The sequence below is a fragment of the Stutzerimonas stutzeri genome (assembly GCF_019090095.1).
In the GTDB taxonomy this organism is placed as follows: Bacteria; Pseudomonadota; Gammaproteobacteria; order Pseudomonadales; family Pseudomonadaceae; genus Stutzerimonas; species Stutzerimonas stutzeri_AN.
The window spans coordinates 1-114,038 of sequence record NZ_JAGQFP010000003.1 but is presented as its reverse complement, the minus strand read 5'-3'; the positions used below and the strand labels follow the sequence as shown (position 1 = coordinate 114,038).

Sequence of the window (114,038 nt, the reverse complement as noted above, 5' to 3'; positions counted from 1 at the left end):
CCGCGGATTCTTCCTATCTCGCCGGCCCCGACGACATCTATGTCTCGCCGAGCCAGATTCGTCGCTTCAACCTGCGTACCGGTGACACCATCGTCGGCAAGATCCGTCCACCGAAGGAAGGCGAGCGCTATTTCGCCCTGCTCAAGGTCGACACGATCAATTTCGACCGTCCGGAAAACGCCAAGAGCAAGATCCTCTTTGAAAACCTGACGCCGCTGTTCCCCAATCAGCGTCTGACGATGGAAGCCGGCAACGGCTCCACCGAAGACCTGACCGGCCGGGTGATCGACCTCTGTGCCCCGATCGGCAAAGGCCAGCGCGGCCTGATCGTCGCACCGCCGAAAGCGGGCAAGACGATCATGCTGCAGAACATCGCCAGCAACATCACGCGTAACAATCCCGAGTGCCACCTGATCGTCCTCTTGATCGACGAGCGTCCGGAAGAAGTGACCGAAATGCAGCGCACCGTGCGCGGTGAAGTGGTTGCCTCCACCTTCGACGAGCCGCCGACCCGCCACGTGCAGGTTGCCGAAATGGTGATCGAGAAGGCCAAGCGCCTGGTCGAGCACAAGAAGGACGTGGTCATCCTGCTCGACTCCATCACTCGTCTGGCGCGCGCCTACAACACGGTGATCCCGAGCTCTGGCAAGGTGCTCACCGGTGGTGTCGACGCCCACGCCCTGGAAAAGCCCAAGCGCTTCTTCGGTGCGGCGCGCAACATCGAAGAGGGCGGCAGCCTGACCATCCTCGCCACCGCGCTGGTGGAAACCGGCTCGAAGATGGACGAGGTGATCTACGAAGAATTCAAGGGCACCGGCAACCTCGAGCTGCAACTCGATCGACGCATCGCCGAGAAGCGGGTCTTCCCGGCGATCAACATCAACCGTTCGGGTACTCGCCGCGAAGAGCTGCTGACCAGCGAGGAGGAGCTGCAGCGCATCTGGATCCTGCGCAAGCTGCTGCACCCGATGGATGAAACGGCGGCCATCGAGTTCCTGCTCGACAAGCTCAAGGACACCAAGACCAACGACGAATTCTTCATGTCGATGAAGCGCAAGTAAGCGTCTGGTTGTTATCGCCAAGGCCGGGGAAACCCGGCCTTTGTCTGTCTGCAGGTTTTGGATTCACCGATCTCGAGGCTACACTTTGCAGCCCCAACCTGCCGGCCCCTACGAGGCTCAAGCATGCAGTATCGCGATCTGCGCGACTTTATCAGCGGCCTGGAACAATGCGGTGAGCTCAAGCGCATCTCCACCGCCGTCTCTCCGGTTCTGGAAATGACCGAAATCTGCGACCGAACCCTGCGCAAGCAGGGGCCGGCGCTGCTGTTCGACAATCCGACCGGCTTCGACATGCCGGTGCTCGGCAACCTGTTTGGCACGCCCAAGCGGGTCGCCTTGGGTATGGGCGCCGAAGACGTTTCCGAGCTGCGCGAGATCGGCAAGCTGCTGGCGTTCCTCAAAGAGCCCGAGCCTCCGAAAGGGCTGAAGGACGCCTGGAGCAAGCTGCCGATCTACAAGAAGGTCATCAGCATGGCGCCGAAGGTACTCAAGGACGCGCCGTGCCAGGAAGTGATCCTCGAGGGCGACGATGTCGACCTGGCGAAGATTCCCGTGCAGCACTGCTGGCCGGGGGACGCCGCGCCGCTGATCACCTGGGGCCTGACCATCACCAAGGGGCCGAACAAGGAACGGCAGAACCTCGGCATCTACCGTCAGCAGGTGATCGGCCGTAACAAGGTCATCATGCGCTGGCTGAGCCACCGCGGCGGAGCGCTGGATTTCCGCGAGTGGTGCGAGAAGTACCCGGACCGGCCCTATCCGGTCGCCGTGGCGCTGGGTGCCGATCCGGCGACGATCCTCGGTGCGGTCACGCCGGTGCCCGATACGCTCTCCGAGTACGCCTTCGCCGGCCTGCTGCGCGGCTCGCGTACCGAGCTGGTCAAGGCCATCGGCTCCGAGCTGCAGGTGCCGGCCTATGCCGAGATCGTTCTCGAAGGGCACATCCATCCCGGCGAGATGGCTGACGAGGGCCCATACGGCGACCACACCGGCTACTACAACGAGGTGGACCGTTTCCCGGTGTTCACCGTCGAGCGAATCACCCACCGCAAGAGTCCGATCTACCACAGCACCTACACCGGGCGTCCGCCGGATGAGCCAGCGATCCTCGGTGTCGCGCTGAACGAAGTCTTCGTGCCGATCCTGCAGAAGCAGTTCCCCGAGATCACTGACTTCTACCTGCCACCGGAGGGCTGTTCCTACCGTATGGCGGTGGTCACCATGAAGAAGCAGTATCCCGGCCACGCCAAGCGGGTGATGCTGGGTGTCTGGAGCTTTTTGCGCCAGTTCATGTATACCAAGTTCGTGATCGTTACCGACGACGACATCAATGCACGTGACTGGAACGATGTGATCTGGGCGATCACCACGCGCATGGACCCCAAGCGCGATACGGTAATGATCGAGAACACGCCGATCGACTACCTGGATTTCGCTTCGCCGATTTCCGGTCTGGGTAGCAAGATGGGCCTCGACGCGACCCATAAGTGGCCGGGCGAGACCAGTCGCGAATGGGGCCGTGCCATTGTGCAGGATCCGGCCGTCAAGCAACGGGTCGACGAACTCTGGGCCGAGCTGGGTATCGACTGATGATCAAGGCGTTTTTTCAGGTTTTCGAATAGATGAAAGTGACCCTGCAACCCTCCGGTGCGGTGCTCGACGTCGAGCGCGGCGAATTGATCCTCGATGCGGCTCGCCGGCTGGGCTACGACTGTCCGCAGGCCTGTCGCAATGGCAACTGCCAGATCTGCGCCGCACTGTTGGTCAATGGTCGGGTGCGCCAGCGCGGTGAAAGTCATGATCACGGTGAGGTTTTCGCCTGTCTGGCCGAGCCCGAAGAGGATTGCGTCCTGCTCTGGGATGGTGTGCTTGCGCCCGGTGAGCTACCGGTGCGCACGCTCAGCTGCCAGTTGATCAGCTGCGAAGCGGTTGGCGGCGACGTGTTTCGGCTGCTGCTGCGCGCGCCTGCCGGCAAACCGCCGCGCTATCACGCCGGGCAATATTTGTTGTTGCAGCGGGAGGACGGCGAATACAGCGCGTTTTCGCTGGCCTCCGCGCCAGGGCGTGGTCGGGAGCTGGAGTTGCACGTGCTGGCGCGCGAGCCGTCGACGATTGGCTTGCTCGACTTCCTCCAGCGCCGCGGGATGGTCAACGTGCAGATGCCGTTCGGCGACACCCATCTCGCCGAGCTGCCGGATGGTCCGTTGGTGCTGATCGCCGCTGGAACCGGCATGGCGCAGATGCACAGTCTGATCGAGCATTGCCGTGCGCAGGGCTTCCCTCATCCGGTGCATCTGTATTGGGGCGTGCGTCGGCCGGAGGATTTTTACCAGCTGGCGCATTGGAAGGAATGGCAGCTGATGCCCAACCTCCAGCTCCATCAGGTTGTCAGTGATGTCTGCGGCTGGCCTGGGCGTTGCGGCATGTTGCATGAGGCTGTGTGCGAAGATTTCACTGATCTGAAGCCGATTCACGTGTACGCCAGCGGCTCGCCAGCGATGATTTACGGCACTCTGGATGCGCTCGTGGAAGCGGGTATGGATGCGACGCAGATGCGTGCGGATGTGTTCGCTTACGCGCCGAGGGCATAGCGACACCCTCAGCCCCTTTACGGTGCTGACGGATGCAAAAAAAAGGGAGGCCTCAGGCCTCCCTTTTTTCGTTCTCAAGTCAGCGTGACTGCCGTTGCTGTAGCAGCAGGTTGCTGTAACCGCTTGCTGCCAGCGTCTTCTGCGCCTTGCCCAGCTGGTCGCGATCGATATAAGGGCCGACCAGTACCCGATACCAGACTTCATCGCGGACGGTCACGTTCTCTACGCGAACATCCTGACCGAGCAGGATGATCTGTGCACGAACCTTTTCAGCCTCGCTCTTCTGTCGGAACGAACCGGCCTGCAGGAAGAACTGCGTCACCGGTGCCTTGGCCACCGTTGGAGGCGGTGGCGGCGGAACCTGGCCGTTCAAGGCCGCCTCGGCGCGTGCGGCGTCGATTTTTGCCGCTTCTTCCGGCGTGACGGGCGCTGGCGTCGGTGTTTCCGGCTTGGGCGGTTCGGGCGGCAGGATTACCTCGGATTCTGGCAACAAGGTGTAGAAGTCGTACTTCGGCTTGACCGCCTGGCCATTGCTCGCCGCAGGACGCTTGGGTTGCTCCTTCGGCTTGGCGGTTTCCTTGTCTCGCTTGATCTCCTTGCCGCCCGGCTCCAGGTTCATCAGGAACATGATGAAGCCGCCAATGACCAGTCCGCAGATCAGCCAAATCCAGCCGGGAACGGGCTTCTTGGCCGGTGCTTGGTAGCGACTCGCGCCGCGCTTCGGGGCGGGTTTTTTCCTGGCAGCCACTTACATCCGCTCCAGCGTTTCCAGGCCAAGCAGCTCCAGGCCTTGCTGGAGTGTCTTGCCGGTCAGGGCGGCGAGACGCAGGCGACTTTGTTTCACAGCGTCATTTTCCGCGGTAAGGATCGGGCAATGCTCGTAGAAGCTGGAGAACAGGCCGGCCAGGTCGTACAGGTAGCTGCACAGCAGGTGCGGGACGCCTTTGTCACCGACGCTATTCAGCACTTCGCCGAACTGTGCAAGCTTGGCGCCCAGCGCCTGTTCCTGCTCGGCATCGAGCCGGATTTCGCCGGTCAGCCCATCCATGCCGGTACCGAGCTTGCGAAACACGCTGGCCACCCGGGTATAGGCATAGAGCAGGTAGGGCGCCGTGTTGCCTTCGAAGCTGAGCATCTGCTCGAAGTTGAAGCTGTAGTCGCTGGTGCGGTGCTTGGACAGGTCGGCATATTTCACCGCGCCGATCCCCACTGCGCGGGCGATCTGCCGCAGTTCCGCTTCGTCCAGATCCGGATTCTTGCCTTTTACCAGGCTGTAGGCGCGCTGTTCGGCCTCATCGAGCAGGTCGACCAGTTTAACGGTGCCGCCATCGCGGGTCTTGAACGGACGGCCATCGGCGCCGTTCATGGTGCCGAATCCCATGTGCTCGAGCTGCATGGTCGGGTGGACGAAGCCGGCGCGACGAGCGACCTCGAAGGCCATCTGGAAATGCAGGGCCTGGCGCTGATCGACGAAATACAGGGCGCGGTCGGCCTTCAGTTGCTGACTGCGGTAGCGCATGGAAGCCAGGTCAGTGGTGGCGTAGAGGTAGCCGCCCCCGGCCTTCTGCACGATCACTGGAAGCGGATTGCCTTCGGCGTTCTTGAACTCCTCAAGGAAGACACACTGGGCGCCGTTGCTTTCGCTAAGCAGCCCCTTGGCCTTGAGCGATGCGACGATGTCGCCCAGCTCGGCGTTGTAGGCGCTTTCGCCCATTACATCGTCTGGCGACAGCTTGACGTTGAGGCGGTCGTAGACCTTTTGGCAGTGCGAGAGGGATATCTCGTTGAAGCGCGTCCAGAGCCTCAGGCAGTCGGCATCGCCCGCTTGCAGCTTCACCACCAGCTCGCGGGCGCGGTCGGCGAACGTTTGCGAGTCGTCAAAGCGTTTTTTCGCGGCGCGATAGAACTGCTCAAGGTCCGATAGCTCGCTTTCTGCAGCGGCGGGGTTTTCCTCGAGATAGGCCAGCAGCATGCCGAACTGCGTGCCCCAGTCGCCGACGTGGTTCTGCCGGATCACCTCGTCGCCGAGAAACTCCAGTACCCGCGCCACGGCGTCGCCGATGATGGTGGAGCGCAGGTGGCCGACGTGCATTTCCTTCGCCAGGTTCGGCGACGACAGATCGACCACGACGCGCTGTGACGGGCTCGCCTTGCTCACACCCAGGTGTGGGTCGGCGAGTGCTGCATCGAGGCGTCCAGCCAACGCGGCGCTGTTCTGGAAGAAGTTGAGAAAGCCCGGGCCGGCGATTTCCACCTTGCTGACGCTGGCATCGGTCGGCAATGCCTCGATGAGCTTCTGTGCCAAATCGCGTGGCTTCATCCCTGCGGGCTTGGCCAGCATCATGGCAATGTTGCTGGCGAAGTCGCCGTGGGTCTTGTCGCGTGTGTTCTCCACCTGAATGGTCGGACTCAATCCTTCGGGCAGCACGCCTTCAGCGGTGAGGCGGCTCAGGGCTTGCTGGATCAGATGGCGAATGCTGTCTTTCATCGTTTGCTCGGTCGGCCCGAAGGCTTTGGTCGAAAACTGGGCATTATCGGTGCCCGGAGGGCGAACCTTCAAGGCTTAAGGCGTCGAGTTGCAGGCTGGGCCGGATTTCGTGGGTCAGAACAGATCGATCGGATCGATATCCAGCGACCAGCGCACCGTACGGCTGCCGGGTAGCGCCTCTACGTGCGGCAGCCATAGGTTCATCAGCTTATGCAACGGCGCGCGTGCATTGGCCTGCAGCAGCAGTTGCGCCCGGAAGCGTCCGGCGCGGCGCTCCATCGGTGCGGGTACCGGGCCCAGCAGTTCGATGCCGTCAAGTCCGAGCTGGCTCATGAGCTGTTCGGCCTGACCGCAAGCCTGATCGAGGAAGTCTTCGGCCTGTCCGGGTTTCGTCGCTTCCGCACGCAGCAGCGCCAGATGGCTGAACGGCGGCAATCCGGCGGCTCGACGCTCGCTCAGTGCCTGTTCGGCAAAGGCGAAATAGCCTTGCTCGGTTAGCTGCACCAATAGCGGATGGTCGGCCAGATGGGTCTGGATGATCACCTTGCCCGATTCTCCGGCCCGCCCCGCGCGACCGGCCACTTGCACGATCAGCTGGGCCATCCGTTCACTGGCGCGAAAGTCCGCAGAGAACAGGCCGCCATCGGCGTCCAGGATGGCGACCAGGGTGACCCGTGGGAAGTGGTGGCCTTTGGCGAGCATTTGCGTGCCCACCAGCAGGCAGGGTTCGCCGCGGTTGATGGTGCCCAGCAACTGCTCCATCGAGCCCTTGCGTGACGTGCTGTCGCGATCGATGCGCAGCACCGGGTAGTCGGGGAAGAGTATGCCGAGGCGCTCTTCGGCACGCTCGGTGCCGGCGCCTACCGGGCGCAGGTCGAGCTTTTGGCATTCTGGGCAGCTGCGGGGCGGTCGCGCGACATGGCCGCAATGGTGGCAGCGCAACTCGTTGTGCCGCTGATGCAGCGTCATCCGGGCATCGCAGCGCGGGCACTGGCTGAGCCAGCCGCAGTCATGACAGAGCAGTGACGGGGCGAAACCGCGGCGATTCAGGAACACCAGCACCTGTTGTCCGGCGGCGAGCGTCTGCGCCATGGCCTGCTGCAACGGACCGGAGATCCCGGCGTCCAGCGGACGGCTTTTGACATCCAGGCGCAGAAAGCGTGGGGCTTGTGCGCCGCCGGCTCGCTGGGTCAGTTTCAGCAGCGCGTAGCGACCGCTGTGGGCATTGTGCAGGCTTTCCAGAGACGGCGTCGCTGACCCGAGCAGGATCGGCAGCTTCTCCTGCCGCGCCCGGACCACGGCCAAATCGCGGGCGTGATAGCGCAGGCCTTCCTGCTGTTTATAGGACGCGTCGTGCTCCTCATCGAGAATGATCAGCCCCGGATTCTTCATTGGGGTGAAGAGCGCCGAACGGGTGCCGATGATGATGTCCGCCTCGCCGTCTCGCGCGGCCAGCCAGGCGTCCAGCCGATCGCGATCGTTGACGTTGGAGTGCAGTAGGGCGATGCGGGCGTTGAAGCGCTGTTCGAAGCGCGCCAGCGTTTGCGGACCGAGATTGATCTCCGGAATCAGCACCAGCGCCTGCTTTCCGGCTTCGAGGACCTGATGGATGAGTTGCAGGTAGACCTCGGTCTTGCCGCTTCCGGTAACGCCGGCCAGTAGATAGGTCTGGTAGCCGCCCAGGCCTGCGCGTATGGCTTCGAAGGCCGCCCGCTGCTGTTGATTGAGCGGTAGCTCTGGTTGCAACAGCCAGCTGCCCTGATGGCGTCGAGCCTGGTGGCAGCGGTGGGTCTCGATGTATACCAGGCCCTTCTGCAGCAGCAGGTCGAGGCTGTCCTTGCTCAACTGCAACTGTGTGAGCAGTGAATGAGCGACGCCATGCGGATGTTGGGCGATGGTCTTCAACGCCTCGCGTTGGCGCGGCGCACGGCTGAGCCGCGGGTCTTCGGGGCGGGCATTCTTGGCGACATGCCAGAAGCGCTCCTGCCTCGCTTCGGCGGGTTCGCCCTGGCGCAACAGGACCGGTAGCGCCCAGCTGAGCGTGTCGCCGAGGCTGTGTTGATAATAGTTCGCGGTCCACAGGCACAGCTTGAACAACGCCGGCGGCAGCGGCGGGCGAGCGTCGAGCAAGGCCAAGGCGGGTTTGAGTTTTGCCTCCGGCACCTCGCTATGGCTGGTAACTTCGATCAGGATGCCGATAACGTCGCGACGGCCGAACGGCACCCGCAGGCGTATGCCTGGCTGCAGTGCAGCACTAGGAGCGCCGACGGGCGGCAAATAGTCGAAGAGCTTGCGCAAAGGCGAGGGCAGCGCAACGCGAAGTATGGGTTGGGGCACACGAGAGTCCTTGGCGAGGAGCGCTGATCTTAAACGATCCGACGCGCAGCAGGCTGGCCGTAGTGTGCAAGGCTCGGGCGTATGCAGACCGCGTCGCCCTGCCGGTGATCGGGCGCCCTTGCATCGCCGACCTGCTCTGGTATCATTCGCGCCCTTCCGTGCGGTACTCGACATAGGGTCGGGTGGCGGCACACGTCCTAGAGGATCGTTCCCATGAAAGCCGATATCCATCCTAACTACGTTGAAATCGAAGCCACGTGCAGCTGCGGCAACGTTATCAAGACGCGCTCCACGCTGGGCAAGAACCTGAGCATTGACGTTTGCTCTGAGTGCCACCCGTTCTATACCGGCAAGCAGAAGGTGCTGGATACCGGCGGTCGTATCGATCGCTTCAAGCAGCGCTTCGGTGTGTTTGGCGCCAAGTAAGCGGCTGTCCCGGCGGGAATCCGATGAGATTTTCCGTGCAGATGAAAAAGGCGTCCCTGGTGGGCGCCTTTTTCGTTTCTATATTCCTCACTTTTCAGGCTCAGGCGCTCTGTCCTGCCAGCGGGTCGCTTGCGAGGGCTCAGGTCGCCAGGGTGGTCGACGGCGATACGTTGCGTCTGGTCGATGGGCGGAGTGTCCGCCTGATCGGCCTGAATGCGCCGGAAATGGGGCGCAAGGGTATCGGCGCCGAGCCTTTCGCGGAAGCGGCCAAGCGCCGCTTGCAAGCGTTGGTGAGCGCCAACGGTGGGTACGTGAGGCTGCGCACCGGTCAGCAGGCGAAGGATCATTACGGACGGCTGCTGGCTCATGTGTATGACGAGCAGGGCGACAACTTCGAGGCGCGCCTGCTTGCAGAAGGGTTGGGTTTTTTCGTCGCCATCGCCCCCAATACCGATCTCGCCGATTGCCATTTCGCGGCGGAGCAGCAAGCGCGGGCGGCGAACCGGGCGCTGTGGCGCCGGTCGCCGGTCATCCCGGCTGGTGAGTTGCGCCACGGTGGCTTCGCCCTGATCCGCGGACAAGTCGAGCGGGTGCAGGTCAATCGTGGCGGTATCTGGCTGGAGTTGGCCGACTCGGTGGTGCTGCATATTCCCCATGCGTCCGCCAGCGCCTTCGCCAGCGCTTTGGACAACCTGCCGGGCAGGGCGGTCGAGGCCCGGGGGTGGGTGATCGACCGCAAGGGGCGGGCGGATTTGTCGCGGCAGGCGCGCTGGTTGCTGAAGTTGACCGCCCCGTCGATGCTGATCGTGCAGCCGTGATCGAAACCTTCGCGAAGGCCGTAGGCAAAAGGCCTGCGTGCCGCTACGTGCGATGAAAGTCGTAAAGACAGCACTTGACAGTCAGCTTTCCCGCTCGCTTGTGACGACGATTGGTCTTGGCGTATGCTCGACCCCCTGTCTGTCCCAGTAAAGTAAGCGGAATGCCCAATGACTGACCTGAAAACTGCCGCTCTCGACTACCATTCCCAGCCACGTCCGGGAAAGCTTAGTGTCGAGCTGACCAAGCCCACTTCTACCGCTCGCGATCTTTCACTGGCGTACAGCCCTGGCGTAGCGGAGCCGGTGCGAGAGATCGCCCGTGACCCGGAGCTGGCCTACCGATACACCGGTAAAGGCAATCTGGTCGCAGTGATCTCCGATGGCACAGCCATCCTGGGCCTGGGCGATCTGGGGCCGCTGGCATCCAAGCCGGTCATGGAAGGCAAGGGTGTGTTGTTCAAGCGCTTCGCCGGTGTAGACGTGTTCGACATCGAGGTCGATGCCGAGAGCCCTCAGGCGTTCATCGACACGGTCAAGCGGATCTCCATCACCTTCGGCGGCATCAATCTGGAAGACATCAAGGCGCCTGAGTGTTTCGACATCGAGCGGGCGTTGATCGAGCAGTGCGATATCCCGGTTTTTCACGATGACCAGCATGGCACTGCCATCGTCACCGCGGCCGGGATGCTCAATGCGCTGGAAATCGCCGGCAAGACGCTGGAGCAGGCAAAGATCGTCTGCCTGGGCGCCGGTGCTGCCGCGACCTCATGCATGAAGTTGTTGGTCAGCATGGGGGCGAAGATCGAGAATATCTTCATGATCGACCGCAAGGGCGTCATCCACGCCGGGCGTGACGATCTGAATCAATACAAGGCCGTGTTCGCGCACGAGACCGACCGTCGTACGCTGGATGATGCGCTCGACGGCGCTGATGTGTTTGTCGGACTGTCCGGTGCCAATCTGCTGAGTGCCGAAGGTCTCAAGCGTATGGCGGCAAACCCGGTGGTCTTCGCCTGCTCGAACCCTGATCCTGAAATCAGTCCGGAGCTTGCGCATGCGACCCGCTCCGACGTGATCATGGCGACCGGCCGTTCGGACTATCCGAATCAGGTCAACAACGTGCTGGGCTTCCCGTTCATTTTCCGTGGCGCGCTGGATGTGCGGGCCACGCGGATCAATGAGGAAATGAAAATCGCGGCTGCGCTGGCCCTGCGTGATCTGGCCAAGCTGCCGGTTCCGGCTGAGGTCGCTGCGGCCTATGGCATCGATCATCTGCAGTTCGGGCGTGAGTACATCATTCCGAAGCCGATGGATCCTCGTTTGATCACGCTGGTGTCCGACGCGGTCGCCAAGGCGGCGATCGAAAGCGGCGTGGCGACCCTGCCATACCCGTCGAACTACCCGCTCAAGTCGGTCAACGATGTGTTCGGTGGCTGATTGCTCGCTCGTGCCTGACTTGTAGTCGGCTTCACGACACCACGAAAAACCCCGGCCGATGCCGGGGTTTTTCGTTTGGCTTTCGATTTGGGGAGGCTGACGGCTGGCCAGCCGGCGCTCCGCGCGAGCGGCCTGCCTGACCAGCTAGAACAGGTCGATCGGGGCGGCCTCGGACGCCGGTAGCGGGGTGTCGGGAAGGGTCGAGCCAGGCAGCATGTCGTCGCCCATGTTGGGGGGCGAATCCTCGCTGCGAAAGACTTCGAAGTAGGCGTCCGGCGTGCCCGGTGCCGCCGCGCGACCACTCTTGGGATCAATACGCAGCGTCAGGATGCCGTCCGGTTCGGCGGGGGCATGCTCGGGCTTTCCGTCCAGGACCGCGCCCATGTATTTCATCCATATCGGCAATGCGACGGTTCCGCCGTATTCCCGGCGACCGAGGCTTTGCGGCTGATCGAAGCCGGTCCAGACGGTGGTCACGATATCGGCGTTGTAGCCGGAAAACCAGCTGTCCTTGGATTCGTTGGTCGTGCCGGTCTTCCCGGCAAGGTCGCCACGCCCCAGCGCCAGCGCCCGCCTCCCGGTACCGCGCTTGATGACGTCTTGCAACATGCTGGTCATGATGTAGGCGGTGCGCTCATCGATGATCTGCTCGGCATGGACGGGTGCTTGGCTGTCGGGCTCTGAGCCCGGCAGCAAGGTGTCGGCCTGAGCAAAGGTGGTTGTCCCGGTGTCGGTTTCGGCGAGATCCACGGTGTGGTTGTCCGGGACGCGCGCCGGATTGGCCTCGAATATGACTTTCTCGTCCCGGTCTTCGACCCGCGTAATCAGGTACGGCTCGATCTTGTAGCCGCCGTTGGCAAAGGCGGTCCAGCCGGTGGCGATTTCCATTGGCGTCAGGGTTGCCGTGCCGAGTGCCAGCGACAGATTCGCCGGAAGATCCTCGGGCTTGAAGCCGAAGCGCTTGATGTAATCGATCGTATAAGGGATGCCAAGCGTTCGCAGCAGGCGGATCGAGACCAGGTTGCGTGACTTGTACAGTGCCTCGCGCAGGCGGATGGGGCCCAGGAAGGTGTTGTTGTCGTTCTTCGGGCGCCATACCCGGTCCAGGCCTTCTTCGACGAAGACGATGGGCGAGTCGTTGACCAGCGTTGCCGGGGTGAATCCCGCATCCAGCGCGGCGCTATAAACGAAGGGCTTGAAGCTTGAACCAGGCTGGCGCTTGGCCTGGATGGCGCGGTTGTAATTGCTCTGGCCGAAGGAGAAACCGCCGGTCAGTGCTTCGATCGAGCCGTCCTGCGGGTCGAGAGACACCAGGGCGCCCTGCGCTGCGGGTACCTGGCTGAACACTGCCTGCTCTTCAACGAGCTGAACACGAATGACATCGCCGGGCTTGACCACCTCGGATGGCGATTTGGGCTGCGGGCCCAGGCTGTTGGTGTTGATGAACGGGCGGGCCCACTTCATGCTTTCCCAGCCGATGGCATGCTCACTGCCGTCACGCAACAGCACATTGATCGAATCCTTGGAGACGGAGCTGACGACGGCCGGCAGAAGACCGGATTGACTGCGATAGTTGCCAAGCGCCTTCACCCAGGCGGCAGGATCGGTGCCCGGCAGATGGGCCTCCGGGCCTCGGTAACCATGGCGCTGGTCGTACTCGATCAATCCGTCACGCAGTGCCTGGTTGGCGGCCATCTGGCGTTCGCTGCTGATGGTGGTGTAGACGCGGAACCCGTCTGTATACGCCGCGCTACCGAAGCGCCCGACCATCTCGGCCCGTGCCATCTCCGCGATATAGGGCGCGTCGAGCTCAGGAGAGGCGCCGTGATACGAAGCGTCGACTTCTTCGGCCAGTGCATTCTGGTACTGGGTCTCGTCGATTTTTCCGAGCCGATACATACGCCCCAGGATCCAGTTGCGGCGCTCCTTGGCGCGTACCGGATTCGCCAGTGGGTTGTACGCCGAGGGTGCCTTGGGCAGGCCCGCGATCATGGCCATCTGTGCCAGGCTCAGCTCTCCGATAGGCTTTCCGTAATAGACCTGCGCGGCCGCCTCGATGCCGTAGGCCCGGTTGCCTAGGTAGATCTTGTTCACGTACAGCTCGAGGATTTCGTCCTTGCTCAGTTCTCGTTCGATCTGAAGGGCTAGGAGAATCTCGTTGATCTTGCGAGAGAAGCTCCGTTCGCTGGTGAGGAAGTAGTTCTTCGCGACCTGCATGGTGATGGTGCTGCCGCCGGTCTGAATATGCCCGGTCTTCAATAATTGCGTGGCAGCGCGCATCAGGCTGGAAACATCGACGCCATAATGATTGGCGAAGTTATCGTCTTCGGCCGATAACAGGGCTGCGATGAAGTCGTTGGGTATTTGCTCGAAGCCGATCGGGGAGCGGCGCATCTCTCCATATTCGGCGATCAGCTTGTCGTCATCGCTATAGACACGCAGCGGAATCTGGAGCTGTATGCTGCGTAGCGAGTCGACCGACGGCAGGTTCGGGCTTAGATAGAGAAACGCGCCACTGAGACTGAGTAATAGTCCGCAGAAAATAGTCAGGCATGACCATAGAAAAAACTTCAGAAAACGCATCAGGGGTCGTTGAATCCAGGGTGAGGAATGAGGTGTAAGCCGCAAACGATGCTGAAAGGAAAAACCGTTCACATTATAAGCGGTTTTTTTACCAGGGAGCCATTTGCGCTTCTGTCAAGCCTGTTATCTAATGCGGACAAACATAATTAATCCGTAAGTAGCGGATAAAGAAGGAAATCGGCCGTGCTAGGGCTCTTCACTAAGAAAGCGAACACGCTGCTTGGGATCGACATCAGTTCGACCTCCGTCAAGCTACTCGAATTAAGTCGATCAGGCTCTCGATACCGGGTTGAGTCCTATGCCGTCGAGCCGTTGCCGGCGAACGCTGTGGTGGAAAAGAACATTGCCGAGCTGGAGGGCGTGGGGCAGGCGCTGTCCCGTCTGCTGGGGAAGGCGAAAACCAGCGTCAAATCCGCCGCGGTGGCGGTGTCCGGTTCTGCGGTCATCACCAAAAGCATCGAGATGGACGGTGGCTTGAGTGACGACGAGCTGGAAAACCAGCTGAAAATCGAGGCCGATCAATACATCCCGTACCCGCTCGAAGAGGTCGCCATCGATTTCGAGGTGCAGGGCCCCGCCGCGCGTGCTCCTGGACGCGTGGAGGTGCTGTTGGCCGCCTGCCGCAAAGAGAATGTCGAGATTCGCGAGGCGGCGCTTGCCTTGGCCGGGTTGACCGCCAAGATCGTCGACGTCGAAGCCTATGCGTTGGAGCGCTCATATGGCTTGTTGGCGCCTCAGTTGGGTGCCGGTCACGATGAGCTGACCGTTGCGCTCGTCGACATCGGCGCAACGATGACGACCCTGAGCGTGCTCCACAACGGCCGCACCATCTATACCCGTGAACAACTGTTCGGAGGGCGTCAGCTCACCGAGGAAATCCAGCGGCGCTACGGGCTGTCGATGGAGGAGGCTGGCCTGGCTAAAAAGCAGGGAGGGCTCCCGGATGACTACGACAGCGAAGTGTTGCAACCGTTCAAAGAGGCGGTGGTGCAGCAGGTGTCGCGCTCCTTACAGTTCTTCTTCGCGGCTGGCCAGTTCCACGACGTGGATTACATCCTGCTCGCCGGAGGGACCGCTTCGATTCCGGGGCTGGACCGTTTGATTCAGCAGAAAATCGGAACCCAGACTTTAGTTGCCAACCCGTTTGCCGATATGGCCTTGAGTAGCAAGGTCAACGCTGGCGCGCTCGCCAGCGACGCGCCGTCCCTGATGATCGCCTGCGGATTGGCCTTGAGGAGTTTCGACTGATGGCCCGGATCAACCTTTTACCTTGGCGCGAACAGCTCCGGGAGGAGCGTAAGCAGCGCTTTCTGGTCTCGCTCGCGGGCGTGGCCGTCGTCGCAGTGGGCCTGTTGTTTCTTGCCGACCAGTACTTCACCCGCGCCATCGAACAGCAGAACGCGCGGAACGAGTTCATCCGCAAAGAGATCGCGGTGCTGGATGCCCGCATCGTCGAGATCAAGGAGCTGCGCGAGCGCCGCCAGCAGTTGCTCGAGCGGATGAAGATCATCCAGGACCTGCAGGGTAACCGGCCGATCATCGCGAGGGTCTTCGATCAACTGGTTCGTACGCTGCCGGATGGCGTGTATTTCACCGGGCTGAAAATGACTGGCAAGAGCATCGCCATCGTGGGTGCAGCTGAATCCAACAACCGGGTCTCTAACCTGATGCGCAACTTGGATGGTTCTGAATGGCTGGAAGCGCCCAACCTGAACGAGGTGAAGGCTGTGACAGCGGGAGCGGTCGATCAGGAAAACGTGTTCCAGCTGACGGTGCAGCAAACGCAGCCGGGCAGCGTGACCGAAGGAGGTAAGCCATGAGTCTGGCGAACTCCCTGGAGAGTCTACGCAGTGTCGACCTGAGCGACCTGGACATGAACAACCTGGGCTCATGGCCGGTTGTCGTGAAAGTGATCGCTGCGCTGTTGCTGATGGTGCTTATGCTGGGAGGGGGTTACTACTTCTACCTCAGCGATTTGCAGGACAGCCTGGACCAGCAGAAGGCGCAGGAAGAAACCCTGAAGCAGCAGTTTTCCTCGAAGGCATTCCAGGCGGCCAATCTGGAGGCCTATAAGGAGCAGATGGTCGAAATGGAGGCCTCGTTCGGTGCGCTGCTGCGTCAGCTGCCCAGCGATACCGAGGTGCCCGGTTTGCTTGAAGACATCACCCGGACCGGTTTGGGAAGCGGGCTCGAGTTCGAAGAGATCAAGCTGCAGCCCGAAGTTACCCAGCAGTTCTATATCGAGTTGCCTATTCAGATCAAAGTAGTCGGTGGCTATCACGATCTGGCGACCTTCGTAAGCGGTGTATCAAGCCTGCCTCGAATCGTCACCTTGCATGATTTCGAAATAAAGCCGGAAAGCACCGGGTCGTCTTCCAAGCTGCGTATGAGCATTCTGGCCAAGACCTATCGCTATAACGACAAGGGGCTGCAGAAATGAATGGAGCCAAACTTGTTGCGCTAGGCCTTGGGTTCGCGCTGCTCGTCGGGTGTGATGGCGGTGGCGACTTCGACGATCTGCGGGCATATATGGCCGAGGTGCGGGCCAGGCCCAAGGGCTCGATCGAGCCACTGCCTTCGTTCTTGCCCTATGAGGCGTTCACTTACAGTGCTTCGTCGCTGCGCCATCCGTTCCAGCCGCCTGTCAAGCTCGACCTGGCCCAGCGGCAGAAGGGGTCGAAGGATGTCCGGCCTGACGAGACGCGCGTCAAGCAGTTCCTCGAGCAATTCAATATCGAAAACTTCGTCATGGTTGGCACGCTGACCAACGAGTCGGGCAAGTACGCTTTGATCAAAGGCGGCGACGGGGTTCACCGAGTCAAGATCGGTGACTATCTGGGGCGCAATCACGGTCGCATCGTTGACATCGGCGAGGCTGAGGTGGATGTGCTTGAAATCGTTCCGGACGGAGAGGGTGGGTGGCTTGAGCGCCCGCGCAGCCTGACCTTGAAAGAGCGGTCCTGAGTCATGGCAAAAATGGAAAACCTATACCGGTCTGCACAACGGAAGCCTTTTATGAATAGCACTCTCTCTCGTCTCGGCCTCTCCATGCTGGCGGCGTTCATTTCGCCCGCCCTGTTGGCGGCAAACCTGAATTCACTCGATGTCGCGTCGCTGCCCGGTGATCGAGTCGAGCTGAAACTGGCGTTCGACGAGCCGGTATCGGAGCCGCGCGGTTATACGCTCGATCAGCCGGCGCGCATCGCGCTCGACCTGCCCGGGGTGTCCAGCAAGCTGGCTTCGAAGAGCCGTGAGCTCGGTGTGGGTAATGCACGAAGCGTAACGGTGGTCGAGGCACAGGGGCGTACCCGGCTGATCGTGAATCTGACTTCTCTGGTGCCGTACTCCACGCGCGTCGATGGCAATAATCTGTTTGTCGTCCTTGGCGAAAGCAGCGGTGCCGCTCCTGTCGCCGCCGCTGCTGCGCCGTTGGTTCCCGTGCAGCGAGCCGCGCCGGTTGCCCCAGTAGCGGTGGGCAAGGCAATTACCAACGTCGATTTCCGGCGCGGCGAAGACGGTGCCGGCAATGTCGTGATTTCTCTCTCCGATGCTTCGATCAGCCCGAACATCGAAGAGCAAGGCGGAAAGATCCGCGTGACCTTCGCCAAGACCCAGCTGCCGGAGTCCCTGCGTGTTCGATTGGATGTCCAGGACTTCGCTACGCCGGTCAAGTTCGTCGACTCGAGCAGCAAGGCCGATGGTGCAAGCATCCTGATCGAGCCCACTGGACGCTACGACTACCTGGCGTACCAGACCGATGACAAGCTGACCATCAGCATCAAGCCGCTCAGCGAGGCGGATGCCGAGAAGCGTAAGGCCGAGCATTTCACCTATTCGGGGGAAAAGCTGTCGCTGAATTTCCAGGACATCGATGTCCGCTCCGTATTGCAGCTGATCGCTGACTTTACCGACCTCAACTTGGTTGCCAGTGATACCGTGCAGGGCAACATCACGCTGCGCCTGCAGAATGTACCCTGGGACCAGGCGCTGGAATTGGTGCTCAAAACCAAGGGTCTCGACAAGCGCCAGGTGGGCAACGTTCTGCTGGTCGCTCCGGCCGACGAAATCGCCGCGCGTGAGCGGCAGGAGCTCGAGTCACAGCGTCAGATTGCCGAGCTGGCACCCTTGCGCCGGGAAGTCGTGCAGGTCAACTACGCCAAGGCTGCCGATATTGCCCGGTTGTTCCAGTCGGTAACCGACAAGGGCGGCGAAAGCAACGATCGCGGCTCGATCGCGGTCGATGACCGTACCAACAACATCATTGCCTATCAGACCCAGGAGCGCCTCGACGAGCTCCGCCGGATCGTCGCGCAACTGGATATCCCGGTACGTCAGGTCATGATCGAGGCACGGATCGTCGAAGCGAACGTCGACTATGACAAGAGCCTGGGCGTTCGCTGGGGCGGCAATCTCTGGGCGGGGGACAAGTGGAACGCTTGGGGTAAGGACGGCAATCTGGGTGTAGAGGATGGCGACGAGGGGCAGGTCGGTCGTTTCCCCGGTACACGTGAAACGCCACTCAACTCGCCGTTCGTTGACTTGGGGGCGATCGGTGCGACCTCCGGCATTGGTGTTGGCTTTGTCACGAACAATGCCATTCTTGACTTGCAACTTTCGGCCATGGAAAAGACCGGTAATGGCGAGGTCGTTTCCCAGCCCAAGGTGGTTACCGCTGACAAGGAAACGGCGAAGATCCTCAAGGGCGCCGAGGTTCCGTATCAAGAGGCGAGCTCCAGCGGTGCAACCAGCACGTCATTCAAGGAAGCTGCACTATCCTTGGAGGTTACCCCGCAGATCACGCCGGATAACCGGATCATCATGGAGGTCAAGGTGACCAAGGACGAGCCGGACTTCTCTCAGGCAGCCAGTACCGGCGGCGTTCCATCGATTCGCAAGAACGAAGTTAACGCCAAGGTTCTGGTGACCGACGGTGAGACCATCGTCATCGGTGGGGTGTTCTCCAACACGCAGAGCAAGTCGGTCGACAAGGTTCCGTTCCTGGGCGATCTGCCGTTCGTGGGACGGGTGTTCCGTCGCGACCTGGTGCAAGACAGAAAGTCCGAACTGTTGGTATTCATCACTCCGCGGATCATGAATAATCAGGCGATCCAAGCCAGTCGTTAAGCCGTGATGCCCAATATCATTCTCGTGGGTCCGATGGGGGCCGGTAAGAGCACCATCGGACGCCTGCTCGCCAAGGAGCTTCGCCTGCCCTTTCGAGATTCCGACAGGGAAATCGAGCAGCGCACGGGGGCCAGCATCCCGCTGATTTTCGACGTCGAGGGAGAGCAGGGCTTTCGAGAGCGGGAGCATGTCGCCATCAAGGAGCTATGCCAGATGAGCGGTGTCGTTCTGGCGACCGGGGGTGGGGCCGTGTTGCGGCCGGAAAATCGGCAAATGCTGCGGGCAGGAGGCCGGGTCATCTATCTATGCACGTCGGTCGAGCAACAACTCGACCGAACCTCGCGGGACCGTAACCGCCCGCTGCTGCAGACCGCCAATCCTCGAGAAATCCTCACCGGGCTTATGGCTGTCAGGGATCCGTTATACCGGGAGGTTGCCGACCTGATCATTCAGACCGATGAGCGCCCACCGCGCCTGGTTGTTGCGCAGATTCTCGAACAGCTTCAGTCGCTCGCGCCTCGTGAAAGCCAGGGTCAATCTGCGTTATCCTAGGTCCCTTTTAACCGCGGGGCCTCTATGCAGACTCTACAAGTCGACCTCGGCGAGCGTAGCTACCCGATCTTCATTGGCGCGCAGCTCATCGATCAGGCCGAGCTGTTATCTCGCCACATCCGCGGCAAGCAAGTCGCGATCGTCACCAACGACACCGTTGCACCGCTTTACCTGGAACGCTTGACGCGGAGCCTGGCAGGCTACAGCGTCACGCCCGTCGTGCTACCCGACGGCGAGGCGCACAAGAACTGGGAAACCTTGCAGTCGATATTCGACGCATTGCTCACCGCTCGGCACGACCGCAATACGACGGTTATCGCCCTCGGCGGCGGTGTCATCGGTGACATGGCCGGTTTTGCCGCGGCGAGCTACCAGCGCGGGGTGAGTTTCATCCAGGTGCCGACGACCTTGCTGTCCCAGGTGGATTCGTCCGTTGGCGGAAAAACGGGCATCAACCACCCGCTGGGCAAGAATATGATCGGCGCGTTCTATCAGCCGCAGGCGGTATTGATCGATACGGCCACGCTGGCGACATTGCCTGCGCGTGAGCTGTCCGCCGGCCTGGCTGAAGTCATCAAGTACGGCCTGATCTGCGACGAACCGTTTCTCGGTTGGCTCGAAGACAATGTCGACAAGCTCCGAGCGCTGGACCCGCATGCATTGACCGAGGCCATTCGGCGCTCCTGCGCAGCCAAAGCGCGGGTAGTGGGTGCCGATGAGCGAGAGTCGGGCATTCGAGCCACGCTCAATCTCGGGCATACCTTTGGTCACGCCATTGAAACCCATCAAGGCTATGGCGTCTGGCTGCATGGCGAGGCGGTCTCGGCCGGCACGGTCATGGCGCTGGAAATGTCCCGGCAGCTAGGCTGGATTTCGACCGCTGAGCGAGACCGCTCGGTACGATTGTTGGCGCGAGCGGGTCTGCCAGTGGTGCCGCCGGCCAATATGCGTGCCGAGGACTTCCTCGAGCATATGGCTGTCGACAAGAAGGTTCTGGACGGGCGTTTACGGTTGGTGCTGCTCAAACACCTGGGTGAGGCTGTGGTCACCAGTGATTTCCCGCGTGAGGTTCTCGAATCCACGTTGAACGCCAATTACGACTCGCTTACGCAAGCGCCGAGGACTTAAGAGATTTCCATGACCAGTTTGTCCGCCGACGATTCGTACCTGAACCATTACGGGTTCAGTCATGATCCTTTTGCTGCCCGAGTGCCTGGCTTCAAGTTCTTCCCGGCTCAGCGCAAGCCTGTGTTGGGGCAGTTGCATCATCTGGCTCGCTACAGCCAGCTGCTGCTGGTGGTGACGGGACCTGAGGGCAGTGGCAAGACCCTCGTGCGCCAAGCGCTCGTCGCCAGCAGCAACAAGCAGGCCGTGCAGAGTGTGGTCATCTCGCCGCAGGACACCATCGATTCGAGCGCCGTGTTGCAGCAGATCGCGCAGGCGCTCGGCTGCCCGCGCGCCGATGTGGATTCGATCCTCGCACAGATCATCCAACTGGCCTTGACCGGACAGGAAGTCTATCTGCTGGTCGATGACGCTGAGCGTCTCACCGGCGCGGCGGTCGAGACCCTGTTGCGGCTGGCGCAAGGAAACCCGGAAGGGCGACCCCACGTGTTCCTGTTCGGTGAGCATGCATTGGTGGCTCGTCTGGAGGCGCTGGTCGAGGGCGAGGAGCGCTTTCATGTAATTGCGCTGCAGCCGTACGAAGAAGATGAGACCCGCGAATACCTGGCGTTGCGCCTCGAAGGAGCTGGTGGCGGACTGGATTGTTTCAGCGACGAGCAGGTCGCTCGGATTCATGCCGAGTCCGGCGGCTGGCCCGGTGCGATAAACCAGGTTGCCCGTGATGAGCTCCTCGCGGCCATGCAGCAGTCCAAAGGCCAGCGCAAGTCGGGCGGCTGGGCTTTTCCGCTGCCGATGAAACATCTGCTGGCGCTGGCCGCGGTCGTGTGCGTCGTGGTTATCGCGTTGCTTATGCGGGATTCGGATGAGCAGCCGGTCAGGGCGCCCGTCACCACGAGCCTGCCGCTCGATACAGCGGGCACGGCTGGTTCACAGGCAGCGCCGTCCGAGGCTGAAGTAGCTGGCGGCGATGCCGCGCCGCTCGAACAGCCGATCATTCGTGAGCCGCTCGCCGCTGCAGGGGGCGCTGAACCGGATGAGCCTTCGATGCTGGAGCCTGAGCGAGAGCCGGTCCTGGTCGAGCCCGCGAACGATAGCCCGCCGGTCGCTAGCGAGCCGGTTGCCCCGTCTCCTGCGCCCGCTCAAGCGCCGGCTGTTGCGCCAGCGCCCAAGGCAGCAGCGCCCCGTGAGCCGGTGAAAGAAGCGGTTGCCAAGCCTGAGGCCGCTACGCCGACGAATTGGTACGCTACGCAGCCGAAAAACCACTACCTGGTGCAGGTATTGGGTACCCGTACCCAGAGCAACGCCGAGGCGCTGATCAAGCAGCACGGCGAAGGCTTCCGGTATTTCGTCAAGCGTCACGAGGGCAAGCCGCTGTATGTCGTCACCTACGGCAGCTTCGCCAGTCGCGACGCTGCGCTGGATGCCATAAAGAAACTGCCTGCGGCGTTGAGGAGCGGTAAGCCTTGGCCGCGGAGCTTTGCCAGTGTTCAGCAAGAAATCGCGCAGGCTCGCTAAATTCGCCCCAAAATAGTGCGCATCGCACCATTTTGGGGCTTGCAAAAATTAAATTGTGTCGTTCTACCGGGCTTTGTAAACTGCTCCCCCTTTTGCCCACGCGTATGACGGGGCCTTTTTGTGCGCCGTCAATAAGGGGTTGATTTACAACGCATTTAGCTGGTGGAGTGCCTATGAGAGCAGGTCTGTTTCGTCCTGAAGAGTTCAAGGATAACTGCGGCTTCGGTCTGATCGCCCACATGCAGGGCGAGGCAAGCCATCACCTGCTTCAGACCGCGATTCAATCCCTCACCTGCATGACGCACCGCGGTGGCATCAACGCCGACGGCAAGACCGGCGATGGCTGTGGTCTGCTGATGCAGAAGCCCGATGCGTTCCTGCGCGCCATGGCCAGGCAGCATTTCGATGCCGACCTCCCTGCGCTATACGCGGTCGGCATGATCTTTCTCAGCCAGGACGCCACCAAGGCGGACGCGGCCCGGGCCCAGCTCAACGAACAGATCGCAGCCCAGGGACTGACGCTGGTCGGCTGGCGCGAGGTGCCGATCGACACCACCGTGCTGGGCCGCCTGGCCCTGGAGCGTCTGCCGCGGATCGAGCAGGTGTTCGTCTCGGCCGAAGGTCTGTCCGAACGTGACTTCGGCATCAAGCTGTTCTTTGCACGTCGCCGCGCCGAAGTTGCGCTGGCTGAAGACAAGGAATTCTACGTCTGCAGCTTTTCCGACAAGGACATCATCTACAAAGGCCTGATGATGCCCGCCGACCTGGCACAGTTCTACCCGGACCTCGGCGATGAGCGCCTGGCGACCGCAATCTGCGTATTTCACCAGCGCTTCTCCACCAACACCATGCCGCAATGGCCGTTGGCCCAGCCGTTCCGCTTCCTGGCACACAACGGCGAAATCAATACCATCACCGGTAACCGCAACTGGGCACAGGCGCGTCGGCTGAAGTTTGCCAATGAACTGCTGCCCGACCTGGAAAGCCTCGATCCGCTGGTCAACCGCACCGGCTCCGACTCCTCGAGCATGGATAACATGTTGGAGCTGTTGGTCACCGGCGGAATGGATTTGTTCCGCGGTCTGCGCATGATCATTCCGCCGGCCTGGCAGAACGTCGAGACGATGGATCCCGACCTTCGTGCGTTTTACGAATTCAACTCCATGCACATGGAACCCTGGGATGGCCCGGCCGGCGTGGTGCTGACCGATGGCCGCCACGCGATCTGCCTGCTCGATCGCAACGGGCTGCGTCCGGCACGCTGGGTGACCACCACCAACGGTTACATCACCCTGGCGTCCGAAGTCGGCGTATGGGACTACAAGCCTGAAGATGTCATTGCCAAGGGCCGGGTCGGGCCGGGTCAGATCCTGGCGGTCGATACCGAGACCGGGCAGGTTCTGCATACCGACGACATCGACAATCGCCTGAAGTCGCAGCACCCCTACAAGAAGTGGCTGCGTCAGAATGCCCTGCGCATCCAGTCGACCCTCGACGATAATGACCATGGCTCGGCGTTCTACGATCCGGAACAGCTCAAGCAATACATGAAGATGTTCCAGGTCACCTTCGAGGAGCGTGACCAGGTGCTGCGCCCGCTTGCCGAGCAGGGGCAGGAAGCAGTGGGTTCCATGGGCGACGACACGCCCATGGCCGTGCTGTCGCGTCGCGTGCGCTCGCCGTTCGATTATTTCCGCCAGCAATTCGCGCAGGTCACCAACCCGCCGATCGACCCGCTGCGCGAATCCATCGTCATGTCGCTGGAAACCTGCCTGGGTGCCGAGCGCAACGTCTTCGAGGAAACCGCCGATCACGCCAACCGCGCGATCCTCACGACGCCGGTCATTTCGCCGGCGAAGTGGCGGACCATCATGGAACTCGATCGCCCCGGTTTCGAACGCCAGCTGATCGATCTGAACTACGACGAATCCCTCGGCCTGGAGGCGGCGGTCCGCAACATCGCCGACCAGGCCGAAGAAGCCGTGCGCAGCGGCAAGGTCATGCTGATTCTCAGTGACCGTGCCATTCAGCCAGGCAAGCTGCCGGTGCATGCGTCGCTGGCCGTCGGTGCGGTGCATCACCGTCTGATCGAAACCGGCCTGCGCTGCGACTGCAACATCCTGGTGGAAACCGCCACGGCTCGCGACCCGCACCATTTCGCCGTGTTGATCGGCTTCGGCGCGACCGCGGTCTACCCGTTCCTGGCCTTCGAAGTACTCGGCGACCTGATTCGCACCGGCGAAGTGCTGGGCGACCTCTACGAGGTGTTCAAGCATTACCGCAAGGGCATCTCCAAGGGTCTGCTGAAAATCATCTCGAAGATGGGTATTTCCACCATCACCTCATATCGCGGTGCGCAGCTGTTCGAAGCCGTCGGCCTGTCCGATGAGGTCGTCGACGTCAGCTTCCGTGGCGTTGCCAGCCGGATCAAGGGTGCCCGCTTCGTCGACCTGGAAGCCGAGCAGAAGGCGCTCGCAGCCGAAGCCTGGAGCGCGCGCAAGCCGATCCAGCAGGGTGGGTTGCTGAAGTTCGTCTACGGTGGCGAGTACCACGCCTATAACCCGGACGTGGTCGCGGCGCTGCAGGTTGCGGTGCAGGAAGGCGACTACAACCGCTTCAAGGAGTACACCGCGCTGGTCGATCAGCGTCCGGCGGCGATGCTGCGCGATCTGCTCAAGCTCAAGGTTTCGGACCAGCCGCTGGCCCTCGAAGAGGTCGAGCCGCTGGAGCAGATTCTCAAGCGTTTCGACTCGGCGGGTATCTCGCTCGGCGCCTTGTCGCCCGAAGCGCACGAGGCTATCGCCGCCGCGATGAACCGTATCGGCGCGCGTTCCAACTCCGGCGAGGGCGGCGAAGATCCGTCGCGCTACCGGACCGAGCGCAGCTCGAAGATCAAACAGGTCGCCACCGGCCGTTTCGGCGTCACGCCTGAATATCTGGTCAACGCCGAGGTGCTGCAGATCAAGGTCGCGCAGGGCGCCAAGCCCGGCGAGGGCGGTCAGCTGCCCGGCGGCAAGGTCAACGGCCTGATCGCCAAGCTGCGTTATGCGGTACCGGGCGTGACGCTGATTTCGCCGCCGCCGCACCATGACATTTATTCGATCGAAGACCTGGCTCAGCTGATCTTCGACCTCAAGCAGGTCAACCCGAAAGCCCTGGTGTCGGTCAAGCTGGTCGCGGAGCCTGGTGTCGGGACCATCGCGGCAGGTGTCGCCAAGGCCTATGCCGACCTGATCACCATCTCCGGTTACGACGGCGGCACCGGCGCTTCGCCGCTGACCTCCATCCGTTATGCCGGCTCGCCCTGGGAGCTCGGCCTGGCCGAGACCCACCAGACCCTGCGTGGCAATGACCTGCGCGGCAAGGTACGGGTGCAGACCGACGGCGGCCTGAAGACCGGCCTCGATGTGGTCAAGGCGGCTATTCTCGGCGCCGAAAGTTTCGGCTTCGGTACGGCGCCGATGATCGCGCTGGGCTGTAAGTACCTGCGCATCTGTCACCTGAACAACTGCGCCACTGGCGTTGCGACGCAGAACGACCAACTGCGCAAGGACCACTTCATCGGTACCGTCGACATGGTGGTCAACTTCTTCACCTTCGTCGCTGAGGAAACCCGCGAGTGGCTGGCCCGCCTCGGCGTGCGCAGCTTGCAGGAGCTGATCGGACGCACCGACCTGCTCGAGCTGCTGCCGGGCGAAACCGCCAAGCAGAACCATCTCGACCTGACGCCGCTGCTGGGCAGCGATCACGTGCCGGCCGACAAGCCACAGTTCTGCGAAGTGGAGAAGAACCCACCGTTCGATCAGGGCTTGCTGGCCGAGGAAATGGTCAAGCTTGCACGCGCCGCTATCGATGCCAAGAGCGGTGGTGAGTTCGAGCTGGACATCTGCAACTGCGATCGCTCCATCGGTGCCCGCGTGTCTGGCGAAATTGCCCAGGTGCATGGCAACCAGGGCATGAAAGATGCGCCGATCACGTTCCGCTTCAAGGGGACGGCGGGTCAGAGCTTCGGTGTCTGGAACGCAGGTGGTCTGCATCTGTATCTGGAAGGCGATGCCAACGATTACGTCGGCAAGGGCATGACCGGCGGCAAGCTGGTGATCACCCAGCCGAAGAGCAGTGGGTTCGAGTCTCAGGACTCGGCGATCGTCGGCAACACCTGCCTGTATGGCGCCACCGGCGGCAAGCTGTTCGCCAGCGGAACCGCGGGTGAGCGCTTCGCGGTGCGTAACTCCGGCGCGCATGCGGTCGTGGAAGGCACCGGTGATCATTGCTGCGAATACATGACCGGCGGCTTCGTTTGCGTGCTCGGCAAGACTGGCTACAACTTCGGTTCGGGTATGACCGGCGGCTTCGCCTACGTGCTCGATATGGACAACAGCTTCGTCGATCGGGTGAACAACGAGCTGGTGAACCTGCAGCGCATCACGGGCGAGGCGATGGAAGCCCACCGTAGCCATCTGCAAGACGTGCTGCGCGAGTATGTCGCCGAAACCGGCAGCGCGTGGGGCGAGAAGCTTTTGGACAACCTCGACGATTACCTGCGCCGCTTCTGGCTGGTCAAGCCGAAGGCGGCCAACCTGGCAACGTTGCTGTCGACCACTCGGGCCAACCCCCAATAACAAGCAGATTCAGGCGGCAAGCCTCGGTCATCCAACCGAGGCCCGCCCCGCTCCGTGATTGTCACGCAGCCAGCAGCCCTGGGCTTGCAGCTGCCGTTAAGAGGTTTTGAAATGACTGAACGTCTGAATAACGACTTCCAGTTCATCGAGGTCGGGCGCAAGGATCCGAAGAAGAAGCTGCTGCGCCAGCGCAAGAAAGAGTTCGTCGAGATCTATGAACCCTTCAAGCCGCAGCAGGCCTGCGAGCAGGCCCACCGTTGCCTGGGCTGCGGCAACCCCTATTGCGAATGGAAGTGCCCGGTTCACAACTACATTCCCAACTGGCTCAAGCTGGTCTCCGAGGGCAACATCCTGGCGGCCGCCGAACTGGCGCACCAGACCAACACCCTGCCCGAAGTCTGCGGTCGGGTCTGCCCGCAGGATCGTTTGTGCGAGGGTGCCTGCACCCTGAACGATGGCTTCGGTGCTGTCACCATCGGCTCGGTGGAGAAGTACATTGCCGACACCGCCTTCGCCATGGGCTGGCGTCCGGACATGTCCAAGGTCAAGCCGACCGGCAAGAAGGTTGCGATCATCGGTGCCGGCCCTGCCGGTCTCGGTTGCGCCGACGTGCTGGTGCGCAGCGGGGTAACCCCGGTGGTCTTCGACAAGAATCCGGAAATCGGCGGCTTGCTGACCTTCGGTATTCCTGAATTCAAACTCGAGAAGAGCGTGCTCAGCCGTCGCCGTGAAATCTTCAGCGGGATGGGCATCGAGTTCCGCCTGAATACCGAAGTTGGCAAGGACGTGACCATCGACCAGTTGCTGGCCGACTACGACGCAGTGTTCATGGGCATGGGCACCTATACCTACATGAAGGGCGGCTTCCCGGGCGAGGACCTGCCGGGTGTGCACGACGCGCTGGATTTCCTCATCGCCAACGTCAACCGCAACCTTGGCTTCGAGAAGTCGCCGGAAGACTTCGTCGACATGAAGGGCAAGAAGGTCGTGGTCCTCGGCGGTGGCGACACCGCGATGGACTGTAACCGTACCTCGATCCGCCAGGGTGCCAAGAGCGTGACCTGTGCCTATCGGCGTGACGCGGCAAACATGCCGGGCTCGCGTCGTGAGGTGAAAAACGCCAAGGAAGAGGGCGTTAAGTTCCTCTTCAACCGTCAGCCCATTGCCATCGTTGGCGAAGGCAAGGTCGAAGGCGTCAAGGTCGTCGAGACCCGCCTCGGTGCGCCGGATGCCCGCGGTCGCCGCAGTCCCGAGCCTATTCCGGGCTCCGAGGAAGTGCTGCCGGCCGATGCCGTGGTTATCGCCTTTGGTTTCCGTCCGAGCCCGGCCGACTGGTTCGCGGCCCAGGACATCCAGACCGACAATCAGGGCCGTGTCGTGGCGCCGGAGCTGGGGCAGTTCAAGCACCAGACCAGCAACCCGAAGATCTTTGCCGGTGGCGACATGGTGCGCGGCTCCGATCTGGTGGTGACTGCGATCTTCGAAGGCCGCCAGGCGGCTGAAGGGATTCTGGACTATCTGGACGTTTGACTTCGCCGGGCGGATCGAGCCTCTGCCATCACCGAGCAGTCTGAAGGTGGATGGAGAATGCGTCATCCACCCTACGACTGGCTTGCCAGCCCGGACGCCCGTTAAAGCCTGATCAGAATCAAGCCCATGGATAAAAGGCACGGCGCTCGCCGTGCCTTTTGTTTTCCGCTTTGCGACAATGCCGCCACTCTTTTGCTGGAACCCAGACATGACTGCCTTGAAGAACGATCGCTTCCTTCGCGCCCTGCTCAAGCAACCTGTCGACGTCACCCCGGTGTGGATGATGCGTCAGGCCGGACGCTACCTGCCCGAGTACCGGGCCAGCCGTAGCAAAGCGGGAGACTTCATGAGCCTGTGCATGAACCCCGAACTGGCCTGCGAGGTCACGCTGCAGCCGCTGGAGCGTTATCCGCTGGATGCCGCGATTCTGTTCTCCGACATTCTTACCGTGCCGGATGCCATGGGCTTGGGCCTGTATTTCGAGACCGGCGAAGGGCCGCGCTTCAAGAAGGTTGTCAGCAGTATGGCTGACATCGAGGCACTGCCGATTCCGGATCCGGAGAAGGATCTGGGCTACGTGATGAGTGCGGTGCGCACCATCCGCCGTGAGCTGAACGGCCGCGTGCCGCTGATTGGCTTCTCCGGTAGCCCCTGGACGCTGGCGACCTATATGGTTGAAGGTGGGTCCTCGAAAGATTTCCGCAAATCCAAGGCGATGCTCTACGAGAACCCGCAGGCCATGCATGCGCTGCTCGACAAGCTGGCGCAGTCAGTGACCCGCTACCTCAACGGGCAGATCCTGGCAGGTGCCCAGGCGGTACAGATCTTTGATTCCTGGGGTGGCAGCCTGTCGGCAGCGGCTTATCAGGAATTTTCCCTGGCCTATATGCAGAAGATCGTCGATGGCCTGATCCGTGAGCATGACGGTCGCCGCGTGCCGGTGATCCTCTTCACCAAGGGTGGCGGGCTCTGGCTCGAATCGATGGCTGAGAGCGGTGCCGAGGCCCTGGGACTCGACTGGACCTGCGACATTGGCGCCGCGCGTGCCCGCGTCGGTGACAAGGTTGCGCTGCAGGGCAACATGGACCCCAGCGTACTGTTCGCCAAGCCCGAGGCGATCCGTGCCGAGGTCGGGCGCATCCTCGCAAGCTTCGGTTACGGCGAGGGCCACGTATTCAATCTGGGCCATGGCATCACCCCGGAAGTCGATCCGGCTCACGCTGGTGCCTTCATCGAATCGGTCCACGAGCTTTCGGCGCCGTATCACGGCTGATCTGTCGACCAAAAAAGGAGCCGCACTTGCGGCTCTTTTTGTTTAGGGCTGCTGATAGTGACCGGGCGTGGTACCGGGTTCGTGTTCATGAACCAGTTTGGTCACGCGAATATCGGTGATGCCGATCACCTCGGCCTGCTCCAGCACCTTGGCCTCATCGGCGCCCGCTTCGGGCATCACCAGGCTGTTCTCGGCATCGCCATTATGCAGCTCGATCAAGTGCCGGGCGGCGCTGCCCTGCGACATGCGCTCATCAGCCGATTCGATGATCTGCACGCGCGGATCGTTCTGAAAGATGTAGTTGATTTCGAACTTGTGCGATGACTTGTCGAACATGGGCAGCTCCTCTAAGGGTGGAAAAGGTCTGCTCTGTTGACTCGCGGGTCCAGTTATTCGTTCGGCAAAAGCGACGGAGGGGACCTCGGTGGGCGATTGGGGCGCCCGGCGTAACCGAGCGCCCCGGTGCGTTACTTGATCTTCGCCAGGTCGCCCTTGAGCGCGACGCCCGCCATGATCGCGCCGGCATGGCATTCGTAGTTCTGGCTGTCCTTGTACTCGACGTGCTTGTAGTTGCTGGCGACGTTCACCACCGCGTTGGCACCGGCCGCCTTGGCCGCCTGCTGCATGCCGATCAACGCCGATTGCAGCGCCCAGCTGCAGGCACCCTCGTCGGTTTTGTTGAAGGCGTTGGTCTTCTTGCTGGTGGTGACACCGCTGCGAATGATCTGCGCGCCCTTGGGCGTCTTGCCCGCGAGGTAGAACTTCACGCTACCGTCCAGCTTGCCGGAGGCGGTGGCTTCGGCCACCACCTGGTCGAATGGCAGGTGGTGGGTGGTGTCGCGGGCCTGACTGATGCCGGGCAGGGCGCAGAGCATCAGTGCAGCGCCGATCCATGTGTTCTTGTTCATTGCATTCTCCTTGCGGTGTTTTGGGGGGATTCAGGCCCAGCGGCGGAAAATCAGCGAGGTGTTGATGCCGCCGAAGGCGAAATTGTTGTTCATCACGAATTCATGCTGCATCGAACGTGGCGCACCGACGAGATAGTCCAGTTCGCCGCAACGGGGGTCGATGGCTTCGAGGTTCAAGGTGTGGATATAGCGGTCACGGTTCATCATCTCGATGCTGAACCAAGATTCCAGCGCGCCACAGGCGCCCAGCGTGTGTCCGAAAAAGCTCTTCTGCGAGCTGATTGGCATGCGTGAGCCGAACAGGGCCTGGGTCGCCAGGGTCTCGGCGATATCACCCTGCTCGGTGGCGGTGCCATGGCCGTTGACGTAGCCGATGGCGTCGGGCTGCAGGTTGGCATCATCCAGGGCCAGCTCCATGGCGCGGCGCATGGTCAGCTGTTCCGGTTTGGTGGCGTGCTGGCCGTCGGCGTTGCTGCCGAAGCCGACCAGCTCGGCGTGGATCGTGGCGCCACGGGCGAGCGCGTGTTCGAGCTCTTCGAGCACCAGCATGCCGGCGCCCTCACCGATTACCAGCCCGTCACGGCCCGCGTCATAGGGCCGTGGCGTGGTATGCGGGGCATCGTTCTTCAGGCTGGTGGCATAGAGCGCGTCGAACACCATGGCTTCGGTTGCACACAGCTCTTCGGCGCCGCCGGCAAGCATCATCGGCAGCCGCCCGAACTTGATCGCCTCGTAGGCGTAGCCGATGCCCTGGCTGCCACTGGTGCAGGCGCTGGAGGTAGGGATCACCCGGCCGGTAAGGCCGAAGAAGATGCTGATATTGGCCGCCGTGGTGTGCGGCATCATGCGGATATAGGAGTTGGCGTTCAGTCCGTCGGCCACGGAGTTCAGTAGCATATTGCCGAAGGCCTTGATCTCCTCGGTGCTGCCGGTGGATGAGCCGCAGGCGACACCCATGCGGCCGTCGCGAATCGAGGTGTCATCGAGCAGGCCCGCATGTGCAAGCGCCTGCTCGGCGGCCCTCACCGACAGCCGCGACACCCGGCCCATGCTGCGCAGTTGCTTGCGCGTCCAATGGCCGGGAACGGCGAAGTCATCCACTGGCCCGGCCAGGCGCGTGTTGAGCTCGGTGAAGCGGTCCCACTCGTGCATGTAGCGGATGCCGCTGCGGTTGCCGCTGAAGTTGGCTTCGATGGTAGTCCAGTCGCTGCCCAGCGAGGTGATGCCGGCCATGCCGGTGACGACGACGCGTTTCATCAGCACAACCCACCGTTGACCGCCAGGACCTGGCGGGTGATGTAGCTGGCCTCTTCCGACATGAGGAAATTGACCGCGCCGGCGACTTCTTCGGGTGTGCCCATGCGTTGAGCGGGAATCATCTTGAGCATGTCCTCGATGGGCAGATCGTCGTCGAGCATGTCGGTGTCGATCAGCCCGGGTGCGACGCAATTGACGGTGATACGCCGTTTGCCGAGTTCGACGGCCAGCGCCTTTGCCGCGCCGATCACGCCGGCCTTGGAGGCACTGTAGTTGACCTGGCCGCGGTTGCCGATCAGGCCCGATACCGAGGTGATACAGACGATCCGCCCCGGCTGGCGACGGCGAATCATCGGCATGGTCAGCGGCTGCAGCACATTGTAGAAGCCGTCCAGGTTGGTGCGCAGGACCTGATCCCAGTCCTCATCAGTCAACGCCGGAAAGGCGCCGTCGCGGGTAAGGCCGGCATTGCACACCACGCCGTAATAGGCTCCGTGCGCCTCGATATCGGCTTCCAGCTGAGCGCGGCATTGGGCGCGATCAGCAACGTCGAACTGCAGGATGCGCGCCTGGCGGCCCAAGTCCTGGATCTCTGCCTGGACGGCTTCTGCCTCGTCCCGCCGGGCTCGGCAGTGCAGGATGATGTCGTAGCCGCTGCGGGCCAGGCGCAAGGCGATGGCGCGGCCGATGCCACGGCTGGAGCCGGTGACGAGAATGCTGTTGCTCATGGGCTGGGCTCTTGTAGATAGCGCGCCACTTCAGGCGGGCGGAACACGTTGAGACGCGCCTCGGCATGGATGCCGAGCCCGTCGAGGTGGCATTCGAACACGCCCATGCCGTTGTCGTCCTGCAGCGAGCGCAGTGCGCGAATGCGTAGCGCGGTGCCGGCGGGGAACCGTTCGACATCGCATTGAAAATGACGGGTACCGAGCAGAAAGCCCAGCTCCACCGGCAGCCCGGCCTGGCGCGCCTGGCAGCCGGCGAAGGCGGCGACCGTCTGCGCCATGATCTCGACACCGACCCAGGCGGGCAGGCTGCCGTCGGGCAGGTTGAACAATCCACCGGCCTTGACCGTCAGGTGCGCATCGATGCTGTCCGCGTCGAAGGCCTCGACCGCATCGAGCAGGATCATGTCACCGGCATGGGGTACCAGTTCGGCTACTGGCCAATCGATCATGGCGCGTCTCCCAGGATCAAGCTGATGTTGTTGCCGCCGAAGGCGAAGGAGTTGCTCATCATGCGTCGTGGTCCGGCGGCGGTCATCGTCGTGTCGGCTGCGACCAGCGCCAGGTGCGGCAGGTCGGGGTCCTGCTGGCCGTCCCAGCGATGCGGTGGCAGTCGTTGGGCAGGGTTGTGCTCGGACAGCGCCAGCCAGCAGAACGCCGCTTCCAGTGCACCGGCGGCGCCCAAGGTATGCCCGGTCAGCGGCTTGCTCGACGAGCAGGCTACGCCGGCCGGGAACACCGCGGCGACCGCCAGGCTCTCCATGGCGTCGTTGTGCACGGTGGCGGTGCCATGAAGGTTCAGGTAGCTGATCTGCTGCGCCTGGATGGCCGCCCCGGCGAGCGCCTTGCGCATCGCCTCGATGGCGCCCAGGCCTTGAGGGTCGGGCGCGGAGATATGGTGCGCGTCGGAGCTGGCGCCACCGCCGAGCAGGGCGATCGGCGCTTCGTCGCGGGTCATCAGGAACAGCGCGGCGGCCTCGCCGATGTTGATGCCGTCGCGGTTGACCGAAAACGGATTGCAGATGCGCTCGCTGGTTGCCTCCAGGGCGCTGAAGCCCTGCAGGGTCAGATCGCAGAGGCTGTCCACGCCGCCGCAGATGACCGCATCACAGATGCCGGCGTCCAGTAGACGCTTGGCACTGAGCAGGGCGCGCGCGCTCGACGTGCAGGCGGTGGAAATCGAATAGCTTGGGCCGCTGAGCTGCAGCTGCTCGCTGAGAAAGCTGGCCGGTGCGCACAGCTCCTGATGACCGTAGTGATAGCTGGCCGGCAGCGTGCCCTGGCGCACCAGCTCGGTGATGCCCTGAGTGGCTTCCTGGATGCCGGTGGTGCTGGTGCCCATGACCACGCCGATACGGGATGGGCCAAAGCGGGCGATTGCCGCATGCAACTCGGCTTCGATTTGCTCGACCGCGGCGAGGAGCAGCTGGTTATTGCGTGTAGCATGCCGAAGGGGCGAGCCGCTAAGCGTGGGCAGCTCGCCGGTGACCGCGCCGACCGGCAGCCGACGTCCGGCGACTGCCTGCGCATAGGGCTGCATGCCCGAATCGTCGCCGTCCAGCAGGCGTCCGGCGACCTCCGCCTTGCTGCGGCCCAGCGCACAGATCAGCCCCAGGGCATTGAGGTAGGCGGTCATGGCAGGTGGGCTCCGGCTGGCGCGAGGGGGGCGACACCATAGGTCAGCGTCGGCCCGACGTCGAGTTCGAAACGACCATCGCCCTGATACCGCACGTGCCAGGCGTGCGCGCCGGCGATCAGCGAACGGCCGCCTGGCTGCTGGCTCCAGCGCGCATCGGCGTAGAGTTCGTCCAGCTGATCGGCAGCGCTCAGTGCGAACAGCAACGCGGCGAACAGCTCGCGCGCCTCGGGATTGGGCGGGAGCAGGCCATCGGCCTGCCAGTGGCCGTCGCGCAGCAGCTGACGCGCCAGCGGGACGCCCAACGGATCGAGCAGCGACCAGCGCAAGGCGGCGCCTTCCTGCTGGATGACCAGCAGCCAGTCGCGTACCTGCTCCGCAGCCCGGCGCTGGATATGCAACTGCATCGGCAGCGCCAGCCGTGGTGTCTGCGTCGGCAACGGCGGATGCTGGGCGCAGGCGCCCAGCATCAGCAGCAGCGCTAGCCAGACCAGGCGCGGGGCGTGACGGACGATCATGCCGGGCGACTCATGCCGGTACCGAGGGCGCGCACAGCTCGGCGAGTACCCGCAAGCGGCGTTTGGGTTCGGCGACATAGGGGTTCGCGGCGTCCCAGGCGTAGCCGGCGAGAATCGAACAGATCATTCGACGAATCTCCGGCTGCGCGTGCTCGTAATAGATCACGTTCTGGAAACTGCCGTCGTACCAGCCCTCGACGTAGGTTCGGAAGGTGTCCACGCCCCGCTTGAGTGGCGCGGCGAACTCGGTTTCCCAGTCAACCGTCTCGCCTTCCAGCTGGCGATGCAGCACGGCGGCCGCCATGCTCGCCGAGCGCATGGCAATGGTGACGCCGGAGGAGAACACCGGGTCGAGAAACTCCGCGGCGTTGCCCAGCAGGGCGAAGCCCGGGCCGTGTAGCGTCGTGACGTTCGCCGAATAGCCACCGATCAGCCGTGCCGGGGTATCCCACTCGGCGTGCTGGAGGATGCGCTTGAGGTTGGGCGCCTCCTGCACGAAGTCCTTGAGGCACGCGTCCAGATCCTCAGGACGCCCTTCGTAGCGTTCCGCGCTGGCGACCACGCCAAGTGAGCAGCGGCCATTGCTGAAGGGGATGGTCCAGTACCAGACGTCGCGCAGTTCGGGATGGGTGGTGATGAGGATTTTTTCGCGATCGAAGCGCGGATCGTCGATGTTGTCCTGGATGTGGGTGAACACGGCACGGCGCAGCGGAAAGTTCGACGGCGCCTCGAGCTCGAGCAGGCGCGGCAGTACGCGACCGTAGCCGCTGGCGTCGAGGACGAAATCCGCCTCGATGGCATACTCGCTGCCGTCTGGCCGGCGTACCTGCAGGCGCGGCCGAGGGCCATCGAAGTCCGCCGCGGTGATTTCCTCTTCGTAGCGGATCTCCACGCCCTGCGACGCGGCCTGGTCGGCCAGCAACTGGTCGAAGTCGGCGCGCTGGACCTGATAGGTGCTGCCGTGGCCTTCGGTGAATTTGTCGCGGAAGTCGAACTCGGTGTAGCGCTCACCCCAGCCGAACGCCGCGCCATGCTTGGTCTGGAAACCGGCGGCCTGCACCGCCTCGAGCATGCCGGCTTCTTCGATGAAATCCAGGCAATGCGACAGCAGGCTTTCGCCGATGGAGAAGCGCGGGAACCGCTGGCGCTCGATGACCAGGACGTCATGGCCCTGGCGTTTGAGCAGGGCGGCCGCGATGGCGCCGGAAGGCCCCGCGCCAATGATGACGACGCTACGGTGTTCTGAATTCACTGAAAACCTTCCTTGTTCGACTCGATGGGAATGAGGGATGCCAGGCGTGGCTGGCCCAGCCGGAAATCTATTACGACGTCGCAACGGCCGCCAGGGCGGCGGCGCACCTTCGCCGTCACACCTGCCAGCAGCCCCCGGGGCGGCCTTGGTTCGATCAGCATCTGGCCTCCGCCCCCGGCTCGGCCGCCCAGGGTGCCAGCGCGAAGGCGAATACCAGGCCGAGCCCCACTGCCAGACCGAAGTTGCTCACCGCTGGCGTGCTCGACAGTGCCAGCAGGCCGAACGACAACCAGGTGGTCACGGCCGCCAGCAGGGTGCCGACCAGGCTCACCGCGGCGCCGCCGATGCGCTCACGCATGAGGATGGCGTAATCGACGCCGATCGCGGTGACCAGCAACAGGCCGAACAGGCCGAACAGGGTCAGGGGTTGGCCCAGCCAGCCCAGGCAGGCCAGGCTGCCCAGCGCTGCCAGCAGGGGAACCGCCAGGCAGCGCATTGCGCCACGCCAGCCGAACGGCAGGCACAGCAAGGCGAAGATGAGCACGGCGGCGCCGAGCTTGAGCAGTGCGGCCTGGCGCTGGGTCTCGGCAAACAGGCGGTTCAACTCCGCCGGTCGGTCGATCAGGCGGACGTCGGCGATGCCCTCGGCCAGAGCATGCAGCGCCGAACTGTCGCGAAGCCCTTGCAGGCTGACCAGGCCGGCGACGGTTCCGTCGTGCTGAACACCCAGCCACAACGGCCGCCAGGCTTCGGCAACGGGACCGGCCAGCACGGCCTCGAGGCCGGTTACCGGTTGTGCCTGTAGCGCGGCGAGTTCCTGGTTCAGGCTGTCGGCGGCGACGCCGAGCTGCAGCAGGGGCTGGCTTGCTTCCAATAAACGCGGCAGGGCGAGATGCAGGTTCTGCTGGGCGGTCGTCGGGGCGACCAACTGGCTCAGCGCGAGATAGCCGTGCAGCTTCTGCTCCACCACCAGCTCATCGAGGCGCGCAGCCAGTTGGTCCTGGCGCTCGAGCAACTCATCGGGCGACGCTGCGCGAACCAGGAAATACTGGCTGGTCGGCTCGAACCCGGTGATCTCGCCGATGCGCTCGGCCTGCTGCTGCAGCGCCGGCGCGCGGCTGACCCACTGGCGCAGGTCATCCTTGAAGGACAGCTGGCTGATGCCGGCGATGCAGAACAACAGGAACCCGGCCAGCAACCCGAGCGATGGGACCCGGCGCAGCAAGGCGCTGCGCAAGCTCAACCCACGCTGCGCCCAGCCCAACGGGGCGGCCCAGGGTTGCAACGGTGCACTCAGCAGCGAGGGTAGCAGGCAGGTGGCGCAGGCGAAGGCACCGAGCAGGCCCGCCGCCGAAAACACCGCCACCTGGCTCAGCGCCGGAAACGGCGTGAACCCCATGGCCAAATAGCCGACGACATTGGTTGTCAACGCCAGCGCCAGGCCCGGCAGCGTCAAGCGCAGCGCCCGATGGGCGTGCCATGGCTGCAGCGTCCAGCTCTTGGACAGGTAGTGCAGCGGGAAATCGATACTGACCCCGACCAGGCTGGCGCCGAGTACCAGCGTCAGCACATGGATCTGACCGAACAAGGCGATACAGGCGGCCGCGCCGCTCAGGGCCCCGACCATCACCGGTAACGCCACCAGCAGGACGCGCGGCGTACGGAACAGCATATGCAGCAACGCCAGCGTGGCGACGAGCGATACGCTGCCGATCAGGCTGGCTTCCTCACGCGCCTGGCGCTGGCCGTAAGCGGCATGCAGCACGCCGCCCGCGGCGAGCAGTTCGCCCTGTTCCGCCTCGACCTGATGGCGCGCGGCGCGAATCAGGTCGTCGACCTGCAGAGGACTCTGATCATCGAAGGCATCGCCGTGGATCTGCGCGTGGATGACCGCCCAACGCTGGCCATCGTGTTCGGCCACCAGCAGGCCATCGAGGCGCGGATGGATATGGCCCGGTTGCGGCAGGTGGCGCTGCGCCAGATCGGCCAAACCGAACCAGTCCTGCTCGACCGGCACCAGGCTGGTGCTTTCGAACGGGCTGTAGAGCCGTTGCAGCCGCTGTCGAATGAAATCCTCGGGGGAGGCGATCAGGGCTTCTCGACTCGTCCGGTCGAGCAGTGCCAGGCGCTGGGCGAGCAACTGCTGGCGTACCGCGGGCAGGTCGGCTTGCACTGAGCGGCGAATCTGGGCGAACAGGCCGCTGCCGTGCAGGGTGGCAGCGACCTCCTCGGCCAGGGCAAAGGCCTTCGCTTCATCCTGGTGATGAATCAGCAGCATCAGGTCGCGGTTCAGCGGTTGCTGTACCCGTTGTTCGGCCAGTTGCTCCAGCTCGCCCGACGCGCCGTGGGGCAGCAACTTCAGCAGGTTGGCGCTGACCGGAGGGCCGTCACGCCATTGCCAGGCGGTCAGCGCGACCAGCCCGAGCAGGGCGATAAAGAACAGCCAGGAAAGCCAGGCCGGAAGCCGGAGCGCTTTGTCAGTCGGCGAAATCATGGCGTTCGGTAGGGCTCAATTCTTCGTCGATCTGGCTGTCGGTCAGCAACAGCAAGGTACTGTCGCCCTGGGTCTCGAGCAGTTCGATGCGCTCGGCGGTCAGGCCACCCTGGATGATGATGCGGGTGAATATCTGCCCGAGCAGCTTGGAGCGCGGCGTCAGCGTCAGCGTCCAGCGCTCTGCGGTCCCGCTGAGCGCCAGTTCGAAGTCGTGTTGCAGGGCCTCGGTGTCGCCGCGTAGTACGGCGAGGAACAGGGCATTCTGGCGAGCGGCGGCGCCCTGCTGTAGGGCCGGGTGCCAACCGCTGGCGTCGCGCCGGGCGACGCCCGACGGGCTGATGCGGTAGTCCTGCTGCAGCGGTTCGCGCAGCAACCAGAGAAGCCCCAGGTCGCGCGCCAGGACGAAGGTGCCGGTGCTGACGAGCGGTTGAGGCAATGCCCGCAGGTGTTTCTCCTGGGTGAAGTTGCCGCGGATGACCGCAGGCTCACGCAACTGCCGATCGAGTTGCGTCAGGTCGAAGGCGTTGGCGTACGTGGTTAGCGTCAGCAACAGACTCAACGCAAGCAGCGCCTGCGCCGCGAGGCGCTTGGACAGTCGGGTCACGATAGGGCTCGCTCCACGGCGTCGACGAAGACGGTGGGCGAGGCCAGCAGCATTTCGCGACTGGCGATCGCCACCGCCACCTGTACGCTGCTGCCGCGGGTCATGCGCTCGCCGGTCTCGGCATCGCTGATCAGGTAATGGATCTTCAGACGGTTTTCCCATTCCACCAGATCGGCACGCACGACGATGCGCTGGTTGAAGCGAGCGCCGCGTATGTAGCGAACCTGCACGTCGATGATCGGCCAGGCGTAACCGGCCTCGCGCATCTGCGTGTAGTTGTGTCCGATCTTGTCCAGCAGGGCGCAGCGCGCAACCTCGAAGTACTTGATGTAGTGGCCGTGCCAGACCACGTCCATGGAGTCGACGTCGAAGAAGGGCACCAGCACTTCGACCTCCACCTGCAGTACGCCGCCTTTACGCATAAAGCCCCCAGTGCTGCGCGCGGATGCGCTGCAGGCACAGGCGCAGCTCGGCTTCCAGCGCGCGGTCCTCGATCAGCGGTGGGAAATCCTCACCCAGCGCGACGTGCATGGCTTGCAACGGCGCGGGCAGGGAGCGTGCGGACTGGCTACGCTGGCGCAGCCAGACACCCTGGTTGGCGGCGATCAGCGTGGCGGCGGCGACCTGCTCGGTCAGTTCCAGGGTGCGCAGCGCATCGCGCGCGGCGATGGTGCCCATGCTCACCTTGTCCTGGTTGTGGCACTCGGTGGAGCGCGAGAAGACGCTGGCCGGCATGCTGTTCTTCAGCGCCTCGGCGGCCCAGGCGCTGGTGCCGATCTGCACCGCCTTGAAGCCATGATTGATCATCGCCGTGGCTTGCGGGGCGCCTGAGAGGTTGCTCGGCAAGCCGTGGTTGTAACGGCTGTCGACCAGCAGGGCGAGCTGGCGGTCAAGCAGGTCGGCTACGTTCGCCACCAGGTTCTTCAGGCTGTCCATGGCGAAGGCGATATGGCCGCCGTAGAAATGCCCGCCGTGCAGCACGCGCTCGTTGTCGGCGTCGATGATCGGGTTGTCGTTGGCGCTGTTCAGTTCGGTTTCGATGAACTGCCGCAGCAGGCCCAGGCTGTCGGCCAGCACGCCCAATACATGGGGGGCGCAGCGGATAGAATAGCGATCCTGCAGGCGATGCAGGCCAAGACCGCTGGAAGCTGCTGCGCTAGGCGCGGCTGCGTTGAGAGCCGGCTCGGCCTGCTCATTTACTGCTTGTAAACTCCGCGGCCTCGCCGTCTCTCGCCTTGCCGCGCCGTCGCTCGCGACGCTTCCAGCAGCCTTGGGTGCGGTCGGTGCCTCGATGGCCAGGTCCTGACGAATCCAGGCGGCCACCTGCGTCTGCCCCGGGTGCGGCTTGGCCGCGAACAGGCGTTCGTCGAAATGCTCGGGATTGCCCTCCAGCGCGATAACATTGAGCGCGGTGATGCGGGTGGCCAGTTTCAACAGATAGTCGGCGCGGGCATAGGCGAGGCAGGCCAGGCCGGTCATCACCGCCGTACCGTTCATCAGCGCGAGGGCTTCCTTGGGTCGCAGGGTCAGCGGCGTCCAGCCCAGTCGGCGATGCACCTCGGCGGCGCTGCGGCGTTCGCCGCCGAACAGCACCTCGCGCTCGCCGGCCAACGCCGCGGCGACGTACGACAGCGGCGTTAGATCACCGCTGGCGCCGACCGAGCCTTCTTCCGGAATCAGCGGCAGGACGTCGTGTTCGAGGAAGGCCTGCAGGCGATCGAGCAGCTCGATGCGCACCCCGGACATTCCGTGGGTCAGCGAACGCAGGCGCGCGGCCAGCACCGCGCGGGTGGCTTCGGCATCGAGCAGTTTGCCGAGGCCGCAGCCATGAAAGGTGAACAGGTGCTGCGGCAGCGCTTCGACCTGATGCAGCGGCACGGCGACGACGCAGGAGTCACCGTAGCCGGTGGTCACGCCGTAGATCACGCCTTCGCGATCGAGCAGGGTGTCGAGGAATTGCGCGCCGCGCGCGATGCGTTCACGGAAGGCCGCATCGGCCTGCAGCCGCGCCGGCGCACGGCGCTGGGCCACGGCGAGCAGGTCTTCGATGCGCAGGTGGTTTTCACCAAAGATCACGGGCTCAGCGTCGTTCATGGGTATTCCAGAAAGGGTAGAAATTGAACCATTGCAAGGGGGCCTCCAGGCAGCGTGCCGCCAGGCGATCGGCATAACGCTGCACCCACTGCTGCACCACCGCGTCACGCTCGCCGCGGCGCCAATGGATGCGCTCGGCGAAAGGCTCCAGATGGACATGGAATTGCTCGCCCTGCTTCAGGCAGAACAGCAGATTGGCCGGGCATTGCAGCAGCCCGGCCAGCAACCAGGGACCCTGCGGGAAATGAGCCGGTTGTCCCAGAAAATCGGCAGTCGCAATGCGCGCACCGTGCAGCGGCACGCGATCACCCGCGATCGCCAGCCATTCACCGGCATCCAGCCGCCGTGAAAGCTCCATCATGATCGCCGGGTCCAGCTCGCTGACCTGTATCAGCCGCAGGTGGCTGGCGCCGGACTGGTCGAGCAAGCGGTTGAAGCGTTCGGCATGGCGTGTATGCACCAGCACGTTCATCTTCACCTTGCGGCCCATTTCGGCCAGTGCCCGGCAGATCTCCAGATTGCCCAGATGCGAGCCGACCAACAGCTGGCCGCGCGGTGCGTCGAGTTCGGCATGCAGGTTCATCGGGTCGTGCAGCACCAGCCGGTCGAGACCGAGCCGGCCGCCCCAGACGTCGAGCTTGTCCAGCAAGGCGTCGGCGAACGTGACGAACTGGCCGAAGACGCTGCGCCAACTGGGTGTCAGATCGCGACGGCCGCTCCAGTCGGCGAGGTGGCGCTGATAGCCCCAGGCGCTCTGCCGCGCACTGCGGCTGAACAGGTAGAAATACAGCACGATCAGGTACAGCACCGGTGCCATGGCGCGCCGGCCCAGCAGTCGCACGGCCACGGCGGTGAGCTTCATCAAGGCGAAGCTGCCGCGTTCGCGATGCGCCGCCCAGTGCGAGCCGGGCGCGGCTCTGTCGTTCATCTGCGCCACCGTCGCCAGAGCAGGGCCGGCGCGCGCCGCAGCATGCCGCCGAACAGCCGGGCGTGCATCGATGAGATCAGCAGGTTGTCGCGCCACAGGCGGAAGTGCGACACGCCATCGGTCGGGTAGTGTACGCGTGTCGGTAGCCAGACCATGGGTTGCTCGCGCCAGTACAGGCGAACCAGGATCTCCGTGTCGAAATCCATGCGCTGGCCCAGCGTCGTCGAATCGAGCAGCGCCAGCGTCGGCTGCAGGGGATAGACGCGAAAGCCGCACATGGAGTCGCGAATCGACAGCGACAGGGTGTTGATCCAGACCCAGACATGGGTCAGGTAGCGGGCATAGAGACGGCCCTTGGGCACGCTGGCGTCATATTCGGGGTAACCGCAGATCAATGCATCCGGTGCCTGGCTGGCGCGGTCTAGAAACAGCGCCACGCGGTCGAGATCGTGCTGACCGTCGGCATCGACCTGCAGGGCATGGCTGAAGCCCAGGCGCCGCGCCTCGCGCAGGCCCGAGGCGACTGCCGCGCCCTTGCCCTGATTCTTCGCGTGCCGGAACAGACTCACCGAAGGGTGCCGGGCCAGCTCGTCGATGACGGCGGCCGCTGCGGCGGTGGACCCATCGTCGACCAACACGCAGTGCAGGTCATCGGCAAGCAGCGCGCTGACCACTGTCGGCAGGCTGCGCTCATGGTTGTAGACCGGGATGACCGCGCAGGGCTTGAACCAGTCGTCGTCGATGTCCAGCGACAACTGCCGATGGGCGTCTGTGGGCTCGGGCGAGGCATTGGCCGTCGGCGCGATTGGAGTGAGCAGGGTCACGAATGGTCTCCCAGCAGAATGCGGCCGGACGAGCAGGGCGCGTCGCCGTGGCGGTAGGCGAAGTGCAGCTTGCTGCGCTCGCGGTCGAAGCGCAGGGTCAGGTGCAGCTGATCCCCCGGGCGGGCAAGTTGTTGGAACTTGAGCACTTCCATGCCGCGAAAGCACGGCGGCAGATCGGTGAACAGCTCGCGGGCCAGGGCGATCGCCCAATCGATCTGCACGACCCCTGGCAGCACCGGGGTGTGCGGGAAATGACCGCTGAAATGCGCGAGGTCCAGCGGCACGCCCAGATCCAGTTGCCACTGCCCGTCCTGCTCGGCGGTGCGGATACGCTCGGGCTGGACGGGACGCGGCGCCTGCAACAGCTGCTCGAGGTCTGCCTGCGGCAGCTTGCCCTGGCTATTGTGCGGCAGCTGTCGCACCAGGCGCCAACGCCGCGGCAAGGCCAATGCCTCGCAGTGATTCGCCAAATGGTTACGCAGTGCTTCGGTCAAGGCTCGTCGGCCACCGTTGCGCAGGGCATGCAGCCCGGCGTCGTTGAGGGCGACCAGCGCCGCCAGGTAGGCGCGGTTGTCGACGATCACGCCGAGGCGTGCCTCGCTGACAAAAGGATGCGTGGCCAGGGCCGTCTCGAGCATCGGCAGGGAGATGCGCTTCTCTTCCAGCTTGACGATACGGTCCAGCCGACCGAGCAGCTCGAAGCGCCCATCGGCTTCGATGCGCGCCGCGTCGGCCGTCTGCTCGACATGTTCCGGCGGCAGGCAAGGTGAGGCGATGCGCAGCGCACCATGGTCGTCCTGGCTGACTTGCACATCGGGGAAGGGCTGCCACAGGCTGCCGCCCTGACGCCAGGCGATGCCGCCGGTTTCCGAGCTGCCGTAGATTTCCGTCGGTGCTTGCCCCAGGCGCTGCTGCAAGCGCTGCGCGGCCTGCGCATCGAGCGGTCCGCCGGATGAGAACACCCGGCGCACGCTGCGCAGGGCCGGCCAGTCGAGGTTGTCGCCCATCCGCTTGAGCAACGCCGGGCTGGCTACCCAACAAAAGCTCGGGTGCTCGCGGCTGGCCAGCTGAATATCCTCGGCAAACGGCTGCGCGCGCCGCAGAAACGGGCGGCCGGCGCACAGCGGCCAGAGCACCCGGAATAGCAATCCGTAGATGTGCTGCGCGGCGACGCTGGCGATCACGCAGGCATCGCCGAGCTCGGCGCCCCAGCAGGCCTCCAGCGTTTCCACCTCGTTGGCCAGCTGACGCAGGCGCTTGTCGATCAGTTTCGGTTCGCCGCTGGAGCCGGATGTGCAGAGCAGCAGCCGGCACTGATCGAGATCCAGCTTCGCCCCTTCGAGCGGCTCGGCCATGAGCTCGGCGATCCGTGCATCGCCGTCCTGATCCGTCAGCCAGAGATCGGCCTGATGGGCCAGCCGCGCGCGGTTCGCCGGCTGCAGATCGGCTGGCAGTAACACCGTCACGCCGGCTCGCCAGGCGCCGAGCAGGGCAATCGCCAGCTCGCCCGCATCGTCCAGGTGAATCGCCAGGCGGGCGACACCGCGATTGCGCAGCCCAGCCGCCAGGCGCAGCGCTTGCTGGCGCAGTGTGGCGTGATCCAGCTCGGGGTCCAGCGTGACCGGGCGCGACTTGGGCGTCTGCTCGAGCAGGTGTTCCAGGGAAATCCAGTTCATTTAGCCTTCCTGATGCGCTGGCGTACCAGCCACTCACCGGCGAACAGCAGACCCATCAGCAGATAGGCGATCAGGCCGGTGTACAGCGTCCACCAGCTGAGCGGCGCCCAGAGCGCGAGCGCGCTGGCGATGCTGGCGTTGACGACGAAATAGCCCACCCAGACCCAGGTCACCTGGCGGGTATAACGTACCGCTGCCGCTGGCAGCTCGGGTTCGCTGAGCCGTGCGAGGCGCTCGATGATCGGCATGCCGGTCCAGAGGCTGCCCGCGAACAGGCCAAGCAGGGCCAGGCTGATCAGCACCGGGTACCAGCGCAGCAGCGCAGGCTCGCCGGCAAACCCCAGTACCAGGCAGAACAGCAGGGCGACGGCCGACAGGGTCCGGCTGAGCGGGGTCTGCCGGCCACTGAGGCTGCGGGCCAGCCAGAGCCCGCCGAGGAGCAGGGCGAATAGCCGCGGAGACAGGTGCTCCAGGCCCAGGTACACGGCGAACGGGTAGGCGAGACCGGCCAGCAGCAGGCCGAGACCAATCAGCCGGCCGGCGTTCGCCTTGCCTGTACGTGCGGGTGCGTGCATCGCGTATGTCCGTTGCGCGTGGGGTCAGGAGCGCAGTCGCGCGCGGCCGTAGAAGCGCGCAGCCTGCTGTCCGTGACCGTGCGGTTCAAGCCGTCTCAGGGTTTACCAGGCGGTACACCGCCTCGACGACGTCGCCCACGGTGCGCACCGACTTGAACTCCTCGGCCGCGATCTTCTTGCCGGTCTGACGCTTGATATGGTCGATCAGGTCGACGGCATCGATGCTGTCGATTTCCAGGTCCTGATACAGGTTGGCCTCGAGGCTGATGCGCTCGGGGTCGAGTTCGAAGAGTTCGACCAGCGCATCGCGCAGGGTCTGGAAGATCTCGTTGCGACTGTTCACGTAGGCTCCTCCTCAGGCGATGGCGCGATTGGCGCTGATATAAGCCGCCAGGCTGTCGACGCTGGCGAAATGCTTGCGGGTGTCTTTGGCGTCGGCGTCGATCTTCAGACCGAAGCGCTTCTGGATCGCCAGGCCCAGCTCCAGTGCGTCGACCGAGTCTAGCCCGAGCCCTTCGCCGAACAGTGGCTGGTCGGCGGCGATGTCGTCCGGGCCGAGGTCTTCCAGACCCAGGGCGTCGATGATCAGTTGCTTGATTTCAAGCTGCAGTTGGCTCATCGAGTGCGAGCTCCTTTATGAAATGTCGGTGCAGATGGTCGTTGAGTCGCCGGGAGGCGATAGGCGCCGCGCCTGAGGCGGCGAATGCCTGCGGGTCGATGTCCTCACCGACGCGCAGGTGGAAATGAAAGCGTCTCGCCGGAATGCGGTACCAGGGCTCGGCCTTGGTCAGGGTGGTCGGTGTCACGGTGATCACCACGGGCGTCACCAGGCGTGCACCTCGCAGGGCGATGGAGGCCGCGCCGCGATGAAACTGCGGCGCCTGGCCGGGCGTGGTGCGCGTGCCTTCGGGGAAGATGATCAGTGTCTGGCCTTGCTGCAGGGCCTGCGCGGCTTCATCGAGCATCTCGGCGCTGCCGTTGTTGCTGATGTACTGCGAGGCGCGGATCGGCCCGCGGGTGAAGGGGTTGTCCCAGAGGCTCTGCTTGACCACGCAATTGGCATCGCGGATCAGTGCGATCAGCACCACCACATCGATCAACGAGGGGTGATTGGCGATGATCAGCTGTCCGGGCCGGCCCAGGCGCTGCGCGCCTTCCACTTCGTAGGTCAGCACACCGCTGCGGTACATGAACTGGACGAACAGCCAGAACAGCCGGCTCACGGTCTGGCGCGCCCGACGGCGGCGCGTGAGGGCATCTCCGGGCAGCAGCCCGAGCAGAGGGAAGACGATCAGCCGCAGGCAAAGCCCGCCGAGGCCGAACAGGGCGAACGACAACCCAGTGGCGATCAGACGCCACAGCCAGGGCGCGTTGGGACGGCTCAATGCGTCTGCTGCCAGTTCCATTGGCGCTCCTCCCATCGGTGTTGAAGACTGGACTGGCCATTGAGCAACGCGCCGATCAGTTCGATCGCGTGCGGTTGGCGGGCCTGCGGCAATCGCCCCGCTGCGGGTTCGAGGCTCAGTTGCCAGCGGCGGCCGGGCTTGAGCAGCAGTGCCACGGCATAGGGAAAGCTGACGTCGTCGATCCAGGGGGCATACAGGTCCGGCGTCTGGTCTTCGGCGACAACCACCAGGACCGCCGGTGCGCCCTCGCCGAGCAGCAGGGCGGCTTCCAGCACGGCATGCTCGAGACCGTCGCCCTGCGCGGCCAATGCCGTCATCTCGCTGGCATCCTGTTGCTGGATCGACCAGAGCCCGATGATTGCGTTGTGTACCGACAGGCTGAACTGCGTCGGGGACAGCGGTTCGCGGTTGGCCAGGTCGTTGAGGATCGCGAAGGTGCGCGCGGTTTCGCCATGGCGCGAGGCGTAGACCAGGGGCATCGGTGGCTGCCCTGCTGCCAGCGGCGTGGCGACGGCAAATACCATGCGCGCCAGACGGCTCATCCGCCGCCGCTGCATGGCGGGCAGAAAGCTGACGTCGGGCTGGGCATCGCCGTCTTGCGGGGCGCACGGATTCCGCGCCCAGGCCGCCCAGTCACCGGCACTTGTCAAGCCCGGGGCCCAGGCCTGCCATTGATCGATATCGAATTGAATCACGCGAGAACTCACCGGCTCGTGTGCGAGCCTTGTTGTTGGCGTGTCGACGTCCCTGTACTGCGACTATCGGTAAATTGTCCGCCGTGAAAGTGGCGGCATTATCCAATCGCGGTTCGGCTGAGGCAAACGTTGCTTGAAATATCCTGATAAGAGGTCGGTGTATTCGTCGGAACCGAGCCTGGTGTCGAGCGGTCTGTTAGGGGTTTCGCCGAGTTCGCGAAGGTGGCGTCGGCTCGAGAGTGGCGTCGGCTGGCTCTGTAGGGCAGGCGCGGTGCTGTCCTCGAGCTCGCCGACGCCGGGCTCGCCTGCAAAAGGCGAAGCGCGTCTGGTCACTGCCGTGACAGGGCTACACGCCCTGCTGCGCGAGCCAGGCCAGCAGCTGCGGCAGCGGCAATGCGCCGCTCTGGCGCGCGACTTCTTGCCCGCTCCTGAACAAAATCAGGCTCGGAATCGAGCGAATGCCCAGCTGAGTCGACAACTGGGGATTGGCCTCGCTGTCCAGCTTGGCCAGCCGGCAACGGCCCTGCAGCTGGGTCGCCGCCTGTGCGAAGGTGGGCGCGAAGCTGCGGCACGGACCGCACCAGCTCGCCCAGACGTCCACCAGCAAGGGCACGTCGCCCTTGATCTGGTTGGCGAAGCTGGCCTGGTTCACATCGAAGGGTTTATCGGTCAGCACGCTGGATTTGCAGCGTCCGCAGCGTGGCCGCTCGGCCAGACGGTCGGCAGGAATACGGTTAAGCCCGGCGCAGTGTGCGCAGGGGATGATCAGGGATTCGGTCATGACGAGGCTCCACGGCGATATGCCGATAATGTGGAGCCTCGCCAGCGGATATCAAGCGTGGTCAGCCCTTGGACGCGCTCAGGGCCTGGGCCAGATCCGCGAGGATGTCGTCGATGTGCTCGATGCCAATGGACAGCCGGATCAGGTCCTTGGAAACGCCCGCCCGCGCGAGCTCCTCGGCATTCAACTGGCGGTGCGTGGTGCTGGCCGGGTGGCACGCCAGTGACTTGGCATCACCGATGTTGACCAGCCGTACCACCAGCTTGAGTGCATCGATGAAGCGCGCGCCGGCCTCCATGCCGCCTTCGATCCCAAAGCAGAGGATCGACGCTGGCATGCCCTTCATGTAGCGACAGGCCAGCTCGTGCTCGGGGTGATCCGGCAGGCCGGCGTATTTGACCCAGGCCACTTGCGGATGGGCTTGCAGGTACTCGGCGACCTTCAGCGCATTCTCGCAATGCCGCTCCATGCGCAGCGCCAGGGTTTCCAGCCCCTGCAGGATCAGGAACGAATTGAACGGCGAGATCGCCGCGCCCATGTTGCGCAGCGGCACCACGCGGCAACGACCGATGAACGCGGCGGGGCCGAACGCTTCGGTGTAGGTGACGCCGTGATAGGACACATCGGGCGTGTTGAGCAGCGCGAAGCGCGCCTTGTGCTGCGCCCAGGGGAATTTGCCGGAATCGACCACGATGCCGCCGATGCTGGTGCCGTGGCCGCCCATGTACTTGGTCAGCGAATGCACGACGATGTCCGCACCATGCTCGATGGGCCGGCAGAGCATGGGCGTGGCGACCGTGTTGTCGACGATCAGCGGCACGCCGTGGCGATGCGCGGCTTCCGCCAGGGCGGCGAGGTCGATGACATTGCCGGCCGGGTTGCCGATGGATTCGCAGAACACGGCCTTGGTGCGCTCATCAATCAGCGACTCCAGTGCCGCGATGTCGTCGTGAGGCGCGAAGCGCACCTCGATGCCTTGGCGCGGCAAGGTGTGGGCGAAGAGGTTGTAGGTGCCGCCGTAGAGCTTGGCCACCGAGACGATGTTGTCGCCGACTTCGGCGATGGTCTGGATGGCGTAGGTAATCGCCGCCATCCCCGAGGCAACGGCCAGTGCGGCCACTCCGCCTTCCAGTGCCGCGACGCGCTGCTCGAGCACGTCGGTGGTGGGGTTCATGATGCGCGTATAGATGTTGCCCGGCACCTTCAGATCGAACAGGTCGGCACCGTGCTGGGTGTCGTCGAACGCATAGGACGTGGTCTGGTAGATCGGTACCGCCACCGCCCGGGTGGTTGGGTCCGGGCTATAGCCTGCGTGGATGGCGAGGGTTTCCAGTTTCATGGCGCGCTCCTTGTTCTTGTTCGGCGGGTGCGAGGGGCCCAGAGCATGAAACCAGACCGATTAGCCGGTCAATGATCCAGCGCAAGCCAGGCCATCTATACCGGCGTCAACGGCCAGAACAGCGGAATCACCAGCGTCGCCACGAGCCACAGCAACAGATTCAACGGAATCCCCACCTTGAGGAAGTCGACGAAGCGATAGCCGCCGGCGTTATAAACGAAGGTGTTGGTCTGATAGCCGATGGGCGTGGCGAAACTGGCGCTGGCGGCAAACATTACGGCGACGACGAAGGCGCGCGGATCGATACCCAGCTGCTGGGCGAGGCCGATGGCAATCGGCGTGACCAGCACGGCGACCGCGTTGTTGGAGAGGATTTCGGTCAGTACCGAAGTGAACAGGTAGATGAACCCCAGCATGAACAGCGGCCCGGCCCAGGGCGTCAGGCCGACGACGCTGGAGACGATCAGCCCGACCAGGCCGACCTTGTTCATCGCCACGCTGATCGCCAGCATGCCGAAAATCAGGCTGAGAATCTTCCAGTCCACGGCCTTGTAGGCATCCTCGACATCCAGACAGCGGGTGGCCAGCACCGCAGCGGCGCCAATGATCGCCAGACCCTCGATGGGCATCACGCCGAACGCCGCCAGCAGCATCACGGCCAGCGTCGTCAGCATGGCGATCGGAGCCTTGTCCCGGCGATAGGCGCGCTCCTGCACGGCGTTGAGGCTGATCAGCTCACCGTTGTCGGCGAAGCGCTTGATCTGCGCAGGCGAGCCTTCGAGCAGCATCACGTCACCGAACTGCAGTTGGAAGTCATCCAGATTGCCCTGGATATTCTCGTCATGGCGGTGCACGGCAAGCACGTTGATCCCGTAGCGCGCACGTAGATCGAGGTCACGCATCGGCCGGTGGCTGTAGCGCGAGTTGCGCCCAACGATGGCTTCAGCGAGCACCTCATCTTCGCTGCTGATCGTCTCGAAGGCCTCGCCGCGGTTAAACGTCAGATGCGCGCTGCTGCGCAGTTCGACCACGTCCTTCACCTGGCCATGAATCACCAGGACATCGCCGGCAAGCAGGCTGAAGTCTTGCTCCGGTCGGCTGTACAGCTGCGCGCCGCGATTCACCTGTAGCACCTGCAGGCCGCTACCGCCGTTGAGGTTGGCCTCGGCGATGCTCTTGCCGATCACCGGCGAGCCCGAGGGGACCCGCAGCTCGCTCATGAAAGTGCGCTCGAGCCGCGGGCCGAGCAGCTTGGACAGCGTATCGCGCTCAGGCAGCAACCGCTTGCCGATGGTCAGCATGTAGAGCATGCCGGCGGCCGCGAGCACGAGTGCCGCTCCGGTGATCTCGAACATGCCGAACGGCGCCAAACCGGCCTGGCGCGCGACGCCGTCGACCAGAATGTTCGTCGAGGTGCCGATCATCGTCAGCGTGCCGCCGAGAATGGTGGCGTAGGAGAGCGGAATCAGCAGTTTCGACGGCGTGGTGCCGGCGCGCTTGGCCAGCGAAATCGCCACCGGCGTCAGGATGGCCACGACCGGCGTGTTGTTGAGAAAGGCCGAAATGACCAGCGCGGTGAGCGTCAGCCCGGCGAGCACGCGGGTCGGGCTGTTGCCGACAAGTCCGCCCAGCCAGTTGCCCAGCGCATCGATGCAGCCGGTGCGCTCCAGCGCGGCGGAAATCACGAACATGCAGGCAATGGTCACCGGGGCTGAGTTCGACAGCACCCCAAGCACTTCAGCCGGCGTTAGCAACTGAACGGCAATCAGCGCCGCCACCGCAATCGCCACGACAACGTCCGGGCTCCAGGTCTCCCGCACGAAAGACACCAACACCCACAGCAACAAGACACAGACGAACACGAGCGACAGCGATTCTGGAAGCATGGACGTCCTTAAGCGTGGCGAAGCGGCCACCCCACACGGCGACCTCGCGCGAACGATAAGGGGGTCAAGCTTAGAGAGTCTAGGAACGTTTGTTCAGCTTTATATGCGATTGGGTTATTTGAAAGAGGTTGGTTTCATTCAGCATGCCGATGCGGAGAAACAAAAAAGCCGCGCAATGCGCAGCTTTCAAGGTGGTGGGCCCACGCTGACTCGAACCGTGGACCAAAGGTTTATGAGTTGCCTCGGGACGCAGCAAGCCCAGTAAAACCGTGAGCAGATCAGCGTAAGTAAAATAAGCTGAAGGCTGCGTCGTTACTGGGCTTGAGCGAAATTTTGCAAAAGTGACAGAAGCTAGGCACTGTACCGCCAGTGTACTGTTTTTTGTACCGGGAAACGGTCAGGTTTTGCGTTGGCGATAACTGAACGAGTGCTGTGGGTCGTGTCGCAAATCAGGCATGGCCCTACAGCCCCGATCAGTCGCAGCCCGGCAGAGTACAGAGCCGTTGATGAAAATTTTTCGGCTAACGAGCTAGTAGGCGCCGAGCTGCGTCGGACTTTCCCTATACAGGTCACGCTCCACTGATCTGCCGGTCGATAGCTCAGATCAGTTTTGGTAGGGTTCAGTTTCTGACCACAAACGAAAGGAACTCGTATGGCCAAGCCTGCTGCTCGTCTTTCTGATCCCACCAGCTGCCCGGTCCCTGGGCACGGCACTAACCCAATTACAGTTGGCTCCCCAAATGTCTTGTTTGATGGGCTTCCTGCTGCTCGCGAGACAGACTCAAGTGCCTGTGGCAGTCCGCTCGTCGCTGGGCTGTCATCGACGGTCATTATAAATGGCCTGCACGCGGCGACCGTTAGTAGTAGTTGCGCACACGGCAATACCGTCATAGCTGGTTCTGGTACCGTACTCATCGGCGACAGCCACTCTGCTGCCCCCTTCCAGGCTCCTTTCCCTCTCCAGTTCTCCAAAACTTTCGCCCAGGTTTTCGCAATCACTGATAGCGAAACCAGCCAGCCGCTTGCCTATCGCGATTTCGTTGCGACGGTTGATGGCAAGGAAGTGTTTGGCGTGACTGATGCTGATGGCCTTGCCCATGTTAAAGCGCCATCCGAGAGCTCCGTTATCTCGATCCATGTCCTCTTTCGGTCCCCCGCGCGGGCGTTGGGCGAATTCAAGGAGGAAGCCCTGTGACTGGTACCTTCAACACCATCGCGAACGCCCAAGAGGTCAAGCCGGGGCAGCCGTTGGCACCGATTACTATCACCGTTAACGACCGCGCCGCGACCCGTGAAGCGATCATCCGTAAAGTGCAAGAGCTTGGACATCGATACGTTTCACGCTCAGCCTGGGGGGCGGTCAAAGGTAACAACGGGATGGACAGCGATTGGGACTACACGATGGTTGCCCTCCACCATGCTGGTCGAAGTTATGAATGCGGGGGTGGCGCAGAGCAGATGCTTGAAACCCAAGAGGAACACATGGGACAGGGCTATGACGACATCGGCTATCACTTCGGCATCGACTGTTCCGGCGTCATCTATGAGGGGCGGGACATTCGGCTCAAGGGTTCAAGCGTTCGGAACTACAACACTGGTGTGATTGGGATTGTCTTGCTCGATAACCTGACAACAGCTCAAGAAGGCGGTGATCTCGTCGCTTTCGGCCGAAAGACTCTGGAGTCTTGGGGGTACAACACCACCAACACCATTCCTGCCGCACAAATTGACGGTGTGGTTAATCTGATCACGGCTCTTAAGAGCGTTTTCGTGATTAAGCACTTTGGTGGCCACCGTGAGTATCCGGGGCAGTCGAGCGATGGCAAGATTTGCCCTGGTAACATTGGTATGGAACTGGTGCGCGCCATTCGATCTGAAACCGGCCTGCTGTTTCCCCCGAGCTCATGAAAAAATTGATCGCTTTGACCATTCTTTGCGTACTTGCCGTGCTCTATGTCGGCTATTACGAGTCTCTTGATGATGCAGAAGTGAGCAAGGTGTTTTTCATCAAGAAGTCCCCCACTCTGCAGGTCAAATTCAGGCACCTATTCGCCAATGACGCTGACGATAAACCCTTGGAGAAGTTGACATCTGAGCAGCGTAAGCAGGTAATTGATTACTGCAAATATCGTCTCGGAATTGAAACCGCGCTGAGCAACCAAGAGGAATTGGAGATGTGTAAGCAGCGGTAACCAGCACGAGCAGGCTCTAAGGGTACTATTCACTTGTTTTTAGCATTGAGTCAAAAAGTGTCATCGGCTTGGACGGCGATCAAGATCACTCAAAATGGGAAGGTGCGTTTGTAGAGCTTCTGCGTCCACTGCGCTTGCTTCTCGCTGCCGAAGATCCAGCCGCTCATGTTCTTCGTTTCCAGCACGAAGATGCCGTAGGGCGAGAGGAATATGTGGTCGATCTGCGTGGTGCCGTCTGGCGTGTCGAGCGTGACGTTGTGCAGGCGGCGGTAGGTATGCTTGTCCAGCTGCCAGTGAGCAAACAGCCGCACCAGCAGTTCGCCAATATGACCCTTGGCCCAAGGCGACTTGAGCAGGCCGATCAGAAGTGCGGCTGGGATAAACCACGCCAGCATGCCCCAGACCTGAGCGATGGTGGGGGAGAAGTCCATTTCCTATCCTAGTAATCCAGAATTAACCGGATAGTACCGAAACTTGGCGTAATGGCACTATACCATTACGGCGCGCCCGGTTCGCTGCTTTATCGTTGCGGATCAGCCGTGAGCGTTTGCCGAGTGCTGTATCTGGTAGCGCGTGCTGCGCCCGCCGCCGGGCAGCCGGGAAAGGCAGCCCTTCTCGACTAGATCGCTCAGATGGCGCGTGGCGGTGGCTTTCGACACTTTGGCCACGGCTTGGTATTGAGCGGCACTGATTCCGTTCTCGAACCCCCGTTCGCCGCCATCGAGCAGGCGGTTAAGCACTTTGATCTGCTCGGCAGACAAGGCTTGGTTGCGGTGAGCCTGCCAGAAGCGTGCCTTGACCAACACACGGTCGATACGAGCAAGGGCCTGCTCCAGGCTCTTGAGCAGCGTTGCGAGGAACCATTGCAGCCAGGCGGTGATATCCAGCGTGCCCTTCTGGCTGGCTTCCAGGATGCGGTAATAGCCGGCGCGGTCGTCGAGGATGCTCGCTGACATGGCGTAAAAGCGGATGGCCTGCTGCTCGCCCTGAGCCAGTGCCAGGTCGGTGATGGCGCGCGTAAGGCGACCGTTGCCGTCATCGAAGGGGTGCAGGGTAACGAACCAGAAGTGCGCAATGCCGGCCCGTAGAAACGGGTCGAGGCCGGCATCGCTACGGCTACTCTCGAACCAGGCGAGGAAGTCGTTCAATAGCGCTTCCAGCCCTGTACGGGGTGGCGCCTCGAAATGCACGGTAGGGCGGTCGAGCCGGCCCGAAACGACCTGCATGGGCTCTTCGCCGCGCAGCATGCCGATGCGTAGCGGGCGGGCCAGCAGGTGGTCGTCGCTGGGGAACAACCAGCCATGCCAGGTGAACAGCCTCTGCAGGTCGAGTGACCGCTGATAGCTGTGAGTGGCATCTAGCAACAGTTCCGCCAGGCCTTCGGATCGAGAGGTGGTGCGACCTTCTTCGTTCAACCCCAGGCGCCGTGCCAGTGATGAACGCACCGAGCCCACATTCAGCTGCTCGCCCTCGATTGCCGACGAGGTGACAATGTTCTGCAGCATGGCATCCAGGCTGCTCTGCGCTTCGGTGTCACTACCCACAGCGCCGAGCATCCCGAGTAGTCGGCCCTGAGCCTGGGCGCACGCGCGCAGCAGCGGGGCTAGCGGTTCGGCTTGCCAGCTGAATTGCGGCCAGTTGGGTTGCTGCCAAATCCAGAGCGGGTCATTCATGAGGGCTGCTCGTCTCGTCTGTGAGCCGATTAGCGAGCTTATTCGGCTCAAATGATGAGCCGATAATGCCGGCTATTCGACTCACTGTCTAATCCACAAGCCCGGAACTCACGCCTGCGAACTCGGCACGGCGTGGCTAGTGCATCAGCCCGACAGGTTGATCGAGCGTTGGGATTTGCTCATTCGCTGCAGGCAGCCGGAGCCAACCCCGCACCCGGTCATTCTCGATATACCAGCGGCCTTCACGCCGGGAGAAGGGGATTGATTCCCTGGCGCTACCGAAGGGACCTGGGTTCTGCTGGGCTATTTGCAGCGTGTCGCTGCCGACGCTGGCAATGATCGCAACGTGCCCATAGCGGTTGAGCAGCGAGGGGGCGAACACCAGCAGGTCTTCCGCTTGCGGCGGCGCGGTACTGCCGTTGGTGAATTGCAACAGGCCGCGCCTGGCATTCAGGGCGCCGTCACCGACCTGTGGATCGAAGAAGTCTTTGGCATGCCCGTAGCTGTCCGGCATGCGGTGGCCGTGGTGCTCGAAGTAGTAGCGTTTGACGAACTCAACGCACTGATAGCGAAGGCCAAGGTTGTAGCCGTCCTGCGTCAGGTTACGCCTTGCACCGTGTTGACCCCTCCGTTGTAGTAAATGGCTACGCCGTTTAGCTCATCGAGTTGCTCGCTTACGGTATGCCGAGGGTTGGGATCTATTCGGGTGACGGCAGAATGAAGTCCCAGGGCAACCAGTGGCAGAACGGCCAGGCCAATGAGAGAGGTGCGTCGAAGGCTATTCATGGGCTTTACTATTTCTTCGCTTTATTTTGTAAACGTGCGCCACGTTCTGGCTGGCGCATGGGCGGTTATTCCGCCACTTTGAGCGTATAGACGCGGCGTGCCCTGAGGCCGGCGCACTGGGTGCCATAGGTGCCGGCGGATATATGCACTTCATAGGCGCCAGCCTTGATCGGAGTGCCGTTGATGTGCCCAGTCGGTTCGCGGTTTTGGTGATGGATACTCAGTCCATCGGGTAAGGGGTGGGCATCACTTACATAGATGCCGTGGACAGGTGAAGAAGTATTGGTCACGCTGAGCTGTACGCTGTACGGAACTCCGACTTTGGCGGCTGGCAAGGCCTCCGGCAGCAGGGTCGGTTCGGGCCGCATTGCGCAGCTACCGACCACTCCACCGAACATGACTGCTTCACATCCCGCCAGCTGCAGCATTAAGCCGATGACGCAGAGTGCTTTCCGTAGCATATAAGGCGCTTTCCTTGTTATGGGATTTTGCTGAATACGGCCCCGCCGTATATGTCATTGACGAGCTTACTAAGCGTATAGCTGCGCGTGACTTGGTGCGAAACGTAGCCCCAAGAAAACATCCGAGAATTGACGATTTTTTCCTCGGGCGCGGTGGTCTGATTGATTTCACCGTTTTGGGTCTGCGGCGCTCCTTCCCAAACTATCCAGTGATTCTTCCCGACCCCTGCGCCGCCTTCCACCATCGAGGCGCAAACTAGAGAAGTGACATGGTGCTGAGGGCTCAGGTAGCTGAGCAACTCTAGGAACTTCTCCTGGTTGATGTGCCCCCTGAACTGGATGTTATCGAAGACAACGGTGGCGCCAGCCTTGGTAAACCATGACTCTACTTTGCTGGGGAGAGTAATTCCTGATACCTGGTCGCTAGGGGAGTCGTAATCGAGCAGGACGTTCTCGCTGTCTCGAAGACTGGCCAGCGAGATCCAGTCAATCGCGGATATCCGGTCTCCTGCCGCCGTGTCGCTGAAGTTCTTCGGATTCCGGCAGCCGTAGCTGGGTTTGATGTGTAGCTGCCCGATCGTGGTTTCCCCTGTTTCCCATAGATTGATGATCGATTGGGCATAAAGATCGGGACGATCCTTCAGCAGCGCGTAGAAGAAGGCGGCAGGCCCGCACAGGCTAGTCTCTTGCTGGTTCGGCTGAGGGGTGATTCTTTCCTGAGTCGACACATACTGCCCTTGCGATCTTGCCAGGCGTACTCGTAGCTGCTCTATGACCTTACTCTTCTCGAACGGGTCACTGGCTGTACCCATTGGATGTTCGGAGTCGTTGAAGACTCGATCGGTAGAAATTGAGCACTCGAAGTCGTCCAGGATCTTTTCGGCAGCTGCCGCTCGACCAGTCGCCGACGCAGGCCGCGTAATGCTGCCGGCGGGCATTGCCGGTTGGGCCGCAAGAGGGGCGGCAGAAGACTGGCTCGTGGGCACTGCCGCTGCCGCAACCGGGGTGGCTGCTGCAGCCAGTGTTGATGGGCTTGGTGCTGTGAAAGGGGCGGCTACTGGGCTGTCGCCGATGATCACGCTACCGGATCCGCCGATGATGACGCTCCCATGGCCTCCCGTACTCCCAAGTGTCGCGGCCGGCAGACCGTTGATCAGTACTGTGCTTGCTACAGCGCCCACTATCGGGCTGCCACAGGCTGACGTATCGCTCATCCGTGCGGCAGGCAGGTTATCGAAGAAGACGTTCGGGGAACCCGTTGCGATGGGGTTTGTGCCATGGCCAGGCATGGGGCAAGAGGTGGGGTCAGTTTGGCGAGCCGCCGGTTTTCCGCTCATGGTGTTGCTCCCTGTTTTCGTGCCTGAATCCTACGCGTGTCGTCCGCCCAGCTTTTGTCGCCTTCGCTAAATTGTGGCAATGATCACTGTCTGCTTTAAGCATCTGGCAGAGCGGGTAATAGTCGCGCCAGGCCACGATGTCATTTCTCCCTCAGCTGCGGGGGATCTGGCCGATTAGCCGCGCATTATGGTTTCGTTGCCAGTAATTCAGAGCGACCGATCACCTCTCGGCCGTGCTCCGGTTTGCACGGTCCTGACTAACCTATTTCTTCGATAGCGGTATCCACGCCGTGAACATGCGGAGCGGCTTTGGGGTTGCGCAATGTCTCCATGCCTTGGTTCCAGACATGCACCATGTGTTTGGCTACATCACGTCAGGCGGGCTCGTTTTCGCGGCTTCGATGACTTCATTGTCGACCTCTACCGCGGACTCGCAGAGTTAAGCGACCATGGCTGCCTACTCGCTCCGGAGAATGCTCAGCACAGCTTTGAGAAAGGTTCCAATGATCGACCCGGTGTACAGGGTTTGTCCGCCTATGGACAAGCCAGGGGCTGCTGGCGAAGCGCGGGTAGGCTTAAGGTCATAGACTGGGTCAGGGCAGCATCAGCACGCGAGGTGTAAAAACAGCGCGATGTTCTTCGAGTGGCAGTCAGCATTGCGCACCACGTAGTTGGTCAGCAACTGCCAGCCCAGGTGTTCGCGTTGCGCTTGCAGACGCTCAGCAGGGATGTAGTGACGTTTGGCACTCCACGCCCGCTCGGTGGTGGGCGTACTTTTCGTGGGTGGCGAGCCCGGGAGCCCACAGGCGTCTTAGGTGTCGCAGCGGGGGATGCCTTGCTCGCCGACGTCCCTACGCCTGACTAAGAAAGCGTTACCCGTAAAAATACTTTCGGACCATAAAAAGAAAAGGCCAGCTACGAAAAGCTGGCCTAACTCTTTGATTTTTTGGTGGGCCCACACGGACTCGAACCGTGGACCAAAGGATTATGAGTCCTCTGCTCTAACCAACTGAGCTATAGGCCCTCAGAGGCCGGCGGATTATACCGGTGGTGTCGCCGGTGCGCCAAGCGAAGCTGATCGTAGCGGGTTGTTTTGTCTGGCACTGAATGCAAAACCCCCGGCGCGGGCCGGGGGTTCTGTTTACTCGTCGAGGAAGGAGCGCAAATGCTCGCTTCTCGTTGGGTGGCGCAGCTTGCGCAGGGCCTTGGCCTCGATCTGGCGGATACGCTCACGGGTGACATCGAACTGCTTGCCGACTTCCTCGAGGGTGTGGTCGGTGTTCATGTCGATGCCGAAGCGCATGCGCAGGACCTTGGCTTCCCGTGCGGTGAGGCCGGAGAGGACTTCGCGGGTGGCTTCCTTGAGACTCTCCACGGTCGCCACGTCGATGGGTGACTGCATGGCGGAGTCTTCGATGAAGTCGCCCAGATGCGAATCTTCGTCGTCACCGATCGGGGTTTCCATGGAGATCGGCTCTTTGGCGATCTTCAGCACCTTGCGGATCTTGTCCTCGGGCATTTCCATGCGCTCGCCAAGCTCTTCGGGCGTGGGCTCGCGGCCCATTTCCTGCAGCATCTGACGGGAGATGCGGTTGAGCTTGTTGATCGTCTCGATCATGTGCACCGGGATGCGGATGGTGCGTGCCTGGTCGGCAATCGAGCGAGTGATCGCCTGGCGAATCCACCAGGTGGCATAGGTGGAGAACTTGTAACCGCGACGGTACTCGAACTTGTCCACCGCCTTCATCAGGCCGATGTTGCCTTCCTGAATCAGGTCGAGGAATTGCAGGCCGCGGTTGGTGTACTTCTTGGCGATGGAGATCACCAGGCGCAGGTTGGCCTCGACCATCTCTTTCTTCGCCCGGCGAGCCTTGGCTTCACCGATGGACATGCGGCGGTTGATGTCCTTGATGTCGGCGATCGTCAGCGCGCACTCTTCTTCCAGCGCGAGCAGCTTTTCCTGGCAGCGCTGAATGTCGTCCTTGCGTGCCGCGATGGCTTCGGCGTACTTGCTCTTGCCGTTGGCGAGCTGATCGGCCCAGTCCAGTTCGGTTTCGTTGTTCGGGAACTGGCGCAGGAAGTCGGCGCGCGGCATCCGCGCATCACGCACACAGATCTGCATGATGGCGCGTTCCTGGGCGCGGACCTGGCTCAGGGCATCGCGTACACGCTCGACCAGCGCATCGTATTGCTTGGGGATGAGCTTGATCGGCATGAACAGGGTGGCCAGCTCCTGAAGGGCGTCGGTTGCCTCCTGGCTGCCGCGACCATGCTTCTTCAGGGCTTTCTTGGCGGCTTCGAGCTGCTCGGCTACGGCGCCGAAGCGAACGCGAGCGACTTCCGGGTCCGGGCCGCCATCGCCTTCCTCTTCCTCGCTGTCGGCATCGTCTTCTTCGTCGTCGTCCTTGTCGTCGGCAGCCGGCTTCGCCGTGGTCTGCGGGGTGACGGGCTCGACTTCTTCCTGCGGGCCGGCGGCGCCGTCGTCGTCAGGATCGATATAGCCGCTGAGGATGTCCGACAGGCGGCCGCCTTCGGTGGTGACGCGCTCATAGTCGGCGAGGATGCTGTCGACCGTGCCAGGGAAGTGAGCAACGGCGCTCATCACTTCGCGAATGCCTTCCTCGATGCGCTTGGCGATTTCGATCTCGCCTTCGCGGGTCAGCAGTTCGACGGTGCCCATCTCGCGCATGTACATGCGCACCGGGTCGGTGGTGCGGCCAATGTCGGTCTCGACAGCGGCCAGGGCCGCAGCGGCTTCTTCCGCGGCGGCTTCATCGGTATCGGCTTCGGCCAGCAACAGGGCATCGGCATCCGGGGCAACCTCGAATACATTGATACCCATGTCGTTGATCATGCGAATGATGTCTTCCACCTGTTCCGGATCGGAAATATCCTCCGGTAGGTGGTCATTGACCTCGGCGTAAGTCAGGTAACCCTGCTCACGACCACGCTGGATCAATTCTTTGAGACGAGACTGCTGTTGCGCTTTTCCGGACATATAACCCTATCCACTGACGGTTCTGGCGGGCTGAAAACAAGCTGAGCATTATAGCCGAGCAGGGACCTCACGCGCCAGTTGAGGTCGATTTAGGGCGCCTCTTAAAACTATCTGCGTTGGCAATACTGGGTTAAAAACAGGGTTCGGACTGCTCATTTAGGCCACTAAACTCCGCATCCTCGCCTGTTTTTTCCTGTCTTGCCTGCCTCGCCTAGTTTTTAGACGTGCCCTATAGCGGGTGTTGAGTTGCGATTTAGCAGGTTGCGCAGTTGCTCTTTCTCCTCTGCGCTGAGTTCACCCTGGCGAGCTTTGCGGAGCAGCGTTTCGAGGCTGCGCTCGCGTTGCCTGGCGGCCAGGGTAGTTATGGTGTCGAAAAACTGTTGTTCAAGGTTATCGGCCGAGATCAGCCATTCTTTCTCGGCCAATGCACGTAATAAGCGCCCTTGGTCGGTTCCGTGCCAGCGTGCGATCAATTGCAGGCTGCGCAGCTTCGGGTTTTTCTGCAAAGTGCCGAGGAGGGCGACGAGCAGTTGTGCATACGTGTCGTCTTCGGCGGCAAAATGGCTGGCATCTTCTACTTTCTGAGCGAGCTCAGGGTGGTGCAACAAGGTACGTAGCGTGGTCAGGGCCGGTGGCTCTACCGTTGCCGGTGTTCTCGGTGCGCGTGCTTTAAAGTCTGGACGCTGGCCGGGCTTTTTCCAGTCCTTTTTCCATTCTTTCTTACCGTTGCGCTTTGGTTGGGCGGGCTCCGGTGGTGCGTAGTAGTCGCCTTCATCGTGGCCCTGGCTGGCGTCGTAATAAACGCTGTCGTCATATTCCGGCGCCGCGCTTGGCGCGGTGGTGCTCATCTGTTGCAGCGCTTCGCTGTGCAGGCCGGTGATTTCGCCGAGGCGTTGGCGCATCAGGGCGCGCAGATTGGTGCCGGGGATCTTTTCGATCAGCGGCGCCGCCAGAGTGGCTAGGTGAGCCTTGCCTTCGAGTGAGCGCGGGTCGGCTTCTTCGCTGAGTTGCTGGAAGAAGTAGTCGGCCAGCGGTTGTGCCTGTTGCTGTATGCGGGCCATGAACGCGTCGGTGCCTTCGCGGCGGACCAGGCTGTCCGGGTCTTCCCCTTCCGGCAGGAACAGGAAGCGCGCACGACGGCCGTCCTGCAGGTTGGGCAGTGTCGATTCCAGCGCCCGCCAGGCCGCCTTGCGGCCAGCGGCATCGCCATCGAAGCAGAACAATACGCTGGGCACGATGCGGAACAAGCGCTTGAGGTGCTCGTCACTGGTGGCGGTGCCGAGCGTGGCCACTGCATTGCGCAAGCCTTGCTGGGCCAGTGCGATGACATCCATGTAGCCCTCGACGACCATGATCTCGTCCAGGTCGCGGTTGGCCTTGCGCGCTTCGTAAAGCCCGTAGAGCTCCTGGCCTTTGTGAAAAACCGGCGTTTCCGGTGAGTTCAGGTACTTCGGCTTGTCATCGCCCAGTACGCGGCCGCCAAAGGCGATGACTCGCCCGCGGCTGTCGCGGATCGGGAACATCACGCGATCACGGAACCGGTCGTAGCTACGACCGGTTTCGGCGTTCTCGATCAGCAGGCCGGCATCGATCATCGCCTTCTGCTGCAAGGCGTCGCCACCCAGGTGCTTGAGCAGATTGTCCCAACCGGGCGGTGCGAAGCCGAGCCCGAAGTCCCTGGCGATAACGCCGGACAAGCCGCGTCCCTTGAGGTATTCCACAGCGGCCTTGCGGGCCGGATGGCCCTTGAGTGCTTGCCGGTAGTATTCGGCGGCGGACTCGAGCAGTGGGTAGAGCGGCGAATCCACGGGCTGCCGAGGCTTGCGCCCCGGCCCGCTTTCTTCGCGCGGCACTTCCATGCCGGCCCGTTTGGCCAGCTCCTCGACGGCCTGGGGAAACTCCAGGCTGTCGTGATCCATGATGAAGCCGAGCGCGTTGCCCCCTGCGCCGCAGCCGAAGCAATAGTAGAACTGCTTGTCGGGGCTGACGCTGAACGACGGGGTCTTTTCCTTGTGAAACGGGCAGCATGCAGTGTAGTTCTTGCCCGCTTTTTTCAGCTGGATGCGCGAGCTCACCACCTCGACGATGTCGGAGCGGTTGAGCAAATCATCGATGAACGATTGCGGGATCAAGCCGGCCATAGGGGTATGAGAATACGCTCGCGGTGTTCGGGCCGGAATGAAAAAAACTCCGACCATTCGCCGACTGGCGAAGCGGAGTTCTTTTCAAATGCAAAGCCCGGCTTAGGCCGGGCTTGATGCAGCTTCAGCTGTACTGGATCAGTACAGGCGAACGCTGCGGCGCTGTTCGCGCTGCACTTTCTTGGCGTGACGCTTGACTGCGGCAGCAGCTTTACGCTTGCGCTCAGCAGTGGGCTTCTCGTAGAACTCACGGCTGCGGACTTCAGCCAGAACACCGGCTTTTTCGCAAGAACGCTTGAAGCGACGCAGAGCTACGTCGAATGGTTCGTTCTCTTTAACTTTAACGTTGGGCATCCAGGACGTACCTTCACTTGTTTACCGGTTACAACGCGCTTCGGCAAATATCGCGAGCACGCTGGTTTTAAGGGTTGCGGATGTTAACGCCTTGCCACGTGGAATGCAAAGCCCCCTGAGCGAAAAGCGCTGGTCGGTCGCCGGCCGCGGCGATTAATATGCGCGGCTTCATTCGCTTCTCTGGAAGGTCGAACCCATGCTGGTGCTGGGGCTGGAAACTTCATGCGACGAAACCGGTGTCGCGCTCTACGACAGCGAGCGCGGCCTGCTGGCCGATGCCCTGTTCAGTCAGATCGACCTGCACCGCGTCTACGGCGGGGTGGTCCCGGAGCTGGCCTCGCGTGATCACGTCAAACGCATGCTCCCCCTGATCCGCCAGGTGCTTGCCGAAGCCGGCCGCGAGGCGGCACAGATCGATGCGGTCGCCTATACCGCAGGCCCGGGATTGGTCGGCGCCTTGTTGGTTGGGGCGTCCTGCGCTCAGGCGATGGCGTTTGCCTGGGGCGTACCGGCCGTCGGTGTGCATCATATGGAAGGTCATCTGCTGGCGCCAATGCTCGAAGAACGGCCGCCGGCGTTTCCGTTCGTCGCCTTGTTGGTCTCCGGTGGCCATACGCAGCTTGTCCGGGTCGATGGCATCGGGCGCTACGAATTGCTGGGCGAGTCGGTTGACGATGCCGCCGGCGAGGCGTTCGACAAGACGGCGAAGCTGATGGGCCTGCGTTATCCCGGCGGTCCGGAGATCGCCCGGCTTGCCGAGCGCGGCACACCGGGTCGTTTCGTTTTTCCGCGCCCGATGACCGATCGGCCTGGCCTGGATTTCAGTTTCAGCGGCCTCAAGACCTCGACGCTCACGACCTGGCAGCACTGCCGTAATGCTGGCGATGAAAGCGAACAGACGCGTTGCGACATTGCGTTGGCCTTTCAGCAGGCGGTCGTCGACACGCTGACCATCAAGTGCCGACGCGCGCTGCAGCAGACTGGGCTGAACAACCTGGTGATCGCCGGTGGCGTAAGTGCCAACCAGGCGCTACGGCAGAGCCTCGAAGCGATGCTGGGTGAGCTGAAGGGGCAGGTGTTCTATGCGCGGCCGCGCTTCTGCACGGACAACGGTGCGATGATCGCGTACGCCGGTTGCCAACGGTTAATGGCAGGCCAACAAGACGGGCCGCAGATTGCGGTACAGGCACGCTGGCCGATGGAAACGCTGGCGGCCATATGAGGCCCATGCATTACTTAGAAGTGTCGCTCAGTGCCTGCAAGCAGGTCGCGCAGATTGTTGCGATGGCGCCAGACGATCAGGCCCGCCAGCAGTGCCATGGGCCATAGGGCGGCGGGCTGTTGCCAGGCCAGAAACGGCAGGCAAAGCGGCAGGGCGACCAGCGCGGCGATCGAGCTGGTGCGGGTCAGTTTGAAGACGGCCAGCCAGATCACCAGCGCCAATAAGGCCGTTGGTGGATGCAGGCCGAGCAGGGCGCCGGCTGCCGTGGCGACGCCCTTGCCGCCGCGAAAGCGGAAGTACAGTGGATACAGGTGGCCCAACACGGCGGCCAGCGCGATCCAGGCTTGTTGTTCGACGGGCAGGCCCAGCGCGGCGGCGAGCAGGACGGGCAACAGGCCTTTGAGCAGGTCGCCGCACAAGGTGCTGATTGCCAGGCGCTTGCCTGCCAGGCGGAGCATGTTGGTGGCGCCGGGATTCCCGGAACCGCTGGCACGCGGATCGGGTACGCCCGCCAAGCGACTGAGTAGAATGGCGAACGATAGCGAGCCGATCAGATAGGCGAGCAGTGTCAGTTGCCAGAACATGGCATCCATCCGGGGCAGGGAGCTCCTGAGTCTAACGGCGTGCGACGACATTGTCGTGCCGTGGGAGAGAGTTGCGTGGATACAGTTTTCATCGAAGGGCTGGAAGTGGATACGCTGATCGGCGCTTATGACTGGGAGCGCGGCATTCGGCAGTGTCTGCGTCTGGATTTGACCCTCGGCTGGGACATTCGTCCAGCCGCGGAGAATGACGAATTGGACAAGGCGCTGGACTACGCTGAAGTGACCGTCGCCATCGACCGGTTTGCGCAGGCTTCCCGTTTCGAGCTGGTGGAAACCTTTGCCGAGCGGCTGGCGGCTGGCCTGATGAATCAGTTCGGCATTCCCTGGCTGCGCCTGCGGGTCACCAAGCCAGGTGTCAATGCGCGCGCCACGGCGCTGGGTGTGGAGATCGAACGCGGATGTCGATAACGCGCGTATTGCTTGGGCTCGGCAGCAACAGCCGGCGTGAACAGAACCTGACGGCCGGACTCGATGCGCTGGCCCTGCTGCTCGACCAGATGCGTTGTTCGCCCGTGTTCGAGAGCCTCGCGGTGGGCTACAAGGGCGATAACTTCTACAACCTGGTGGTGTGCGGCACCACGGCGCTGTCGCTGACAGAGCTGGATCGCAAACTCAAGTTCATCGAGGCGGACAATGGCCGCTACGCGCCGGATCGCAAAGGCCTGCCGCTGGATATCGATGTGCTGATGTACGGCGATCTGGTCGGCAGCTTCCATGGGCTGGAGCTGCCGCGTCCGGAGACGCTGAAAAATGCGTTCGTGCTTTGGCCACTGGCCCTGCTCGCACCGGACGTCACCCATCCGGGCGCCGGGCGCTGCTTCGCCGAGCTATGGCGCGAGTCAGCCATCGAGCAGCAGCTCTGGCCGGTGCCGTTCCAGTGGAAGGGCGAACAGTTGACGCCGGCTGAACTGCTGGCGTCGGCGCCACGCTGCGAGACCTGAACGGACCGGTGGATCGCTACTCGTGATCTGACGCGTTCAGTCCGACATCAGTATCTGGGCCGGATTCAGTCGGCCTTTTGCCCCGACTGATAGGCCTGCACGGCCCGCAGGCGTTCGCGTTTGAGCGCCTCACCCAGCTCGGCCGCTTGATAACCCTGCTCGATCAATGGCTTGACCTGTACACCACGAGCGGCCTCGGCCGCGCCCCGCAGGTAGTCGGCCTGGCGGTAGTCGGCAGGTTCGGCTGAGGCATGGCCCTGCGCGTCCATTGCACAGGCGGCGATGAACTGCTCGAAGCGTTCCGGACGGCGATAGATGTCGAAGTGCTGAAGCAGGTCGAACAGGGTTTGCGCGGAGAGTTCCGGTGCCCGATGCGCGCAGGGGCAGAATTCTCCGACCAGCATGGCCAGGTCCTGGCAGTCACGCGGGACCTTGTAGCGCGCATTGATGGTTGCGATCCGCGCAAGGTCCGCCTTGGCGGCGACCGGCTCCGAGGACTCGGTCGTCTCGCCCAGCGGGCGCAACAGGCACGCCCAGCGTACTGCCAGCGGTTGTTCGTGAAGCGCGCTCTGCCGCAGCACTGCCAGCAGGCATTCCGCGGGGGACGCTTCATGCTGATCGGCGGGCGGTGCGTCGAACAACCGGTCAATTTCCGGAAACAGCTCCTTTAGCGCACCGCAATCGCGCAGGATCTGGACGAACACGTCGGGGCGGGGTTCCATCAGCGCTCGCGAGATTTCTTTCCAGCTGCGTTCCGGGGTCAACGCCTGCAACTCGCCCGATTCGGCGAGCTGGCGCATCAGCGCCTGGGTGTCGGGTGCGACGCGAAACCCAAGCTCCGCATAACGCGCAGCGAAGCGCGCCACACGCAATACCCTGAGCGGGTCTTCGGCAAACGCAGGTGAAACGTGCCTGAGCTGCCGGGCTGCGAGATCGCGTTGGCCGCCGTAGGGGTCGATCAGGTGACCCTGTTCGTCCTCGGCCATGGCATTGATCGTCAGGTCGCGCCGGATGAGGTCTTCTTCCAGGGTGACGTCCGGGCTGGCGTAGAAGGTGAAGCCGCCATAGCCGCGGCCACTCTTGCGCTCGGTGCGGGCGAGTGCGTATTCCTCGCCGGTGGCCGGATGCAGGAATACCGGGAAGTCCGTCCCCACCGGACGGAAGCCCTTGGCCTGCATCTCCTCGGCGCTGGAACCAACCACCACCCAGTCCACCTCGGTGACGGGCCGCCCCAGCAGCCGATCACGTACCGCTCCGCCGACTTTATAGATGTGCATGTCATCCTCCGTTGTGGCGGAGGATAAACGAAAGCCTCGCGGCAGCAAGCCGCGAGGCTCATGAGGGCGCAGCGTCTGGGGATCAGATCGGCGGCAACGCCAGGTTCATGCCGGGGAATTTGCTCTCGGCATCCGATTCGACCCGCGGCGGCATGTGGTGGGTGGTGACCAGCTTGTCATCCTGCATCGACTGCAGGTGCACATCGAATCCCCACAGCCGGTGCAGATGCTTGAGGACCTCGTCGGTGGACTCGCCAAGGGGTTTGCGATCGTGTTGCTGGTGGCGCAGCGTCAGCGAACGGTCGCCGCGACGATCCACACTCCAGACCTGCACGTTGGGCTCGCGGTTGCCGAGGTTGTATTGCGCCGCCAGCAGCTCGCGAATGGTGTGATAGCCACTTTCGTCATGAATGGCCGGCACCAGCAGCTCGTCCTTGCGATCATCGTCGAGAATGCTGAACAGCTTGAGGTCTCGAATCACCTTTGGCGAGAGGAACTGCAGGATGAAGCTCTCGTCCTTGAAGTTGTTCATGGCGAATTTGACGGTGGTCAACCAGTCGCTGCCAGCGATGTCGGGGAACCAGCGCTTGTCTTCGTCGGTGGGGTGCTCGCAGATTCGACGGATGTCCTGATACATGGCAAACCCGAGGGTGTAGGGGTTGATGCCGCTGTAATACGGGCTGTCGAAGCCGGGCTGGTAGATCACGCTGGTGTGCGACTGCAGAAACTCCATCATGAAGCCGTCGGTCACCAGGCCTTCGTCGTACAGGTCGTTGAGCAGCGTGTAATGCCAGAAGGTTGCCCAACCCTCGTTCATCACCTGGGTCTGGCGCTGCGGATAGAAGTACTGCGCGATCTTGCGCACGATGCGCACCACCTCGCGCTGCCAGGGCTCGAGCAGCGGCGCGTGCTTCTCGATGAAGTAGAGGATGTTTTCCTGTGGCTCGGCGGGGAAGCGCTGGTCGCGTTTGCGCTCGTCCTCCTTCTCGCCGAGCTTGGGAATGGTCCGCCACAGGTCGTTGATCTGCCGCTGCAGGTGCTCTTCGCGGTCTTTCTGCCGCCGCCGTTCTTCCTCGGCGGAAATCGGGTAGGGACGCTTGTAGCGGTCGACCCCGTAGTTCATCAGCGCGTGACAGGAGTCGAGCAGGTCTTCCACCGCGTCGATGCCGTGGCGCTCCTCGCACTGCATGATGTACTGCTTGGCGAACACCAGGTAATCGATGATCGAACTGGCGTCGGTCCAGGTGCGGAACAGGTAGTTGCCCTTGAAGAAACTGTTGTGGCCGTAGCTGGCGTGGGCGATCACCAGCGCCTGCATGGTGATGGTGTTCTCTTCCATGAGGTAGGCGATGCACGGGTCGGAGTTGATCACGATCTCGTAGGCCAGGCCCATCTGCCCGCGGGTGTAGGATTTTTCCGTACTGAGAAAGTGCTTGCCGTAGGACCAGTGGTGATAGCCCAGCGGCATGCCCACCGAGGCATAGGCGTCCATCATCTGTTCAGCGGTGATGACCTCGATCTGATTGGGGTAGGTATCCAGCGCATAGCGCTCGGCGATGCGACCGATCTCGCGGTCGTAGGCGCGGATCAGATCGAAGGTCCATTCCGAACCGGTGGAAATGGGCTGTCGTTTCATACTGCGTACCTCAGCTAGCCATGCGCCGCTGGAAGAGTTCGCGGAACACCGGATAGATATCCCCCGCAGTCACCAGCTGCTGCTGGGCGAACGAGTCACCGAAGGCTTCGGCCACCTGGTTGTATTCGTACCACAGCGCCTGATGTTCGCGGGGGGTGATTTCCACGTAGGTGAAATACTGGACGAACGGCATGATCTGGTTGATCAGGATGTCCCGGCAGATCGGCGAATCGTCGTTCCAGTTGTCACCATCCGAAGCCTGCGCGGCATAGATGTTCCACTCGTTGACCGGGTAACGCTCGGCCATGATCTCCTGCATCATTTTCAGCGCGCTGGAGACGATGGTGCCGCCGGTCTCGCGGGAGTAGAAGAATTCTTCCTCATCCACTTCCTTGGCGCTGGTGTGGTGGCGGATGAATACCACCTCGATCTTGTCGTAGTTCCGCTTGAGGAACAGGTACAGCAGGATGAAAAAACGTTTGGCGATGTCCTTGGTGGCCTGGGTCATGGAGCCGGACACGTCCATCAGGCAGAACATCACCGCTTTCGAGCTGGGGTTGGGGTGCTTGACCAGCAGGTTGTACTTGAGGTCGAAGGTGTCGAGAAACGGCACACGGTGAATCCGGGCGCTAAGCCGCTCGATTTCTTCCTCGGCGGCCTGGATATCGGTGAAGTTGGCGGGCTCCTCGAGCTTCAGGCGAGCCAGTTCGGCCTTCACTTCGCGCAGCTTGGCGCGGCTGCTGCCTGACAGGGCGATGCGGCGGGCATGGGCCGAGCGCAGCGTGCGAACGATGTTGATGCGTGACGGGTTGCCTTCGTTGCTGATGCCGGCGCGGACGGTCTTGAAGGTGTCGGTACCGGCCAAGTGGCGCTTGACCAGGTTGGGGAGTTCCAGGTCCTCGAACATGAAGTCGAGAAACTCTTCCTGGGTGATCTGGAAGACGAAGTCATCCATGCCCTCGCCGCTGTTGCTGGCCTTGCCCGAGCCCTGGCCTGCACCGCCCCCTTGCGGGCGCGGAATACGCTCACCGGCGACGAACTCCTTGTTGCCCGGGTGGACGATGGTCTGCCGGCCGCCGCGCCCGTGATGCAGAATCGGCTCGTCGATATCCCGACCGGGAATGCTGATCTGCTCGCCATGCTCCATGTCGGTGATGGAGCGGCGGCCAACGGCTTCCTCCACAGCCTTCTTGATGTGTCCTCGGTAGCGCTGCAGGAATCGTTGGCGATTCACTGTGCTCTTGTTCTTGCCGTTCAGACGGCGGTCGATCACGTAACTCATAGGCCCCTCCGGGGCAGCTTCAAGCTGGAAGCCAGAAGCTGGAAGTGCCGACAACGCCGCAAGCGCGCTTTGCTTGTTCTTCCGGCTTTCAGCTTCCAGCTTCAGGCTGCTCTTACTGCGATTTACGTACCCGCAGATACCATTCCGAAAGCAGGCGTACCTGCTTCTCGGTGTAGCCGCGCTCGACCATGCGCACGACGAAATCGTTGTGCTTCTTCTGATCCTCCTTGCTGGCCTTGGCGTTGAAACTGATGACCGGCAACAGGTCCTCGGTGTTGGAGAACATCTTCTTCTCGATCACCACGCGCAGCTTCTCGTAGCTCAGCCACGAGGGGTTCTTGCCGTTGTTGTTGGCACGGGCACGCAGGACGAAGTTGACGATCTCGTTGCGGAAATCCTTCGGGTTGCTGATCCCGGCCGGCTTCTCGATCTTCTCCAGCTCCTCGTTGAGCGCGGCGCGGTTGAGGATCTCGCCGGTTTCCGGGTCGCGGTATTCCTGATCCTGGATCCAGAAGTCCGCATAGAGCACGTAACGGTCGAAGATGTTCTGGCCATACTCGCTGTAGGACTCGAGGTAGGCGGTCTGAATCTCCTTGCCGATAAAGTCCACATAGCGTGGCGCCAGGTATTCCTTGATGAAGCGCAGGTAGCGCTCGCGCACCTCGGCGGGGAACTGCTCCTGCTCGATCTGCTGCTCGAGGACATAGAGCAGGTGCACCGGGTTGGCGGCGATTTCGTGCGGATCGAAGTTGAAGACCTTGGACAGGATCTTGAAGGCGAAGCGGGTCGATAGGCCGTTCATGCCTTCGTCGACGCCTGCCGTGTCGCGGTACTCCTGAATCGACTTGGCCTTCGGATCGGTATCCTTGAGGTTCTCGCCGTCGTAGACCCGCATCTTCGAATAGATGTTGGAGTTTTCCGGCTCCTTCAGCCGGCTCAGGACCGAGAACTGCGCGAGCATCTTCAGCGTGTCGGGCGCGCAGTGGGCCTGCGACAGCGAGCTATTGAACAGCAGCTTGTCGTAGATCTTGATCTCATCGCTGACTCGCAGGCAGTACGGCACCTTGACGATGTAGATGCGGTCGATGAAGGCCTCGTTGTTCTTGTTGTTGCGGAAGGTGTGCCATTCCGATTCGTTGGAGTGGGCCAGCAGGATGCCGTTATACGGGATCGCGCCCAGGCCTTCGGTGCTGTTGTAGTTGCCTTCCTGGGTGGCAGTCAGCAGCGGGTGGAGCACCTTGATCGGCGCCTTGAACATCTCGACGAATTCCATCATGCCCTGGTTGGCGCGGCACAGGGCGCCCGAGTAGCTGTAGGCGTCGGCGTCGTTCTGCGGAAATTCCTCGAGCTTGCGAATATCGACCTTGCCCACCAGGGCCGAGATGTCCTGGTTGTTCTCGTCGCCGGGCTCGGTCTTGGCGATCGCGATCTGGTTGAGGATCGAGGGGTACAGCTTGACCACGCGGAACTGACTGATGTCGCCGCCGAATTCCTGCAAACGCTTGGTGGCCCAGGGCGACATGATCGAATTCAGATAGCGGCGTGGAATGCCGTAATCCTCTTCGAGAATCTGCGCGTCCTCGGCCGGGTTGAACAGGCCCAGTGGCGATTCGAACACGGGGGAGCCCTTGATGGCGTAGAAGGGCACCTTCTCCATGAGTTGCTTGAGCTTTTCGGCCAGGGACGACTTACCGCCGCCGACCGGGCCGAGGAGGTAGAGAATCTGTTTCTTCTCTTCCAAGCCCTGCGCCGCATGCCGGAAGTAGGACACGATCTGGTCGATGCAGTCCTCCATGCCGTGGAAGTCTTCGAAGGCGGGGTAGCGACGGATCACCTTGTTGGAAAAGATCCGCGACAGCCGCGAGTCGGTCGAGGTGTCGATCAGTTCGGGCTCACCGATTGCCATCAATAGGCGCTCGGCTGCAGTGGCGTAGGTTCCCCGGTCTTCCTTGCACAGGTCGAGGTACTCCTGAAGCGAGTACTCCTCCTGACGGGTTGCTTCGAATCGTTGCTGGAAATGGCTGAAAATGCTCATGACTTCACCTCGGACGATGCTCGGAGCCGGTGTTGTCATCAGGCATTCAGGTGCGACCGACTTGTCGGCCCTGGAGTCCCCCCGAACACCTAATGGTCGAAAACCTGAGGCCCGGTAGCCGCTACACGGCTTTCATTTGTTTGGATGGCCTGAACTGAAGGATAGTTCGGATTCAGCAAATTCAAGGGAGCAGAGCTGCTTTTACCGCTGCGTTTCGTCGGATCGCAGGCGCAAGGCCGCGCCATTCGCGGCCTTCGGGGTGGGATATTTTTTTAGGATGGATCGCCTTGTTCGACGTCCTGGGGAAAGGTCTGGCGCCACAGCTCGAAGCCGCCGTCGAGGCTGTAGACGTCGGAGAAGCCCTGGTTGATCAGGTAGGCCGCGGCGCTCTGGCTGGAGTGCCCGTGGTAGCAGGTGACGACGAGCGGATGATCGAGGTCGGCTGCGGCGATGAAGTCCGGCAGCGAATGGTTGTCCAGATGTGTCGAGCCGGCGATATGGCCGCTGGCGTAGCTCTGGGCATCGCGAATATCGACGAAGACCCCGCCGGAATTGCGCAGTGCCTGGGCCTGTTCGGGGGAGATGCGTTTGAAGTCAGTCATGGGATGCCTCGCAGTCGCAGCGGTGCATTTCTCCGCTGTCGAGATTCATCAGGGTCATGGTGTTGCCCCACACGCAACCGGTATCGAGTGCAAACACGTTGGGCTCGTCGCAGCGTCCTTCCAGCGCAGCCCAGTGGCCGAAGATAATCTTGCAGCCACGGGTCTTGCGATTGGGATGGCTGAACCAGGGCGCGAAACCTGGCGGTGCGGAATCGAGCCCTTCCTTGGCCTGCAGATCGAGCGTGCCGTCGGCCTTGCAGAAGCGCATGCGGGTGAAATAGTTGGTGATCAGGCGCAGCCGTGGAACGCCGTACAGCTCCTTGTTCCACTTGGCTGGTTGGTTGCCGTACATGCCGTCGAGAAAGGGCGGCAGCAGGGCGTCATCGCATAGCGCCTGCTCGACTTCGGCCGCACGCCGCAGCGCCTTGGCCAGTGTCCACTGTGGCGGGATGCCGGCGTGGACCATGGTCGTCTCTCGCTCGCTGTCGTGATAGACCAGCGGCTGTCGGCGCAGCCAGTCGATCAGGTCGGCCCGATCAGGGGCGTCGAGGATGGGCTGGAGCGTGTCGGACTTCTTCAGCCGTTCGATGTTGTGAGCGACGGCCAGCAGATGCAGGTCGTGATTGCCCAGCACGGTGACCGCCGAACTGCCCAGATCACGGACGTAACGCAGCGCCTCGAGCGATTGCGGTCCGCGGTTGACCAGGTCGCCGGCCAGCCACAGACAATCGCGAGACGGGCTGAAGTCGACTTGCTGCAGCAAGCACTGGAGGGGTTCGAGGCAACCTTGCAGGTCGCCGACAGCATAGGTAGTCAATGCAGGGCTCCGGGTACGGCCAGTCGGAAGGGCGCGATGATGGCGTCGAAACGGTGCCCATCCTCGGCGAGCATCTGGTAGCTACCCTGCATGGTGCCCACCCGGGAAGCCATCAGCGTGCCGCTGGTATAGACGTGGCGCTGGCCCGGCGCGATCACCGGCTGCTCGCCGACCACGCCGGCGCCGCGCACTTCCTGCACCTGGCCGTCACCGTCGGTGATCAGCCAGTGACGCGACAGCAGCTGAGCGGTGAGCTGGCCGTTGTTCTCGATGGTTACCCTGTAGGCAAAGGCATAACGATTTTGTTCCGGTTGCGACTGGTCGGCCAGGTAGGTCGGGCTGACGCTGACGTCGATCCGGTAGCGCAGGTCTTCGGGCATGGGGACTCCTGCTGGTGGCTCGCGTTCGGACATGGGGGTCAGCTGCGGGCGGAAAGTTGGTCTGACAATCTTACGAACGCAGCCAGGTCCAGCTGTTCCGGACGCAGGCTGCCGTCGACCTCTGCCGCGGCGATGGCGTCGGCGTCGAGCAAGCCCTTGAGCGTGTTGCGCAGTGTCTTGCGGCGCTGGTTGAACGCCTGGCGAACCACGATTTCCAGGTGGCGATGATCGCGTGCCGGATGCGGCAGCACCTCGTGCGGCACCAGACGCACGATGGCCGACTCGACCTTTGGCGCAGGGTTGAACGCGCCTGGGCCAACGTTGAACAGGTGTTCGACGCGGCAGTGGTACTGCACCATGATCGACAGCCGGCCCCAGTCACCGCCGCCGGGCTGGGCAGCGAGCCGCTCGACGACTTCCTTCTGCAGCATGAAGTGCATGTCGCGGATCAGGGCGGCGTGCTCGAGCAGGTGAAAGATCAGCGGGGTCGAGATGTTGTACGGCAGGTTGCCGACGATGCGCAGGCTGCGAGGCGTCTGGCTCAGCTGGCCGAAGTCGAACTTCAGGGCGTCGCCCTGGTTGAGCGTGAAGTTGTCCCGCTCGGCGAATTTCTGCTCAAGGATGGGGATGAGGTCCAGGTCCAGCTCGACGACGTCAAGGTGCGCGCCGCTATCGAGCAGTCCTTCGGTGAGCGCGCCCTGGCCGGGCCCGATTTCCACCATGCGCTCGCCCGCCTTGGCATGGATGGCACGCAGGATGCGATGAATCACGCCGGCATCGTGGAGGAAGTTCTGACCGAAACGCTTGCGCGCCCGGTGTTGGTACTCGGACATGGAAAGCTCCAGGTGGCTCAAGCGTGATGCTTGCAGCCGAAAGCGGAAAAGGCGCGCATTTTAGCAGGCTGCAGGGCAGGAAAGACGATAACGGTGGCCCGGGGCCGGGTAGGGCGCAGTGGGGGCGGTATCAGTCGCTAAAAAGATGCCTGTGATCTGGCAGGGAGCAAGCAACATGCGGCAGCCTCTTTCCGGCTGAATGGCAATCAGCGCGGCCATGCCAACGCTCGTCAGCCGCCGAGCCCTATGCCGCCAGTGCACGGATCCCAGCGCACTCCCATGATGCAGCTGTATTGGAAACTATGACGCGGACATCCGTGTCGGCTGAGATCGGTCGTTCAGGCAAGGCCTACGAGCTGCTCGCAAGCCGCCAACCTTCTCAGTTCCGGCTGCCAGTCATCTGGTAGGCCGTTTCCAGCGCCACCTGCAGGCTGCCCAGGTCGACGCGGCCGGTGCCGGCGAGATCCAGCGCGGTGCCGTGGTCGACCGAGGTGCGCACGATCGGCAGGCCCAGGGTCACATTGACGGCAGCGCCGAAGCCTTTGTACTTCAATACCGGAAGCCCTTGGTCGTGGTACATCGCCAGCACCGCATCACAGTCCTCGAGGTGCTTAGGGGTGAACAGCGTATCGGCGGGCAGCGGGCCGACGAGTTCGAGGCCTTCGTCCCGAAGCGCGGCCAGGGCCGGCTCGATGATCTCGATTTCCTCACGGCCCAGGTGTCCGCCCTCGCCGGCGTGGGGGTTCAGCCCGCAGACCAGAATGCGTGGTCGGGTGATGCCGAACTTGGTCACCAGATCGGTATGCAGGATGCGTGTGACCCGCTGCAATCGCTCGGCGGTGATGGCTGCGGCAACGTCCTTGAGCGGAAGATGAGTGGTGACCAGAGCGACCCGCAACCCGCGGGTCGCGAGCATCATCACCACCTGCTCGGTGCCGGTCAGCTCGGCAAGAAACTCGGTGTGTCCCGAGAACGGAATGCCGGCCTCGTTGATCACGCCCTTGTGCACCGGCGCGGTGATCATGCCGGCGAAACTGCCATCCAGACAACCCTGGCCGGCGCGCTGCAGCGTGGTGAGCACGTAGCTGGCGTTGGCGGGGTCGAGCTGGCCGCTTGTTGTCGGGGTGGCCAGCGGCGTGTCCCAAACGTACAGATGACCGGCAGCGGCCGGCTGGGTCGGCCAGTGGTCCGGGGTTACCTCGATCAGGCTTATGTTCAAGTCCAGCTCAGCTGCGCGTGTGCGCATCAGCTCGAGGCTGGCGATGGCAATCAGCACATGCGGCTGGCTATCGCGAGCAAGCAGCAGGCAGAGGTCGGGACCGATGCCGGCGGGCTCGCCGGGCGTCAGGGCGAAGCGTTTGGCGGTCATGTCGATCAGCCTTTCAACGGATAAAAAAACGGGCCGGCCAAACTGGCAGGCCCGCGGGTAGCGTGCGCGATTGCGTCAGAATCAGATCTTGATCTCGACGTAGGCCTCGTCGCGAATCTGGCGCAGCCAGGTTTGCAGCTCTTCCTCGTATTTACGGTTGCGCAACAGTGTCTGCGCCTGTTGTTCGCGAACCTCTTCGCTGGCATCGGTTGCGCGGCGTCCGAGCACCTCGAGGATGTGCCAGCCGTACGGGGTCTTGAATACCTCGGACAATTGGCCATTGGGCGTGTTGGCCATCACTTCGCGGAATTCCGGCACCAGCGAGTTCGGATCGATCCAGTTGAGATCGCCGCCGTTGAGTGCCGAGCCTGGGTCTTCGGAGAAGTTCTTTGCCAGCTCGGCAAAGCTTTCGCCCGCCAGGATGCGGTCGCGCAGGCGCTGTACCAGGCGGCGACTTTCTTCTTCGCTGCGGATCTGGCTCGGCTTGATCAGAATGTGGCGAACATGGACTTCTTCGCGTACCTGATTGTCGCCGCCGCGCTTGTCCAGCACCTTGAGCAGAATGAAGCCTGGCGGTGTGCGAACAGGCTGGGTGAAGTCACCGACATTCATGGTGCTGACTTCGCTGTCGAACGGCGGGGGCAGCTGCGCGGCCTTGCGCCAGCCCATGTCGCCGCCTTCCAGCGCGTTCTCGCTGGCCGAGCGCGAGACTGCCAATTTGGCGAAATCCGCACCATTCTGCAGCTGCTCGTAGGTGTCACGGGCGATCTTCTCGGCTGCCTGAATGGCTGCCGAGTCGGCTGATTCCGGCACCGGGATCAGGATGTTGGCCAGCCGATATTCTTCGGAAAGTTGCATCTTGCCGAGGTCGGAGGCGAGGAAGTTCTCGACCTCCTGCTTTGAGACCTGGATACGTTCGGCGATGCGCCGTTGGCGCACGCGGCTGATGACCATCTCTCGACGGATCTGCTCGCGTGCGGTGTCCAGGCTCAGCCCGTCACGCTCGAGGGCGGCGCGGAATTGATCGAGGCTCATGTTGTTGCGCTGGGCAATGGTGCCCATCGCCTGGTTGAGTTCCTCATCGGAAATGCGGATGCCGGAGCGCTCGCCGATCTGCAGTTGCAGGTTCTCGGTGATCAGACGCTCGAGTACCTGCTGTTGCATCACGTCACGTGGCGGCATTTCGGCGCCGCGCTTCTCGATGGTCTGCTCGACCTCGCGAAGACGCTGGTCCAGCTGGCTCTGCATGATGACGTCGTTGTCGACGATGGCGACGATGCGGTCGAGAGGGCGCACCTCGGCGGACGCCGAGACCACCAGGGTGGCGTTGCCTAGCAGGAACGCGCCCACCAGTAGCGGGCGCAGGAAATCAGAAAGCTTGATCTTCACGTTCACGGTAGCCTTGTATGCCTTCGTCGAGGAATGTCTCGGTGGAGCTGCCGAACACGCCGCCGAGTCCCTTGAGGACGATTTGCAGGAAGATGCCGTTGTCCGGCTCGTCGTTCTGCGATGGGTTGAGACTGGTCTCGTCGTAGTCGATCCAGTAGCGATTGATCAGTCGCAGCTTCCAGCAGCAGTTGTCGTATTCGAAGCCGCCGAAGGCTTCCAGTGTACGGTTGCGGCTGTAGTCATGCTGCCAGCGCGCAATCACGCTCCACTGCGGCACGATCGGCCAAATGGTGGAGATGTCGTGCTGGTTGATCTTGTAGTAGTTCTTGATGTACTCCGGCGTACCTGGTGTGCCGTAGTCCCCGCCGTAGGTCCACAGACCGGTAGCCTGGTCGAATCGGACGGTATCGTTGCGATAGCGATAGCCGATATTGACGATCTTGTTCGGATTGTCGGCCGGCTGGTAGTGCCACATGGCGCTGCCGGAGCGGGTGCTGTGGCTGTCCGGGTCCCAGTTGAAGGTGGAGGTAAAGCGCCAGTCCCGGTTGTAGCGGTACATGTATTCGAGCGCATAGGGCGATACCGAAGAGGTCGCGTTGGCACGCGTCCTATAGTCGATGCCCCGAAGCTGGACCTTGCGATCCTCGAAGTAGAACGCCTGGCCGATGCTCAGACGCTGACGCTCGAACCCGTTCGGCTCGATCCAGCGATTGGTCACGCCGAGCGAGACCTGATTGGCGTCGCCGATGCGGTCCTTGCCGGAGAAGCGGTTTTCGCGCCACAGCGAGGAATAGCCGAACGAGCTTTCGCCAGTATCGAAGATTGGAATATCGTCCTGATCCTCTTCCGGCACGTAGAGATAGAACAGCCGTGGTTCGAGAGTCTGGCGATAATCCTTGCCGAACCACTGGGTGTCACGATCGAAATACAGGCCGCTGTCGACGCTGAAGATCGGCACGCTGCGGTTCTGCGATTGGTCGAACGACTCATAGGCGGCCAGCGTCTGCCGGCCTCGCGCATCGAGGTCGAGATCGTACTGGGTGTAGGCGTACTTGAGCGACGGCTTGACGAAGCCCCAGGTCCAGTCGAGCGGCAGGCTGACGCCCGGCTCCAGATGCAGGCGCTCGCCTTCGGCACGGGCCAGGCCTGTCAGGCGGTCGTCGTACCAGCGATGCTCGGGCAGGCCGGTGTTGCCATCTTCATCCGTGAAAAATCCTTCACGCAGGCTGCGCTGGAAGTTGACGAACTCGGTGTTATAAGCAAAGCGCAGGCCGCCCGGCTGGAAAGGCAACGCCCCGTTCAGGGTCAACTGCGGCAAGCGCTCGTAGGGCGTCACGTCAGCGACGGTTGCGCGCTCGTAAGCGTGCACGTTCAGCCGTGCGGTGTAGCTGTCGCCACGGTAAGTCAGGGTGCCGCGTTGGTCGAGGTGGTCCGGCTGGTCGATGCCCAGCTGGGTATCCAGATCCTGAAAGTAATAAGGGTCGCTGATATCGGTGTAGTCGACTTCAGCCAGCCAGCGGCTATCGAGGCCGGTACGGTGCTGCCAGCTGTACATCCAGCGCTGGTCTTCGTACTCGGACTGCCGCTTGCGATCATCGTTGCTGTCGTCGAGGTAGGCGGCGCCGAACTGGCCTTCGCTGCTGCGGGTCAGGTAGCGAAACTCACCTTCCATCAGCAGGCCGCGGTCGGTCATGTAGTTCGGGTACAGCGTGGCGTCGTAGTTCGGCGCCAGGTTGAAGTAGTACGGCGTAATCAGCGATAGCCCGGTATCGCTCGACGAGCTGATGCTGGGCGCCAGGAAGCCTGACTGACGACGGTCGTCGATGGGGAAGTAGATATAGGGTGTGTAGAACACCGGTACACCCTTGACCCGCAGTGTCACGTTGGTCGCCGAGCCGAAGCCGGTCGCTGGGTTCAAGGTGACGTTGTTGCCCTGCAGGTACCAGTCGTTGTCGCCCGGCTCGCAGCGTGTGTAGGTACCGTCTTTCAAACGGATGATGGCGTCGTCGGTGCGCTTGGCGTACAGCGCGCTGCCACGGACCTTGCCTTCGTGAACCACGTATTCGGCGTTCTCGACCTGGGCTTCACCGGTGTCGAGGAACAGCTCGGCGCGGTCGCCGACCAGCAGTGCACCGCGGTCGCGCAGGCGCACATTGCCTTTGAGCTCGCCACGGTTCTCCAGCTGGTGGAGGTTGGCCTCGTCGGCTTCGGCCTGGATGCTACCCTGGCGCAGCACCACGTCACCGGCCAGCGTCGCGATTTCCTGCTGCTGTTCGTAGCGCGTGGCTTTCGCCGATACATAGGTGGGCGCTTCGCTCATCGGCGTGTTGTCGAACTGACCCGGACGGCTCGGCTCGACATAGGTGCCTGCACAGTACGGGCCCGTCTCGGCCAACTGAGCATTGGTCAGTTGATCGCGCGGTACCCAGTCCAGATGGCTATAGTCGGCGCTACGCGATGCCAGCGCACGGCCCTTGCTCTCATTTACCAGCTTGGTGGTGGCTGTCGGGGCTGCCTTGGTCTTGCTGCTGCGCGGCTGGGCCGTGTTGTCGCTGGCAGCGCTGCCGCGATGCACCGGGCGGGGCGGCAACTCGGGGCTGGCAGCGTCGGAGGCGCAGCTCCAGCCACCGCCAGCACCGGGCTGGCAGGCAAATTGTTCGGCTGCGATCGCGACGGGCAGGGCGACGGGCTGCAACGCGAGCAGACCGCCAGTGACCAACAGAGGGAATTTTTTACGAAAAGCGGGATGTTTGACTGCCATCTTGTTTTGGGGTCCGTGCTTGCGGCGAGCCATCGGCCGGGCTGGGCCGCACGCCTCTCGATGGGCTGAAAAAGATGCTGGATAATAAAGCATGACCCGTCTATCGGCTAGCGCCGCGGAGAGCACTGATATGCCGCAACACGATCAACGCCTGCAGGACCTGAGTGCCTGGTTGGCCCCCCAGTTAAGCGAGCTTTTTGCGCGCCGCGGTTGGGGCAGCGTACCTGAGGCACCGCTGGCCCCCGCCAGCAGCGACGCCAGTTTCCGCCGCTACTTTCGCTGGGAGGCGCAGGGGCGCAGCTTCATCCTGATGGACGCGCCGCCGCCGCAGGAGAACTGCCGGCCGTTCGTCGCGGTGGCGGCGTTGCTCGCCAGTGCAGGCGTCAACGTGCCGGAGATTCTGGCCGAAGACCTTGATCGCGGCTTTCTGCTGCTGAGCGATCTGGGGCGCCAGACCTACCTGGACGTCATCGACGAAACCAATGCCGACCGGCTGTTCGGCGATGCTATCGAGGCGCTGCTCGCCTTTCAGCGCTTGCCGCTGGCGACATCGCTGCCGAGCTACGACGAGGCACTGTTGCGCCGCGAGCTGCAACTGTTCCCCGAGTGGTACGTGCAGCGTCATCTGGAGCATCAGTTCAGTGCGGCTGAGCTGCAGGTGTGGGAACGCAGCTGCCGGCTACTGATCGATTCGGCGCTGCAGCAGCCTCGAGTGCTGGTGCATCGCGACTACATGCCGCGCAATCTCATGATCAGCGAACCTAACCCGGGCGTGCTGGACTTCCAGGATGCGGTAGTCGGCCCGGTGACCTACGACATCACATCGCTGTTCAAGGATGCGTTTCTCAGTTGGCCGGAGGCGCGGGTGCAGGATTGGCTGCGGCGCTATTGGGACGCCGCACGGGTCGCGGGTATTCCGGTCCACGAGCGCTTCGACGACTTCCAGCGCGCCAGCGACCTGATGGGCCTGCAGCGGCATCTGAAAGTCATCGGCATCTTCGCGCGGATCTGCCACCGTGACGGTAAGCCACGCTACCTGGCCGATGTGCCGCGGTTCTTCGCTTACATCGAGACCGTGACGGCGCGCCGCCCCGAGCTGGCAGAACTGCGTGCTCTACTGAAAAGCCTTCCCGACGAGCAGGTGCAACCATGAAGGCGATGATTCTCGCCGCGGGCAAGGGCGAGCGCCTGCGCCCGCTGACCCTGCACACGCCCAAGCCGCTTGTGCAGGTCGGCGGCGTGCCGCTGATCGAATATCACCTTCGCGCGTTGGCGGGCGCGGGAATAACCGAGCTGGTGATCAATCATGCCTGGCTCGGCGAGCAGATCGAGGCCTATCTGGGGACGGGCGATCGTTTCGGCGTGCAGATCCAGTACTCGGCCGAGGGCGAGCCGCTCGAGACGGGGGGCGGGATCCATCGCGCGCTGCCGCTGTTGGGCGATCAGCCGTTCATCGTGGTCAATGGCGACATCTGGACCGATTTCGACTTCGCTTCGCTGGCGCTGCCGCCCACGGCGCTGGCGCATCTGGTCCTGGTGGACAATCCGCCTCACCATCCCGCGGGGGATTTCCAGTTGACCGACGGCAAGGTCATGGAAGGTGCGTCGGGGACTACCTTTACCTACAGCGGCATCGCCGTGCTGCATCCACAGCTGTTCCGGGGCTGCCGTGCTGGCGCCTTCAAGCTCGCGCCGCTGTTGCGCCAGGCCATGGCCGAAGGCGCGGTGAGCGGTGAGCACTACAGCGGGTGCTGGGTCGATGTCGGTACCCACGAGCGACTGGCCGAAGTCGAGGGCATCCTCGAGGCGCGTCGCTGAATGTTCTGGCCCATCACCCTCTTAGGGGCTCTGCTCGGCTGGCTGATCGCGAGTATCCCCGGGGCGCTGCTCGGCGCGCTGCTTGGCCAGGGTATCGATCGGCGCCTCGGGTTGACGTCCTGGACCCGATTGCGCGAGCGCATGACGGGCGCAAGACCGACGCTGCACGGCGATGAACTGTTGTTCTTTCTCCTCGGGCGGCTGGCCAAGAGCAGCGGTCGGATCAGCGAGGCGCATATCCAGGCTGCGCGCAGCGAGATGCAGCGGCGACAACTGGCGCCCGCTGCCCAGCGAGCCGCCATCGATGCCTTCTACCGGGGCAAGTCCAGTGGTGACGGCCTGCGTGATCCACTACAGCGCCTGAGTGGTCGCCACGACGAGGCCAAGGCGGTGCTTCAGGCTTGCTGGCGGATGGCTCGCGCGCAGGGGCAGATCGATGCGCGCGAGCATGAATTGGTGATGCTCTGGGGCAAGTGGATGGGCTGGGATGCGGCCGCGATTGCGGCGCTGGACCCGCGCGGCGGGCGTCAGCAGGGCGCGCCGAGCAACCTGGGCGGGGCCTACGAGCAGGCGCTGCGTTTGCTCGGCGTGCGCGCCGACAGCGATCCGCAGGCGATCAAGCGGGCCTACCGGCGGCTACTCAGCAAGCATCATCCCGACAAGCAGGCCGGCGCGGGCGCGAACGCCACTCAGGTACGCGAGGCTACCGAGCGGACGCGCGAACTGCACAGCGCCTATAACCTTGTGCGTGAGCGGCGGGGGTTTCGCTAGGCTTTGTACGAAAAGTGCCTGCGCTCGGTGATGCGGCGTTGAAATCGCTCTGGTACGCCAGCCCGGTCAGAATGCTCATTTACACTGCGTAAACTGCGCGTCTTCGAGCGTTTTCGCCTTGCCTGACCTTCGCTCGACGACTTTTCGTACAGAGCCTAGGGCGCGACCCTTACGGCGTCCGTGACAGCCAGCCACGGACGCGCCGCAACAGCTGTTCGTCGTCGACCTGGCGATCCCCGGTCCGTGGCGGCAGTCCTATCTGGCCGTAGCTGGGATGCCGGTTGCGGCGGCTGGCATTCAACCGGTCGCGGGCAGCCGACAGGGTGCCGGCCCCTTCCTTGTTATAGAAATCATCGATCGGCAGCTTGAGTGGCGCCACCAGCTGCGCGAGCGGCTCATCCTGTCCGTCGGGTTGGCGCGGTTGCACCATGACCAGGCGCGTGACGTCGGGCGGTCCCTGTTGCTGCAGGAACTGCGCACCCCAGTAAGCACCGGTGCCGTGACCGAGCAGCACCATGGCGGCTGGCTGCTTGCTGCGGGCGAATGCCAGTGCCGCCTCGATGCGTTTGGCGATTCGCTCGGCCTGGGTGAGCGATGGGGTGGGCGCAGTGGAGGCGTCGGCGGCCTCGGGCTCGTTAGCCGGTTCGCCTGCCGTATCAGTGGCGGCGGAGGTCGTTTCCGGGAGGTAGCCCGCCTCGCTGGGAGGCGACGCCTGCTCGGGTTCGGAGGTTTCGCCGCTGGCTTGCTCCGGCGCGGCGGGCTCGGTTGCGGGGTCGGCCGTTACTGACGCGACAGGTGCGGCGGCATCTGGGAGGCTCAGGCTCAGCGTATGCCAGCCGTGATCGGGTAGGCCGCGCCGGAGCGGACCAACGCCGCGTGGCCAGTCCGCGCTTTCACCCTCGCCGGGTAGCAGGATGATGACGCCTTTCGGATCGCCGTCGTTGGCCGGTCGCCATAGGGCGACGAAGTCTTCCTCCGCGGCGTTCAGGTTCACGAATTCACTCGCCGGCAACTGGCGTTTCAGTTCAGCGGCAATGGTGTCGCTGCGCGAGAGCGGCACCGGGTGATCGGTCGGGACCGCTTCCGGCACGGGCTCCGGTGCCGCGGGCTCGTCCGCCGCGATAGCCGAATGCGTGGCCAATGCCACGCAGAGCATGGCGAAGTACCTGACGGGATGGCGGGTAGACAACATGGGCTTCCTCTCAAGCACCGACCTGGCCGTGAGAATGCTGGCGCCGGCGGTGCAGATGCACTACAAAAGCGTTTCGGCCTGTCTGCCGATCTCGTGAGGCCTATGGTGTCATCTCTGCTGCGTTGCTGCCTGCTGCTGCTCTCGTTGGTTCATCTGCCAGCGCATGCCTGGAGCGTTCCGCTGAGCGACGCGCAACTGGCGTGGTTGCGCGAACATCGGCAATGGCGCGTCGGCGTCGTGATGACCCCGCCTTTTGCCGAATTTGACCAGCGCCAGCGACGCTTGTCCGGTTTCAACGTGCAGTTCATGGAGCGGCTCGCGGCCGGGCTCGGGGTCGAGCTGCAGTGGCATCGCTTCATCGATGAGGACGCGCTGGAGAAAGCCATGCGCGCCGATGAGATCGACCTCGCCCCCGGGCTGCGGCAGACGCGCGAAGGGCTGCGCACCTGGCGCTACAGCGATCCCGTTCTACGTGTGCCGAGACTGATTATCGGCGATGTCGCCGGTCCTCGGGCCATCGATCTCGAACGTCTGGACAGCGATGACGTGATCGCCCTCGAAGGTCCAGGCCCGGTGGCCGACTACATGCGCAGCAATTATCCGAGCCAGCCGGTGCTGGAGGTGTCCAGCCAGTTCGAAGCACTGCGCCAGCTGGTCGAGGCGCGGGTGCGCTTTGCCATCGTCGACGAGCCGCTATACGGTCGGCTGTCGCAGCGCGCCGAATATGCCTCGCTGGATGTCGTCGGCGACCTGGGCATTCCGCAGCTGCTGCGGATCGGCTCGCGTCGCGACAGTCCCGTGATGAGCGCCGTGATCGACCAGGCGCTGCGCAGTTTCCCGGCACAGGAGCTCGGCCGGCTTCAGGAACAGTGGTTGAAGTCGCGCAGCATCGACCAGTCCCGGCGCATCAGCCATTGGCGCAGCCTCAGTCTGTTGCTGGGCCTGCTGTTGCTGGCGGCGCTCATGGCGCTGGTCTGGCAGCGACGCCAGCAGGGGCTGCTCGAGGCGCGCCTGAAATCGGCGCGGCGGGACATCGAGCTGCGCGAGGCCGCCGAAGAGGCGCAGCGCCTCACGCAGTTCTGCCTCGACCACAGCACCGTCGGCATCCTCTGGCTGAATTGGGACAGTCACGTGCGGTACGCCAACCAGGCCGCCGAGGAGCTGCTGGGGTACGCCGCCAACGAGCTGATCGATCAACCCCTGCAGGCGCTGGATCCGGCATTGGGCATGGATGACTGGCTGCAGCTCTGGCGCGCCGCGCGCAGCGGCATCGACGATCATCAGGTGCACGAACGCGACTGGCAGCGAGTCGATGGCAGCCGCTTTCCAGCGGCCGTCACCCTGAGTTTTCTGCGCTTCGGCAGCAAGGAATACCTGGTGGTGTTTCTCGCTGACATCACCGAGCGACGCCGGGCCAGTGCGGCGTTGCAGGAAAGCGAGGTGCGGCTCAAGGCCATGGCCGGCAACGTGCCGGGGCTGGTGTTTCGTCTCGAGCGGCAGGAGCCCGGCGCGCCGGTGAGCATCGGCTACATCAGCGAGGCCAGCCAACGGTTGGTCGGCTATTCGGCGGACTTGCTGCAACAGCCGGGCCGCGGCATTCGCAGCCTGGTTCATCCCGATGACGAGCCGGGCTATTGGAGCAGTCAGCAGCAGGCGCTCGACAGCATGAGTGACTGGCACTGGCAGGGGCGCATCCTGACCCGTTCCGGTGAAACTCGCTGGGCCGATATCCGCGCCTCGGTCCGCGGGCAGCTCGAGGGGCGGCAGGTCTGGGACGGTATCGTCTGGGACATCACCGACAACAAGCGGATCGAGCTGGAGCTGGACGCCTCGCGTGCCCAGTTGCGCAAACTGGCGGCGCACGTGGAAACCGTGCGCGAGGAAGAAAAAGCACATATCGCACGCGAAGTGCACGACGAGCTGGGCCAGATGTTGACGGTACTGAAGCTGGAAATCTCCATGTGCGAAATCAGCTTCGCCGAGCTGGACCCCGGCCTGGCGGCCCGATTGCAGAGCATGAAGCGGTTGATCGCCCTGTTGTTCCAGCAGGTACGCGATGTCGCGACCGCGTTGCGCCCCCCGATCCTGGACGCGGGGATTGCGTCGGCCATTGACTGGCAGGCGCGGCGCTTCGAGGAGCGCACCGGCATCGCCTGCCTGGTCGAGGTGCCGGAGTGCCCGCCGCAACTGAGCAGTGCCAAGGCCGTCGGCCTGTTTCGCATTCTCCAGGAAGCCTTGACCAACGTGATGCGTCACGCCAACGCGCAGACCGTGAGCCTGTGCCTGGAGCAGCGAGGGGATGTGCTCAGTCTGAGCATCAGCGATGATGGCCAGGGCTTCGTGGTGCAGCCGGGGCGCCAGGGGCTGTCGTTTGGCCTGGTCGGCATGCAGGAGCGGGCTCAGATGCTGGGCGGCACGTTGGCGCTGGAGAGCCAGCCGGGCGAGGGCACGCTGATCCGGGTATCAGTGCCGCTGGATGCGCCGGCCCAACCGGCGCCACTGATCAGTACATTGGAGAGCTAGGCCATGATTCGGGTAATCGTCGCTGAAGACCACACCATCGTCCGTGAGGGCATCAAGCAGCTGATCGGGCTGGCCAAGGATATGCAGGTCATCGGTGAAGCGGGCAACGGTCAGCAGCTGCTCGACCAGTTGCGCCTGACCCCCTGTGATGTCGTCCTGCTGGACATCTCCATGCCCGGCGTCAGTGGCCTGGAAGCCATTCCGCGAATCCGCGCGCTGAGCGAGCCGCCGGCGATCCTGGTGTTGTCGATGCACGACGAGGCGCAGATGGCGGCGCGCGCCCTCAAGGTCGGTGCGGCCGGTTATGCCACCAAGGACAGCGACCCGGCCTTGCTGCTGACCGCGGTGCGCAAGGTCGCTTCCGGTGGCCGCTACATCGATCCCGAGCTGGCCGACCGCATGGTCTTCGAGGTCGGTTTGACCGACTCCCGGCCGCCCCATGCGCTGTTGTCCGAACGCGAGTATTCGGTATTCGAACGGCTCGTGCACGGTGACTCGGTCAACGACATTGCCGCCAAGCTGGCGCTCAGCAGCAAGACCATCAGCACCCACAAGGCGCGCCTGATGCAGAAGCTGGTCGCCCATTCGGTGGCCGACCTGGTGCGCTACGCCATGGAGCACAAGCTCGTCTGAGCCGCCTCACTAAGCACCGGCGCAGGCCCCTTCGATCCCGCCTCACGCCTTGCCCGGTGGTCACGCGTGCCGCTTGAGGGCGCGACGGCTGTAGGGCATTCCCTACACGCGCCTCTCCGTTTCGCTGAGTCCAATCACTCAGCTGCGCCGATATTCGCCGGTTCGCGCCGCTCCTAACCTGTGCTCACGGAACAACGGCACACAGGTGCGGCATGCTCGACTCCAACGCGAACGATGTACTGGTCAGCTTTCGAGGCATCCAGAAGAGTTACGACGGCGAAGCGCTGATCGTCAAAGACCTCAACCTGGATATCCGCAAGGGCGAATTCCTCACGTTGCTCGGCCCGTCGGGCTCCGGCAAGACCACCAGCCTGATGATGCTCGCCGGCTTCGAGACGCCTACTGCGGGGGAGATCCTGCTCGGCGGCCGCTCGATCAACAAGCTGCCGCCGCACAAGCGCGACATGGGCATGGTGTTCCAGAACTACGCCCTGTTCCCGCACATGACGGTGTCGGAAAACCTCGCCTTTCCCCTCAGCGTGCGCGGCATGCCCAAGCTCGACATCAAGGAGCGGGTCAAGCGCGCGCTGTCGATGGTGCAGCTGGAAGGCTTTCGCAACCGCTACCCGGCGCAGCTCTCGGGCGGCCAGCAGCAGCGTGTGGCGCTGGCCCGGGCGCTGGTCTTCGAACCGCAGCTGGTACTGATGGACGAGCCGCTGGGCGCGCTGGACAAACAGTTGCGCGAGCAGATGCAGATGGAGATCAAGCACCTGCACCAAAGCCTGGGCGTGACCGTGGTTTACGTCACGCACGACCAGGGTGAGGCGCTGACCATGTCCGATCGGGTCGCCGTGTTCCATCAGGGCGAGATCCAGCAAATCGACGAGCCGCGAGCGCTGTACGAGCGTCCGGCGAACACCTTCGTGGCCAACTTTCTCGGCGAGAACAATCGCCTGCCGGCGCGGCTGGTCAGCCGGGACGGGGAGAACTGCGTCGTCGAGCTGGGTCGCGGCGAGCGGGTCGAGGCACTGGCGGTCAAGGTCGGCGCGCCGGGCGCTCCGGTCAACCTGTCGATTCGACCCGAGCGGGTGCGCCTCAACGGCGCCAGCGCCAGTTGCCCGAATCGCTTCACCGGGCGGGTGGCCGAGTTCGTCTATCTGGGCGATCACATCCGCATTCGGCTCGAGGTATGCGGCGTCAGCGATTTCTTCGTCAAGCAGCCGATCGCCGAATTCGATCCCGCCCTGGCGGTTGGCGACGTCGTGCCGATCGGCTGGCAGGTGGAACACGTCCGTGCACTGGATCCGCTGCAAGCGGCATAAGCAGGGACAACAACAAGAAGCTGTTTTCAACCGCATCATGGAGCGAACGACAATGCTGAACATCCTGAAATTGACCGCCCTGAGTATCGGCCTGGCATGCGCCGCGCAGGCCTCGGCGGCAAACCTCACGGCCGTCACCTTCGGCGGCGCCAACAAGCAAGCGCAGATCAAGGCCTTCAACGAACCCTTCGAGGCCAAGACCGGCAACAAGATCATCGCCGGCGAATACAACGGCGAGATGGCCAAGGTAAAGGCCATGGTCGACACCAACAGCGTGTCCTGGCACCTGGTAGAGGTCGAGTCGCCGGAGTTGTCGCGTGGCTGCGACGAGGGGCTGTTCGAGGAGATAGACCCTTCGGTGGTCGGCAATCCGGACGATTTCGTCGAGGGCGCGGTACAACCCTGCGGCGTCGGCTTCTTCGTCTGGTCCACGGTGCTGGCCTACAACGCCGACAAGCTCGCCAGCGCGCCGAGCGGCTGGGCGGATTTCTGGGACACCGAGAAATTTCCTGGCAAGCGCGGCCTGCGCAAGGGCGCCAAGTACACCTTGGAGTTTGCACTGATGGCTGATGGCGTTGCGCCGAAGGACGTCTACAAGGTGCTGGCTACCAAGGAGGGTCAGGACCGGGCGTTCAAGAAACTCGATCAGATCAAGCCCAGCATCCAGTGGTGGGAAGCCGGCGCTCAGCCGCCGCAGTTCCTGGCCTCCGGCGACGTGGTCATGAGCAGCGCCTACAACGGCCGTATCGCCGCGGTGCAGGATGAAAGCAATCTGCAAATCGTCTGGGATGGCGGTATCTATGACTTCGATTCCTGGGCCATCCCCAAGGGCGCGAAGAACCAGAAGGAGGCCCTGGAGTTCGTTGCCTTTACCGTGCAGCCCGAGCAGCAGAAGGCCTACTCCGAGAACATCGCCTACGGTCCGGCCAACACGAAGGCGGTCGAGCTACTCGACCCGAAACTGTTGAAGAACATGCCCACCACGCCGGAAAACATCGCCAACCAGGTGGCGATGGACGTGACCTTCTGGGCTGACTACGGCGAGCAGCTGGAGCAGCGCTTCAACGCCTGGGCCGCCCGCTAAGCGCGCCATGCCGTACTCGCACGGCCGATCGTCGATCGGTCGTGCGCCTGAATCCTGAAACCTTGCGGAGTTCGCCATGGCTACTGCCGTCTCCCTGCCTGTTTCCGAACTCGCCGAGCCCAACCTGAAGCGGCGGCTGGCGCGTGCCGAACGCCTGAATCGACTGAAGTCCAAGGCGCTGATCCTGCCGCTGCTGGTGTTCTTGCTGCTCACCTTCGTACTGCCGATCGCCTCGCTGCTCTGGCGCAGTGTCGACAACCCGGAAGTGGTTTCCAGCCTGCCGCGCACCGTTCAGGCGATCGCTGACTGGGATGGCCGCGGCCTGCCGGACGATCCGGTGTATCAGGCATTGAGCGAGGACCTGCTGGAGGCCCGGCGCAATCAGTCGCTGGGCGATCTGTCGAAGCGCCTGAACATGGAGCAGGCCGGTTACCGCAGCTTGCTCAGCAAAACCGCGCGGGCGTTGCCGTTCAAGGCGCAACCGCAATCCTATCGGGATGCGTTCGAAGCGCTCGATGAGCGTTGGGGCGACCCAGCCTACTGGCAGGTGATTCGCCGCAACGACAGTGCCGTCACGCCGTATTACCTGCTGGCCGCGCTCGATCACCGTATCGACGATCTCGGTGAGCTGGCGCCGGTTTCGCCGGATCAGGCGGTGTACCTGGACATCTTCGCCCGGACCTTCTGGATGGGCCTGGTGATCACTGCCATCTGCCTGGTGTTGGCCTATCCGCTGGCCTACCTGCTGGCCAACCTGCCGGCGCGCCAGAGCAACCTGTTGATGATCATGGTGCTGCTGCCGTTCTGGACTTCGATCCTGGTGCGTGTCGCGGCGTGGATCGTGTTGCTGCAATCGAGCGGCCTGATCAACGGTGCGCTGTTGAAGATGGGGCTGATCGATCAGCCGCTGCAGCTGGTGTTCAATCGCGCCGGCGTCTACATCGCCATGGTGCACATCCTGCTGCCGTTCATGATCCTGCCGATCTACAGCGTGATGAAGAGCATCTCGCCGAGCTACATGCGCGCGGCGATCTCCCTGGGTTGCCACCCCTTCGCCAGCTTCTGGCGGGTGTACTTCCCGCAGACCCTCGCGGGCGTGGGTGCCGGGTGCCTGTTGGTGTTCATCATCGCCATCGGCTACTACATCACCCCGGCGCTGCTCGGCAGCCCGAACGACCAGATGGTCAGCTACTTCGTCGCCTTCTACACCAACACCACCATCAACTGGGGCATGGCCACGGCACTGGGCGGGCTGCTGCTGCTCGCGACCATGCTGCTGTACATCGTCTACAGCTGGCTGGTCGGCGCCAGCCGGTTGAGGTTGGGTTGAGCATGGGGGTTCGCAGCGTTCAGCCAATACGGCACGCCATTCGTTTTTCTGCGCAGGAGAACCTTCCATGCTGAGCCCCTACATGTCGCCCGTCGAGCGCGTCTGGTATTACACGCTGCGCATCATCTGCGCACTGGTGCTGCTGTTTCTGATCGTGCCGGTGCTGGTGATCGTGCCGTTGTCGTTCAACTCCGGTTCCTTCCTGGTCTATCCGCTGCAGGGCGTGTCGCTGCGCTGGTACGAGGCACTGTTCAGCTCGGCGGACTGGATGCGCTCGCTGAAGAACTCGTTGCTCATCGCGCCGGCCGCCACTGCGCTGGCGATGGTCTTCGGCACTCTGGCGGCGATCGGTCTGACCCGGGGCGAGTTTCGCGGTAAGTCGCTGGTGATGACGCTGTTGATCTCGCCCATGGTGGTGCCGGTGGTGATCGTCGGTGTGGCCAGTTACCTGTTCTTCGCGCCGTTGGGCATGGGCAACAGCTACCTGTCGCTGATCCTGGTGCATGCGGTGCTGGGTGTGCCGTTCGTGATCATCACGGTGTCGGCGACGCTGCAGGGCTTCAATCACAACCTGGTGCGCGCTGCCGCAAGCCTGGGCGCATCGCCGTTGACGGCGTTCTTCCGGGTGACGCTGCCGCTGATCGCACCGGGGGTGATCAGTGGCGCGCTGTTTGCCTTCGCGACCTCGTTCGACGAAGTCGTGGTGACGCTGTTCCTCGCCGGCCCCGAGCAGATCACCCTGCCGCGGCAGATGTTCAGCGGCATCCGGGAAAACCTCAGCCCGACCATCGCGGCCGCGGCCACCCTGTTGATCGGCTTCTCCATTGCGCTGTTGCTGACCCTGGAGTGGCTGCGCGGCCGCTCCGAAAAGATGCGCACCCAACAACCTGCCTGACCTGGACGCCCACATGACCCTGCGACTCGAGCATCCCGCGCTGTTGCGCCACCAGGCCTACCTCGATGGCCAGTGGTGCGATGCGGACAACGGTGCGAGCACCGACATCTTCAACCCTGCCACCGGCGAGCTGATCGCCGACGTGCCGAACATGGGGCGCGCCGAAACCCGTCGGGCCATCGAGGCCGCGCGTGTCGCACAACCGGCCTGGCGAGCGCTGACCGCCAATGAGCGGGCCGCGCGGTGCGAGCTGGTGGAAAAAGAATCTGTTTCATAGGGCATTTGGGGCGTGCAAAATATTGCACATGCTATTACTGTTATCCGAACGCCCGGTTGGCCCTGCAGTCGATCATCGTATGCTGCCGGCCCGGCTTCCAGGCGTTCATTCAGACCCGTGCCGACGATGAGCGGCTACCGAGGAGCTTATGAGCAAGACCAACGAATCCCTGATGCAACGCCGTGTCGCCGCCGTCCCCCGTGGTGTCGGCCAGATCCACCCGATATTTGCCGATCATGCCAAGAACAGCAGCGTGGTCGATGTCGAGGGGCGCGAGTTCATCGACTTCGCCGGTGGCATCGCCGTGCTGAATACTGGCCACCTACACCCGAAAATCGTCAAGGCGGTGGAAGATCAGCTGCACAAGCTGACCCATACCTGTTTCCAGGTGCTGGCCTACGAACCCTACGTCGAGCTGTGCGAGAAGATCAACGCTCGGGTGCCGGGCGACTTCGCCAAGAAGACCTTGCTCGTCACCACCGGCTCGGAGGCCGTGGAGAATGCGGTGAAGATCGCCCGCGCCGCCACCGGTCGCGCTGGCGTGATCGCTTTCACCGGCGCCTATCATGGCCGCACCATGATGACCCTCGGCTTGACCGGCAAGGTCGCACCGTACTCCGCCGGCATGGGCCTGATGCCGGGCGGTATCTTCCGCGCGCTGTACCCGTGCGCCATTCATGGCGTGAGCGTCGACGAATCGATCGCCAGCATCGAGCGCATCTTCAAGAATGACGCCGAGCCACGCGACATCGCGGCGATCATCATCGAGCCGGTACAGGGCGAAGGCGGTTTCAACGTCGCGCCGAAGGAATTCATGGTCCGCCTGCGGGCACTCTGCGACCAGCACGGCATCCTCTTGATCGCCGACGAAGTGCAGACCGGCGCCGGGCGCACCGGTACCTTCTTCGCCATGGAGCAGATGGGCGTCGTGGCGGATCTGACCACTTTCGCCAAGTCGGTCGGTGGCGGCTTCCCGATCGCCGGCGTCTGCGGCAAGGCCGAGATCATGGACGCCATCGCACCCGGCGGGCTGGGCGGTACCTACGCCGGCAACCCGCTGTCCTGCGCGGCGGCGCTGGCGGTGATAGACATCTTCGAGGAAGAAAAGCTGCTCGACCGCTGCAAGGCCGTGGCCGAGAAGCTCACCTCGGGCTTGAAGGCTATCCAGGCCAAGCACAAGGAGATCGGCGAAGTGCGTGGGCTCGGCGCGATGATCGCCATCGAGCTGTTCGAGGAGGGCGATCATGCGCGACCGGCCGCTGCGCTCACGTCTCAGATCGTTGCCAGGGCGCGGGAGAAAGGGCTGATCCTGCTGTCCTGCGGTTCCTACTACAACGTACTGCGCGTGCTGGTGCCCTTGACCGCCGAGGACGAGCTGCTCGACCGCGGCCTGTCGATCATCGGCGAGTGCTTCGACGAGCTGACCTGATCCAGCCTGTGCGCACCGGCATCCGCAACGGATGTCAGGTGCGCCGCAACCCTGACCCCTCGGGTACAATGCGCGGCATTCCGCCGTGCTACCCGAGGTCGTCATGCAGCCGTTCGCTATCGCCCCTTCGATTCTTTCCGCCAATTTCGCCCGCCTGGGCGAGGAAGTGGACAACGTGCTCGCCGCTGGCGCGGACATCGTCCATTTCGATGTCATGGACAACCACTACGTCCCCAACCTGACCATCGGCCCGATGGTCTGCGCGGCGTTGCGCAAGCATGGCGTCACCGCACCCATCGACGTGCACCTGATGGTCAAACCGGTCGACCGCATGATTGGTGATTTCCTCGAGGCGGGTGCCAGCTACATCACCTTCCACCCGGAAGCCTCCGAACACATCGATCGATCGCTGCAGCTGATCAAGGACGGCGGCGCCAAGGCCGGCCTGGTGTTCAATCCGGCCACGCCGCTGGACGTGCTCAAGTACGTGATGGACAAGGTCGACATGGTGCTGCTGATGAGTGTGAACCCCGGTTTCGGTGGGCAGAAGTTCATTCCCGGCACCCTCGACAAACTGCGCGAAGCGCGTGCACTGATCGATGCCAGCGGATGGGACATCCGGCTGGAGATCGACGGCGGCGTCAATCCGAAGAACATCCGCGAAATCGCCGCCGCGGGCGCCGATACTTTCGTGGCCGGCTCGGCGATCTTCAATCAACCGGACTACAAGGCGGTGATCGACCAGATGCGCGCTGAACTCGCGCTGGCTCGCCCATGACCCGCCTGGAGCAGCTGTTCGACGGTCGGCTGCCGCGTATGGTGATGTTCGACCTGGACGGCACACTGATGGACTCGGTGCCGGACCTGGCCGCCGCAGTGGACAAGATGCTGATGTTGCTCGGTCGTGAGCCGGTCGGCGTCGCCCGGGTGCGCGACTGGGTCGGCAATGGCTCGCGCGTGCTGGTGCGCCGAGCGCTGGCCGGGCAGCTGCAGCATGACGGCGTCGCGGACGAGTTGGCCGACGAGGCGCTGGCGCTGTTCATGCAGGCCTATTCCGGTGGTCATGCACTGACCACCGTTTACCCAGGTGTCATCGAATGCCTGGACTGGCTGCGCGAGCGTGACGTGAAGCTGGCGATCATCACCAACAAGCCGGCGCAATTCATCGAGCCGCTGCTGGAGGAGAAGGGCCTGGCCGGGTATTTCCAGTGGCTGGTGGGCGGCGATACCTTGCCGCAGCAAAAGCCCGATCCGGCGGCGCTGTTCTGGGTCATGGACAAGGCGGATGTCGCGCCAGGCGAGTCGCTGTTCGTCGGGGACTCGCGTAATGATGTGCGCGCGGCGAAGGCGGCGGCCGTGCCCTGCGTTGCGCTCACCTATGGCTACAACCACGGCGAACCCATCGCCAACGAGGCGCCTGCCCTGGTGGTCGATGACCTGCGCGAGCTGGTTGCTTCGGTTCCGGGGCTGCGCTAGTGTGGCCCCTGTTCCGTAATCCGCCTGGACGAGATCAGATCGTGGTGGTCACTCGCAAACAATGGATGAATGTCATCAAGGCCCTGGCCCGTTGGCGCTGGCGCGCCTGACATCTTTCTGCCGGCTCGGCCGGTCCGTTTGCATCCGACCCAAGTAGCTCCCTCCGACCACGAGGCTGACATGACCCGCGAAGAATTCCTGCGTTTGGCCGACCAAGGCCACAACCGCATTCCCCTGTCGTTCGAAACCATCGCTGACTTCGATACCCCGCTGACGCTGTATCTCAAGCTCGCCGACGCGCCCAATTCCTACCTGCTCGAGTCCGTGCAGGGCGGTGAGAAGTGGGGGCGCTACTCCATCATCGGCCTGCCGTGCCGCACGGTACTGCGGGTGCAGGATCACCGGATCAGCGTGACCACCGATGGCGTCGAGACCGAGACCTGCGAGGTCGAAGACCCGCTGGCCTTCGTCGAATCCTTCCAGCAGCGTTACCGCGTGGCGCCGGTCGATGGCCTGCCGCGCTTCAACGGGGGGCTGGTGGGCTACTTCGGCTACGACAGCGTGCGCTATGTGGAGCGCAAGCTGGCGACATGCCCCAACCCCGATCCGCTGGGTACGCCGGATATCCTGTTGATGGTCTCCGATGCGGTGGTGGTGTTCGACAACCTGGCCGGCAAGCTGCACTGCATCGTGTTGGCCGATCCAGCGCAGCCGGACGCCTACGAGGCGGGACTGGCCAAGCTGCAAGCGCTGCGCGAGAAACTGCGCCAGTCGATCATGCCGCGCCTGGGCCTGGATTTCGAAAGCGGAGGCGGCACCGAGCCGGCGTTCCGCTCCAGCTTCAGTCGCGGGGATTACGAACAGGCCGTTGAGCGCATCAAGGACTACATCCTTGCCGGCGACTGCATGCAGGTGGTGATTTCCCAGCGCATGTCGATACCCTTCAACGCCGCGCCGATCGACCTCTACCGCGCGTTGCGCTGCTTCAACCCCACACCCTATATGTACTTCTTCAACTTCGGCGACTTCCACGTGGTGGGTTCATCGCCGGAAGTGCTGGTGCGCGTCGAGGAAGGGTTGGTGACGGTCAGGCCGATCGCCGGCACCCGGCCACGCGGTGCCAACGAGGAAGCGGACCTGGCGCTGGAAAAGGATCTGCTCAGCGACGCCAAGGAGCTGGCCGAGCACCTCATGCTGATCGACCTGGGCCGCAACGACGTCGGTCGCGTGGCCGAACACGGTTCGGTGCGCCTCACGGAAAAGATGGTGATCGAGCGCTACTCCAACGTCATGCACATCGTCTCCAACGTCACCGGCCAGCTCAAGGCGCCCTTGACGGCCATGGATGCACTGCGCGCGATCCTGCCTGCCGGCACCCTGTCCGGGGCGCCCAAGATCCGCGCGATGGAGATCATCGACGAGCTGGAGCCGGTGAAACGCGGCGTCTATGGCGGTGCGGTCGGCTACCTGGCCTGGAACGGCAACATGGATACCGCCATCGCCATCCGCACCGCGGTGATCAAGGACGGCGAGCTGCACGTGCAGGCGGGCGCCGGTATCGTTGCCGACTCTCAGCCGGCGCTGGAGTGGGAGGAAACGCTGAACAAGCGTCGCGCCATGTTCCGTGCGGTGGCCTTGGCGGAGAAAGGCAGCGACTGATCGGTTGAGCTTGGATAGTCAGACCGAGGAAATTGCGACTAAAGTCCGCACGGACAGTATGGTAATGGCATCTGGCTATCCTTATAGTCGGTGGAGGCCGAGCTAGAGCGTTTGGCCATCCACCCTAGCCGGTCTGCACCAGCCGATGTCATTACTGCCCAGTCATTCATCAAGCACCCATCCGCACCACCTGCCGCTGGTGTGGATGCTGGTCGCCGCCCTCACCGGGCTGCTGGTTCTGGTCTATTTGTTGTCGAACCTGGCGGACTTCAACGGCAGTCCTGTGTGGTTCCCGCTGCCGCTGCACATTGCTGTCGAAACCTTTTCGATTGTGGTGGCGGGATTGGTATTCGCCGTCGCCTGGCATACCCAACAGCCGCGGCCACTGTCGAACCCCTTGCTGGCGTGCGCATTTCTGGCCATCGCGCTGCTGGACCTGGCCCACATGCTCTCCTACAAGGGGATGCCCGCCGTCGTCACGCCAGCTTCGCCAGAGAAGGCAATCGCGTTCTGGCTGGTGTCCCGTCTAGTGCTCGCCCTGACCTTGCTCGCGGTGGCCTGGCGGGTCTGCCAGCGGCTCGGCGCGTTGTCACGGCGCACGCTGCTGTCCTCAACGATTGTGCTGGTCGCGCTGGTCGTCTATCTGCAGCTTTTCCAACCGCAGCTATGGCCGCGAACCTTCATCGAAGGGCAGGGGCTGACCCGCTTCAAGATTCTCGCTGAGTGGCTCATCATCGGATTGCTGGCCTTGGCCGCGTGGCCATTCTGGCGGGTGCGGACAGGTGACGAGACGGGCTATTTCGACGGCATGCTTGCCGCGACGCTGGTGTCGATTCTCGCCGAGCTGTGCTTTACCGCCTACGCCAACGTGAACAGCTTCTACAGTCTGTTGGGGCATGCCTACAAAATCGTTTCCTACGGTTTTATCTATCAGGTGGTATTCGTCTCCAGCGTGCGTGCGCCTTACGAGCGGTTGGCAATCGAAATGACCGAGCGCGTCGCGGCGCAGAAGCGTGCCGATTACATGGCTCACTTCGATGGCCTGACAGGACTACCCAATCTCAATTTGCTCGAAGACCGGACGCGCCAGGCTCTGGCGGCCGCGTTGAAGCTCAAGGGCGCAGTAGCAGTGCTGTACGTCGATCTCGATCACTTCAAGATGGTCAACGATTCCTTCGGCCGCACTTTTGGCGATCAGGTGCTGTGCACGGCGGCCACCAGGCTGCAGCAGACCCTGCCCGACGGCGCTGTGCTGGCCCGTGGCGGCGGTGACGAGTTCGTCGTGCTCCTGGCCGATCTCATCGATGCCGAGGCAGCGTCGGTGGTCATCCAGTCCGTGCTCGAGACCTTGGCTGAGCCCTTTGTCATTCAGCGCCAGGAAGTGGTGATGTCCGCTTCCATTGGCGTGGCCGTTGGGCCGGGCGACGGCATGGACTTTCCCTGTCTGCTGCGCAACGCCGAGATGGCGATGTACAAGGCCAAGGAGGCCGGGCGCCGGACCTGGTGCTATTACAACGCTGCGCTCGATGCCGAGATGCGAGGCCGGCTGTATCTGATCAATGGGCTCCGGGTCGCCATCGAGCGTGACGAGCTGTTCCTCGATTATCAACTGCAGGTGGATCTGTTCAGTGGCGAGGTGGTGGGCGCCGAGGCGTTGGTGCGCTGGCAGCACCCGCGTTGGGGCCTGGTCGCGCCTGGGAAGTTCATTCCGGCAGCGGAACAGAGCGGGCTGATCGTCGAGATCGGCCAATGGATCGTCCTCGAGGCGTGCCGGCAGGCCGCACGGTGGCACGCCGAAGGGCTGAGCATCCCGCGGGTGGCGGTCAACGTCGCGGCGATACAGCTGCACCAGGGCGCGCTGGAGCGGACGGTCTCCAGCGCCCTCGAGCAGACCGGGCTGCCCGCCTCCGCCCTGGAGCTCGAGTTGACCGAGTCCAGCCTGATCGAGAACACCGAGCAGGTCATGGTCACCCTGGCGCGGCTGAAAGCGCTGGGCGTGACCCTGTCGATCGATGACTTCGGCACGGGATATTCCTGCCTGGCCTACCTTCGGCGTCTCTCCGTGGATACGCTGAAAATCGATCGCTCTTTCGTCAGTGACCTGCTCACCGACGATGGTCACGCCATCGTCGCTGCCATCATTCACATGGCCGAGTCGCTGGGCCTCAGTACGCTGGCCGAGGGCGTCGAAGACGAGGGTACCGCCGCGGAGCTGCGCCGGTTGGGCTGCCGGCAGGCGCAGGGCTTTTTCTATGCGCGCCCGGCGCGTGCTTGTGCCCTGCCAGCCCTCGTCGCGAGGCTAGCGCATGAGCCGAGCGCGGCCTCGTTGTAACGCGCCAGTTTCGCCCGGGTTGCGCTCTGGTATAGTCCGGTTGAATCGTGGCCTGGCATGGGCTACCTTGCGCCGTAAGCCCTGCGAGACCTATCCGTGAAATTCAGCAGCACACTCCTGATGCGCCTGTTCAAGGCCAATGCCCGCTGGCGTTGGCGCGCCTGATCCTTCGCCGGCTCCATGCCGGAATACCTACGTTTGCCTGTCCCATTGCCCTGCCGTGCCGCACTGCGCCAGCGCGAAGCGTGATGACAGCGCCGGATCAGCTACAAACCCTAGGGTGACGCCCAATGCTGCTAATGCTGGATAACTACGATTCCTTTACCTACAACGTCGTGCAATACCTCGGCGAGCTCGGTGCCGATGTCAAAGTCGTGCGCAACGACGAACTCAGCGTTGCCGAGATCGAGGCACTGAAGCCGGAGCGCATCGTCGTCTCGCCAGGGCCTTGCACGCCCAACGAGGCGGGTGTCTCGCTGGAACTGATCCGCCATTTCGCCGGCAAGCTGCCGATCCTTGGCGTCTGCCTTGGTCATCAAAGCATCGGCCAGGCCTTTGGTGGCGATGTCGTTCGTGCCCGGCAAGTCATGCATGGCAAGACCAGCCCGGTCTATCACCGCGACCAAGGCGTATTCTGCGGGCTGAACAACCCGCTCACGGTCACGCGTTACCACTCGCTGGTGGTCAAGCGCGAAACGTTGCCGGATTGCCTGGAAGTCACGGCGTGGACGCAGCACGCGGATGGCAGCCTCGATGAAATCATGGGCTTGCGGCACAAGACCTTGAATGTCGAGGGCGTGCAGTTCCATCCCGAATCCATCCTCACCGAGCAGGGACATGAGCTGTTCGCCAATTTTCTGAAGCAGACCGGAGGCGCGCGCTGATGGATATCAAGGAAGCCCTCAATCGTATCGTCGGCCAGCTCGACCTGAGCACCGACGAAATGAAAGCCGTGATGCGCCAGATCATGACCGGCCAATGCACCGATGCGCAGGTGGGTGCGTTTCTCATGGGCATGCGCATGAAGAGCGAGACCATCGACGAGATCGTCGGGGCTGTTCAGGTCATGCGTGAGCTTGCCGAACCGGTACATTTCGACACCCACCGTCTGGTCGATACCTGTGGCACCGGCGGCGATGGGATGAACATCTTCAACGTCTCCACCGCCGCGGCGTTCGTCGTGGCGGCCGCCGGCGGCAAGGTTGCCAAGCACGGCAACCGCGCGGTCTCGGGCAAAAGCGGCAGCGCCGATCTGCTCGAGGCGGCCGGCGTCAACCTGGACCTCACACCGGCCCAGGTCGCCCGTAGCGTGGATGCCGTGGGGGTGGGCTTCATGTTCGCACCGGCGCACCACGGCGCGATGAAATACGCCGCTGGCCCTCGCCGCGAATTGGGGTTGCGCACGCTGTTCAATATTCTCGGCCCCATGTCGAATCCGGCCGGGGTCAAACATCAGGTACTCGGCGTGTTCAGCAAGGAACTCTGCCGCCCCATGGCCGAGGTGCTATCGCGCCTTGGTAGTCAGCATGTGCTGGTCGTGCATGCCCAGGACGGGTTGGACGAGATCAGTCTGGCGGCTCCGACTCACGTGGCTGAGCTGAACAAGGGCGAGATCAGCGAGTACCGCATCCAGCCGGAAGATTTTGGCATCAAGAGCCAAAGCCTGATCGGCCTCAACGTCGAGGACGCGCAAGGTTCGCTGACCTTGATTCGCGATGCCCTGGGGCGGCGCAAGACTGAAAACGGGCAGAAGGCGGCAGACATGATCGTGCTCAACGCCGGTGCTGCATTATATGCAGCCGATGTGGCCAGTAGCCTCAAGCAGGGCGTGGAGATCGCTCATGACGCGTTGCATACCGGCCTGGCGCGCGACAAGTTCGAGGAGTTGGTGTCCTTCACCGTGGTGTTCAAGCAGGAGCAAGCGCAATGAGCGTGCCGACGGTTCTGGAAAAAATCATCACGCGCAAGCGCGAGGAGGTGGCCGAGCGTCGCGCTCGGGTCGAGCTCGCCGAGCTGGAACGAGCCGCGGCTGCGGCGGACCCGGTGCGCGGCTTTGCTCGGCGGCTGCAGGAGCAGGCCGGCAAGAAGCAGCCGGCGGTGATCGCCGAAATCAAAAAGGCCTCGCCGAGCAAAGGTGTACTGCGCGAACACTTCGTTCCCGCTGACATCGCCAAGAGCTATGAGGCGGGTGGGGCTACCTGTCTATCGGTGCTGACCGACGTCGATTTCTTCCAGGGTGCCGATGAATACCTGCAGCAGGCACGCGCGGCCTGCAAATTACCGGTGATCCGCAAGGACTTCATGATCGATCCCTACCAGGTGATCGAGGCGCGGGCGCTGGGCGCCGATTGCATCCTGCTGATTGTCGCGGCGCTGGAAGACGGGCAGATGGCGGAGCTGGCTGCAGTGGCCAAGGCTCAGGGGCTCGACGTACTGGTTGAGGTGCATGATGGGGCGGAGCTGGAGCGGGCGCTGCGTCTGGATACGCCTTTGGTTGGTGTCAACAACCGTAATCTGCATACCTTCGAGCTGAGCCTGGAGACCACGCTCGACCTGCTTCCGCGTATTCCACGCGACCGCCTGGTCGTGACCGAAAGCGGGATTCTGCATCGCGCCGATGTCGAGCTCATGGAAATCAACGAGGTGCATGCGTTTCTGGTGGGCGAAGCCTTCATGCGTGCTGAGCAGCCTGGCATCGAGTTGCAGCGGCTGTTCTTCCCTGGCCGCAGCCGGCCGGGCATCGCAAGCGATCCGGACTGATTCGACGGGAGGAACCGACAATCCGCCGGCACGTTGAGCGTCGTTGCGCTCGCCTGGCAGCATGAGAAAAATCAGCTCAAAAATGCGCGTTTATCGTACGTAAACTGCACTTTTCCGCTGATTTTTGCCTTGCTTAGGGGCGCAACGTCTTAGTGGCTGGGATTGTCGGCTTTTTCTACGGTGCTGCCCGGCCGTCAACGCGTACCGAACACCACCATGGTTTTGCCTTTGACGTGGACCAGGCCCTGCGACTCCAGGCTTTTGAGTACGCGTCCAACCATCTCCCGCGAGCAGCCGACGATGCGACCGATTTCCTGACGGGTGATCTTGATCTGCATGCCGTCGGGATGGGTCATTGCATCGGGCTGCTTGCAGAGGTCGAGCAATGTGCGGGCGACGCGGCCGGTGACGTCGAGAAAGGCCAGGTCCCCGACCTTGCGGGTGGTGTTGCGCAGGCGTTCGGCCATCTGGCTGCCCAGTGCATAAAGGATATCGGGATCCTGCTGGGTCAGTTCACGGAACTTCGCGTAGCTCAGTTCGGCGACTTCGCACTCGGTCTTGGCGCGCACCCAGGCGCTGCGCTCCTTCTCCATGCCTTCCTTTTCGAACAACCCCATCTCCCCGAAGAAGTCCCCCGAATTGAGATAGGCGATGATCATCTCGCGGCCGTCGTCGTCTTCGATCAGGATGGTGACCGAGCCTTTTACAATGAAGAAGAGCGTCTCGCAGCGATCACCTGCATAGATGATCGTGCTCTTGGCGGTATAGCGTCGTCGATGGCAATGCGCGAGGAGTTTGTCGATGTTCTTGATCTTGGGCGTGAGTGTAATAGCGACCATGCTTTAGTCCCGGAAGATGTGTCCAATAAGAGGCAGGTTCTTATTATGTTTTGACTGAGTTCTGTAATCAGGCTGAAAGAGCTTAACAGACAGGTCTCGATCGACAACAAAACTGCGACACGAAATCAACTTTAGCGGATTCTTTTCGTCGGATTGCCGACTCCAGCCACGGTCGGCGCTCATGCTAAGCTTCGCTCCTTTTCAACCGGAGTCTATCGATGAAAGCGCGCATTCAGTGGGCCGGCGAAGCGATGTTTCTTGGTGAGTCGGGCAGCGGCCATGTGGTCGTCATGGACGGTCCGCCGGAAAACGGAGGGCGTAATCTCGGCGTCCGGCCGATGGAAATGCTGCTGCTGGGGCTCGGTGGTTGCAGCAACTTCGATGTGGTCAGCATTCTGAAGAAGTCTCGGCAGGCGGTCGAAAGCTGCGAGGCGTTCCTCGAAGCCGAGCGTGCCGATGAAGATCCCAAGGTCTTCACCAAGATCCATCTGCGCTTCGTCGTCAAAGGGCGCGGTTTGAAGGAGGCGCAGGTCAAGCGTGCCGTCGAACTGTCAGCGGAAAAATACTGCTCGGCGTCGATCATGCTCGGGCGCGCCGGCGTCGAAATCACCCATGCCTACGAAATCGTCGAGCTGGGTTGAACCGTTAGCGTCGCGCTGCAGCGCTCTATGCCGCCGCCGCGTAGGCATAGCCGGTACCGGGCGTGCGAATTTGAGCCCATGGGTACTGGAACCTCACGCTATCAATCTGCATAATGCGCGCCCCGTTTTTTACGGGGCGTTTCGTTAGCACACAGCCACGGTCGCAATTGCGAAGAGGTGTATACGGTCCTACGCAGGTACAAAGGTATCTGACGGGCATGCTCAATCACGCGGTGCGCCGCATCGAAGAGAGTCTCCAATGGTGAAAAGCAAACTCAAGCTCCACGGGTTCAACAACCTGACGAAGTCCTTGAGCTTCAATATCTACGACATCTGCTATGCCGAAACCCAGGAAGATCAGCAGGCGTACGTGCAGTACATCGACGAGCAGTATGACGCGAAGCGGTTGACGCAGATTCTGACCGATGTAGTCGACATCATTGGCGCGAATATTCTCAATATCGCGCGGCAGGACTACGAGCCGCAGGGTGCGAGCGTGACCATCCTCATCTCGGAGCAGCCGGTTACGCCAACCGACAGCCAGATTGAGGAATCGCCTGGTCCGTTGCCGGACACCATCCTGGCGCACCTGGACAAGAGTCACATCACTGTTCATACCTACCCTGAGATTCATCCCGTCGAAGGTATCGCGACGTTCCGGGTGGATATCGACGTGTCGACATGTGGGGTTATTTCGCCACTCAAGGCGCTTAACTACCTGATCCATCAGTTCGATTCGGATATCGTGACGGTGGACTACCGCGTTCGCGGCTTCACCCGCGATGTTGAAGGCAAAAAGCACTTCATCGATCACGAAATCAATTCGATTCAGAACTATCTTTCGGAAGATACGCGGTCGGCCTATCAAATGACCGATGTGAATGTGTACCAGGAGAACTTGTTCCACACCAAGATGCTGCTCAAGAACTTCGAGCTGGAAAACTATCTGTTCGGCGATGCCACCAGTAATCTGTCACCAGAACAGCGCGAGCAGGTGGAAGATCGCCTCCGACATGAAATGCTGGAAATCTTCTACGCCCGCAACATGCCGGGCTAAGTAAACGAAAGGGCGCCTCTGAGGCGCCCTTGTCGTATCTGCGGGACGCGCTCGTCAAATCCGATAGGTCGTCTTGGTCATCACCTTGGCCATCAGACTCATGCCGAACTTGATCGGCGCCGGAAAGCGCAGGCCGCCAGCGTCCAGCGCAGCGGTGGAGTGCTGCGCCTCGTCCTCGCGCATTTGCTCGAGTATCGCCCGTGACTTCTCATCGGCTGCGGGAAGCTGCTCGAGGTGCTCGTCCAGATGCTTGCAAACCTGGTCTTCGGTCGCCGCGACGAAACCCAGGCTGATGCGGTCGCTGATCAAGCCGGCAGAGGCGCCGATGCCGAACGACAAACCATAGAACAGTGGGTTGAGTACGCTGGTATGGCTGCCGAGCTGGTGGATTCGCTGTTCGCACCAGGCCAGATGATCGATTTCCTCGTCGGCTGCGCGCTCCATCGCTTCCCGTACGTTTGGCAGCCGCGCCGTCAAGGCCTGGCCCTGGTACAGCGCTTGGGCGCAGACCTCTCCGGTATGGTTGATGCGCATCAGGCCTGCGACGTGACGCGCTTCGCTGTCGCTCAGTTCCGTCTCGTTCTTCACAACGGCCGGTGTCGGGCGATGTGGCTGGCCACTGAAAGGAAGCAGCGTTCGTAGCGCCGCATCGGCTTGCATCAGCAGGCGATCGGCAGGTGAGTATTCACGTTGGTTGGGCATCTCGCCTCCAGGTGTTTCGGAGCAGCCTTGATTGAAAGTGCGCGTCTCGGGTGGCGACGGTCAGCCTGGAGGCCAGTGCATCTGGCGCTGGCCGAGCACATGCATGTGAATGTGGTAGACCGTCTGGCCGCCTTGGTCGTTGCAGTTCATGACGACGCGAAAGCCATCCTCACAGCCCTTTTGTTCGGCCAGTTGTTGAGCGGTAAAGAGGATATGGCCGGCGAGCAGCTTGTCATCCGCCTCGCTCAGGTCATGCAGGGTTGGAATGTGCTTCTTGGGGATGACCAGAAAATGCACAGGCGCCTGGGGCGCGATGTCATTGAAGGCGATGACCTGATCGTCTTCATATATCTTCTGCGCAGGGATGTCCCCGGCCACGATCTTGCAAAATAGACAATCCATGGCGTGTCTCCAGCGATTGGAACGATTGGGCAGTGTAACAGGCCGTTTTGGGCCTGGTCAGCCTGCACCGCGCAGTTAGGAACGTTGCCCCGTCACGGCGCGATTGATCGATGGGGTCGACCTGCATGCTCGGGCCGTGCGCACGCGATGGCTTTCCCGGGCAAAGACCGATCAGCTAGGCCGTATCGGCCGTTACGCCAGCCAGGCACCGTTAGAGGCAACGGATCAGGCGAGGCCGTTACAGGCCATCCGGCCTACTTCGTCGTTGGCGGCGATTGCGGCGAGAAACGTTCGCGGAGTTGCGGCGCGCTGGGCTAAAGCGGCACGTGGTGCTGGCATCGTCCGAGCGTGCGCAGTTGCGCCGCGCTACTGGTATGTCGGTATGACAAGTGCGGCCAAGATCGCAATAAGCGGAACCAGCAGCCAGAGTGCCGCGAGGAGCCGCACAGCCCGGGTATTGGGTGGTTGTGGTGGGCCAAAGCGATTTGCGCCCTCGTTTCCCGGCGCGAGCAGCATCACCAGCGGAAAGATGGCGCCGACCCCCGGCACCAGATTGAGCAGCATGAGCCAGCCGGACCAGCCAATGTCGTGCAGGCGCTGCACGCCTATCAGGGTGCTTGCGAGCAGGATGCCCAAGCCGGCGATCACGGCGAGAAGCGATCCGAGCACCGCGGACATGCCAAACGCCATCGCGATGACTACCCAGAGCCCGGTCGCAGCGGCCATCATCACGGCAGACCAGGCGAGATAGCGCAAACGGCCGATTCGACCCCGCAAGCTAAAAATCTTCAGCGTGCCGAACTCGGCCATCGGCTCGCCAACCTGGGCGCGAGGCGGTGCGTAGGGTTGTGCAGTATCTTGGCTTTCGTTCTGCTTTGACGCTTCGGCCAGCTGGGCTTGCCGGGCCAGGTACTTCTGGATCACGATGCCGCATTGCTGGCACAGGGGCGCAATCGGCTGGGCATGGCCACATTTCGGACATGCCATCTCTTCGCTCTGCGGTTCTTGCGGCGGCCTGTCATCGACAAGGCTCAGAGTCGTGGCGCGCATGGCTTCCGGCTCTTTGCGTGCGCACGCTCCCGCCCGTTGCAGCGCCTCCAGATAACGGTCGGCTTCGGGCGCGCTCAGGTTGCGCTTGATACTGACTGGCCCCTGTCCAAACAGCCGCTCGACCTTGCTGATGTCGACTCTGAACAAGTCGGCCAGGTTGTGCTTGGCCGCTTCCAGGGACATACCCGGTGCCAGTTCGCCGTCGAAGACAATCCTGTAGTGGTCGGCGCTCATCGCCACATCCTTGTTTCCAGGTAAGTCGCGCAAGCGTAAAGCGCGGCTAGGTCGCCAACAAGCGGCGCCCGAGGCGTGCCAGGCCGGGCGTTACGCGCGATGAGAGGTGTGTCACGATTGGCCCATCCAGCGTAGCGAGAGCTGTGCCGCCTGACTGTGTGCGGCGCGGTATTCTCGGTCCAGTCGCTCGATCAGTTCCGTGGCGCTGGGAAGGTCTTCGATTCCTCCGACGCCTTGCCCCGCCGACCAAACGGTTTTCCAGGCCTTGGCTTCGTCGTTCACCGGTTTGAGCTTTTCGCCGTAGTTCATTTCGCCCTTGCCTTTGAGGCGCTCCTCGTCGAACCCTGCCTGTTGCAGGCTTTGCCGCATAAAACTCGCTGGCACGCCTGAAACGGCGGCGGTGTGAACGATGTCGGCGGCATGGGCCTGCAGCAACATCTGCTTGTAGGCATCGGGCGCCTGGCTTTCTCGAGTGGCGATGAAGCGGGTCCCCATGTAGGCGAGATCTGCCCCCAGCAGTTGCGCGGCAAGGATTTCGTGTCCGTGGTTGAGGCAGCCCGCCAGTAGCAGCGTCTTGTCGAAGAACTGGCGAATCTCGGCGACCAGTGCGAACGGACTCCATGTGCCCGCGTGACCGCCCGCGCCCGCCGCCACCGCAATCAGACCATCGACACCCGCCTCGGCAGCTTTTTCCGCGTGTCGTCGCGTGGTGACATCGTGAAAGACCAGGCCACCATAAGCATGCACGGCATCGACGACCTCCTTCACGGCGCCAAGGCTGGTTATGACGATCGGGACTCGCTCCTGCACACAGATGGCCAGGTCGGCCTGCAGGCGAGGGTTGCTATGGTGGACGATCAGGTTGACGGCGTATGGCGCCGGCTCCTGCATGCCCGATAGATGCTGATTCAGCTCTTGCAGCCAGTCACGAAACCCGCTGCTCTCTCGTTGGTTAAGGGCCGGGAAGCTGCCGACCACGCCACTGGCGCAGCAGGCAGCAACGAGCAGGGGGTTGGATACCAGAAACATCGGCGCGGCAACCAGTGGCAGACGCAGACGCGCTTGCAGGTGAGCGGGTAGTGACATCTGGATATCCTCTTAGGGTTTTCAGAAGGGTTTGACCACCACGAGGATGACGATCGCCAGCAGCAGCAGCACCGGAAACTCGTTGAACCAGCGATAGAACACGTGGCTGCGGGTGTTCTCGTTGCGCGCGAAGCGCTTCACCTGTGCGCCACATACGTGGTGGTAGCCAATCAGCAGAACGACCAGCGCCAGCTTGGCGTGCAGCCAGCCGCCGCTGCTGAACAGCGCTGGGTTGAGCGCGATCATGCCAGCGCCAAGAAGCAGCGTGGCGATCATCGAGGGCATCATGATTCCACGGTAGAGCTTGCGTTCCATGACCTGGAAGCGCTCGCGGCTGATCGCATCCTCGCTCATCGCGTGATAAACGAAGAGCCTGGGTAAATAGAACAGCCCGGCGAACCAGCAGACAATGGCGACGATGTGTAGGGCTTTGAGCCACATGTAGAGCATTCGGCGGTTCCTTGGTTTCGATATCGTGGTCGATAGTAGTGGCTGCGAGGTCCGCGCGTCATCTAGGTGGTTGGCCCTGGGCGCGGGCGCCTTTATCATCGCCGTTCTTATTGTTGCAGTGCGCGAGGCAGCTCATGGTCAAGGTCGGAATCGTTGGTGGCACAGGCTATACCGGGGTCGAACTGCTGCGTCTGTTGGCACAGCACCCCCAGGCCGAAGTGGTCGTCATCACCTCTCGCTCCGAAGACGGCGTCAAGGTCACGGATATGTTTCCGAACCTTCGCGGGCACTACGATGGGCTCACGTTCAGCGTTCCTGACAGCGCGACGCTAGGCGCTTGCGACGTGGTCTTCTTTGCAACCCCCCACGGCGTAGCCCATGCGCTCGCCGCGGAGCTGCTGGATGCAGGGACCCGGGTCATCGACCTGTCTGCCGATTTCCGTTTGCAGGATCCCGATGAGTGGGCCAAGTGGTACGGCCAGCCCCATGGCGCGCCATCCCTGCTGCCTGAGGCGGTCTACGGCCTGCCGGAAGTCAACCGCGAGAAGATCAGAACGGCGCGTTTGATTGCGGTCCCGGGCTGTTATCCGACCGCGACCCAGCTGGGCTATCTGCCGTTGCTGGAAAATGGTCTGGTCGATCCGTCGCGGCTGATCGCCGATTGCAAGTCAGGTGTCAGCGGTGCTGGCCGGGCGGCGAAAATCGGATCCCTGTTCACCGAGGCGGGCGAAAGCATGATGGCTTATGCCGTCAAAGGCCATCGGCATCTCCCCGAAATCACGCAAGGACTGCGCCGTGCTGCTGGCGGCGAAGTCGGGCTGACATTCGTGCCGCACCTGACGCCGATGATCCGTGGCATCCACGCGACGCTGTATGCGACCTTGCTCGACACGTCCGTCGATCTGCAAGCGCTTTATGAGCAGCGCTATGCTGACGAGCCGTTCGTCGATGTCATGCCCGCCGGTAGCCATCCGGAAACACGCAGTGTGCGCGGCGCCAACATGTGCCGGATCGCGGTCCACCGCCCGCAAGGCGGGGACTTGGTCGTCGTGCTATCGGTTATCGACAATCTGGTCAAAGGTGCGTCCGGACAGGCTCTGCAAGACATGAACATTGCCTTCGGCCTGGATGAGCGGCTTGGTCTGGGCAACGCAGCGCTGCTGCCGTGAGGCATGCGGGTTCCGTAAATGAACGGCTGCTTGATGGGTGGTCGCCCATTAATGGAATAGTTGACCGATTTTGTAGGAGAAGCCGATAATGCGGCGTCAACGCAGTAATGGGCGCTCCCGCGCCAGGAGAACCAAATGAGTGTCGAATCCTTCACGCCCACCGCGATTCAGTTCAGTCAGGGTGCCGCGAGCAAGGTGAAGAGTCTGGTGGATGAAGAGGGCAATCCGCGGTTGAAGCTGCGTGTCTTCGTCACCGGCGGTGGCTGCTCTGGTTTCCAGTACGGCTTCACCTTCGATGAGGACCTGGCCGAGGATGACACCATCATCGAGCGCGAGGGTGTTAGCCTGGTGGTGGACCCCATGAGCTACCAGTACTTGGCTGGCGCTGAAGTCGACTATCAGGAGGGGTTGGAAGGCTCACGGTTCGTCATCAAGAACCCGAACGCGACCACGACGTGTGGCTGCGGTCAGTCCTTCTCGATCTAATCTGCTTGCTGCGAGCACACCGCGCTATGGCGCGGTGTTTTTCGTTTCGAGCTTTGCATGTTGGGCCCCTGGGCTTTGAGCGTCAGGCCGGGTAGATCGCCCCTAGCACCCGAGCGCCACGGGCACCGGTGACGCTTGGCCGGTTGGCCGCGATGCCCTCGAGGCAGCAATGCGCCAGCCAGGCGAAGGCCATTGCTTCTATCCAGTCGGGCTCTATTCCGTAATCCGCTGTGCTCTTCACGCTGCTAGTCGGAAGCAGTGCGCTTAGCCGTTGCATCAAGGCACGGTTATGCGCGCCTCCACCACACACCAGTACGTCCTGCGTTTCGGGCTGGGCTGCCAATAACGCCTGCGTGATGCTGACGGCAGTCAGCTCCAGAATGGTGGCCTGGACATCATTGGCCGCCACATCAGGAAATGCCGCAAGGCGGGCATCCAGCCACGAAAGGTTGAACAGCTCCCGCCCGGTGCTTTTCGGCCCTTGGGTTGCGAAGAACGGGTCATCGAGGAGCTGGTCGAGTAGCTGATGATTGACGTTGCCGCTGGCGGCCCAGGCACCGTTCCGATCGTAGGGCAGGCCCTGATGTCGGTTGATCCAGGCATCGAGCAGAACGTTGCCTGGCCCGCAATCGAAGCCGCGGGTCGCATGGTGGGGATGCAGCAGGCTGGCATTGCTGAAGCCGCCGATGTTCAAGACGGCTCGGACCCTGCCTTCGTCGCTGAACAGCGCCTCATGAAACGCTGGAACCAAAGGGGCGCCCTGACCGCCTGCGGCCATGTCGCGGCGTCGGAAGTCGGCAACCACACTGATGGATGTCAGCTCTGCAAGCAGTGCCGGCTGGCCAATCTGAATCGTAAAACCACGCTGTGGCTCATGCCGGACGGTTTGCCCGTGGCTGCCGATGGCGCGAATAGCGGAGGCATCGAGTTGCGCTTTATGCAGCAGCTGGTGCACACCGTCGCTTGCTCGCTCGGCCCACGCCTGTTCCGCCACCGCAGCTCGGGCGAGTTCGTCTGGGCCTGACGAGCACAGGTCCAGCAGGTCCCGCTTGAGCTGCCCGGGCATCGGTTCGTAATGCGTGACGAGCAGTCTCGTGGCATCGCTCTGTTCGACCAGGGCGAAGTCCAGCCCATCCAGGCTGGTGCCCGACATCACCCCGATGTAAAGCGGCACTACTCGCTCTTCATGGCCAGCATGGTCGAGCGTTCCTCGTCCATACGCGCCATCAGCGGTTTGCTTAGTTGCAGGAAGCGCTGCTGCTCGTTCTTGGCAATCGGGTCGGCCATTGGAAGCTTCAGCCCGAGCGGGTCGACATGCACGCCGTCAATCTGAAACTCGTAGTGCAGGTGTGGACCGGTGGACAGGCCCGTCGTTCCGATATAACCAATGATCTGTCCCTGCTTGACCGTTGCGCCATTGGTGATGCCTTTGGCAAAGCCTTGCATGTGACCATAGAGCGTGCGGTAGTGATTGCCGTGCTGGATTACCACGGTGTTGCCGTAACCGCCCTTGCGCCCGGCCAGCAGCACTTTGCCATCCCCGGCGCTCTTGATCGGCGTTCCGCGCGGTGCAGCGTAATCAACGCCTTTGTGGGCGCGAATCTTGTTCAGGATGGGATGCTTGCGACCATTCGAGAAGCGGGAGCTGATACGCGCAAAATCGACCGGGGTACGGATGAAGGCCTTACGCATGCTCTTGCCGTCGGCCGTGTAATAGCTGCTATTGCCTTGCTTGTTGGTGTAGCGAACGGCGGTGTAAGTCTTGCCCCGGTTGGTGAAGCGTGCAGCAAGGATGTTTCCGGTCCCGACGGTTTCGCCGTCGACCTTCTTTTCCTCGTACACCACCTCGAAGGTATCTCCTTTGCGTATGTCCAGCGCGAAGTCGATGTCGTACCCGAATACGTTTGCAAGATCCATCGTCAGGTTATGACTGAGGCCGGCTCGCTTTGCCGCCAAGAACAGGCTGCTATCGATACGGCCATAGGCATAGGACGTCTTGATTTCCGGCTTGACCTTCTCTTTCTTGAAGACGTAACCGGAGTCGGATCGCTGCAAATGGATACTTTCAAGCTTGCTCAGGGGGCTGCGAAGCTGAGACAGATTGCCCTGCTCATCCAGCTCGAACTCGAGACGCTGACCGACCTTGAGATTGGTCAGCTGCTTCGCATCCTTACTGCTGGCGAGCACATCGTGCACGACGGATGGGGAAAGTCCTACCTTGGCGAAAACGGTCGAAAGTGTGTCGCCGTTAGCCACGACCACTTGTTTCACCGGTGGCTCTGCCTCAGCGACCTCGGTGGCTTCGCTGGCCGCTTCGGGCTGCTGCTCGGCCTGGTCTATCTGAGCGAAAGGCGTCTGATCGGGCTCGGCAGATACTTCTTCCTCAGCCTCTGGCGCATCGGTGCTGAACTCGGCCGCGGAGTCGATGCGAAGGTCAAGGAAGGTTTTCTTCGCTTCGACTTCGCGGGAGGGGAACACAAGAAGTGCCAGGCTCAGAAGCGCAGCTACACCGCTTGCAGCCAGAAGATGGCTTTTCGGGTAGAGAGGTGCTTTCGATTTTGAATAGGTCATTAGAAGTCTGGAGATGTCTGGCGGTGTTTTGTACAGGAAAAATATCTGTCTAAAATATAACCAAAGCCACGCTGAGGCAACCCTCGCGTTCCCTTGCGGCTTGCTGGTTCGTGCTCGGCGCCGTTGAATTTTCTCGGCGTTCTTGTAAGGTTGACCGCCTTTATTTCTTGGTATGAGGCCTTTAATGAAGTCGGTTCAAGAGCAGCTGTCGGTGATCAAGCGGGGCGCTGACGAAGTGCTTGTCGAGGCAGAGCTGGTCACCAAGCTCGAGCGCGGGCTGCCGCTTCGAATCAAGGCCGGCTTCGATCCGACGGCGCCGGATCTTCATCTCGGGCACACCGTGCTTATAAACAAGCTGCGCCAGTTCCAGGACTTGGGGCACCAGGTCGTCTTCCTTATCGGCGACTTCACCGGGATGATCGGCGATCCCAGTGGTAAAAGTGCAACGCGTCCGCCATTGACGCGTGACCAAGTGCTAGAGAACGCCGAGACCTATAAAAGCCAGGTATTCAAGATTCTGGATCCGGCCAAGACCGAAGTGGCGTTCAACTCGTCATGGATGGATCAGCTGACGCCGTCAGACTTCATACGGCTGGCGTCGCAATACACAGTGGCGCGTATGCTCGAGCGGGACGATTTCAGCAAGCGTTACTCCACCAATCAGCCAATCGCGATTCATGAGTTTCTCTATCCGCTCGTCCAGGGCTATGACTCTGTTGCGCTGCGTGCGGATGTGGAGCTTGGTGGCACGGATCAGAAATTCAATCTCTTGATGGGGCGCGAGCTCCAGCGCTCCTACGGCCAGGAGTCTCAGTGCATCGTGACCATGCCTCTTCTCGAGGGGTTGGACGGCGTGAAGAAGATGTCCAAGTCGCTGGGGAACTACGTCGGGATCCAAGAGGCGCCGGGCGTCATGTACAGCAAGCTGGTATCCATCCCGGATGCGCTCATGTGGCGGTACTTCGAGTTGCTGAGTTTCCGTGACATGGAAGAGATCAAAGGCTTCCAGGCGGACGTGGAGCGTGGCGCAAATCCGCGGGATATCAAGATTAAGCTCGCCGAGGAAATCGTGGCGCGCTTCCATGGAGAAGAAGCCGCTGCGACAGCGCACCGCTCGGCAGGTAATAGAATGAAGGAGGGCGAACTGCCTGAGGACATTCCTCAGATAACGCTTCGCTCTGCCGAAGATATGCCTATTGCCGCGGTCCTTAACCGAGCAGGTCTGGTTAAGAATGCGGCCGTCGCTCGCGACCTGCTTGCATCTGGTGGAGTTCGAGTGGATGGGCAGGTGGTTGACCGTTCGTTCATGTTCAAGCTCGGTAGCACCCATGTTTGTCAGGCCGGAAAGAAGGCATTCGGGCGAATTTTGCTCGAGGCCGAATAAAAGCCAAAACAACCGTTGACGTGAGTTTCTGAGTCCCTATAATGCGCACCTTCTCCGGCGCAGGCTTTTAGCAAAACCTCTTGTAAATCAAGAAGTTAGCGAAAATAAAGGCTTGCACGGACGGCGAATTCGAGTAGAATGCGCCGGGCTGACAGGGTGGTGGTTGAGTCCTGTTGGTGGCTTCGGTCGGGTTGATCGGAAGCGGTTGAAAAGGTGGTTGACAGCGGTTTTGAACGCTGTATGATTCGCCTCCCGCTGACGAGAGACGGATAGTTGATCGGAAGCGCAAGCGGTT

Annotated in this window: 100 protein-coding genes, 1 tRNA gene and 3 pseudogenes (1 of these 104 running past the window's edge); 46 read left to right on the top strand and 58 right to left on the bottom strand. The window is 62.5% G+C overall.

Annotation, left to right across the window (positions count from 1 at the left end; translation table 11 throughout):
• From rho to KVO92_RS20325, 3 genes are all read left to right on the top strand, one after another.
• Positions 1-1,061 carry the 3' portion of a transcription termination factor Rho gene (rho, locus tag KVO92_RS20335; protein ID WP_217477408.1) on the top strand. The gene continues 199 nt to the left of window position 1, outside the view, so only the last 1,061 of its 1,260 coding nucleotides appear in the window; its start codon lies off the left edge, out of view; the stop codon is at positions 1,059-1,061.
• Between the two features lie 123 nt (positions 1,062-1,184).
• Positions 1,185-2,651 carry a 4-hydroxy-3-polyprenylbenzoate decarboxylase gene (ubiD, locus tag KVO92_RS20330; RefSeq protein ID WP_217477407.1) on the top strand — a complete coding sequence of 489 codons (1,467 nt, stop codon included), beginning with the start codon at positions 1,185-1,187 and terminating at the stop codon, positions 2,649-2,651.
• Positions 2,652-2,683: 32 nt separating this feature from the next.
• Entirely contained in the window at positions 2,684-3,652 is a 969-nt protein-coding gene (locus tag KVO92_RS20325) for a CDP-6-deoxy-delta-3,4-glucoseen reductase (protein WP_217477406.1), read from the top strand.
• A 79-nt stretch (positions 3,653-3,731) separates the two neighbouring features.
• On the opposite strand, the gene KVO92_RS20320 is transcribed toward KVO92_RS20325, so the two are convergent.
• The 3 genes from KVO92_RS20320 to KVO92_RS20310 all read right to left on the bottom strand — a co-directional run bounded on the left by KVO92_RS20320 (position 3,732) and on the right by KVO92_RS20310 (position 8,477).
• Entirely contained in the window at positions 3,732-4,400 is a 669-nt protein-coding gene (locus tag KVO92_RS20320; RefSeq protein ID WP_217477405.1) for an SPOR domain-containing protein, read from the bottom strand.
• Entirely contained in the window at positions 4,401-6,140 is a 1,740-nt protein-coding gene (gene argS, locus KVO92_RS20315) for an arginine--tRNA ligase (RefSeq protein ID WP_217477404.1), read from the bottom strand.
• Between the two features lie 114 nt (positions 6,141-6,254).
• Positions 6,255-8,477, bottom strand: a complete 2,223-nt coding sequence (locus tag KVO92_RS20310; RefSeq protein ID WP_217477403.1) for a primosomal protein N' — start codon at positions 8,475-8,477, stop codon at positions 6,255-6,257.
• A gap of 213 nt (positions 8,478-8,690) precedes the next feature.
• Between KVO92_RS20310 and rpmE the strand changes: the two genes are divergently transcribed.
• The 3 genes from rpmE to KVO92_RS20295 all read left to right on the top strand — a co-directional run bounded on the left by rpmE (position 8,691) and on the right by KVO92_RS20295 (position 11,158).
• Positions 8,691-8,903, top strand: a complete 213-nt coding sequence (rpmE, locus tag KVO92_RS20305) for a 50S ribosomal protein L31 (protein WP_039801850.1) — start codon at positions 8,691-8,693, stop codon at positions 8,901-8,903.
• A 23-nt stretch (positions 8,904-8,926) separates the two neighbouring features.
• A complete protein-coding gene (locus KVO92_RS20300) occupies positions 8,927-9,721 on the top strand; it encodes a thermonuclease family protein (RefSeq protein ID WP_217477402.1) in 795 nt (264 codons plus the stop codon).
• Positions 9,722-9,889: 168 nt separating this feature from the next.
• On the top strand, positions 9,890-11,158 hold the full coding sequence (locus KVO92_RS20295) for a malic enzyme-like NAD(P)-binding protein (RefSeq protein WP_217477401.1): 1,269 nt from the start codon (positions 9,890-9,892) through the stop codon (positions 11,156-11,158).
• Between the two features lie 144 nt (positions 11,159-11,302).
• Here the strand turns inward: KVO92_RS20295 and KVO92_RS20290 are convergent, their stop codons facing one another.
• Positions 11,303-13,741: a penicillin-binding protein 1A gene (locus KVO92_RS20290; protein ID WP_217477400.1), complete on the bottom strand. Its 2,439-nt coding sequence runs from the start codon at positions 13,739-13,741 to the stop codon at positions 11,303-11,305.
• Between the two features lie 183 nt (positions 13,742-13,924).
• On the opposite strand from KVO92_RS20290, the gene KVO92_RS20285 reads away from it, so the two are divergent.
• From KVO92_RS20285 to hemE, 11 genes are all read left to right on the top strand, one after another.
• Complete coding sequence (locus KVO92_RS20285; protein WP_217477399.1) at positions 13,925-14,989, top strand: type IV pilus assembly protein PilM; 1,065 nt, start codon at positions 13,925-13,927, stop codon at positions 14,987-14,989.
• Positions 14,989-15,561 (top strand): type 4a pilus biogenesis protein PilN, encoded by a 573-nt coding sequence (pilN, locus tag KVO92_RS20280; RefSeq protein ID WP_217477398.1) that lies wholly within the window; start codon positions 14,989-14,991, stop codon positions 15,559-15,561. Before KVO92_RS20285 ends, pilN begins: the two co-directional genes overlap by 1 nt.
• Positions 15,558-16,181 carry a type 4a pilus biogenesis protein PilO gene (pilO, locus tag KVO92_RS20275; protein ID WP_217477397.1) on the top strand — a complete coding sequence of 208 codons (624 nt, stop codon included), beginning with the start codon at positions 15,558-15,560 and terminating at the stop codon, positions 16,179-16,181. The genes pilN and pilO overlap by 4 nt, the downstream gene beginning before the upstream one ends.
• On the top strand, positions 16,178-16,705 hold the full coding sequence (gene pilP / locus KVO92_RS20270; RefSeq protein WP_217477396.1) for a type 4a pilus biogenesis lipoprotein PilP: 528 nt from the start codon (positions 16,178-16,180) through the stop codon (positions 16,703-16,705). Before pilO ends, pilP begins: the two co-directional genes overlap by 4 nt.
• 51 nt (positions 16,706-16,756) lie before the next feature.
• Positions 16,757-18,865 carry a type IV pilus secretin PilQ gene (gene pilQ / locus KVO92_RS20265; RefSeq protein ID WP_217477395.1) on the top strand — a complete coding sequence of 703 codons (2,109 nt, stop codon included), beginning with the start codon at positions 16,757-16,759 and terminating at the stop codon, positions 18,863-18,865.
• A gap of 6 nt (positions 18,866-18,871) precedes the next feature.
• A complete protein-coding gene (aroK, locus tag KVO92_RS22715; RefSeq protein ID WP_254621597.1) occupies positions 18,872-19,417 on the top strand; it encodes a shikimate kinase AroK in 546 nt (181 codons plus the stop codon).
• A gap of 24 nt (positions 19,418-19,441) precedes the next feature.
• Positions 19,442-20,545 (top strand): 3-dehydroquinate synthase, encoded by a 1,104-nt coding sequence (gene aroB, locus KVO92_RS20260; RefSeq protein WP_254621596.1) that lies wholly within the window; start codon positions 19,442-19,444, stop codon positions 20,543-20,545.
• A 9-nt stretch (positions 20,546-20,554) separates the two neighbouring features.
• Complete coding sequence (locus tag KVO92_RS20255) at positions 20,555-22,057, top strand: AAA family ATPase (protein WP_217477394.1); 1,503 nt, start codon at positions 20,555-20,557, stop codon at positions 22,055-22,057.
• Positions 22,058-22,230: 173 nt separating this feature from the next.
• A complete protein-coding gene (gene gltB / locus KVO92_RS20250) occupies positions 22,231-26,679 on the top strand; it encodes a glutamate synthase large subunit (RefSeq protein WP_217477393.1) in 4,449 nt (1,482 codons plus the stop codon).
• A 111-nt stretch (positions 26,680-26,790) separates the two neighbouring features.
• Complete coding sequence (locus KVO92_RS20245) at positions 26,791-28,209, top strand: FAD-dependent oxidoreductase (protein ID WP_217477392.1); 1,419 nt, start codon at positions 26,791-26,793, stop codon at positions 28,207-28,209.
• Positions 28,210-28,417: 208 nt separating this feature from the next.
• Entirely contained in the window at positions 28,418-29,482 is a 1,065-nt protein-coding gene (gene hemE, locus KVO92_RS20240) for a uroporphyrinogen decarboxylase (protein ID WP_217477391.1), read from the top strand.
• Positions 29,483-29,524: 42 nt separating this feature from the next.
• Here the strand turns inward: hemE and KVO92_RS20235 are convergent, their stop codons facing one another.
• From KVO92_RS20235 to KVO92_RS20120, 24 genes are all read right to left on the bottom strand, one after another.
• Positions 29,525-29,818: a hypothetical protein gene (locus tag KVO92_RS20235; RefSeq protein ID WP_217477390.1), complete on the bottom strand. Its 294-nt coding sequence runs from the start codon at positions 29,816-29,818 to the stop codon at positions 29,525-29,527.
• A 131-nt stretch (positions 29,819-29,949) separates the two neighbouring features.
• On the bottom strand, positions 29,950-30,390 hold the full coding sequence (locus tag KVO92_RS20230) for an excinuclease (protein ID WP_217477389.1): 441 nt from the start codon (positions 30,388-30,390) through the stop codon (positions 29,950-29,952).
• 30 nt (positions 30,391-30,420) lie between these two features.
• The gene (locus KVO92_RS20225; RefSeq protein ID WP_217477388.1) at positions 30,421-31,647 is read right to left on the bottom strand and encodes a beta-ketoacyl-ACP synthase; all 1,227 of its coding nucleotides are present in this window, start codon (positions 31,645-31,647) and stop codon (positions 30,421-30,423) included.
• The gene (gene fabG, locus KVO92_RS20220) at positions 31,647-32,375 is read right to left on the bottom strand and encodes a 3-oxoacyl-ACP reductase FabG (RefSeq protein WP_217477387.1); all 729 of its coding nucleotides are present in this window, start codon (positions 32,373-32,375) and stop codon (positions 31,647-31,649) included. Before fabG ends, KVO92_RS20225 begins: the two co-directional genes overlap by 1 nt.
• On the bottom strand, positions 32,372-32,824 hold the full coding sequence (locus tag KVO92_RS20215; protein WP_217477386.1) for a hotdog family protein: 453 nt from the start codon (positions 32,822-32,824) through the stop codon (positions 32,372-32,374). The genes fabG and KVO92_RS20215 overlap by 4 nt, the downstream gene beginning before the upstream one ends.
• Complete coding sequence (locus KVO92_RS20210; protein ID WP_217477385.1) at positions 32,821-34,008, bottom strand: beta-ketoacyl-[acyl-carrier-protein] synthase family protein; 1,188 nt, start codon at positions 34,006-34,008, stop codon at positions 32,821-32,823. Before KVO92_RS20210 ends, KVO92_RS20215 begins: the two co-directional genes overlap by 4 nt.
• Entirely contained in the window at positions 34,005-34,526 is a 522-nt protein-coding gene (locus tag KVO92_RS20205; RefSeq protein ID WP_217477384.1) for a hypothetical protein, read from the bottom strand. The genes KVO92_RS20210 and KVO92_RS20205 overlap by 4 nt, the downstream gene beginning before the upstream one ends.
• A 10-nt stretch (positions 34,527-34,536) precedes the next feature.
• Complete coding sequence (locus KVO92_RS20200) at positions 34,537-35,778, bottom strand: NAD(P)/FAD-dependent oxidoreductase (protein WP_217477383.1); 1,242 nt, start codon at positions 35,776-35,778, stop codon at positions 34,537-34,539.
• Complete coding sequence (locus KVO92_RS20195; RefSeq protein ID WP_217477382.1) at positions 35,775-35,939, bottom strand: hypothetical protein; 165 nt, start codon at positions 35,937-35,939, stop codon at positions 35,775-35,777. The genes KVO92_RS20200 and KVO92_RS20195 overlap by 4 nt, the downstream gene beginning before the upstream one ends.
• Complete coding sequence (locus KVO92_RS20190) at positions 35,933-38,272, bottom strand: MMPL family transporter (RefSeq protein WP_217477381.1); 2,340 nt, start codon at positions 38,270-38,272, stop codon at positions 35,933-35,935. The genes KVO92_RS20195 and KVO92_RS20190 overlap by 7 nt, the downstream gene beginning before the upstream one ends.
• Positions 38,256-38,876: an outer membrane lipoprotein carrier protein LolA gene (locus KVO92_RS20185; RefSeq protein WP_423836247.1), complete on the bottom strand. Its 621-nt coding sequence runs from the start codon at positions 38,874-38,876 to the stop codon at positions 38,256-38,258. Before KVO92_RS20185 ends, KVO92_RS20190 begins: the two co-directional genes overlap by 17 nt.
• The gene (locus KVO92_RS20180) at positions 38,873-39,298 is read right to left on the bottom strand and encodes an acyl-CoA thioesterase (RefSeq protein ID WP_217477380.1); all 426 of its coding nucleotides are present in this window, start codon (positions 39,296-39,298) and stop codon (positions 38,873-38,875) included. The genes KVO92_RS20185 and KVO92_RS20180 overlap by 4 nt, the downstream gene beginning before the upstream one ends.
• Positions 39,291-40,970 carry an HAL/PAL/TAL family ammonia-lyase gene (locus KVO92_RS20175; protein ID WP_217477379.1) on the bottom strand — a complete coding sequence of 560 codons (1,680 nt, stop codon included), beginning with the start codon at positions 40,968-40,970 and terminating at the stop codon, positions 39,291-39,293. The genes KVO92_RS20180 and KVO92_RS20175 overlap by 8 nt, the downstream gene beginning before the upstream one ends.
• Entirely contained in the window at positions 40,957-41,898 is a 942-nt protein-coding gene (locus KVO92_RS20170) for a glycosyl transferase (protein ID WP_217477378.1), read from the bottom strand. Before KVO92_RS20170 ends, KVO92_RS20175 begins: the two co-directional genes overlap by 14 nt.
• Entirely contained in the window at positions 41,895-42,641 is a 747-nt protein-coding gene (locus KVO92_RS20165; RefSeq protein ID WP_217477613.1) for a glycosyltransferase family 2 protein, read from the bottom strand. Before KVO92_RS20165 ends, KVO92_RS20170 begins: the two co-directional genes overlap by 4 nt.
• A gap of 77 nt (positions 42,642-42,718) precedes the next feature.
• Positions 42,719-44,398, bottom strand: coding sequence for an AMP-binding protein (locus KVO92_RS20160; protein WP_217477377.1), 1,680 nt, complete (start codon positions 44,396-44,398; stop codon positions 42,719-42,721).
• The gene (locus KVO92_RS20155) at positions 44,395-44,973 is read right to left on the bottom strand and encodes a hypothetical protein (protein WP_217477376.1); all 579 of its coding nucleotides are present in this window, start codon (positions 44,971-44,973) and stop codon (positions 44,395-44,397) included. The genes KVO92_RS20160 and KVO92_RS20155 overlap by 4 nt, the downstream gene beginning before the upstream one ends.
• A gap of 85 nt (positions 44,974-45,058) precedes the next feature.
• Positions 45,059-45,316, bottom strand: a complete 258-nt coding sequence (locus KVO92_RS20150; RefSeq protein ID WP_217477375.1) for an acyl carrier protein — start codon at positions 45,314-45,316, stop codon at positions 45,059-45,061.
• Between the two features lie 12 nt (positions 45,317-45,328).
• Complete coding sequence (locus KVO92_RS20145) at positions 45,329-45,592, bottom strand: phosphopantetheine-binding protein (protein ID WP_217477374.1); 264 nt, start codon at positions 45,590-45,592, stop codon at positions 45,329-45,331.
• Positions 45,573-46,379 (bottom strand): lysophospholipid acyltransferase family protein, encoded by an 807-nt coding sequence (locus KVO92_RS20140; protein WP_217477373.1) that lies wholly within the window; start codon positions 46,377-46,379, stop codon positions 45,573-45,575. Before KVO92_RS20140 ends, KVO92_RS20145 begins: the two co-directional genes overlap by 20 nt.
• The gene (locus tag KVO92_RS20135) at positions 46,355-47,074 is read right to left on the bottom strand and encodes a beta-ketoacyl synthase chain length factor (protein WP_217477372.1); all 720 of its coding nucleotides are present in this window, start codon (positions 47,072-47,074) and stop codon (positions 46,355-46,357) included. The genes KVO92_RS20140 and KVO92_RS20135 overlap by 25 nt, the downstream gene beginning before the upstream one ends.
• Before the next feature lie 346 nt (positions 47,075-47,420).
• On the bottom strand, positions 47,421-47,855 hold the full coding sequence (gene trxC / locus KVO92_RS20130; protein WP_217477371.1) for a thioredoxin TrxC: 435 nt from the start codon (positions 47,853-47,855) through the stop codon (positions 47,421-47,423).
• A 61-nt stretch (positions 47,856-47,916) separates the two neighbouring features.
• Positions 47,917-49,194: a bifunctional O-acetylhomoserine aminocarboxypropyltransferase/cysteine synthase gene (locus tag KVO92_RS20125; protein WP_217477370.1), complete on the bottom strand. Its 1,278-nt coding sequence runs from the start codon at positions 49,192-49,194 to the stop codon at positions 47,917-47,919.
• A 95-nt stretch (positions 49,195-49,289) separates the two neighbouring features.
• Positions 49,290-51,110 (bottom strand): SLC13 family permease, encoded by a 1,821-nt coding sequence (locus KVO92_RS20120; protein ID WP_336512658.1) that lies wholly within the window; start codon positions 51,108-51,110, stop codon positions 49,290-49,292.
• A gap of 622 nt (positions 51,111-51,732) precedes the next feature.
• On the opposite strand from KVO92_RS20120, the gene KVO92_RS20115 reads away from it, so the two are divergent.
• From KVO92_RS20115 to KVO92_RS20105, 3 genes are read left to right on the top strand one after another with little or no spacing between them, the layout of a single operon-like run.
• Entirely contained in the window at positions 51,733-52,275 is a 543-nt protein-coding gene (locus tag KVO92_RS20115; protein WP_217477368.1) for a PAAR domain-containing protein, read from the top strand.
• Positions 52,272-52,988 carry a peptidoglycan recognition protein family protein gene (locus tag KVO92_RS20110; protein ID WP_217477367.1) on the top strand — a complete coding sequence of 239 codons (717 nt, stop codon included), beginning with the start codon at positions 52,272-52,274 and terminating at the stop codon, positions 52,986-52,988. The genes KVO92_RS20115 and KVO92_RS20110 overlap by 4 nt, the downstream gene beginning before the upstream one ends.
• Positions 52,985-53,272, top strand: a complete 288-nt coding sequence (locus tag KVO92_RS20105) for a hypothetical protein (RefSeq protein WP_217477366.1) — start codon at positions 52,985-52,987, stop codon at positions 53,270-53,272. The genes KVO92_RS20110 and KVO92_RS20105 overlap by 4 nt, the downstream gene beginning before the upstream one ends.
• A 92-nt stretch (positions 53,273-53,364) precedes the next feature.
• Here KVO92_RS20105 and KVO92_RS20100 read toward each other — a convergent pair.
• The 9 genes and pseudogenes from KVO92_RS20100 to rpsU all read right to left on the bottom strand — a co-directional run.
• A pseudogene (locus KVO92_RS20100) lies at positions 53,365-53,703 on the bottom strand (nuclease-related domain-containing protein); the annotation flags it as partial.
• Between the two features lie 102 nt (positions 53,704-53,805).
• Positions 53,806-54,945, bottom strand: coding sequence for a Fic family protein (locus KVO92_RS20095; RefSeq protein WP_217477365.1), 1,140 nt, complete (start codon positions 54,943-54,945; stop codon positions 53,806-53,808).
• A 136-nt stretch (positions 54,946-55,081) separates the two neighbouring features.
• Positions 55,082-55,546 (bottom strand): CHAP domain-containing protein, encoded by a 465-nt coding sequence (locus tag KVO92_RS20090; protein ID WP_217477612.1) that lies wholly within the window; start codon positions 55,544-55,546, stop codon positions 55,082-55,084.
• Between the two features lie 250 nt (positions 55,547-55,796).
• Positions 55,797-56,192, bottom strand: a complete 396-nt coding sequence (locus tag KVO92_RS20085) for a putative Ig domain-containing protein (RefSeq protein ID WP_217477364.1) — start codon at positions 56,190-56,192, stop codon at positions 55,797-55,799.
• 1,028 nt (positions 56,193-57,220) lie between these two features.
• Positions 57,221-57,529: pseudogene (locus tag KVO92_RS22710) on the bottom strand (PAAR domain-containing protein); the annotation flags it as partial.
• A gap of 947 nt (positions 57,530-58,476) precedes the next feature.
• Positions 58,477-58,553: transfer RNA gene (locus KVO92_RS20075), tRNA-Ile, on the bottom strand.
• 117 nt (positions 58,554-58,670) lie between these two features.
• On the bottom strand, positions 58,671-60,527 hold the full coding sequence (gene rpoD / locus KVO92_RS20070; protein ID WP_217477362.1) for an RNA polymerase sigma factor RpoD: 1,857 nt from the start codon (positions 60,525-60,527) through the stop codon (positions 58,671-58,673).
• A 218-nt stretch (positions 60,528-60,745) separates the two neighbouring features.
• On the bottom strand, positions 60,746-62,668 hold the full coding sequence (gene dnaG / locus KVO92_RS20065) for a DNA primase (RefSeq protein WP_217477361.1): 1,923 nt from the start codon (positions 62,666-62,668) through the stop codon (positions 60,746-60,748).
• 138 nt (positions 62,669-62,806) lie between these two features.
• Positions 62,807-63,022: a 30S ribosomal protein S21 gene (gene rpsU, locus KVO92_RS20060; protein ID WP_003283508.1), complete on the bottom strand. Its 216-nt coding sequence runs from the start codon at positions 63,020-63,022 to the stop codon at positions 62,807-62,809.
• A gap of 196 nt (positions 63,023-63,218) precedes the next feature.
• Between rpsU and tsaD the strand changes: the two genes are divergently transcribed.
• A complete protein-coding gene (gene tsaD, locus KVO92_RS20055) occupies positions 63,219-64,244 on the top strand; it encodes a tRNA (adenosine(37)-N6)-threonylcarbamoyltransferase complex transferase subunit TsaD (protein WP_217477360.1) in 1,026 nt (341 codons plus the stop codon).
• Positions 64,245-64,258: 14 nt separating this feature from the next.
• Here the strand turns inward: tsaD and plsY are convergent, their stop codons facing one another.
• On the bottom strand, positions 64,259-64,828 hold the full coding sequence (gene plsY / locus KVO92_RS20050; RefSeq protein WP_217477359.1) for a glycerol-3-phosphate 1-O-acyltransferase PlsY: 570 nt from the start codon (positions 64,826-64,828) through the stop codon (positions 64,259-64,261).
• A gap of 75 nt (positions 64,829-64,903) precedes the next feature.
• Between plsY and folB the strand changes: the two genes are divergently transcribed.
• Complete coding sequence (gene folB, locus KVO92_RS20045) at positions 64,904-65,257, top strand: dihydroneopterin aldolase (RefSeq protein ID WP_217477358.1); 354 nt, start codon at positions 64,904-64,906, stop codon at positions 65,255-65,257.
• Positions 65,248-65,790 (top strand): 2-amino-4-hydroxy-6-hydroxymethyldihydropteridine diphosphokinase, encoded by a 543-nt coding sequence (gene folK / locus KVO92_RS20040; protein WP_217477357.1) that lies wholly within the window; start codon positions 65,248-65,250, stop codon positions 65,788-65,790. The genes folB and folK overlap by 10 nt, the downstream gene beginning before the upstream one ends.
• Before the next feature lie 65 nt (positions 65,791-65,855).
• On the opposite strand, the gene KVO92_RS20035 is transcribed toward folK, so the two are convergent.
• From KVO92_RS20035 to KVO92_RS19985, 11 genes are all read right to left on the bottom strand, one after another.
• The gene (locus KVO92_RS20035; RefSeq protein ID WP_217477356.1) at positions 65,856-67,067 is read right to left on the bottom strand and encodes a multifunctional CCA addition/repair protein; all 1,212 of its coding nucleotides are present in this window, start codon (positions 67,065-67,067) and stop codon (positions 65,856-65,858) included.
• Between the two features lie 82 nt (positions 67,068-67,149).
• Positions 67,150-68,703, bottom strand: coding sequence for a SpoVR family protein (locus tag KVO92_RS20030; protein WP_217477355.1), 1,554 nt, complete (start codon positions 68,701-68,703; stop codon positions 67,150-67,152).
• A gap of 10 nt (positions 68,704-68,713) precedes the next feature.
• Positions 68,714-69,985, bottom strand: a complete 1,272-nt coding sequence (locus tag KVO92_RS20025) for a YeaH/YhbH family protein (RefSeq protein WP_217477354.1) — start codon at positions 69,983-69,985, stop codon at positions 68,714-68,716.
• A gap of 112 nt (positions 69,986-70,097) precedes the next feature.
• A complete protein-coding gene (locus KVO92_RS20020) occupies positions 70,098-72,020 on the bottom strand; it encodes a PrkA family serine protein kinase (protein WP_217477353.1) in 1,923 nt (640 codons plus the stop codon).
• A gap of 272 nt (positions 72,021-72,292) precedes the next feature.
• Complete coding sequence (glpE, locus tag KVO92_RS20015; RefSeq protein ID WP_217477352.1) at positions 72,293-72,622, bottom strand: thiosulfate sulfurtransferase GlpE; 330 nt, start codon at positions 72,620-72,622, stop codon at positions 72,293-72,295.
• Positions 72,615-73,439 (bottom strand): symmetrical bis(5'-nucleosyl)-tetraphosphatase, encoded by an 825-nt coding sequence (locus tag KVO92_RS20010; RefSeq protein WP_217477351.1) that lies wholly within the window; start codon positions 73,437-73,439, stop codon positions 72,615-72,617. The genes glpE and KVO92_RS20010 overlap by 8 nt, the downstream gene beginning before the upstream one ends.
• Complete coding sequence (apaG, locus tag KVO92_RS20005) at positions 73,436-73,819, bottom strand: Co2+/Mg2+ efflux protein ApaG (RefSeq protein WP_021207053.1); 384 nt, start codon at positions 73,817-73,819, stop codon at positions 73,436-73,438. The genes KVO92_RS20010 and apaG overlap by 4 nt, the downstream gene beginning before the upstream one ends.
• Before the next feature lie 38 nt (positions 73,820-73,857).
• The gene (gene rsmA, locus KVO92_RS20000; protein WP_217477350.1) at positions 73,858-74,652 is read right to left on the bottom strand and encodes a 16S rRNA (adenine(1518)-N(6)/adenine(1519)-N(6))-dimethyltransferase RsmA; all 795 of its coding nucleotides are present in this window, start codon (positions 74,650-74,652) and stop codon (positions 73,858-73,860) included.
• Between the two features lie 379 nt (positions 74,653-75,031).
• Positions 75,032-76,021 (bottom strand): 4-hydroxythreonine-4-phosphate dehydrogenase PdxA, encoded by a 990-nt coding sequence (gene pdxA, locus KVO92_RS19995; protein ID WP_217477349.1) that lies wholly within the window; start codon positions 76,019-76,021, stop codon positions 75,032-75,034.
• A gap of 81 nt (positions 76,022-76,102) precedes the next feature.
• Positions 76,103-77,410, bottom strand: a complete 1,308-nt coding sequence (locus KVO92_RS19990; RefSeq protein WP_217477348.1) for a peptidylprolyl isomerase — start codon at positions 77,408-77,410, stop codon at positions 76,103-76,105.
• A complete protein-coding gene (locus tag KVO92_RS19985) occupies positions 77,391-80,171 on the bottom strand; it encodes an LPS-assembly protein LptD (RefSeq protein ID WP_217477347.1) in 2,781 nt (926 codons plus the stop codon). Before KVO92_RS19985 ends, KVO92_RS19990 begins: the two co-directional genes overlap by 20 nt.
• 130 nt (positions 80,172-80,301) lie before the next feature.
• Between KVO92_RS19985 and KVO92_RS19980 the strand changes: the two genes are divergently transcribed.
• Genes KVO92_RS19980 through KVO92_RS19970 form a run of 3 tightly spaced genes read left to right on the top strand, consistent with a single transcriptional unit; the run spans position 80,302 to position 82,760 of the window.
• Positions 80,302-81,324 carry an aminoglycoside phosphotransferase family protein gene (locus tag KVO92_RS19980; protein WP_217477346.1) on the top strand — a complete coding sequence of 341 codons (1,023 nt, stop codon included), beginning with the start codon at positions 80,302-80,304 and terminating at the stop codon, positions 81,322-81,324.
• On the top strand, positions 81,321-81,989 hold the full coding sequence (gene murU / locus KVO92_RS19975; RefSeq protein WP_217477345.1) for an N-acetylmuramate alpha-1-phosphate uridylyltransferase MurU: 669 nt from the start codon (positions 81,321-81,323) through the stop codon (positions 81,987-81,989). The genes KVO92_RS19980 and murU overlap by 4 nt, the downstream gene beginning before the upstream one ends.
• The gene (locus KVO92_RS19970) at positions 81,990-82,760 is read left to right on the top strand and encodes a DnaJ domain-containing protein (protein ID WP_217477344.1); all 771 of its coding nucleotides are present in this window, start codon (positions 81,990-81,992) and stop codon (positions 82,758-82,760) included.
• 169 nt (positions 82,761-82,929) lie between these two features.
• On the opposite strand, the gene KVO92_RS19965 is transcribed toward KVO92_RS19970, so the two are convergent.
• Complete coding sequence (locus tag KVO92_RS19965) at positions 82,930-83,952, bottom strand: alpha/beta hydrolase family protein (protein WP_217477343.1); 1,023 nt, start codon at positions 83,950-83,952, stop codon at positions 82,930-82,932.
• 102 nt (positions 83,953-84,054) lie between these two features.
• Here KVO92_RS19965 and KVO92_RS19960 point away from each other — a divergent pair, with 102 nt between their 5' ends.
• The 15 genes and pseudogenes from KVO92_RS19960 to trpC all read left to right on the top strand — a co-directional run bounded on the left by KVO92_RS19960 (position 84,055) and on the right by trpC (position 101,672).
• Positions 84,055-86,475: a PAS domain-containing sensor histidine kinase gene (locus KVO92_RS19960; RefSeq protein WP_217477342.1), complete on the top strand. Its 2,421-nt coding sequence runs from the start codon at positions 84,055-84,057 to the stop codon at positions 86,473-86,475.
• A gap of 3 nt (positions 86,476-86,478) precedes the next feature.
• A complete protein-coding gene (locus KVO92_RS19955; protein ID WP_217477341.1) occupies positions 86,479-87,108 on the top strand; it encodes a response regulator in 630 nt (209 codons plus the stop codon).
• Positions 87,109-87,320: 212 nt separating this feature from the next.
• Positions 87,321-88,430, top strand: a complete 1,110-nt coding sequence (locus KVO92_RS19950) for an ABC transporter ATP-binding protein (protein WP_217477340.1) — start codon at positions 87,321-87,323, stop codon at positions 88,428-88,430.
• Positions 88,431-88,482: 52 nt separating this feature from the next.
• Positions 88,483-89,514, top strand: a complete 1,032-nt coding sequence (locus KVO92_RS19945) for an ABC transporter substrate-binding protein (RefSeq protein ID WP_019341338.1) — start codon at positions 88,483-88,485, stop codon at positions 89,512-89,514.
• A 76-nt stretch (positions 89,515-89,590) separates the two neighbouring features.
• Positions 89,591-90,844, top strand: a complete 1,254-nt coding sequence (locus KVO92_RS19940) for an ABC transporter permease (protein ID WP_217477339.1) — start codon at positions 89,591-89,593, stop codon at positions 90,842-90,844.
• Between the two features lie 67 nt (positions 90,845-90,911).
• On the top strand, positions 90,912-91,739 hold the full coding sequence (locus KVO92_RS19935; RefSeq protein WP_217477338.1) for an ABC transporter permease: 828 nt from the start codon (positions 90,912-90,914) through the stop codon (positions 91,737-91,739).
• A 13-nt stretch (positions 91,740-91,752) separates the two neighbouring features.
• Positions 91,753-91,977: pseudogene (locus tag KVO92_RS19930) on the top strand (aldehyde dehydrogenase family protein); the annotation flags it as partial.
• A gap of 187 nt (positions 91,978-92,164) precedes the next feature.
• On the top strand, positions 92,165-93,445 hold the full coding sequence (gene gabT, locus KVO92_RS19925; protein WP_217477336.1) for a 4-aminobutyrate--2-oxoglutarate transaminase: 1,281 nt from the start codon (positions 92,165-92,167) through the stop codon (positions 93,443-93,445).
• A 103-nt stretch (positions 93,446-93,548) separates the two neighbouring features.
• Positions 93,549-94,223: a ribulose-phosphate 3-epimerase gene (gene rpe, locus KVO92_RS19920; RefSeq protein ID WP_217477335.1), complete on the top strand. Its 675-nt coding sequence runs from the start codon at positions 93,549-93,551 to the stop codon at positions 94,221-94,223.
• Positions 94,220-94,921 (top strand): phosphoglycolate phosphatase, encoded by a 702-nt coding sequence (locus KVO92_RS19915; RefSeq protein ID WP_217477334.1) that lies wholly within the window; start codon positions 94,220-94,222, stop codon positions 94,919-94,921. Before rpe ends, KVO92_RS19915 begins: the two co-directional genes overlap by 4 nt.
• Before the next feature lie 180 nt (positions 94,922-95,101).
• Positions 95,102-96,580, top strand: a complete 1,479-nt coding sequence (gene trpE / locus KVO92_RS19910) for an anthranilate synthase component I (protein ID WP_217477333.1) — start codon at positions 95,102-95,104, stop codon at positions 96,578-96,580.
• Positions 96,581-96,725: 145 nt separating this feature from the next.
• Positions 96,726-98,912, top strand: coding sequence for a putative bifunctional diguanylate cyclase/phosphodiesterase (locus KVO92_RS19905; RefSeq protein ID WP_217477332.1), 2,187 nt, complete (start codon positions 96,726-96,728; stop codon positions 98,910-98,912).
• A gap of 290 nt (positions 98,913-99,202) precedes the next feature.
• A complete protein-coding gene (locus KVO92_RS19900) occupies positions 99,203-99,796 on the top strand; it encodes an aminodeoxychorismate/anthranilate synthase component II (protein WP_217477331.1) in 594 nt (197 codons plus the stop codon).
• A complete protein-coding gene (gene trpD, locus KVO92_RS19895) occupies positions 99,796-100,842 on the top strand; it encodes an anthranilate phosphoribosyltransferase (RefSeq protein ID WP_217477330.1) in 1,047 nt (348 codons plus the stop codon). Before KVO92_RS19900 ends, trpD begins: the two co-directional genes overlap by 1 nt.
• On the top strand, positions 100,839-101,672 hold the full coding sequence (trpC, locus tag KVO92_RS19890; protein WP_217477329.1) for an indole-3-glycerol phosphate synthase TrpC: 834 nt from the start codon (positions 100,839-100,841) through the stop codon (positions 101,670-101,672). Before trpD ends, trpC begins: the two co-directional genes overlap by 4 nt.
• Before the next feature lie 194 nt (positions 101,673-101,866).
• Here the strand turns inward: trpC and crp are convergent, their stop codons facing one another.
• Positions 101,867-102,511: a cAMP-activated global transcriptional regulator CRP gene (gene crp, locus KVO92_RS19885; protein WP_021207029.1), complete on the bottom strand. Its 645-nt coding sequence runs from the start codon at positions 102,509-102,511 to the stop codon at positions 101,867-101,869.
• A 218-nt stretch (positions 102,512-102,729) separates the two neighbouring features.
• Between crp and KVO92_RS19880 the strand changes: the two genes are divergently transcribed.
• Both KVO92_RS19880 and speD read left to right on the top strand, forming a co-directional pair.
• Positions 102,730-103,152: an OsmC family protein gene (locus KVO92_RS19880; protein ID WP_217477328.1), complete on the top strand. Its 423-nt coding sequence runs from the start codon at positions 102,730-102,732 to the stop codon at positions 103,150-103,152.
• 262 nt (positions 103,153-103,414) lie between these two features.
• On the top strand, positions 103,415-104,209 hold the full coding sequence (speD, locus tag KVO92_RS19875) for an adenosylmethionine decarboxylase (protein ID WP_217477611.1): 795 nt from the start codon (positions 103,415-103,417) through the stop codon (positions 104,207-104,209).
• 54 nt (positions 104,210-104,263) lie between these two features.
• Here speD and coq7 read toward each other — a convergent pair whose 3' ends face one another.
• From coq7 to hemJ, 5 genes are all read right to left on the bottom strand, one after another.
• A complete protein-coding gene (gene coq7 / locus KVO92_RS19870) occupies positions 104,264-104,911 on the bottom strand; it encodes a 2-polyprenyl-3-methyl-6-methoxy-1,4-benzoquinone monooxygenase (RefSeq protein ID WP_217477327.1) in 648 nt (215 codons plus the stop codon).
• Between the two features lie 60 nt (positions 104,912-104,971).
• A complete protein-coding gene (locus tag KVO92_RS19865) occupies positions 104,972-105,313 on the bottom strand; it encodes a histidine triad nucleotide-binding protein (RefSeq protein ID WP_217477326.1) in 342 nt (113 codons plus the stop codon).
• Between the two features lie 366 nt (positions 105,314-105,679).
• A complete protein-coding gene (locus KVO92_RS19860) occupies positions 105,680-106,597 on the bottom strand; it encodes a DUF805 domain-containing protein (protein WP_217477325.1) in 918 nt (305 codons plus the stop codon).
• A gap of 111 nt (positions 106,598-106,708) precedes the next feature.
• Positions 106,709-107,683 (bottom strand): NAD(P)H-dependent flavin oxidoreductase, encoded by a 975-nt coding sequence (locus KVO92_RS19855; RefSeq protein ID WP_217477324.1) that lies wholly within the window; start codon positions 107,681-107,683, stop codon positions 106,709-106,711.
• 21 nt (positions 107,684-107,704) lie between these two features.
• Entirely contained in the window at positions 107,705-108,133 is a 429-nt protein-coding gene (gene hemJ / locus KVO92_RS19850; protein ID WP_217477323.1) for a protoporphyrinogen oxidase HemJ, read from the bottom strand.
• Between the two features lie 134 nt (positions 108,134-108,267).
• On the opposite strand from hemJ, the gene argC reads away from it, so the two are divergent.
• Positions 108,268-109,302, top strand: coding sequence for an N-acetyl-gamma-glutamyl-phosphate reductase (gene argC, locus KVO92_RS19845; RefSeq protein ID WP_217477322.1), 1,035 nt, complete (start codon positions 108,268-108,270; stop codon positions 109,300-109,302).
• A gap of 135 nt (positions 109,303-109,437) precedes the next feature.
• Positions 109,438-109,788, top strand: coding sequence for an iron-sulfur cluster insertion protein ErpA (gene erpA / locus KVO92_RS19840; protein ID WP_014851496.1), 351 nt, complete (start codon positions 109,438-109,440; stop codon positions 109,786-109,788).
• An 82-nt stretch (positions 109,789-109,870) separates the two neighbouring features.
• Here erpA and KVO92_RS19835 read toward each other — a convergent pair whose 3' ends face one another.
• Together KVO92_RS19835 and KVO92_RS19830 are read right to left on the bottom strand one after the other, a co-directional pair.
• Positions 109,871-110,962, bottom strand: a complete 1,092-nt coding sequence (locus tag KVO92_RS19835) for an anhydro-N-acetylmuramic acid kinase (RefSeq protein ID WP_217477321.1) — start codon at positions 110,960-110,962, stop codon at positions 109,871-109,873.
• On the bottom strand, positions 110,962-112,359 hold the full coding sequence (locus KVO92_RS19830; RefSeq protein WP_217477320.1) for a peptidoglycan DD-metalloendopeptidase family protein: 1,398 nt from the start codon (positions 112,357-112,359) through the stop codon (positions 110,962-110,964). The genes KVO92_RS19835 and KVO92_RS19830 overlap by 1 nt, the downstream gene beginning before the upstream one ends.
• A 184-nt stretch (positions 112,360-112,543) precedes the next feature.
• Here KVO92_RS19830 and tyrS point away from each other — a divergent pair, with 184 nt between their 5' ends.
• The gene (gene tyrS / locus KVO92_RS19825) at positions 112,544-113,743 is read left to right on the top strand and encodes a tyrosine--tRNA ligase (RefSeq protein WP_217477319.1); all 1,200 of its coding nucleotides are present in this window, start codon (positions 112,544-112,546) and stop codon (positions 113,741-113,743) included.
• Positions 113,744-114,038: the final 295 nt, after the last annotated feature.

Excerpts from the sequence above, each read along its gene's own strand:
- ubiD (WP_217477407.1), top strand. The coding sequence starts at position 1,185 with ATGCAGTATCGCGATCTGCGCGACTTTATCAGCGGCCTGGAACAATGC.
- KVO92_RS20325 (WP_217477406.1), top strand. The coding sequence starts at position 2,684 with ATGAAAGTGACCCTGCAACCCTCCGGTGCGGTGCTCGACGTCGAGCGC.
- argS (WP_217477404.1), bottom strand. The coding sequence starts at position 6,140 with ATGAAAGACAGCATTCGCCATCTGATCCAGCAAGCCCTGAGCCGCCTC.
- rpmE (WP_039801850.1), top strand. The coding sequence starts at position 8,691 with ATGAAAGCCGATATCCATCCTAACTACGTTGAAATCGAAGCCACGTGC.
- KVO92_RS20300 (WP_217477402.1), top strand. The coding sequence starts at position 8,927 with ATGAGATTTTCCGTGCAGATGAAAAAGGCGTCCCTGGTGGGCGCCTTT.
- KVO92_RS20295 (WP_217477401.1), top strand. The coding sequence starts at position 9,890 with ATGACTGACCTGAAAACTGCCGCTCTCGACTACCATTCCCAGCCACGT.
- KVO92_RS20290 (WP_217477400.1), bottom strand. The coding sequence starts at position 13,741 with ATGCGTTTTCTGAAGTTTTTTCTATGGTCATGCCTGACTATTTTCTGC.
- pilN (WP_217477398.1), top strand. The coding sequence starts at position 14,989 with ATGGCCCGGATCAACCTTTTACCTTGGCGCGAACAGCTCCGGGAGGAG.
- pilO (WP_217477397.1), top strand. The coding sequence starts at position 15,558 with ATGAGTCTGGCGAACTCCCTGGAGAGTCTACGCAGTGTCGACCTGAGC.
- pilP (WP_217477396.1), top strand. The coding sequence starts at position 16,178 with ATGAATGGAGCCAAACTTGTTGCGCTAGGCCTTGGGTTCGCGCTGCTC.
- pilQ (WP_217477395.1), top strand. The coding sequence starts at position 16,757 with ATGAATAGCACTCTCTCTCGTCTCGGCCTCTCCATGCTGGCGGCGTTC.
- aroK (WP_254621597.1), top strand. The coding sequence starts at position 18,872 with ATGCCCAATATCATTCTCGTGGGTCCGATGGGGGCCGGTAAGAGCACC.
- aroB (WP_254621596.1), top strand. The coding sequence starts at position 19,442 with ATGCAGACTCTACAAGTCGACCTCGGCGAGCGTAGCTACCCGATCTTC.
- KVO92_RS20255 (WP_217477394.1), top strand. The coding sequence starts at position 20,555 with ATGACCAGTTTGTCCGCCGACGATTCGTACCTGAACCATTACGGGTTC.
- gltB (WP_217477393.1), top strand. The coding sequence starts at position 22,231 with ATGAGAGCAGGTCTGTTTCGTCCTGAAGAGTTCAAGGATAACTGCGGC.
- KVO92_RS20245 (WP_217477392.1), top strand. The coding sequence starts at position 26,791 with ATGACTGAACGTCTGAATAACGACTTCCAGTTCATCGAGGTCGGGCGC.
- hemE (WP_217477391.1), top strand. The coding sequence starts at position 28,418 with ATGACTGCCTTGAAGAACGATCGCTTCCTTCGCGCCCTGCTCAAGCAA.
- KVO92_RS20235 (WP_217477390.1), bottom strand. The coding sequence starts at position 29,818 with ATGTTCGACAAGTCATCGCACAAGTTCGAAATCAACTACATCTTTCAG.
- KVO92_RS20230 (WP_217477389.1), bottom strand. The coding sequence starts at position 30,390 with ATGAACAAGAACACATGGATCGGCGCTGCACTGATGCTCTGCGCCCTG.
- KVO92_RS20225 (WP_217477388.1), bottom strand. The coding sequence starts at position 31,647 with ATGAAACGCGTCGTCGTCACCGGCATGGCCGGCATCACCTCGCTGGGC.
- fabG (WP_217477387.1), bottom strand. The coding sequence starts at position 32,375 with ATGAGCAACAGCATTCTCGTCACCGGCTCCAGCCGTGGCATCGGCCGC.
- KVO92_RS20215 (WP_217477386.1), bottom strand. The coding sequence starts at position 32,824 with ATGATCGATTGGCCAGTAGCCGAACTGGTACCCCATGCCGGTGACATG.
- KVO92_RS20210 (WP_217477385.1), bottom strand. The coding sequence starts at position 34,008 with ATGACCGCCTACCTCAATGCCCTGGGGCTGATCTGTGCGCTGGGCCGC.
- KVO92_RS20205 (WP_217477384.1), bottom strand. The coding sequence starts at position 34,526 with ATGATCGTCCGTCACGCCCCGCGCCTGGTCTGGCTAGCGCTGCTGCTG.
- KVO92_RS20195 (WP_217477382.1), bottom strand. The coding sequence starts at position 35,939 with ATGCTGATCGAACCAAGGCCGCCCCGGGGGCTGCTGGCAGGTGTGACG.
- KVO92_RS20190 (WP_217477381.1), bottom strand. The coding sequence starts at position 38,272 with ATGATTTCGCCGACTGACAAAGCGCTCCGGCTTCCGGCCTGGCTTTCC.
- KVO92_RS20180 (WP_217477380.1), bottom strand. The coding sequence starts at position 39,298 with ATGCGTAAAGGCGGCGTACTGCAGGTGGAGGTCGAAGTGCTGGTGCCC.
- KVO92_RS20175 (WP_217477379.1), bottom strand. The coding sequence starts at position 40,970 with ATGAACGACGCTGAGCCCGTGATCTTTGGTGAAAACCACCTGCGCATC.
- KVO92_RS20170 (WP_217477378.1), bottom strand. The coding sequence starts at position 41,898 with ATGAACGACAGAGCCGCGCCCGGCTCGCACTGGGCGGCGCATCGCGAA.
- KVO92_RS20160 (WP_217477377.1), bottom strand. The coding sequence starts at position 44,398 with ATGAACTGGATTTCCCTGGAACACCTGCTCGAGCAGACGCCCAAGTCG.
- KVO92_RS20155 (WP_217477376.1), bottom strand. The coding sequence starts at position 44,973 with ATGCACGCACCCGCACGTACAGGCAAGGCGAACGCCGGCCGGCTGATT.
- KVO92_RS20145 (WP_217477374.1), bottom strand. The coding sequence starts at position 45,592 with ATGAGCCAACTGCAGCTTGAAATCAAGCAACTGATCATCGACGCCCTG.
- KVO92_RS20140 (WP_217477373.1), bottom strand. The coding sequence starts at position 46,379 with ATGGAACTGGCAGCAGACGCATTGAGCCGTCCCAACGCGCCCTGGCTG.
- trxC (WP_217477371.1), bottom strand. The coding sequence starts at position 47,855 with ATGACCGAATCCCTGATCATCCCCTGCGCACACTGCGCCGGGCTTAAC.
- KVO92_RS20125 (WP_217477370.1), bottom strand. The coding sequence starts at position 49,194 with ATGAAACTGGAAACCCTCGCCATCCACGCAGGCTATAGCCCGGACCCA.
- KVO92_RS20115 (WP_217477368.1), top strand. The coding sequence starts at position 51,733 with ATGGCCAAGCCTGCTGCTCGTCTTTCTGATCCCACCAGCTGCCCGGTC.
- KVO92_RS20105 (WP_217477366.1), top strand. The coding sequence starts at position 52,985 with ATGAAAAAATTGATCGCTTTGACCATTCTTTGCGTACTTGCCGTGCTC.
- KVO92_RS20095 (WP_217477365.1), bottom strand. The coding sequence starts at position 54,945 with ATGAATGACCCGCTCTGGATTTGGCAGCAACCCAACTGGCCGCAATTC.
- KVO92_RS20085 (WP_217477364.1), bottom strand. The coding sequence starts at position 56,192 with ATGCTACGGAAAGCACTCTGCGTCATCGGCTTAATGCTGCAGCTGGCG.
- rpoD (WP_217477362.1), bottom strand. The coding sequence starts at position 60,527 with ATGTCCGGAAAAGCGCAACAGCAGTCTCGTCTCAAAGAATTGATCCAG.
- dnaG (WP_217477361.1), bottom strand. The coding sequence starts at position 62,668 with ATGGCCGGCTTGATCCCGCAATCGTTCATCGATGATTTGCTCAACCGC.
- rpsU (WP_003283508.1), bottom strand. The coding sequence starts at position 63,022 with ATGCCCAACGTTAAAGTTAAAGAGAACGAACCATTCGACGTAGCTCTG.
- tsaD (WP_217477360.1), top strand. The coding sequence starts at position 63,219 with ATGCTGGTGCTGGGGCTGGAAACTTCATGCGACGAAACCGGTGTCGCG.
- plsY (WP_217477359.1), bottom strand. The coding sequence starts at position 64,828 with ATGTTCTGGCAACTGACACTGCTCGCCTATCTGATCGGCTCGCTATCG.
- folK (WP_217477357.1), top strand. The coding sequence starts at position 65,248 with ATGTCGATAACGCGCGTATTGCTTGGGCTCGGCAGCAACAGCCGGCGT.
- KVO92_RS20035 (WP_217477356.1), bottom strand. The coding sequence starts at position 67,067 with ATGCACATCTATAAAGTCGGCGGAGCGGTACGTGATCGGCTGCTGGGG.
- KVO92_RS20030 (WP_217477355.1), bottom strand. The coding sequence starts at position 68,703 with ATGAAACGACAGCCCATTTCCACCGGTTCGGAATGGACCTTCGATCTG.
- KVO92_RS20025 (WP_217477354.1), bottom strand. The coding sequence starts at position 69,985 with ATGAGTTACGTGATCGACCGCCGTCTGAACGGCAAGAACAAGAGCACA.
- KVO92_RS20020 (WP_217477353.1), bottom strand. The coding sequence starts at position 72,020 with ATGAGCATTTTCAGCCATTTCCAGCAACGATTCGAAGCAACCCGTCAG.
- glpE (WP_217477352.1), bottom strand. The coding sequence starts at position 72,622 with ATGACTGACTTCAAACGCATCTCCCCCGAACAGGCCCAGGCACTGCGC.
- apaG (WP_021207053.1), bottom strand. The coding sequence starts at position 73,819 with ATGCCCGAAGACCTGCGCTACCGGATCGACGTCAGCGTCAGCCCGACC.
- rsmA (WP_217477350.1), bottom strand. The coding sequence starts at position 74,652 with ATGTCCGAGTACCAACACCGGGCGCGCAAGCGTTTCGGTCAGAACTTC.
- pdxA (WP_217477349.1), bottom strand. The coding sequence starts at position 76,021 with ATGACCGCCAAACGCTTCGCCCTGACGCCCGGCGAGCCCGCCGGCATC.
- KVO92_RS19985 (WP_217477347.1), bottom strand. The coding sequence starts at position 80,171 with ATGGCAGTCAAACATCCCGCTTTTCGTAAAAAATTCCCTCTGTTGGTC.
- KVO92_RS19980 (WP_217477346.1), top strand. The coding sequence starts at position 80,302 with ATGCCGCAACACGATCAACGCCTGCAGGACCTGAGTGCCTGGTTGGCC.
- murU (WP_217477345.1), top strand. The coding sequence starts at position 81,321 with ATGAAGGCGATGATTCTCGCCGCGGGCAAGGGCGAGCGCCTGCGCCCG.
- KVO92_RS19970 (WP_217477344.1), top strand. The coding sequence starts at position 81,990 with ATGTTCTGGCCCATCACCCTCTTAGGGGCTCTGCTCGGCTGGCTGATC.
- KVO92_RS19965 (WP_217477343.1), bottom strand. The coding sequence starts at position 83,952 with ATGTTGTCTACCCGCCATCCCGTCAGGTACTTCGCCATGCTCTGCGTG.
- KVO92_RS19960 (WP_217477342.1), top strand. The coding sequence starts at position 84,055 with ATGGTGTCATCTCTGCTGCGTTGCTGCCTGCTGCTGCTCTCGTTGGTT.
- KVO92_RS19955 (WP_217477341.1), top strand. The coding sequence starts at position 86,479 with ATGATTCGGGTAATCGTCGCTGAAGACCACACCATCGTCCGTGAGGGC.
- KVO92_RS19950 (WP_217477340.1), top strand. The coding sequence starts at position 87,321 with ATGCTCGACTCCAACGCGAACGATGTACTGGTCAGCTTTCGAGGCATC.
- KVO92_RS19945 (WP_019341338.1), top strand. The coding sequence starts at position 88,483 with ATGCTGAACATCCTGAAATTGACCGCCCTGAGTATCGGCCTGGCATGC.
- KVO92_RS19940 (WP_217477339.1), top strand. The coding sequence starts at position 89,591 with ATGGCTACTGCCGTCTCCCTGCCTGTTTCCGAACTCGCCGAGCCCAAC.
- KVO92_RS19935 (WP_217477338.1), top strand. The coding sequence starts at position 90,912 with ATGCTGAGCCCCTACATGTCGCCCGTCGAGCGCGTCTGGTATTACACG.
- gabT (WP_217477336.1), top strand. The coding sequence starts at position 92,165 with ATGAGCAAGACCAACGAATCCCTGATGCAACGCCGTGTCGCCGCCGTC.
- rpe (WP_217477335.1), top strand. The coding sequence starts at position 93,549 with ATGCAGCCGTTCGCTATCGCCCCTTCGATTCTTTCCGCCAATTTCGCC.
- KVO92_RS19915 (WP_217477334.1), top strand. The coding sequence starts at position 94,220 with ATGACCCGCCTGGAGCAGCTGTTCGACGGTCGGCTGCCGCGTATGGTG.
- trpE (WP_217477333.1), top strand. The coding sequence starts at position 95,102 with ATGACCCGCGAAGAATTCCTGCGTTTGGCCGACCAAGGCCACAACCGC.
- KVO92_RS19905 (WP_217477332.1), top strand. The coding sequence starts at position 96,726 with ATGTCATTACTGCCCAGTCATTCATCAAGCACCCATCCGCACCACCTG.
- KVO92_RS19900 (WP_217477331.1), top strand. The coding sequence starts at position 99,203 with ATGCTGCTAATGCTGGATAACTACGATTCCTTTACCTACAACGTCGTG.
- trpD (WP_217477330.1), top strand. The coding sequence starts at position 99,796 with ATGGATATCAAGGAAGCCCTCAATCGTATCGTCGGCCAGCTCGACCTG.
- trpC (WP_217477329.1), top strand. The coding sequence starts at position 100,839 with ATGAGCGTGCCGACGGTTCTGGAAAAAATCATCACGCGCAAGCGCGAG.
- crp (WP_021207029.1), bottom strand. The coding sequence starts at position 102,511 with ATGGTCGCTATTACACTCACGCCCAAGATCAAGAACATCGACAAACTC.
- KVO92_RS19880 (WP_217477328.1), top strand. The coding sequence starts at position 102,730 with ATGAAAGCGCGCATTCAGTGGGCCGGCGAAGCGATGTTTCTTGGTGAG.
- coq7 (WP_217477327.1), bottom strand. The coding sequence starts at position 104,911 with ATGCCCAACCAACGTGAATACTCACCTGCCGATCGCCTGCTGATGCAA.
- KVO92_RS19865 (WP_217477326.1), bottom strand. The coding sequence starts at position 105,313 with ATGGATTGTCTATTTTGCAAGATCGTGGCCGGGGACATCCCTGCGCAG.
- KVO92_RS19860 (WP_217477325.1), bottom strand. The coding sequence starts at position 106,597 with ATGAGCGCCGACCACTACAGGATTGTCTTCGACGGCGAACTGGCACCG.
- KVO92_RS19855 (WP_217477324.1), bottom strand. The coding sequence starts at position 107,683 with ATGTCACTACCCGCTCACCTGCAAGCGCGTCTGCGTCTGCCACTGGTT.
- hemJ (WP_217477323.1), bottom strand. The coding sequence starts at position 108,133 with ATGCTCTACATGTGGCTCAAAGCCCTACACATCGTCGCCATTGTCTGC.
- argC (WP_217477322.1), top strand. The coding sequence starts at position 108,268 with ATGGTCAAGGTCGGAATCGTTGGTGGCACAGGCTATACCGGGGTCGAA.
- erpA (WP_014851496.1), top strand. The coding sequence starts at position 109,438 with ATGAGTGTCGAATCCTTCACGCCCACCGCGATTCAGTTCAGTCAGGGT.
- KVO92_RS19830 (WP_217477320.1), bottom strand. The coding sequence starts at position 112,359 with ATGACCTATTCAAAATCGAAAGCACCTCTCTACCCGAAAAGCCATCTT.
- tyrS (WP_217477319.1), top strand. The coding sequence starts at position 112,544 with ATGAAGTCGGTTCAAGAGCAGCTGTCGGTGATCAAGCGGGGCGCTGAC.